97 protein-coding genes and 1 pseudogene (1 of these 98 only partly in view) are annotated in these 111753 nt (G+C 66.9%); 41 read left to right on the forward strand and 57 right to left on the reverse strand.

Going from position 1 to position 111753, the window contains the following annotated elements; genetic code table 11:
• Window positions 1-15: 15 nt before the first annotated feature.
• The 3 genes from ACNFIA_RS28165 (at window position 16) to ACNFIA_RS28175 (ending at window position 1843) form a co-directional block, all read left to right on the forward strand.
• The gene (locus ACNFIA_RS28165) at window positions 16-159 is read left to right on the forward strand and encodes a hypothetical protein (protein WP_416790317.1); all 144 of its coding nucleotides are present in this window, start codon (window positions 16-18) and stop codon (window positions 157-159) included.
• A gap of 533 nt (window positions 160-692) precedes the next feature.
• Entirely contained in the window at window positions 693-854 is a 162-nt protein-coding gene (locus tag ACNFIA_RS28170; protein WP_259753833.1) for a XapX domain-containing protein, read from the forward strand.
• Between the two features lie 32 nt (window positions 855-886).
• Window positions 887-1843, forward strand: a complete 957-nt coding sequence (locus ACNFIA_RS28175; RefSeq protein ID WP_416790319.1) for a quinone oxidoreductase family protein — start codon at window positions 887-889, stop codon at window positions 1841-1843.
• A gap of 229 nt (window positions 1844-2072) precedes the next feature.
• On the opposite strand, the gene ACNFIA_RS28180 is transcribed toward ACNFIA_RS28175, so the two are convergent.
• On the reverse strand, window positions 2073-2861 hold the full coding sequence (locus ACNFIA_RS28180; RefSeq protein WP_259753830.1) for a TenA family transcriptional regulator: 789 nt from the start codon (window positions 2859-2861) through the stop codon (window positions 2073-2075).
• 76 nt (window positions 2862-2937) lie between these two features.
• Complete coding sequence (locus ACNFIA_RS28185; protein WP_416790321.1) at window positions 2938-5388, reverse strand: EAL domain-containing protein; 2451 nt, start codon at window positions 5386-5388, stop codon at window positions 2938-2940.
• A gap of 437 nt (window positions 5389-5825) precedes the next feature.
• Here ACNFIA_RS28185 and ACNFIA_RS28190 point away from each other — a divergent pair, with 437 nt between their 5' ends.
• Window positions 5826-6710, forward strand: a complete 885-nt coding sequence (locus ACNFIA_RS28190; RefSeq protein ID WP_416790322.1) for a class I SAM-dependent methyltransferase — start codon at window positions 5826-5828, stop codon at window positions 6708-6710.
• Here ACNFIA_RS28190 and ACNFIA_RS28195 read toward each other — a convergent pair whose 3' ends face one another.
• From ACNFIA_RS28195 to ACNFIA_RS28215, 5 genes and pseudogenes are all read right to left on the reverse strand, one after another.
• Window positions 6711-8504 (reverse strand): ABC transporter ATP-binding protein, encoded by a 1794-nt coding sequence (locus ACNFIA_RS28195; RefSeq protein ID WP_416790324.1) that lies wholly within the window; start codon window positions 8502-8504, stop codon window positions 6711-6713.
• The gene (locus ACNFIA_RS28200; protein ID WP_259753826.1) at window positions 8497-9132 is read right to left on the reverse strand and encodes a DsbA family protein; all 636 of its coding nucleotides are present in this window, start codon (window positions 9130-9132) and stop codon (window positions 8497-8499) included. Before ACNFIA_RS28200 ends, ACNFIA_RS28195 begins: the two co-directional genes overlap by 8 nt.
• A 3-nt stretch (window positions 9133-9135) precedes the next feature.
• The gene (locus ACNFIA_RS28205) at window positions 9136-10071 is read right to left on the reverse strand and encodes a rhodanese-related sulfurtransferase (RefSeq protein ID WP_416790326.1); all 936 of its coding nucleotides are present in this window, start codon (window positions 10069-10071) and stop codon (window positions 9136-9138) included.
• Window positions 10072-10251: 180 nt separating this feature from the next.
• Entirely contained in the window at window positions 10252-10560 is a 309-nt protein-coding gene (locus tag ACNFIA_RS28210) for a BolA family protein (RefSeq protein WP_259753822.1), read from the reverse strand.
• Window positions 10561-10608: 48 nt separating this feature from the next.
• Window positions 10609-11167: pseudogene (locus ACNFIA_RS28215) on the reverse strand (DUF2059 domain-containing protein).
• Between the two features lie 121 nt (window positions 11168-11288).
• Between ACNFIA_RS28215 and ACNFIA_RS28220 the strand changes: the two are divergent.
• The 4 genes from ACNFIA_RS28220 to aqpZ all read left to right on the forward strand — a co-directional run bounded on the left by ACNFIA_RS28220 (window position 11289) and on the right by aqpZ (window position 15285).
• Window positions 11289-12302 (forward strand): DUF2804 domain-containing protein, encoded by a 1014-nt coding sequence (locus ACNFIA_RS28220; protein WP_416790327.1) that lies wholly within the window; start codon window positions 11289-11291, stop codon window positions 12300-12302.
• Window positions 12303-12419: 117 nt separating this feature from the next.
• A complete protein-coding gene (locus ACNFIA_RS28225; protein WP_259753819.1) occupies window positions 12420-13814 on the forward strand; it encodes a class II fumarate hydratase in 1395 nt (464 codons plus the stop codon).
• Window positions 13807-14430, forward strand: a complete 624-nt coding sequence (locus ACNFIA_RS28230; RefSeq protein ID WP_416790328.1) for an NAD(P)H-dependent oxidoreductase — start codon at window positions 13807-13809, stop codon at window positions 14428-14430. Before ACNFIA_RS28225 ends, ACNFIA_RS28230 begins: the two co-directional genes overlap by 8 nt.
• 171 nt (window positions 14431-14601) lie before the next feature.
• A complete protein-coding gene (aqpZ, locus tag ACNFIA_RS28235) occupies window positions 14602-15285 on the forward strand; it encodes an aquaporin Z (protein WP_259753817.1) in 684 nt (227 codons plus the stop codon).
• A 178-nt stretch (window positions 15286-15463) separates the two neighbouring features.
• Here aqpZ and ACNFIA_RS28240 read toward each other — a convergent pair whose 3' ends face one another.
• The 12 genes from ACNFIA_RS28240 to ACNFIA_RS28295 form a co-directional block, all read right to left on the reverse strand.
• A complete protein-coding gene (locus ACNFIA_RS28240) occupies window positions 15464-16423 on the reverse strand; it encodes a DMT family transporter (protein WP_416790329.1) in 960 nt (319 codons plus the stop codon).
• Between the two features lie 117 nt (window positions 16424-16540).
• Window positions 16541-16960, reverse strand: coding sequence for an MAPEG family protein (locus ACNFIA_RS28245; protein WP_416790330.1), 420 nt, complete (start codon window positions 16958-16960; stop codon window positions 16541-16543).
• A 424-nt stretch (window positions 16961-17384) separates the two neighbouring features.
• On the reverse strand, window positions 17385-17600 hold the full coding sequence (locus tag ACNFIA_RS28250) for a TOBE domain-containing protein (RefSeq protein WP_259753814.1): 216 nt from the start codon (window positions 17598-17600) through the stop codon (window positions 17385-17387).
• A 39-nt stretch (window positions 17601-17639) separates the two neighbouring features.
• Window positions 17640-18452: an aliphatic sulfonates ABC transporter ATP-binding protein gene (gene ssuB, locus ACNFIA_RS28255; protein WP_416790331.1), complete on the reverse strand. Its 813-nt coding sequence runs from the start codon at window positions 18450-18452 to the stop codon at window positions 17640-17642.
• A complete protein-coding gene (ssuC, locus tag ACNFIA_RS28260) occupies window positions 18449-19237 on the reverse strand; it encodes an aliphatic sulfonate ABC transporter permease SsuC (RefSeq protein WP_259753811.1) in 789 nt (262 codons plus the stop codon). Before ssuC ends, ssuB begins: the two co-directional genes overlap by 4 nt.
• A 69-nt stretch (window positions 19238-19306) precedes the next feature.
• A complete protein-coding gene (ssuD, locus tag ACNFIA_RS28265) occupies window positions 19307-20455 on the reverse strand; it encodes an FMNH2-dependent alkanesulfonate monooxygenase (RefSeq protein WP_416790332.1) in 1149 nt (382 codons plus the stop codon).
• Window positions 20456-20694: 239 nt separating this feature from the next.
• Window positions 20695-21663, reverse strand: coding sequence for a sulfonate ABC transporter substrate-binding protein (locus ACNFIA_RS28270; RefSeq protein WP_416790333.1), 969 nt, complete (start codon window positions 21661-21663; stop codon window positions 20695-20697).
• Window positions 21664-21795: 132 nt separating this feature from the next.
• Complete coding sequence (gene ssuE, locus ACNFIA_RS28275) at window positions 21796-22389, reverse strand: NADPH-dependent FMN reductase (protein ID WP_416790334.1); 594 nt, start codon at window positions 22387-22389, stop codon at window positions 21796-21798.
• Window positions 22390-22609: 220 nt separating this feature from the next.
• Window positions 22610-23362 carry an ABC transporter ATP-binding protein gene (locus ACNFIA_RS28280; protein WP_416790337.1) on the reverse strand — a complete coding sequence of 251 codons (753 nt, stop codon included), beginning with the start codon at window positions 23360-23362 and terminating at the stop codon, window positions 22610-22612.
• Window positions 23359-24183: an ABC transporter permease gene (locus ACNFIA_RS28285; RefSeq protein ID WP_416790338.1), complete on the reverse strand. Its 825-nt coding sequence runs from the start codon at window positions 24181-24183 to the stop codon at window positions 23359-23361. Before ACNFIA_RS28285 ends, ACNFIA_RS28280 begins: the two co-directional genes overlap by 4 nt.
• 3 nt (window positions 24184-24186) lie before the next feature.
• The gene (locus ACNFIA_RS28290) at window positions 24187-25200 is read right to left on the reverse strand and encodes an aliphatic sulfonate ABC transporter substrate-binding protein (protein ID WP_259753804.1); all 1014 of its coding nucleotides are present in this window, start codon (window positions 25198-25200) and stop codon (window positions 24187-24189) included.
• A gap of 197 nt (window positions 25201-25397) precedes the next feature.
• Window positions 25398-26036, reverse strand: a complete 639-nt coding sequence (locus ACNFIA_RS28295) for a peroxiredoxin (protein ID WP_017517643.1) — start codon at window positions 26034-26036, stop codon at window positions 25398-25400.
• 293 nt (window positions 26037-26329) lie between these two features.
• On the opposite strand from ACNFIA_RS28295, the gene ACNFIA_RS28300 reads away from it, so the two are divergent.
• Entirely contained in the window at window positions 26330-26536 is a 207-nt protein-coding gene (locus tag ACNFIA_RS28300) for a DUF6316 family protein (RefSeq protein WP_259753802.1), read from the forward strand.
• Between the two features lie 462 nt (window positions 26537-26998).
• Here ACNFIA_RS28300 and ACNFIA_RS28305 read toward each other — a convergent pair whose 3' ends face one another.
• Complete coding sequence (locus tag ACNFIA_RS28305; RefSeq protein WP_259753800.1) at window positions 26999-28561, reverse strand: sigma-54-dependent transcriptional regulator; 1563 nt, start codon at window positions 28559-28561, stop codon at window positions 26999-27001.
• A 261-nt stretch (window positions 28562-28822) separates the two neighbouring features.
• Between ACNFIA_RS28305 and phhA the strand changes: the two genes are divergently transcribed.
• The 3 genes from phhA to ACNFIA_RS28320 all read left to right on the forward strand — a co-directional run bounded on the left by phhA (window position 28823) and on the right by ACNFIA_RS28320 (window position 31265).
• The gene (gene phhA / locus ACNFIA_RS28310; protein ID WP_416790340.1) at window positions 28823-29611 is read left to right on the forward strand and encodes a phenylalanine 4-monooxygenase; all 789 of its coding nucleotides are present in this window, start codon (window positions 28823-28825) and stop codon (window positions 29609-29611) included.
• 104 nt (window positions 29612-29715) lie between these two features.
• Complete coding sequence (locus ACNFIA_RS28315) at window positions 29716-30072, forward strand: 4a-hydroxytetrahydrobiopterin dehydratase (RefSeq protein WP_259753798.1); 357 nt, start codon at window positions 29716-29718, stop codon at window positions 30070-30072.
• Complete coding sequence (locus tag ACNFIA_RS28320; RefSeq protein WP_416790341.1) at window positions 30069-31265, forward strand: amino acid aminotransferase; 1197 nt, start codon at window positions 30069-30071, stop codon at window positions 31263-31265. Before ACNFIA_RS28315 ends, ACNFIA_RS28320 begins: the two co-directional genes overlap by 4 nt.
• Window positions 31266-31468: 203 nt before the next feature.
• Here the strand turns inward: ACNFIA_RS28320 and ACNFIA_RS28325 are convergent, their stop codons facing one another.
• From ACNFIA_RS28325 to ACNFIA_RS28355, 7 genes are all read right to left on the reverse strand, one after another.
• Window positions 31469-32491 (reverse strand): transporter, encoded by a 1023-nt coding sequence (locus ACNFIA_RS28325; RefSeq protein WP_259753795.1) that lies wholly within the window; start codon window positions 32489-32491, stop codon window positions 31469-31471.
• 162 nt (window positions 32492-32653) lie between these two features.
• On the reverse strand, window positions 32654-33784 hold the full coding sequence (locus tag ACNFIA_RS28330; RefSeq protein ID WP_416790343.1) for a TIGR03364 family FAD-dependent oxidoreductase: 1131 nt from the start codon (window positions 33782-33784) through the stop codon (window positions 32654-32656).
• A 313-nt stretch (window positions 33785-34097) separates the two neighbouring features.
• Window positions 34098-35123 (reverse strand): putative 2-aminoethylphosphonate ABC transporter substrate-binding protein, encoded by a 1026-nt coding sequence (locus tag ACNFIA_RS28335; RefSeq protein ID WP_416790345.1) that lies wholly within the window; start codon window positions 35121-35123, stop codon window positions 34098-34100.
• Window positions 35124-35218: 95 nt separating this feature from the next.
• Window positions 35219-36934 (reverse strand): putative 2-aminoethylphosphonate ABC transporter permease subunit, encoded by a 1716-nt coding sequence (locus ACNFIA_RS28340; RefSeq protein WP_416790347.1) that lies wholly within the window; start codon window positions 36932-36934, stop codon window positions 35219-35221.
• 1 nt (window position 36935) lies between these two features.
• Window positions 36936-37991 carry a putative 2-aminoethylphosphonate ABC transporter ATP-binding protein gene (locus tag ACNFIA_RS28345; protein ID WP_259753791.1) on the reverse strand — a complete coding sequence of 352 codons (1056 nt, stop codon included), beginning with the start codon at window positions 37989-37991 and terminating at the stop codon, window positions 36936-36938.
• A gap of 644 nt (window positions 37992-38635) precedes the next feature.
• Window positions 38636-39820: a thiolase family protein gene (locus ACNFIA_RS28350; RefSeq protein WP_416790349.1), complete on the reverse strand. Its 1185-nt coding sequence runs from the start codon at window positions 39818-39820 to the stop codon at window positions 38636-38638.
• A 178-nt stretch (window positions 39821-39998) separates the two neighbouring features.
• Window positions 39999-49109, reverse strand: a complete 9111-nt coding sequence (locus ACNFIA_RS28355; RefSeq protein WP_416790351.1) for a retention module-containing protein — start codon at window positions 49107-49109, stop codon at window positions 39999-40001.
• A 548-nt stretch (window positions 49110-49657) separates the two neighbouring features.
• Between ACNFIA_RS28355 and ACNFIA_RS28360 the strand changes: the two genes are divergently transcribed.
• The 3 genes from ACNFIA_RS28360 to ACNFIA_RS28370 all read left to right on the forward strand — a co-directional run bounded on the left by ACNFIA_RS28360 (window position 49658) and on the right by ACNFIA_RS28370 (window position 54644).
• Window positions 49658-50947: a TolC family outer membrane protein gene (locus ACNFIA_RS28360; RefSeq protein WP_416790353.1), complete on the forward strand. Its 1290-nt coding sequence runs from the start codon at window positions 49658-49660 to the stop codon at window positions 50945-50947.
• A gap of 176 nt (window positions 50948-51123) precedes the next feature.
• On the forward strand, window positions 51124-53286 hold the full coding sequence (locus ACNFIA_RS28365; RefSeq protein ID WP_416790422.1) for a type I secretion system permease/ATPase: 2163 nt from the start codon (window positions 51124-51126) through the stop codon (window positions 53284-53286).
• Between the two features lie 5 nt (window positions 53287-53291).
• Entirely contained in the window at window positions 53292-54644 is a 1353-nt protein-coding gene (locus ACNFIA_RS28370) for an HlyD family type I secretion periplasmic adaptor subunit (RefSeq protein ID WP_259753788.1), read from the forward strand.
• A 215-nt stretch (window positions 54645-54859) separates the two neighbouring features.
• Here the strand turns inward: ACNFIA_RS28370 and soxR are convergent, their stop codons facing one another.
• On the reverse strand, window positions 54860-55324 hold the full coding sequence (soxR, locus tag ACNFIA_RS28375) for a redox-sensitive transcriptional activator SoxR (protein ID WP_259753787.1): 465 nt from the start codon (window positions 55322-55324) through the stop codon (window positions 54860-54862).
• Window positions 55325-55398: 74 nt separating this feature from the next.
• On the opposite strand from soxR, the gene ACNFIA_RS28380 reads away from it, so the two are divergent.
• The gene (locus ACNFIA_RS28380) at window positions 55399-55746 is read left to right on the forward strand and encodes an antibiotic biosynthesis monooxygenase (RefSeq protein ID WP_416790355.1); all 348 of its coding nucleotides are present in this window, start codon (window positions 55399-55401) and stop codon (window positions 55744-55746) included.
• A gap of 266 nt (window positions 55747-56012) precedes the next feature.
• On the opposite strand, the gene ACNFIA_RS28385 is transcribed toward ACNFIA_RS28380, so the two are convergent.
• The gene (locus ACNFIA_RS28385; protein ID WP_416790356.1) at window positions 56013-56456 is read right to left on the reverse strand and encodes an acetyltransferase; all 444 of its coding nucleotides are present in this window, start codon (window positions 56454-56456) and stop codon (window positions 56013-56015) included.
• Window positions 56457-56633: 177 nt separating this feature from the next.
• Window positions 56634-58244: an ABC-F family ATP-binding cassette domain-containing protein gene (locus ACNFIA_RS28390; protein WP_416790358.1), complete on the reverse strand. Its 1611-nt coding sequence runs from the start codon at window positions 58242-58244 to the stop codon at window positions 56634-56636.
• 265 nt (window positions 58245-58509) lie between these two features.
• On the opposite strand from ACNFIA_RS28390, the gene ACNFIA_RS28395 reads away from it, so the two are divergent.
• Window positions 58510-58833, forward strand: coding sequence for a hypothetical protein (locus ACNFIA_RS28395; RefSeq protein WP_416790360.1), 324 nt, complete (start codon window positions 58510-58512; stop codon window positions 58831-58833).
• Window positions 58834-59534: 701 nt separating this feature from the next.
• Here the strand turns inward: ACNFIA_RS28395 and ACNFIA_RS28400 are convergent.
• Both ACNFIA_RS28400 and ACNFIA_RS28405 read right to left on the reverse strand, forming a co-directional pair.
• The gene (locus tag ACNFIA_RS28400; protein ID WP_416790362.1) at window positions 59535-60134 is read right to left on the reverse strand and encodes a tRNA-uridine aminocarboxypropyltransferase; all 600 of its coding nucleotides are present in this window, start codon (window positions 60132-60134) and stop codon (window positions 59535-59537) included.
• Window positions 60131-61027, reverse strand: coding sequence for a LysR family transcriptional regulator (locus ACNFIA_RS28405; protein ID WP_259753778.1), 897 nt, complete (start codon window positions 61025-61027; stop codon window positions 60131-60133). The genes ACNFIA_RS28400 and ACNFIA_RS28405 overlap by 4 nt, the downstream gene beginning before the upstream one ends.
• A 287-nt stretch (window positions 61028-61314) precedes the next feature.
• On the opposite strand from ACNFIA_RS28405, the gene speB reads away from it, so the two are divergent.
• The 6 genes from speB (at window position 61315) to ACNFIA_RS28435 (ending at window position 68515) form a co-directional block, all read left to right on the forward strand.
• The gene (gene speB, locus ACNFIA_RS28410) at window positions 61315-62274 is read left to right on the forward strand and encodes an agmatinase (protein ID WP_259753777.1); all 960 of its coding nucleotides are present in this window, start codon (window positions 61315-61317) and stop codon (window positions 62272-62274) included.
• A 16-nt stretch (window positions 62275-62290) separates the two neighbouring features.
• Window positions 62291-62701 (forward strand): YybH family protein, encoded by a 411-nt coding sequence (locus tag ACNFIA_RS28415; protein WP_416790365.1) that lies wholly within the window; start codon window positions 62291-62293, stop codon window positions 62699-62701.
• A 25-nt stretch (window positions 62702-62726) separates the two neighbouring features.
• Entirely contained in the window at window positions 62727-64241 is a 1515-nt protein-coding gene (locus ACNFIA_RS28420) for a purine-cytosine permease family protein (protein ID WP_416790366.1), read from the forward strand.
• Between the two features lie 132 nt (window positions 64242-64373).
• Window positions 64374-65753, forward strand: coding sequence for a sodium:solute symporter (locus ACNFIA_RS28425; RefSeq protein WP_416790368.1), 1380 nt, complete (start codon window positions 64374-64376; stop codon window positions 65751-65753).
• A 96-nt stretch (window positions 65754-65849) separates the two neighbouring features.
• Window positions 65850-67451: a 5-guanidino-2-oxopentanoate decarboxylase gene (locus tag ACNFIA_RS28430; protein ID WP_416790370.1), complete on the forward strand. Its 1602-nt coding sequence runs from the start codon at window positions 65850-65852 to the stop codon at window positions 67449-67451.
• A gap of 338 nt (window positions 67452-67789) precedes the next feature.
• Window positions 67790-68515 carry an MBL fold metallo-hydrolase gene (locus ACNFIA_RS28435; protein ID WP_416790371.1) on the forward strand — a complete coding sequence of 242 codons (726 nt, stop codon included), beginning with the start codon at window positions 67790-67792 and terminating at the stop codon, window positions 68513-68515.
• A gap of 58 nt (window positions 68516-68573) precedes the next feature.
• Here the strand turns inward: ACNFIA_RS28435 and ACNFIA_RS28440 are convergent, their stop codons facing one another.
• From ACNFIA_RS28440 to ACNFIA_RS28455, 4 genes are all read right to left on the reverse strand, one after another.
• Window positions 68574-68708 carry a PA1414 family protein gene (locus tag ACNFIA_RS28440; protein ID WP_259753771.1) on the reverse strand — a complete coding sequence of 45 codons (135 nt, stop codon included), beginning with the start codon at window positions 68706-68708 and terminating at the stop codon, window positions 68574-68576.
• A 175-nt stretch (window positions 68709-68883) separates the two neighbouring features.
• The gene (locus tag ACNFIA_RS28445) at window positions 68884-69822 is read right to left on the reverse strand and encodes a DMT family transporter (protein WP_259753770.1); all 939 of its coding nucleotides are present in this window, start codon (window positions 69820-69822) and stop codon (window positions 68884-68886) included.
• Window positions 69823-69964: 142 nt separating this feature from the next.
• Window positions 69965-71062, reverse strand: a complete 1098-nt coding sequence (locus tag ACNFIA_RS28450) for an extracellular solute-binding protein (protein WP_416790373.1) — start codon at window positions 71060-71062, stop codon at window positions 69965-69967.
• Between the two features lie 87 nt (window positions 71063-71149).
• Entirely contained in the window at window positions 71150-72190 is a 1041-nt protein-coding gene (locus tag ACNFIA_RS28455) for a histone deacetylase family protein (protein ID WP_259753766.1), read from the reverse strand.
• A gap of 251 nt (window positions 72191-72441) precedes the next feature.
• Here ACNFIA_RS28455 and ACNFIA_RS28460 point away from each other — a divergent pair, with 251 nt between their 5' ends.
• From ACNFIA_RS28460 to ACNFIA_RS28470, 3 genes are all read left to right on the forward strand, one after another.
• The gene (locus ACNFIA_RS28460) at window positions 72442-74898 is read left to right on the forward strand and encodes a DUF3772 domain-containing protein (protein ID WP_416790375.1); all 2457 of its coding nucleotides are present in this window, start codon (window positions 72442-72444) and stop codon (window positions 74896-74898) included.
• Between the two features lie 195 nt (window positions 74899-75093).
• A complete protein-coding gene (locus ACNFIA_RS28465; RefSeq protein ID WP_416790378.1) occupies window positions 75094-76140 on the forward strand; it encodes a class I SAM-dependent methyltransferase in 1047 nt (348 codons plus the stop codon).
• Between the two features lie 133 nt (window positions 76141-76273).
• Window positions 76274-76843 (forward strand): hypothetical protein, encoded by a 570-nt coding sequence (locus ACNFIA_RS28470; protein WP_416790380.1) that lies wholly within the window; start codon window positions 76274-76276, stop codon window positions 76841-76843.
• Window positions 76844-76921: 78 nt separating this feature from the next.
• Here the strand turns inward: ACNFIA_RS28470 and ACNFIA_RS28475 are convergent, their stop codons facing one another.
• The 4 genes from ACNFIA_RS28475 to ACNFIA_RS28490 form a co-directional block, all read right to left on the reverse strand.
• Window positions 76922-77137 (reverse strand): DUF3079 domain-containing protein, encoded by a 216-nt coding sequence (locus tag ACNFIA_RS28475; RefSeq protein ID WP_416790382.1) that lies wholly within the window; start codon window positions 77135-77137, stop codon window positions 76922-76924.
• 106 nt (window positions 77138-77243) lie between these two features.
• Window positions 77244-78263: an AraC family transcriptional regulator ligand-binding domain-containing protein gene (locus tag ACNFIA_RS28480; RefSeq protein WP_416790384.1), complete on the reverse strand. Its 1020-nt coding sequence runs from the start codon at window positions 78261-78263 to the stop codon at window positions 77244-77246.
• 220 nt (window positions 78264-78483) lie between these two features.
• Window positions 78484-79665, reverse strand: a complete 1182-nt coding sequence (locus tag ACNFIA_RS28485) for a vWA domain-containing protein (RefSeq protein ID WP_017518512.1) — start codon at window positions 79663-79665, stop codon at window positions 78484-78486.
• Window positions 79666-79809: 144 nt separating this feature from the next.
• Window positions 79810-80655: an AAA family ATPase gene (locus tag ACNFIA_RS28490; protein ID WP_015476360.1), complete on the reverse strand. Its 846-nt coding sequence runs from the start codon at window positions 80653-80655 to the stop codon at window positions 79810-79812.
• Window positions 80656-80951: 296 nt separating this feature from the next.
• On the opposite strand from ACNFIA_RS28490, the gene cysK reads away from it, so the two are divergent.
• The 3 genes from cysK to ACNFIA_RS28505 all read left to right on the forward strand — a co-directional run bounded on the left by cysK (window position 80952) and on the right by ACNFIA_RS28505 (window position 84697).
• On the forward strand, window positions 80952-81926 hold the full coding sequence (gene cysK, locus ACNFIA_RS28495) for a cysteine synthase A (RefSeq protein WP_259753754.1): 975 nt from the start codon (window positions 80952-80954) through the stop codon (window positions 81924-81926).
• A 259-nt stretch (window positions 81927-82185) separates the two neighbouring features.
• Window positions 82186-83232: a polyamine ABC transporter substrate-binding protein gene (locus ACNFIA_RS28500; protein ID WP_416790424.1), complete on the forward strand. Its 1047-nt coding sequence runs from the start codon at window positions 82186-82188 to the stop codon at window positions 83230-83232.
• Between the two features lie 562 nt (window positions 83233-83794).
• A complete protein-coding gene (locus tag ACNFIA_RS28505; RefSeq protein ID WP_416790386.1) occupies window positions 83795-84697 on the forward strand; it encodes a DMT family transporter in 903 nt (300 codons plus the stop codon).
• A 210-nt stretch (window positions 84698-84907) separates the two neighbouring features.
• Here ACNFIA_RS28505 and ACNFIA_RS28510 read toward each other — a convergent pair whose 3' ends face one another.
• Window positions 84908-85813 carry a DMT family transporter gene (locus ACNFIA_RS28510; RefSeq protein ID WP_416790388.1) on the reverse strand — a complete coding sequence of 302 codons (906 nt, stop codon included), beginning with the start codon at window positions 85811-85813 and terminating at the stop codon, window positions 84908-84910.
• 85 nt (window positions 85814-85898) lie between these two features.
• A complete protein-coding gene (locus tag ACNFIA_RS28515; RefSeq protein ID WP_416790390.1) occupies window positions 85899-86396 on the reverse strand; it encodes a GNAT family N-acetyltransferase in 498 nt (165 codons plus the stop codon).
• Window positions 86397-86555: 159 nt separating this feature from the next.
• Between ACNFIA_RS28515 and aceK the strand changes: the two genes are divergently transcribed.
• Window positions 86556-88292: a bifunctional isocitrate dehydrogenase kinase/phosphatase gene (gene aceK / locus ACNFIA_RS28520; protein ID WP_416790391.1), complete on the forward strand. Its 1737-nt coding sequence runs from the start codon at window positions 86556-86558 to the stop codon at window positions 88290-88292.
• Between the two features lie 259 nt (window positions 88293-88551).
• Here aceK and ACNFIA_RS28525 read toward each other — a convergent pair whose 3' ends face one another.
• The 4 genes from ACNFIA_RS28525 to ACNFIA_RS28540 all read right to left on the reverse strand — a co-directional run bounded on the left by ACNFIA_RS28525 (window position 88552) and on the right by ACNFIA_RS28540 (window position 90926).
• On the reverse strand, window positions 88552-89076 hold the full coding sequence (locus ACNFIA_RS28525; protein ID WP_416790392.1) for a DUF2937 family protein: 525 nt from the start codon (window positions 89074-89076) through the stop codon (window positions 88552-88554).
• A gap of 90 nt (window positions 89077-89166) precedes the next feature.
• A complete protein-coding gene (locus ACNFIA_RS28530; RefSeq protein ID WP_259753744.1) occupies window positions 89167-89940 on the reverse strand; it encodes a class II glutamine amidotransferase in 774 nt (257 codons plus the stop codon).
• Window positions 89941-89943: 3 nt separating this feature from the next.
• Window positions 89944-90390 (reverse strand): HIT family protein, encoded by a 447-nt coding sequence (locus ACNFIA_RS28535; RefSeq protein WP_259753742.1) that lies wholly within the window; start codon window positions 90388-90390, stop codon window positions 89944-89946.
• 65 nt (window positions 90391-90455) lie between these two features.
• Window positions 90456-90926, reverse strand: a complete 471-nt coding sequence (locus ACNFIA_RS28540; RefSeq protein ID WP_259753741.1) for an MFS transporter — start codon at window positions 90924-90926, stop codon at window positions 90456-90458.
• Window positions 90927-91028: 102 nt separating this feature from the next.
• On the opposite strand from ACNFIA_RS28540, the gene ACNFIA_RS28545 reads away from it, so the two are divergent.
• Window positions 91029-93089: a S9 family peptidase gene (locus ACNFIA_RS28545; protein ID WP_416790395.1), complete on the forward strand. Its 2061-nt coding sequence runs from the start codon at window positions 91029-91031 to the stop codon at window positions 93087-93089.
• On the forward strand, window positions 93089-93424 hold the full coding sequence (locus ACNFIA_RS28550; protein ID WP_259753737.1) for a CPCC family cysteine-rich protein: 336 nt from the start codon (window positions 93089-93091) through the stop codon (window positions 93422-93424). Before ACNFIA_RS28545 ends, ACNFIA_RS28550 begins: the two co-directional genes overlap by 1 nt.
• An 18-nt stretch (window positions 93425-93442) precedes the next feature.
• On the opposite strand, the gene ACNFIA_RS28555 is transcribed toward ACNFIA_RS28550, so the two are convergent.
• Complete coding sequence (locus ACNFIA_RS28555) at window positions 93443-93892, reverse strand: YcgN family cysteine cluster protein (protein ID WP_259753735.1); 450 nt, start codon at window positions 93890-93892, stop codon at window positions 93443-93445.
• A gap of 245 nt (window positions 93893-94137) precedes the next feature.
• Between ACNFIA_RS28555 and ACNFIA_RS28560 the strand changes: the two genes are divergently transcribed.
• Window positions 94138-94731 carry a nitroreductase family protein gene (locus ACNFIA_RS28560; RefSeq protein ID WP_259753733.1) on the forward strand — a complete coding sequence of 198 codons (594 nt, stop codon included), beginning with the start codon at window positions 94138-94140 and terminating at the stop codon, window positions 94729-94731.
• A 211-nt stretch (window positions 94732-94942) separates the two neighbouring features.
• On the opposite strand, the gene ACNFIA_RS28565 is transcribed toward ACNFIA_RS28560, so the two are convergent.
• From ACNFIA_RS28565 to rnd, 3 genes are all read right to left on the reverse strand, one after another.
• Window positions 94943-95875 carry a D-2-hydroxyacid dehydrogenase gene (locus ACNFIA_RS28565; RefSeq protein ID WP_416790397.1) on the reverse strand — a complete coding sequence of 311 codons (933 nt, stop codon included), beginning with the start codon at window positions 95873-95875 and terminating at the stop codon, window positions 94943-94945.
• Between the two features lie 248 nt (window positions 95876-96123).
• Window positions 96124-96417 (reverse strand): YcgL domain-containing protein, encoded by a 294-nt coding sequence (locus ACNFIA_RS28570; RefSeq protein WP_259753728.1) that lies wholly within the window; start codon window positions 96415-96417, stop codon window positions 96124-96126.
• 17 nt (window positions 96418-96434) lie between these two features.
• Window positions 96435-97574, reverse strand: coding sequence for a ribonuclease D (gene rnd, locus ACNFIA_RS28575; RefSeq protein WP_416790400.1), 1140 nt, complete (start codon window positions 97572-97574; stop codon window positions 96435-96437).
• A 134-nt stretch (window positions 97575-97708) separates the two neighbouring features.
• Between rnd and ACNFIA_RS28580 the strand changes: the two genes are divergently transcribed.
• Window positions 97709-98770 carry an SMP-30/gluconolactonase/LRE family protein gene (locus tag ACNFIA_RS28580; protein ID WP_416790401.1) on the forward strand — a complete coding sequence of 354 codons (1062 nt, stop codon included), beginning with the start codon at window positions 97709-97711 and terminating at the stop codon, window positions 98768-98770.
• Between the two features lie 21 nt (window positions 98771-98791).
• On the opposite strand, the gene ACNFIA_RS28585 is transcribed toward ACNFIA_RS28580, so the two are convergent.
• Complete coding sequence (locus ACNFIA_RS28585; protein ID WP_416790404.1) at window positions 98792-99586, reverse strand: lysophospholipid acyltransferase family protein; 795 nt, start codon at window positions 99584-99586, stop codon at window positions 98792-98794.
• Between the two features lie 80 nt (window positions 99587-99666).
• Here ACNFIA_RS28585 and ACNFIA_RS28590 point away from each other — a divergent pair, with 80 nt between their 5' ends.
• From ACNFIA_RS28590 to ACNFIA_RS28605, 4 genes are all read left to right on the forward strand, one after another.
• Window positions 99667-100521, forward strand: coding sequence for a sulfurtransferase (locus tag ACNFIA_RS28590; protein ID WP_416790406.1), 855 nt, complete (start codon window positions 99667-99669; stop codon window positions 100519-100521).
• A gap of 113 nt (window positions 100522-100634) precedes the next feature.
• Window positions 100635-101288 (forward strand): tetratricopeptide repeat protein, encoded by a 654-nt coding sequence (locus tag ACNFIA_RS28595; protein ID WP_259753718.1) that lies wholly within the window; start codon window positions 100635-100637, stop codon window positions 101286-101288.
• A gap of 183 nt (window positions 101289-101471) precedes the next feature.
• Window positions 101472-101951, forward strand: coding sequence for a hypothetical protein (locus tag ACNFIA_RS28600; RefSeq protein WP_259753716.1), 480 nt, complete (start codon window positions 101472-101474; stop codon window positions 101949-101951).
• Window positions 101952-102129: 178 nt separating this feature from the next.
• A complete protein-coding gene (locus ACNFIA_RS28605; RefSeq protein ID WP_259753714.1) occupies window positions 102130-103419 on the forward strand; it encodes an outer membrane protein transport protein in 1290 nt (429 codons plus the stop codon).
• Window positions 103420-103576: 157 nt separating this feature from the next.
• Here ACNFIA_RS28605 and ACNFIA_RS28610 read toward each other — a convergent pair whose 3' ends face one another.
• Complete coding sequence (locus ACNFIA_RS28610; protein WP_416790409.1) at window positions 103577-104146, reverse strand: MarR family winged helix-turn-helix transcriptional regulator; 570 nt, start codon at window positions 104144-104146, stop codon at window positions 103577-103579.
• 114 nt (window positions 104147-104260) lie between these two features.
• Here ACNFIA_RS28610 and ACNFIA_RS28615 point away from each other — a divergent pair, with 114 nt between their 5' ends.
• Both ACNFIA_RS28615 and ACNFIA_RS28620 read left to right on the forward strand, forming a co-directional pair.
• Window positions 104261-104485, forward strand: a complete 225-nt coding sequence (locus tag ACNFIA_RS28615; RefSeq protein ID WP_416790411.1) for a glutaredoxin family protein — start codon at window positions 104261-104263, stop codon at window positions 104483-104485.
• 8 nt (window positions 104486-104493) lie between these two features.
• Window positions 104494-104775 carry a Rho-binding antiterminator gene (locus ACNFIA_RS28620; protein WP_259753709.1) on the forward strand — a complete coding sequence of 94 codons (282 nt, stop codon included), beginning with the start codon at window positions 104494-104496 and terminating at the stop codon, window positions 104773-104775.
• Window positions 104776-104790: 15 nt separating this feature from the next.
• On the opposite strand, the gene ACNFIA_RS28625 is transcribed toward ACNFIA_RS28620, so the two are convergent.
• Window positions 104791-105330, reverse strand: coding sequence for a DUF2058 domain-containing protein (locus ACNFIA_RS28625; protein ID WP_416790412.1), 540 nt, complete (start codon window positions 105328-105330; stop codon window positions 104791-104793).
• A gap of 162 nt (window positions 105331-105492) precedes the next feature.
• Here ACNFIA_RS28625 and ACNFIA_RS28630 point away from each other — a divergent pair, with 162 nt between their 5' ends.
• Window positions 105493-106425, forward strand: coding sequence for an aspartyl/asparaginyl beta-hydroxylase domain-containing protein (locus ACNFIA_RS28630; protein ID WP_259753705.1), 933 nt, complete (start codon window positions 105493-105495; stop codon window positions 106423-106425).
• Between the two features lie 158 nt (window positions 106426-106583).
• Here the strand turns inward: ACNFIA_RS28630 and mazG are convergent, their stop codons facing one another.
• The 4 genes from mazG to cysM form a co-directional block, all read right to left on the reverse strand.
• Window positions 106584-107417, reverse strand: coding sequence for a nucleoside triphosphate pyrophosphohydrolase (gene mazG / locus ACNFIA_RS28635; protein ID WP_416790414.1), 834 nt, complete (start codon window positions 107415-107417; stop codon window positions 106584-106586).
• A complete protein-coding gene (relA, locus tag ACNFIA_RS28640) occupies window positions 107410-109668 on the reverse strand; it encodes a GTP diphosphokinase (protein ID WP_259753702.1) in 2259 nt (752 codons plus the stop codon). Before relA ends, mazG begins: the two co-directional genes overlap by 8 nt.
• 330 nt (window positions 109669-109998) lie before the next feature.
• Window positions 109999-111393, reverse strand: coding sequence for a 23S rRNA (uracil(1939)-C(5))-methyltransferase RlmD (gene rlmD / locus ACNFIA_RS28645; protein WP_416790415.1), 1395 nt, complete (start codon window positions 111391-111393; stop codon window positions 109999-110001).
• 1 nt (window position 111394) lies between these two features.
• A protein-coding gene (gene cysM / locus ACNFIA_RS28650; RefSeq protein ID WP_259753699.1) for a cysteine synthase CysM crosses the window boundary here: on the reverse strand, window positions 111395-111753 show its end. Its footprint extends 541 nt past the window's final position; only the last 359 of its 900 coding nucleotides appear in the window; the start codon falls outside the window, past its right edge; the stop codon is at window positions 111395-111397.

A 111753-nucleotide genomic window follows, 5' to 3' on the forward strand; every position in this document is an offset into this window, starting at 1 on the left:
CTGTAGGAGCGCGCCATGCGCGCGATCGCGGGCGTGGCCCGCTCCTACAAGGGGCACAGCCGTTCGGCGAACGCCGGTAATCACGACTTCCGCCGCGGAGAACTTTGCGGACAAGGTCCGCTCCTGCCAAAGGCCATCGCCAGCCGCTCCGGCTTTTGACGACTTCCAGAGCAATATCCGCGCACTCCGAACAGCCCCGTTCAGGAGGCCGAGTGGAAGCGGAGTTTAAGGGGTTGAGCGGCATGGATGCCGCGAGAGCCGCGATGGGCCAGGGATGGCCCCTCGCGGCGCGCCCCTGAAACTTCGCTGGAGCGAGGGAATTTTTCGCCTAGGCGAAAAACCGGATGTCCGGGGGCAAGACCTTTGGTTACTTTGGGGCGATTGCCAAAGTGACTCGCCCGAGGGGGCGAAACACAGAGCCTGGGCGTACACCTGAGCGGCGCAGGAAGGCCCAAGGCAAGGCAAGGCAAGGCAAGAAACAGGATCGACATCCGAGCACGAACAGGGCGCCGGACCTGCCTGCGGATCGCGGGCATGGCCCGCTCCTACAGAGGGGCGCTGCCGGCACGCTCATCCAATACCCCGCTCAGCATCTGTCCGATATTCCGAAGCCAATGACCGGCGGCGACCTGGCGCGGCTCCTAGACTGGCCCCATTCCCGCCGGCCGCCGGCCCCATCCGCGGAGGACAGCATGAGTTACCTGATATCCCTCGCCATCGGCATCGCCGTCGGCCTCGCCTACCACTTCCTCGACTTCCGCTCGCCGGCGCCGCCGCTGGTGGCGCTGGTCGGCCTGCTCGGCATGCAGATCGGCGAGAACGCCCTGCCGCTGCTGAGCCGCTGGATTCACTGACCTATCCCTTCCGATTGCCAAGGACCCGAGCCATGAAAGCCCTGCAATTCGATCGCACCGGCGACCTCGCCGCCCTGAGCTTCACCGACATCGCCGACCCGGTGCCCGCCGCCGACGAGGTGCTGGTGGAAGTCCACGCCGCCGGCCTGAACCCCAGCGACGTGAAGAACGTTCTCGGCCGCTTCCCCTACACCACCCTGCCCCGGGTGCCCGGTCGCGACTTCGCCGGCACTGTCGTGAAGGGCCCGGCCGAGCTGCTGGGCAAGGCGGTCTGGGGCACCGGCAAGGCCCTGGGGTTCAACCGCAACGGCAGCCACGCGCAATTGTTGAGCGTGCCGGCCGCCGGCGTGGCGCTGATGCCCGAGCGCATGAGCTTCGCCCAGGCCGCCAGCTGCGGGGTGCCCTTCACCACCGCCTGGGACGCCCTGGAGCGCAGCCAGGTGGGCGCCGGCACGCGCCTGCTGGTGATCGGCTCCGGCGCCGTCGGCGCAGCGGCCATTTCCCTGGCCAAGGCACGAGGCGCGCAGGTGCTGGGGGCGGTGCGGCGCGCCGAGTCACAGGTCGAACTGCACTCCCAGGGCGTGCCGAGCATTCTGCTGGGTACGGCGGAGACCCTGGCCGCGCAGGTGGAGGAACACTTCCCCGGCGGCGCCGAGGTGATCTTCGACACCACCGGTTTCTGGCTGCCGGCGGCGGTCTCGGCGCTGGCCACCTTCGGCCGCATCGCCATCATCGCCGCGCCGGTGGACGGCCACGTGCAACTGCCGGCCCTGGCGCTGTACCGGCGCGGCGGTTCGGTGGTGGGAGTGAATTCGCTGCTCTACGACACGGTCGCCTGCGCCGCGATGCTGCGCCAGTTCGGCCAGTGGTTCGACGATGGCCGGCTGCCCCTGCCCACCGGCCTGCGCGAAGTGCCGCTGAGCGAGGGCGTGCAGCGCTATCACGAGATCAACGAAGGCAGCAGCGAGAAGATCATTCTCGTGCCGTGAGGGTGATTACCGGGTCCTGGGAGAGCCCCCTCACCCCGGCCCTCTGCCGAGGGAGAGGGGGCCGTCCGCGCCAGCCGGCGACGGCATAGTCATCCTGATATCGCTGCACGGTGGTCCAGCGAGCGGCAGAGCCCAACCATCACGCCGATCTGCCCCCTCTCCCTTCAGGGAGAGGGTGGGGGAGAGGGCAACACCTCGCGCCGATGAACAGGCGATACCTCGCCCCGCCCTACCCCACCACCTGCATCGGCCCCCGCCGCACGTCGCCCTGGGCCTGCTCCAGCGCCAGGCACTGGTCGAGGAACATGCGCATGTAGCCGTAGCTCTTGCAGATCGCCTCGCGCAGCGCCAGGCAGCGCGGCATGGGGAGTTGCGGGCCGCAGAGGGTACAAATGATCTCCAGGGCCTCCCAGGGGTGATCGTCGTCGTAGCGGGCGTGCATCTTCAGCCAGCGCATGGCGTCCTTGCGGGCGCCGGCCGGCAGGGTGCGTTCGTAGGTATCGGTGGAGCAGACCAGCGCCGACCAGTCGCCGGTGGCGCCTTCGATGGCGTAGTTGGTGGCCGCCATGGCCAGCGCCAGCTCTTCGGTGGCGCAGCTGTGCCAGCACCAGTGGCCGAGGGCGTGCAGTTCTGCGGGCACCAGCTGGGCCTTCAGCTCGGCGAGGGTCACGCCGTAGGCCTCGGCCCAGCGTACCCAGTAGTCGGCATGGTTGAGCTCGACGCGGATATTGCGCATCAGCCAGCGCCGCGCCATGTCTTCGCCGGGGCTGCGGCCAAAGCGCGTCTTGAGCAGGTTGTGGGACATGTACAGGGGGAACTGCTCCACCACCTGCCAACCGCCGATGAGGAAGGCGCGCAGGGTCTGGCGGCTCAGCTGGCCGTCACGCATGCGGGCGTAGAAAGGGTGCTCGACCACCGCCAGGCGGCTGGATTCGCACTCCTGCACCAGGCGCTGGGCCCAGAGCGGATAGCTGGAAAGCTCCTTGAGCGGCCCACTGCGAACAAAGGTGTCGTTCATCCAAGGCTCCGTTGCTGGTCGATCCATGCAAGCACCGGTAAATCAGGCCTCAGGTTAGTCCTCTCCGGGCGGCGCGTCACCGTCCGGAGGTTGTGTCGGATGCTACAGCTGCGACGTGCGTCTCACGCAGGAAGCTCCGATTGAAGGGTTGCGGCCTCGCCAGCCCGTACCCCTGGGCGTAGTCGATGCCGATTTCCCGCAGCACTTCGAGGATTTCCTGGGTTTCGACGAACTCCGCCACCGTGCGCTTGCCCATCACGTGGCCGATCTGGTTGATCACCTGGACCATGGCGCGGTCGATGGGGTCTTCGAGCATGTCCTTGATGAAGCTGCCGTCGATCTTCAGGTAGTCCACCGGCAGGTGCTTGAGGTAGACGAAGGAGGACATGCCGGCGCAGAAATCGTCCAGCGAGAAGCGGTAGCCCAGCGCCTTGAGCTCCTGGATGAAGCGCGTGGCGTTGACCAGGTTGGCGATGGCGCTGGTCTCGGTGATCTCGAAGCACACGCTGGCCGGCTCGATGCCATGGCGCGGCTGCACCTCGCGCAGGAAGTCGAGGAAGGTGTCGTCACCGATGGTCGCGCCGGACAGGTTGATCGCACAGGTCTGGATCGGCTCGAAACCGCCATCGGCATTGCGCTCGGCGAGGATCCTGAAGGCGTTCTCGACCACCCAGCGGTCGATTTCCGGCATCAGGCCGTAGCGCTCGGCGGCGGGGATGAAGTTGATCGGCGCCACCAGCCGGCCGCACTCGTCGTTCAGGCGCAGCAGCAACTCGACGTGGGCCCCCTCCCTCACCCGCTCGTCCACCGGGTAGATCGGCTGGGCGAAGAGGCAGAAACGCTCCTCCTCCAGCGCCAGGCGGATGCGCTGCACCCAGGCCATCTCGCCGACCCGGTTGGACAGCTCGGTATCATCCGGGCGGAACACCTGGGCGCGGTTGCGGCCTTTTTCCTTGGCCATGTAGCAGGCCATGTCGGCGCAGCGCAGCGCCTCCTCCACCGAGACCAGCATGGTGGAGATGTGCACCACGCCGATACTCACGGTGATGTTGAAGCCGCGGCCCTCCCACATGAAGTGCAGCGCCTGCACGGTCAGGCGGATGCGCTCGGCGATCTGCACCGCCAGGTCCGCCGGGCAGTGCTCGAGGAGAATGCCGAACTCGTCGCCGCCCAGCCGCGCCAGGGTGTCGCCGTCGCGCAGGCATTGCTGCAGCACGGAGCAGACCTGGCGCAGCAGCTCGTCGCCAGCGGCGTGGCCGCAGGTGTCGTTGACCAGCTTGAACTGGTCCAGGTCCAGGTACATCAGCGAATGCTGGTCGCGCGAGTCCGCCGAACTTTCCAGCGCCTGCTTGAGGCGGAATTCGAACTCGCGGCGGTTGGTCAGGCCGGTCAGCGCGTCGTGGGTCGCCTGCCAGGACAGGCTGGCCATGTACTGCCGCTCGCGGGTCATGTCGTGCAGCACCAGCACCACGCCCACGACGCGCCCCTCGGCATGGATGGGCGTGGCCACCAGGGTGACCGCCACGCTGGTGCCGTCCAGGCGCTGGATCAGCTTGCTGGTTTCGCTGCCCCCGTCCACCTCGCCGCGCAGGATCTGCCCCACCAGCGGCAGGCCCTCGACGTGGGTGCTCTCGTCGAATACCCGCAGCAGCGAGCGCAGCGGCAAGCCGACGGCCATGGAGTTGTCCCAGCCGATCAGGCGCTCCGCCGCCGGGTTGAAGTAGGCGATGCACTCGTACTCGTCGAGGGTCACCACGCCGTCGCCGATGGCCGCCAGGGTGGTCTGCGCGCGCTCCTTCTCGGTATCCAGGGCGCTTTCGAAGGCGCGCTGCTGACGCAACAGGATGCGCGTGCGCCAGACCGCCAGGAGGATCAGCGCCAGGCCGGTGGCGCCGTTGGCCAGCAGCAGCACCCACATGATCAGCCGCGAGCCCTGCCCCAGCGCGGCGGAGAACGCCATGGCGGCGGGGGTGACGCCATCATTGATCGCCTGGATACGGCTGTTCCAATAGCTCAGGTCACCGGGCCGCACATCGTTGGCGCGGATCTTCGCGCTCATCTCGTCGGACAGTTGCTCCAGCTGGTCGAGGTAGGCGTCGCCGATGATCCACATCTTCACGGCCTGGTCGAAGTAACTGAATTCGTGGAAGTAGCGGTACAGCCAGATCAGCACGTCGACGTCATCGGGATGGATGCCGCCCTGCAGCGCGCCGGCGCGGGCCAGCTCCACGTCGGGTCGGCTGAGATCGAGGGCGGCGCGGAAGGTGCGGTCGCCCTGGGGAATGGCGATGGCGGTGCGGTAACGCTCGTAATCCGCCGGGTCATGGCTCTGGCCGTAGAGCTGCAGGTAGTGGATGGCGTCCTTCTGCCCCTTGGACCAGAGGCTCTCGCCGCCGACATAGGCACGCACGCCCGACAGAATGAGGAAACTGCCGCTGCCGATCAGCGTCTGCAGCAGGACCACGACCATGAATGGCCAGACCAGCTTGAGCAGACGCGTCGTCCGCCGGGTCGGCAAGAGCCCCATTGCATCCATCACCCGATTCGGTTTCCTTCTTTGAAAGTCTGGCAGGCCATGGGGTGCGGTGAAGGCTCACCTTGGGACTTTTCTGTCAGGCCGCCCCTTCTTTAACTTCTAGCCGATCGCGGGAAATCCTCCAACCTCCGCGTATGGCCCTGGCCCCCTGGGAAGACGCCGTCTGGCGGAAAAATGCTTTTTTGGCTGCGGGAAATGCCTTTCATCGCCCCAGCCCAGGTCGTTCGGACGCGGCCGATTAGTGGCCTTGCGACAGCGGAGGCCATGTGCCATACCTCAGACGATCGTGCAATCTGCACAGTGCAGCGGCACGTTTGCGAGTGACCGACAAGGCTGCACGACCGGCGGCGGCACCGCTGTTGAACGAATCACCGGCCAGGACCGGTGGCGCCTTCTTCTCACCCAGCGGATATCCCAGGCGGACGGCAATGGACGATCGCATTCAGCATCCGGGTTCACTCTCCGAGGCCATCGAGCAGCTGGAACAGCAGTTGCGTCATCTCAAGGATGAAGAAAGCAACCTGCTCTCGCTCGCCACGGGCGGCACGTCGCCAACGGAAGCCCCCCGCGTATTGCCCTTCCCCCGGCGTCGCGAACGGCCGATGGGAGAAGGCGCCGGCAACGCCGTGCTGATGGACTACCTCTACGGCATCGACAGCACCTTGCGCTCGTTGCTGCCCGACGGCCCCACGGAAGAGCTGTTCCGCTATGCCAGCTCCGCTCCCGCCTCCCGCGCGCTGCGCTCGCGCCGCCAGTTGCTGGCACGGGAGATCGACCGCTGCTGCGACCAGCTCAACGGCCAGGCGCGCATTCTCTGCGTGGGCTGCGGGCACCTGCGCGAGGTCGAGCTGGCGCGCTCGCTGCGCCATGGCCAGTTCCGCCAGTTCACCGCGCTGGACGCGCAGGCGCTGTGCCTGCAGACCGTCGAGGCCAGCTATGCCGCCCTCGGTGTCCAGACCCAGCAATGCACGCTCGACGAGCTGTTCTACGGCCGCCAGGACCTGCGCCATTTCGACCTGATCTATTCACCGGGGCTGTACGAGGTGCTGGACGACCACGACGCCCGCGACCTGACCCGCAACCTGTTCGCCCGCCTGTTGCCCGGCGGTCGCCTGCTGATGGGCAACTTCCTCCCCGACGTGCCGGACATCGGCTACCTGGAAGGCCTGCTGGACTGGCGCCCGCATTACCGCAGCGACGCCGGCCTGCTCGACCTGCTGCTGGGCATCCCCTACAACGACATCGGCAGCGCGCGGGTCTTCCACGACCAGGGCCATTGCGTGGCCTTCCTCGAAGTGACCCGCTACGGCTGATCAGCCCTGCTGGAGATGGCCGTACAGGCGCGCATAGAGCCCGCCTTCAGCGATCAGTTGCTGGTGGTCGCCGTCTTCGGCGATGCGCCCGCCATCGAACACCAGCACGCGGTCGGCCTGTTTTACCGCAGACAGGCGGTGGGCGATGATCAGCGTGGTGCGGCCCTCGAGGAAGCGCTCCAGCGCCTGGTGCAGGGCGTACTCGGTGGCAGCGTCGAGGGCGGAGGTGGCCTCGTCGAGGATCACCACCTTCGGCTCGGCCAGCACCATGCGCGCAATCGCCAGACGCTGCCGCTGGCCGCCGGACAGGCGCACGCCGGAACGCCCCACCACACTGTCCAGACCTTGCGGCAGGGCGCGGATGGTGTCGGCCAGTTGCGCCACTTCCAGCGCGCGCCAGCAGGCGTCGTCGCCGCGCTCGCGGCCCATGGTCAGGTTGGCGCGCACCGTGTCGTTGAACAGCGCCGGGTGCTGCAGCACGACCGCCACATGCTCGCGCACGCAGTCCAGGCCGATCTCCTCCAGCGCCGCGCCACCATAGCGGATGCTGCCCGATTGCGGCTGGTAGAGGCCCAGCAGCAACTGCACCAGGGTGCTCTTGCCGCCGCCGCTGGCGCCGACGATGGCGACCTTCTCGCCCGGAGCGATATCCAGGTCCAGGCCATCGAGCACCCGCTCGTCGCGGTAGGCGAAGCTCAGATCGCGCACCTGGATGCCGACGCTGGTGTGCCCGGCGAAGGGGTCGCGGCGGTGCTCGTAATGCGGCTCGTCGGCGCGCGCCAGCAGTTCGTTGATACGGGCCAGCGCGCCGCCGGCGGCGTAGAAGGCGTATTGCAGGCTGAGCAGTTGCTCCACCGGGCCGATCATGAACCAGAGGTAACTGAACACCGCGAGCATCTGGCCGATGGACAGGTCGGAGAACAGCACGGTGAGCATGGCCGCGGCGCGGAACAGGTCGATGCCGAACTGGAACAGCAGGCCGCTGGCGCGCCCGGCGGCGTCGCTCTTCCACTGCGAGGCGACGGCGTAGTCGCGCACTTCACGGGCGCGCACGCCGAGGCGGCCGAGGAAGAACCCCTGGCGATTGCCGGCGCGCACTTCCTGGATGGCTTCGAGGGTTTCCGTCAGCGCCTGGGTGAAGCGCGACGTGCTGTCGTTCTCCAGCTTCTTCAGGTGCTTCACGCGCTTGCCCAGCTGCACCGTGGCGAAGATCACCAGCGGGTTGAACAGCAGGATCAGCAGCGCCAGCTTCCAGTGCATCCAGATCAGGATGCCGGCGGTGCCGCAGAGCGTCAGCAGCGCCACCAGGAAGCGGCTCAGGGTATCGCCGACGAACTTGTCGAGGGTGTCGAGATCGGTCACCAGGTGCGCGCTGACGGAACCGCCACCGAGGGTTTCGTACTCGCCCAGGGCGATGCGTTTCAGGCGCTCGATCAGGCGCAGGCGGATGCGGTACACCACGTCCTTGGACAGCCGAGCGAACAGCTTGGCCTGCAGCACGTTGAACACCAGCGCGCAGCTGCGCAGCGCCAGGGTCACCAGCAGCATCAGGCCGATGTACCCCGCGGGCTTGTGCCAGCCATCGGGCAGCCAGTGGTTCATCACCTGCAGGGCGGCGTCGCCCTTGCCCAGCAGCACTTCGTCCACCAGCAGCGGCAGCAGCAGCGGGATCGGCACGCTGCAGGCGGTGGCCAGCACGGCAACCAGGTTGGCCAGCAGCAGGGCCTTGCGGTGACGGAAAGCGAGCCGGCGAATTTCCGCCCAGCTCAGGCGGTCAGCCGACAGCTCAGGCATGCCGCCCGCGCTCCAGCCAGCGATCCAGCAAGGGCGCAAGCTCGCTCAACGGCTGGTAGCCGTTGGTCAGCAGCGCCAGTTGGCCGTCGCGCTCGGCCAGCAGGGTGGGGAAGCCGGCGATGCCCAGATCGCGGGCCCAGGAGAAATCGGCCAGGGTCGCCAGGTGGTTGTCCTGGCTGTCGAAGGCTTCGGCGAACTCGATGCGCGGCAGGCCGACGCTGTCGGCCAGTTCGGCGAGCACGCTGGCCTGGGTCACGTCGCGACCCTCCACGTAGAAGGCCCGCTGGATCTCCCCCACCAGCGCCCAGGCGCAGTCCTCGTCGAGGCGGCGCGCCGTGACCACCGCGCGGCAGGCCGGCTCGGTGTCGTAGACGAAGCCGTCGGGCAAGGCGCCGTCGAAGCGGAACGGCTGGCCGGTGGCGTCATGCACCGCGTGCCAGTGTTCGAGGATGTAGCGCTTGGTGGTCGGCTCCAGCGCGGCGCCCTGCCCCGTGCGCAGGCCGCCCATCACCAGCGCCAGCGGCACACCCGCGGCGCGCGCCTGCTCCACCAGCTTCCCGGCCACGGGGGCGAAACCCCAGCACCAGGAGCACATCGGGTCCATTACGTAGAGCAGGCGGCTGGTCATGGATCAGTTCTCCGCGCGGGGATCACGGCCAATGGGATGCGGCTGGTTGCGCTGGCGCGCCAGTTCGATCTGCTTCTGCCGCTCGCGGGCACTGGCGCGGGTCTTCTCCGACAGCGTGTCCCAGCAATGCGGGCAACTGATGCCCGGCGCGTAGTGCTCCGAGGCGCGGTCGACGGCCGAGATCGGGTTGCGGCAGGCATGGCACTGATCGTAGTCGCCTTCGGACAGGTCATGGCGCACGGTCACGCGGTTGTCGAACACGAAGCAGTCGCCGCGCCAGAGCGTCTCGGCCTCCGGCACTTCCTCGAGGTACTTGAGGATGCCGCCCTTGAGGTGGAAGACCTCCTCGAAGCCTTCGCTGAGCATGTAGCTCGACGCCTTCTCGCAGCGGATGCCGCCGGTGCAGAACATGGCGACCTTCTTGTGCTTCGCCGGGTCGTAGTGCTGGCGGATGTACTCGGGGAACTCGCGGAACGACTTGGTCTTCGGGTCGATGGCGCCCTCGAAGGTGCCGATGGCCACTTCGTAGTCGTTGCGGGTGTCGATCAGCAGGACTTCAGGGTCCGAAATCAGCGCGTTCCAGTCCTTGGGCTCGACATAGGTGCCCACCTGCGCGTTCGGGTCCACGCCCGGCACGCCGAGGGTGACGATTTCCTTCTTCAGCTTGACCTTGGTGCGGTAGAAGGGCTGTTCGTCGCAGTACGACTCCTTGTGGTCCACATCGGCCAGGCGCGGGTCGTTGCGCAGCCAGGCCAGCAGGCCGTCGATGCCGGCGCGGGCACCGGAGACGGTGCCGTTGATGCCTTCCTCGGCGAGCAGCAGGGTGCCCTTCACGCCATTGTCCAGCAGGGTTTGCAGCAGGGGTTCGCGCAGGGCGACGTAGTCGGGCAGGGAGACGAACTTGTACAACGCCGCGACGACGATTCTTTCGGTGGTCATGCATCACTCCAGTGGTCGCCCGCGTAAAGGGCGGACCGGCTTCTTGGGAGAAGAAAGTTCGAAAACGACAGCTGATCGGAATCTGAAAATGACAGCGCCGGCAGAAGCCGGCGCTGGGTGTCGCATTCTACCGGAGCGGGACGAAGCCCGCACCCTGCCGCCGATCAGTGCGGCATGCGGTCAATGCAGGTCGTGCTTGCTGCCGCCGCGGCAGGTCGGCGACTCCGGTGCCGCGCCCTGCTGCGCCCACTCCTCGGGGGTGTAGGTATGCAGGGCCAGGGCGTGGATCTGGCCCATCAGCTCGCCGAGCGTGGCGTAGACCTTCTGGTGGCGCTTCACCGCGTTCAGCCCGGCGAACACCGGGCTGACGATCACTGCCTTGTAGTGCGTTTCCTGCCCGCGGCTGTGCATATGGCTCTCGTCGAGCACCTCGAGGTGTTGCGGTTCGAGGGCGCCCAGGGCGGTGTGGAGGCGGTCACGCATGCTCATGTCGGGTCTCGCTGGCAATCAGGCAGTCAGGTCGGTGCAAAACGAAGATCAGGGCTTCTTGGCCGGAGCGGCCGGGGCTTTCACGCCCAGTTCCTTGTCCATGTCGGCCATCAGCTTGTTCACCGGGTCCACCGCGGTCTGCAGTTTCGCCTGGGTCAGCTGGGCGGATTCGGCGGTCAGGCGCGGCATCTTCTCCAGCACCTTGCGGCCCAGGGGCGAGGCGTAGAAATCGTTCAGCTGCTTGAGCTCGGACTCGCTGAAGTTGCTGGTGTAGAGCTTGACCAGCTCAGGCTTGAGCTTGTCCCAACCCACCGCGCGGTCCAGTTCGGCATTGGCCTTGGCCTGGTAGCGGTCGAGCACGGCCTTCTTGCTGTCCGGCGCCTTGGCCTGGGCGAAGCGCTGGGCGAGCATCTGCTGGACTTGCGCGTAGACCGGCACGGTCAGCTTGTCGGCATGCACCTGCTTGAGGAATTTCTCCGCCTCGGCGTTGGCGTCGGCCAGAGCCACGGAGCTGAAGCCGACCAGAAGAGCGGCAGTGCAGAGGGAACGAAGAACGGTCATGGGGCAGTCCTGTGAGTCTGAAGGGTGTCCGGGTGGGACCCGCCATTCTGCGCCTAAGTTCGGAATCGGCTCAAGAGACGGGGAAATCCCCTGGAAGTGACCGGCTTCTCTTGTAGGACAGTTCATGAAACGGCATGCTGCGGCGCGTTGCCACAGGGATGTGACCGATGAACACCTTCACCCACCCACCGACGCCGCCTGCCGCGCCGCCCCTGTGCGATGCGCGCGGCCGCCTGAACAGCGCGGCCGTGGGCTGGTCGTCGCGGCCGCAGACGCTCTGCCGGCTGACCGGCAACCTCGGCCGGCGCAAACGCTGGAACCACTGGTGCATCAACGCGCCGGGCTGGATGCTCTCGATCACCATCGCGGACCTGGACTACCTGGGCTACGGCGCCGTGTACTTCCTCGACCTGGAGACCGGGCGCTCGGTGCACCGCACCCAGTTCAGCCCGTTCGGCCTGGGCTGCCACCTGCCGGACATGCCGAACCAGAGCCATCGCTTCGAGCACGGCCAGCTCAGCCTGGGTTTCGACGAGCAGCCCGGCCAGCTGCGCATCACCGCCTGCGCGCCGAACCTGGGCGGACAGCCGCTCAACCTCGCGCTGGAAGTGCAGCGCCCGGCGCACCTGGAATCGGTCAACCTGGTGGTGCCGATGACCGGCAACTGCTTCCACGCCTGCAGCCGGCAGATGGGCCTGCCGATCCGCGGCAGCCTCACCCTCGGCCACAAGACCTACCGCTGCAGCGAGGGCCAGAGCTTCGCCGCGCTGGATTTCGGCCGCGGCGTCTGGCCCCTCCACACACACTGGACGCGCGCCGCGTTCGCCGCGCCCGGCGGCATCGCCGGCAACTTCGGCAGCGGTTGGACGGAACACAGCCACCTGAGCGAGAACGCCCTGTGGTTCGGCGGCGAACTGCAAGCGCTGGATGGCCCCGTGGATATCCGCCAGGCGCCGCACGACCCGCTCTCCCCCTGGCAATTGCGCGACGCCGACGAGCGCGTCGAGCTCACCTTCACCCCGCGCAAGCTGCACCGCGCCTGCCCGCGCCTGGGCCCGCTGTTCGCCGAGACCAGCCAGTGGTTCGGCCGCTTCGACGGCGCCCTGCGCAGCGCCGACGGCGAACAGGTGCCGGTGAACGGCGCCCTCGGCTGGGTCGGCGCCACGCTCGCGCGCTGGTGATCGGCCACCGCTGGCCGGACGCCGGAAAGCGCTCTATCACGGCCATTGAGGCATTGTGGAACCCGCCAGCGCCATAGCGGCCTAAACTGGCCGAGACCCCATTTCCGGAGATGCACCATGAGCCGCACCGAAACCGACAGCCTCGGCCCCATCGAAGTCCCCGACGACGCTTACTGGGGCGCCCAGACCCAGCGCTCGCTGGAGAACTTCGCCATCGGCGGCCAGCGCATGCCGCTGGCCGTCGTGCATGCCCTGGCGCTGATCAAGAAGGCCGCCGCGCGGGTCAACGCGCAACTGGGCGAACTGCCGGAGAACATCACCAGCCTCATCGAGGAAGCCGCCGACGAGGTGCTGGCGGGCGAACATGACGACCAGTTCCCCCTCGTCGTCTGGCAGACCGGCAGCGGCACGCAGAGCAACATGAACGTCAACGAGGTCATCGCCGGGCGCGCCAACGAGATCGCCGGCAACGGCCGCGGCGGCAAGAAACCGGTGCACCCCAATGACCACGTGAACCGCGCCCAGAGCTCCAACGACAGCTTCCCCACCGCCATGCACATCGCCGCCGCCCAGGCGGTGCACCACGACCTGCTGCCGGCCATCGCCGAGCTCAGCGGCGGCCTCGCCCAGCAGGCCGCGCGCCACGCCCACCTGGTGAAGACCGGGCGTACCCACCTGATGGACGCCACGCCCGTCACCTTCGGCCAGGAGCTGTCCGCCTTCGTCGCCCAGCTGGACTACGCCGAGCGCGCCATCCGCGCGGCGCTGCCGGCGGTCTACGAACTGGCCCAGGGTGGCACCGCCGTGGGCACCGGGCTGAACGCGCCGAAGGAATTCGCCGAGGCCATCGCCGCCGAGCTGGCCGATCTGTCCGGGTTGCCTTTCGTCTCCGCGCCGAACAAGTTCGCCGCCCTCGCCGGCCACGAACCGCTGGTGACCCTGGCCGGGGCCATGAAGACCCTCGCCGTGGCGCTGATGAAGATCGCCAACGACCTGCGCCTGCTCGGCTCCGGCCCGCGCGCGGGCTTTGCCGAGGTGAAGCTGCCGGCCAACGAGCCGGGTTCCTCGATCATGCCCGGCAAGGTCAATCCGACCCAGTGCGAAGCGCTGTCGATGCTCGCCTGCCAGGTCTTCGGCAACGACGCGGCGATCACCTTCGCCGCCAGCCAGGGCCACCTGCAGCTCAACGTGTACAAGCCGGTGATCATCCACAACCTGCTGGAGTCCGCGCGCCTGCTGGCCGACGGCTGCCGCAACTTCAACACGCATTGCGTCGCCGGCATGGAGCCGGACGCGGCGAAGATGCGCGAGCACCTGGACCGCGGCCTGATGCTGGTGACCGCACTGAACCCGCACATCGGCTACGACAAGGCCGCCGAGATCGCCAAGAAGGCCTACGCCGAGGGCAAGACCCTGCGCGAAGCCGCCCTGGAACTGGGCTACCTGAGCGACGCCGAATTCGACCAGTGGGTGCGCCCGGAAACCATGCTGGAGGCCGGGCAGAATGGTTGAACCGACCCGCACCGGCGCCACCCCGCTGGAGGGCGACGGCAAGCGCGTGCTGCTGGTGCTGGGCTCGCCCAAGCCCGGCGGCTTCTGCCACGCGCTGGCCGACGCCTACGCCCACGGCGCTCGCGCCAAGGGCCACGTGGTGCACCTGCTCAAGCTCGGCGATCTGAACTTCGACCCGGTATTGCGTGGCGGCTACGAACAGAGCCAGACCCTGGAGCCGGACGTGCTTGAAGCCCAGCGGCAGATCCACTGGGCGCAGCACATCGCCTTCGTCTATCCCGTGTGGTGGGGTGGGCTGCCGGCGCTGCTGCAAGGCTTCTTCGACCGCGTGCTGCAACCGGGCTTCGCCTTCCGCTATCGCTCGGCCGAGTCCCGCGAGTTCGAACCCCTGCTGGGCGGGCGCAGCGCCGACCTGCTGGTCAGCCACGACCAGACCCACTGGCACTATCGTCTGCGCCAGGGCGCCCCGGCGCACCGGCAGATGACCCGCTGCATCCTCGCGCCCTGCGGCATCGCCCTGCGCCATCTGGAGGAGTTCAGCCCGGTGCGCGGCTCCGGCGAGGAGCAGCGGCAGGCCTGGCTGCGGCGGGCGGAGCAGCTGGGCACGCAGGTCTGAGCGGACGGCGGACGATGCCCAAGGCCTTGTCCGCCGAGCTTTTCATAGCCATGGCCTGCGCCTTCAGAAGGGTTTCCCGGCACCTTGGGAAAACACCTACAACCGGCCCCAATGCGACTTCCCTAGCATGCCCTCGCCCCAATCCGGGGTTCGTCTTGCCTTGGAGGCAGCATGCTTCGCAAACTTTCCGCCGAAATGATCGGCACGTTCTGGCTGGTGTTCGGTGGTTGCGGCAGCGCCATCTTCGCGGCCCAGGGAATCGGTACGCTGGGTGTGTCCCTGGCGTTCGGCCTGACCGTCGTGACCATGGCCTACGCCATCGGCCCGATCTCCGGTTGCCACCTCAACCCCGCCGTCAGCCTCGGCCTGTGGGCCGGTGGCCGCTTCAATGGTCGTGACCTGCTCCCCTACATCCTCGCCCAGGTGATCGGCGGCATCCTCGCCGGCGCAGCCTTGTTCTGCATCGCCAGCGGCAAGCCGGGCTTCGACGCCCTCGCCGGCTTTGCCGCCAACGGCTTCGGCGAAGGCTCGCCGGGCGGCTATTCGATGCAGGCCGCACTGGCCACCGAAATGCTGCTGACCGCGTTCTTCCTGTTCGTGATCATGGGCGCCACCGACAGCAAGCTGGCCCCGGCCGGCTTTGCGCCGATCGCCATCGGCCTGGCCCTGACGCTGATCCACCTGATCAGCATCCCGATCGACAACACCTCGGTGAACCCGGCGCGCAGCCTGGGCGTGGCGATCTTCGCCGACCCGCTGTTCATGAAGCAGGTCTGGCTGTTCTGGGTCGGCCCGCTGCTGGGCGGCGTGATCGGCGCGCTGGCCTACCGCGCGGTGCGTCCGGCCCAGGCCTGATCCACGGCTCGCTTTGCCAGCTGAAACGGGCGCCTTCGGGCGCCCGTTTTCGTGGGTGCTGAGCCTGCCAGAACACCTGTAGGAGCGAGCTTGCTCGCGAACGGATTTCCAGCCGGCACCGCTGCCGGGCGGGTTCGCGAGCAAGCTCGCTCCTACAGGCCCTGCCTTGGCCGGGGCTTCAGACGTTGGCGATGCGTGCCCGGCGGGCCCGGTAGCTGCGCAGCAGCGATGGCGCCAGGGCGGTGAGCGCCGAGCCGACGACCACCAGCAGCGCGCCGACATAGGCCAGGCCATTGAGGTCTTCCGGGCGCACGAAGTCGGGCCACAGCGAGGCGGCCAGCGCTACCGAGGCGAAGGTCACCAGCGGCGTGATCGCCAGGGTCGCACTGACCCGCGAGGCTTCCCAGTGCGCCAGCGCCTCGGCGAAGGCGCCATAGGCCACCAGGGTGTTCAGGCAGCAGCCCAGCAACAGCCAGCCCTGCAACGGCGACAGGTCCAGCGCCTCCAGCGGATGCGCCCAGGGCGTGAGCAGCGCGCCGCAGCCCAAGTAGATCACCATCATCACCTGCCCGGACGTCCACTGCGTCAGCAATTGCTTCTGTGCCAGGCCGTAGAAGGTCCAGATGAAGGCGGCGAAGACCACGATCAGCACGCCGGTGGTGTATTCGCCGAGGGAGCCGAACAGCTCGGCCAGACGCTGGTTGAAGAACAGCCCGAAGCCGGCGATCAGCACCGCAAGGCCGAGCGCCTGGCCAACGCTGAAGCTCTCCTTGAAGACGAACAGGCTGCCCAGCAGCAGGAGGATCGGCGCGATCTGGATGACCAGCTGCGTGGTGCCCGGCGTGAGCATGCGCAGGCCGATCAGGTAGCACACGTAGTTGCCGGTCAGGCCGAGGATGGCCGCCAGCACCAGGCCCATGCCGCGTGAGCCCAGTGGCGCGAAGCGCGGCAGCTGGCGGGTGAAGGCCAGGTAGATCAGCAGCAGGCCACCGGACACCACCAGGCGAAACCAGGTGACGGTGATCGGGTCCATGACCTTCAGGACTTCCTTGAGCTTGATCGGCAGGATGCCCCAGAGGACGGCGGTGACCAGTGCCAGGAACAGGCCGAACTGCCAGCGGCCGGATGAAACGTGCATGAGAGCCTCGACGCGTGTGCGGTCCGCCATGCTAAGTCATGGCGGTATCGCCCCATAGGAACAGTTGCGCGGCGCAACTGTTCCGGTCGTTCGCCCAGCTGCACGCGTCGCGGCGGATCACACCAGGGTGGACAGGCGCAGCAGCCACCAGATCAGGATGATCAGTTGGACGAAGAAGGCCGCGAAACGCACCCAGACCGCCAGCGCCGAGGTGCTGAGCAGATGCACCAGCGACTGGACGATGCGCGCCACCAGCAGGGTCGGCGCCAGCGGGTCGGTGACCAGCGTCTGCTGGGTGACCATGGCGTAGAGCAGCACGGCGCAGAACAGCGGCATGTTCTCCACGCAGTTGGCGTGGGCGCGCACCGCGCGCTGGCCGAAGGCGCCCGGCGTGGTGCTGCCGTCGGCGGCGAAGGCGTTCACCTTCATGCGCCCGGACATCACCAGGAGACCGCGCTGGTTGACCACCAGCAGGACCAGCAGCACGGTCCAGGCGACCAGGCCGAGCAACGCGAAGGCAGAGGGACTCAGGGACATGGGGACTCCGTTCTCTTGTTGGTTTGAGCGGAGTCTAGGGGAGGTAGAGCAATTGCTCTATATAGTGCCGCCACACGGGATGGGATCTCGCAGGAGCAAGGGCATTTCGCCGGGAAAACCGTGCAGGTGCATTCCCCTCACCCCAGCCCTCTCCCATAGGGAGAGGGCTGGGGTGAGGTTTCATCCTGCACCATACGGTCCCCTCTCCCTCTGGGAGAGGGTTAGGGTGAGGGCAAGCCCACGCACAGGATTTCATGTGGGAGCGCCTCCCCTGTAGGAGCGAGCTTGCTCGCGAACGTGACTGACGCCGCGGCTCGGGCGGCTCGCGAGCAAGCTCGCTCCTACAAGGGCCAGCCCGACGCCATATCCGCAAAAGAAAACGGGCAGCCCGTCGCCGGACTGCCCGCCTCGTCCAGCGCCGTATTCACAGCTTGGCGATGGAGACCTCGGTGGATTTCACGAAGGCGATCACTTCGCTGCCGATGGTCAGTTCCAGTTCCTTCACGGAACGGGTGGTGATGACCGAGGTGACGATGCCGGCCGCGGTCTGCACGTCGATTTCCGACAGCACATCGCCTTCGACGATTTCCTTGATGGTGCCTTTGAACTGGTTGCGGACGTTGATGGCTTTGATGGTCATGGCGTAGCTCCTTGGGAGAATCGGGGGTTCACTGTGGGGTCAGAGCGCCCAGCGCAGTTGCGTGGGCAGTGGGGAAACAGGTTCCGGCTCCGGCGGTTGGGCCGGCAGCGACAGCACGCGTTCGAGCACTTCGGCTTCCAGCGCGGCCAGGCGGGCCGAGCCACGGGCGCGCGGCCGGTGCAGCTCGACGTTGAGGTCCAGGCCGATCTCGCCGTCCTCGATGAGGATCACCCGGTCGGCGATGGCCACGGCCTCGCTGACGTCGTGGGTGACCAGCAGCACGGTGAAGCCATGCTGTCGCCAGAGGTTCTCGATCAGTTGCTGCATCTCGATGCGGGTCAGGGCATCCAGCGCACCCAGCGGCTCGTCGAGCAGCAGCAGGCGCGGCTGGTGGATCAGCGCACGGGCCAGGGCCACGCGCTGCTTCTGGCCACCGGACAAGCCCGCCGGCCATTCATTGGCACGGTCGGAGAGCCCCACCGCCGCCAAAGCGTCCAGCGCCCTGGGGCGCCAATCGCCCTTCAGGCCCAGGCCGACGTTGTCGATCACCCGCTTCCAGGGCAGCAGACGCGAGTCCTGGAACATCAGGCGAGTCTCTTCGCGGGCGCTGTCCAGCGGCGCGGAGCCTGCCAGCAGCTGGCCTTCGCTGGCGTCATCCAGGCCGGCCAGCAGGCGCAGCAGCGTGCTCTTGCCGCAGCCGCTGCGGCCGACGATGGCGACGAACTGGCCGGCGGGAATCCGCAGTTCGATGCCCTTGAGCACCTCGCGTTCGCCGAAGCGCTTGCGCACGTTTTCCAGTGCCAGCGGGATACCTTTCTTGAGTTGCTGGGGCAGGTTGTTCACCGCGTTCATGCCGCACCTCCCTTGACCTGATACGCCGGGTGCCAGCGCAGCCAGATGCGTTCCAGGCCGCGGGCGGCGAGGTCGGCCAGTTTGCCGAGCACGGCGTAGAGCAGGATCGCCAGCACCACCACGTCGGTCTGCAGGAACTCGCGGGCGTTCATCGCCAGGTAACCGATGCCGGAGTTGGCGGAGATGGTCTCGGCGACGATCAGGGTCAGCCACATGAAGCCCAGGGCGAAGCGCACGCCCACCAGGATCGAGGGCAGCGCACCGGGCAGGATCACCTGGCGGAACAGGGCGAAGCCGGACAGCCCGTAGCTGCGCGACATTTCCAGCAGGCCCGGATCGATGTTGCGGATGCCGTGGTAGGTGTTGAGGTAGATCGGAAACAGCGTGCCGAGGGCGACCAGGAAGATCTTCGCCGACTCGTCGATGCCGAACCACAGGATCACCAGCGGGATCAGTGCCAGGTGCGGCACGTTGCGGATCATCTGCACCGAGCTGTCGAGGAAACGCTCGCCCCACGTCGACAGGCCGGTGATCAGGCCCAGGGCCAGGCCGATGCTGCCGCCGATGAGGAAGCCGACGGCGGCGCGCCAGGTGCTGATCGCCAGGTGCTGCCAGAGCTCGCCGCTGACCACCAGGTGGTAGCCGGCCTCGGCCACGGCGCTGGGCGCGGGCAGGATGCGGCTGGACAGCCAGCCGAATTCCACCGCGAGCTGCCAGATGACCACCAGGCCCACCGGCAGGGCCCAGGGCGCGAGGCGCTGGGCAAGGTTGTTGGTAACGCTCATCTCAATTCTCCGGATTCTTCGTCGCTACGTCGGGCGCAACACGCGCCAGCGTTATCCGCCCCAGGGGTTTCAGCTCGCCGAAGCGGCCTTGGGCAGGATGTCGTTGGCGACCATCTCGCCGAACGGGCTGACGTAGCCGCGCGCCTGCGGTTGCTGCGCCTGGGCCAGGTCCAGGTGCGGGAACAGCAGCTCGGCGACCCGGTAGGACTCTTCCAGGTGCGGGTAGCCGGAGAAGATGAAGGTGTCGATCCCCAGGTCCGCGTACTCCTTCACGCGGGCCGCCACGGTCGGGCCATCGCCCACCAGCGCGGTGCCGGCGCCGCCACGCACCAGGCCGACACCGGCCCAGAGGTTGGGGCTGACTTCCAGGTTGTCCTTGTTGCCACCGTGCAGGGCGGCCATGCGTTGCTGGCCGACGGAATCGAAGCGCGCCAGCGAGGCCTGGGCGCGGGCGATGGTGTCGTCGTCCAGGTGGGAGATCAGGCGGTCGGCGGCCTGCCAGGCTTCCTCGTTGGTCTCGCGGACGATCACGTGCAGGCGGATGCCGAAGCGCACCGTGCGGCCCTGCTTGGCAGCCTTCTCGCGCACCTGGGCGATCTTCTCGGCGACGGCGGCCGGCGGCTCGCCCCAGGTCAGGTACAGCTCGACCTGCTCGGCCGCCAGGTCCTGGGCCGCATCGGAGGAGCCACCGAAATACAGCGGCGGGCGCGGTTGCTGGATCGGCGGGTAGAGCAGCTTGGCGCCTTTCACCTGCAGGTGCTTGCCGTCGCAGTCGACGGTCTCGCCTTCCAGTACGCGGCGCCAGATACGGGTGAATTCGACCGAGGCTTCGTAGCGCTCGGCGTGGCTCAGGTGCAGGCCGTCGCCGGCCAGCTCGTCCGGGTCACCGCCGGTCACCAGGTTGAACAGCGCGCGCCCACCGGAGAGCCGGTCGAGGGTTGCGGCCTGGCGGGCAGCCACGGTCGGGGAAATGATGCCCGGGCGCAGCGCGACCAGGAATTTCAGACGCTGGGTCACCGGGATCAGCGAGGCGGCAACCAGCCAGGAATCCTCGCAGGAGCGGCCGGTGGGGATCAGCACGCCACCGAAACCGAGGCGGTCGGCGGCCTGGGCGACCTGTTGCAGATAACCGTGGTCTACGGCGCGGGCGCCTTCGGCGGTGCCCAGGTAATGGCCGTCGCCGTGGGTCGGCAGGAACCAGAAGATGTTGAGACTCATCGCAGTAACTCCAGATAAGCGCGCCGGCGTGGCGTAGCCGCGCGATGATGGGATTCGGGTGTTTCGTGGTGCTTGCTCGGGCGAACCTTCGGGTTCATCCCGGAGCCCCTCTCCCCCCGCCCTCTCCCTGAAGGGAGAGGGAGCTATCCGAGCCGGCTGACACATCAGCTTCATCCGGCGCCGATCCAGTCCCCTCTCCCTTCAGGGAGAGGGTTAGGGAGAGGGTCGTATCCGGTGAATCAGTTGTTGGCCGTGGCCACCTTGGCCGGGGCCGTCCAGACCACGTCCTTGATGCTCAGCTTCTTGGGAATCAGCTTCAGGTCGGTGAAGGTGTCGGCGATCTTCTGCTGCGCGGCGGTCACTTCCGGGGTGATCGGCTGGGCGCCGTAGCCCTGGCGTTTCACCGCGGTGAAGGTGATGTCCGCCGGCAGGCCGAGCAGCGGCGCGACCTGGTCGGTGACCTGCTGCGGGTTCTGCTGCGACCACTGGCCCACCGAGCGCACTTCGTCGATCAGGGTGGTGATCACCTGCGGGTGATTGTTCGCGTAGGGACGGGTCGCCAGGTAGAACTGGTGGTTATCCACAAGGCCGGTGCCATCCACCAGGGTGCGGGCGGAGAGCTGCTTCTCGGCGGCGGCCTGGTACGGGTCCCAGATGACCCAGGCATCCACGCTGCCGCGCTCGAAGGCGGCGCGGGCGTCGGCCGGCGGCAGGTACACGGGCTGGATGTCGGTGTACTTCAGGCCGGCCTTCTCCAGGGCGCGCACCAGCAGGTAGTGCACGTTGGAGCCTTTGTTCAGGGCAACCTTCTTGCCCTTGAGCTCGGCCACGGATTTGATCGGCGAATCCTTGGGCAGCAGGATCGCTTCGCTGGTGGGCGCCGGCGGCTCGTGGGCCACGTAGACCAGATCGGCGCCAGCGGCCTGGGCGAAGACCGGCGGGGTTTCGCCGGTGACGCCGAAGTCGATGCTGCCGACGTTCAGGCCTTCCAGCAACTGCGGGCCACCGGGGAATTCGGTCCATTGCACCTTGACGCCCTGCTCGGCCAGGCGCTTTTCCAGCGTGCCGCGGGCCTTGAGCAGCACCAGGGTGCCGTACTTCTGGTAGCCGATACGCAGGGTACCGGGTTGTTCATCTGCCTGGGCGTTGTAGGACAGGGCCGCGATCAGCAGGGCCGCCAGTCCACTGCGCAAAGTGAGGGTCCGCATGGGAGTGCTCCTTTATCGAGTGTGCTTGCCGGACCTGCGGTCCCGTTGGCGGGACGGTGAGGGCCTGTTCGTGTTTGACGCAGCGGGCGCCTGCCGGGTTGGGGCTTGGCGTTCGCGGCGTTGGTTGGTCGGTCAGATGCTCCAGCGGGCGTTGAGCAGCCGCTCATTGAGCAGGTTCGGGTCGATGGGTTTCGGTCGTCGCGCCAGGGCGCTGTGGAACTGCTCCAGGGAGTCCAGCAAACGGTGTTCGAGAGTCGATTCCAGGCGCGCCGGGGTTGTGCCCTCGGGGTAGTGCACCTGGCTCTCCTCGGCGAACACGCCGTGCAGGGTTTCCTGGGCCTTCAACGCGGCGAGGACGGGCTTGAGCGCGTAGTCCACCGCCAGCATGTGGGCGTTGCTGCCGCCGGTGGCCAGGGGCAGCACCACCTTGTGTGCCAGCGCGCGCTCCGGCAGCAGGTCGAGAATCACCTTCAGCGCACCGGCGATGGACGCCTTGTACACAGGAGTGGAAATCACCACGCCGTCGGCGCGCAGCACCTGCTCGATCAGCTCGACCACGCGGGGGCTGTCGAAGCGCGCATGCAGCAGGTCCTCGGCGGGGAAGTCGCGCACGCTGTACGAGCGCACCTCGGCGCCGTGGGCGTGCAGCCAGTTCCGCGCGATGTCCAGGAGGACACCGGAACGGGAACGCTGGCTCGGGCTGCCGGCAAGGGTGACTACATACATCTGCACGCTTCCTTATAACGATCAGAGCGGTACAAATGCCGCGCTGCTAACCAATGTGCATAGACCTTAACAGCCCTTCGCATATTCCAATAAATGGTATTTATTCATTTAGTTATGCGATTTTGTTTTTAACGTAGGAGCGAGCTTGCTCGCGAAACGCTTCACGGCGGGTTACCGAAGAGCGTTCGCGAGCAAGCTCGCTCCTACAGGGAGGTGAAGGTCAGATGACGTGGGACTGGTGCAGCTCGGTCAGTGCTTCGCCGCGCAGGAAGGCCAGCTCCACGGCGCGGCGGTCGCGGGGACGCGGCAGCGGCACGGGGAATTCGCGGCGCAGGCGGCTGGGGGTGCCGCCCAGCAGCAGGACGCGATCGCTGAGGTAGAAGGCTTCGTCGAGGTCGTGGGTGACCAGCAGGATGCTGATGTCGTAGTCCAGCGCCAATTGCTGGATCAGGTCCTGCAGGCGGATGCGGGTGAAGGCGTCCACTGCGCTGAAGGGTTCGTCCAGCAACAGGACCTGCGGCCGGCCGTAGAGGCCGCGGACGATGGCCGCGCGCTGGGCCATGCCGCCGGAGAGCTGCTTGGGCAGCAGGCCGCCCTTGCCTTCCAGCCCCACGTCGCGCAGCAGGTGTTCGATGCGGTGGTCGTCGGCCAGCCAGCCGTCGGCGAAGCCGATGTTCTGCGCCACGGTCAGCCAGGGCAGCAGGCGCGGTTCCTGGAACACCACGCCGATGCCGCCACCGCCACGGCCGGTGTCGCCGTCCGGGCCGAAGCCCAGCAGCGGGTTGCGTTCCAGGGAGCCGGCGAACTCGTCGTCCAGCCCGGCGGCGATGCGCAGCAGGGTGCTTTTTCCACAGCCACTGGGGCCGAGCAGGCTGACCACTTCGCCCGGCGCCAGGCTCAGGCTGACGTCATCCAGCACACGCACGCCGGAGAAACTCTTGCGGATATCCCGCAGCTCCAACAGGGCGCTCATCGGCTCTCTCCGTTGCCCGCAAAGGTGTCGCGCCAGGCCAGCGCCCGCTGTTCCAGCGCCTTGAGCAGGATGTCGCTGAGCTTGCCCAGCACGGCCAGCACCAGGATGGCGGCGATGACGATGTCCGGCCGCGAGGTTTCCCGGCCATCGCTGAGCAGGTAGCCCAGGCCGCGGGTAGCGGCGATCAGTTCGGCGGCGACGAGGAACATCCAGCTCAGGCTCAGCGCGCCGCGCAGGCCGGTGAACAGGCTCGGCAGCGCTGCCGGCAGGAGGATGCGCCGCACCAGGGCGAAAGGCGACAGGTGATACAGCCGGCCCAGCTCCACCCACTTGCGGTCGACGTTGCGCACGCCGGCCACCAGCGACAGGTAGACGGGGAAGAAGGCGCCCAGGGCGATCAGCACGATCTTCGGGGTTTCGTCGATGCCCAGCCAGAGCAGCAGCAGGGGCACCCAGGCCAGGCTGGGGATGGCCCGCAGCGCCTGGAAAGTGGGCTCCAGGTAGGCCTCGGCGCGCTGGCTCAGGCCCACCCAGGTGCCGATCAGCACGGCGGCCGCCGCGCCGATGAAGAAGCCGGCCGCCACCCGCGCCAGGCTGGCGGCGACGTGTTTCCACAGCTCACCCTGGGCCAGTTGCCACAGCGTCAGCGCGACGCTGCTGGGCGCTGGCATCTGGTGCTCGGCGAGCCAGCCGACGCGCACGGAGAATTCCAATGCCGCGCAGAGGATCAACGGCACCAGCCAGGCGCGCCAGCCCAGCCGCGGCCAGCGCAGTGTCAATGCACGACGCTGGCGGGCCAGGCGCAGGCTCTGGGAGGGCATGGATTATTGCCCCGCCTTGGCGACGGCGGGTTTGCCGATCACTTCGCCGGCCAGTTGCGGGGCGATCAGCTGATCGACCACGGCGGTGACGTCGGTGCCCGGACGCACCAGTTGTTCGTCCAGCAGGATCGGTGCGGCGGCCTTGAGCGCGGCGACCTGCTCGGCCCCCGGCAGCGGCTTGCTGAAGTCGGTGCGCGAGAGTTGCAGCTTGGCCACTTCCAGCGGCAGCTTGGCTTCCTCGGCGAGCAGCTTGGCGGTCTCCTCCGGGTGGGCCACGGCCCACTGGCGCGCCTCTTCGTAGGCGGCGATGACCTGTTTGATCAGCGCCGGCTGTTCCTGCTCGAATTTCTCGGTGACGCTGAGCACGCCGTAGCTGTTGAAGTCGACGTTGCGGTACAGCAGGCGCGAACCGGCCTGCAGCTCGCTGGCGGCCATGTGCGGATCGAGGCCGGCCCAGGCGTCCACCCTGCCCTGCTCCAGCGCGGCGCGGCCGTCCGGGTGCTGCAGGTGGACGATCTCCACGTCGTTCTTGTCCAGCCCTGCCTGCTGCAGGCTGCGCAGCAGGAACAGGTAGGGGTCGGTGCCCTTGGTGGCGGCGATCTTCTTTCCCTTCAGGTCGGCGACGGACTTGAGCGGGGAATCCTTGGGCACCACCAGCGCCGTCCATTCCGGGCGGCTGGCGATGTACACGGTCTTCAGCGGGCTGCCATTGGCGCGGCTGAGCACGGCGGCCAGGCCCGCGGTGGAGGCGAAGTCGGTGCTGCCGGCGTTGAGGTATTCCAGCGAACGGTTGCTGCCCTGGCTGAACACCCAGCGCACTTCGGTGCCCTGCGGCTTGAGGGCTTTTTCCAGATAGCCGAAGTGCTTGAGCACCAGGCTGGTGGGTGCGTAGTAGGCGTAGTCCAGCCGCACTTCCTTGGGCGCGTCGGCGGCGTTGGCGGGGCTGTTGTAGGCGCCGATCGGCAGGCTCGCGAGAAGAGCGACGGCCAGGCTGCGGCGCCAGGTGGAATGACCCATGGTCTTCTCCTTGGCGGGGCTTGCGTCTTCTTCCCGTTTGGCGGGCAAGTCAGATCAAATAGATCGGATGGTGAGCAGAGCTGAATAAAAAAGCGCGGCGTGGTCCGCGCATGAAGGATAAAAATGGGCCGGCGGACCGGCCCGATTTCCGCTCGAGGTTTGCTCGTACAGTGACTCCCCGGATGGGGAGCGGAGAGTCACTTGTTCGGTTGCGGCGTCAGGCGCAGGTAGGGCTTGATCGCACGATAGCCTTTGGGGAAGCGCTGCTTGATCTCTTCCTCGTCCTTGAGCGAGGGCACGATCACCACGTCGTCGCCGTCCTGCCAGTTGCCGGGCGTTGCGACCTTGTGGTTGTCGGTGAGCTGCAGCGAGTCGATGACGCGCAGGATCTCGTTGAAGTTGCGCCCGGTGCTCGCCGGGTAGGTGATGGTCAGGCGCACCTTCTTGTTCGGGTCGATGACGAACAGCGAGCGCACCGTCAGGGTGTCGTTGGCGTTCGGGTGGATCAGGTCGTACAGCTCGGACACCTTGCGGTCGGCGTCGGCGATGATCGGGAAGTTGACCACGGTGTTCTGGGTCTCGTTGATGTCGTCGATCCACTTCAGGTGGGAGTCCACCGGGTCGACGGACAGAGCGATGACCTTGACGCCCTTGGCGGCGAACTGGTCCTTGAGCTTGGCGGTCAGGCCCAGCTCGGTGGTGCACACCGGGGTGAAGTCGGCCGGGTGGGAGAACAGGACGCCCCAGCTGTTGCCCAGCCATTCATGGAAACGGATGCGGCCTTCGCTGGATTCCTGTTCGAAGTCGGGGGCGATGTCGCCAAGTCGCAAGCTCATGGGTCTCTCCTTGTTCGTGTTGGTAGCCACTATGCACAAGGTCTTTCCGCAATAAAAAGAATATATTTTGATTTTCTTATAACCAAAACACCATTCTCGCCAGGACCCTGTTTGGCGGCGACCGCCGCCGGGACACTGAGCATAGCCAAGGCGCTGCCCGAGCCGGCCGGCAGCTGTTGCACGCCTGAAACGACGGCTTGCCGTTCGTCGCCATTCCTCTCCAGCCCCGGCGCGGCGGGGCTTTGCGGCATACACTCGATTTAATTGAGCCTTTTGATGAGGGAGGGCAGCGTATGTTGGGACAACGGGCCGGCGACGATCAGGCAGGCACTCATTACCGCAGCGACCGCATCAGCGCGGTCAATGGCCAGTACTTCTTTTCCACCCGCGAGGGGACGCTGGAAGGCCCCTACTTCACCCGCTTCGATGCCGAGCGCGAGGTGGCGCAGTACATCAACCGCATGCGACAGGCGGCGGGGCTGATGGCGCGCGCGCAGTAGCCTGCGGGCTGGCAGAAGGTGAAAAACCAAACCTCGGCCTGGTGCCGGGGTTTTGTTCGTCTGTTTCCGGAGATCGGTTCGCGAGCAAGCTCGCTCCTACGAAGAGCTCGCCGTCCTGTGGGAGCGAGCTTGCTGGCGAACCCACCGGCTGCGTCGGCCCTGCCGACGGATCGCGGGCGTGGCCCGCTCCTACAGGGTGACGCCACCGCTCGCTCCTGTAGGAGCGGACCTTGTCCGCGAAATCCTTCGCGACAGAATGCATAGTCACCCGAGACACCGACAGCCACCGCCTGCTCCACCGCTCCCGCCCTTGTAGGAGCGGACCTTGTCCGCGAAGTCCTTCGCGACAGAATGCACAGCCAGCCGAAATACCGACAGCCACCGCCCGCTCCACCGCTCCCGCCCTTGTAGGAGCGAGCTTGCTCGCGAACCCTCAGATGCATCGGCGACGAGTCGCGGGCATCAGGGCTCTTCGCTCTGCCCTACTCCGTGCATCCGCAGTTTGTTGGCAATGGTGGTGTGCGAGACGCCCAGTCGCTTGCCCAGTTGCCGGCTGCTCGGGTGCTCGCGGTACAGGCGTTCCAGCACGGCTTTCTCGAAGCGGCCGACGATGGCGTCCAGCCCGCCTTCCAGGGAGAAATCCCCCAGCGGATGTGGCGCCCCATAGTCCGGCAGGCGGATGTGCTCGGGGCGGATGGTGCCGCCCTCGCACAGGGACACCGCCTGGAACAGCGCGTTCTCCAGCTGGCGCACGTTGCCCGGCCAGTGGTAGCGGCCGAGGCGGTCCAGCGCCTGCGGCGAGAGCTTGGGCAGCGCACAGCCGATCTGCCGGCTGGCCTGGTCGAGGAAGTGCTCCACCAGCGGCTCCAGGCCGTCCAGGCATTCGCGCAGCGGCGGAATGTGCAGCGACAGTACGTTGAGGCGGTGGTAGAGGTCCTGGCGGAATTCGCCCTTGGTGCACAGCTCGGAAAGGTCCACCTGGGTCGCGCAGATCACCCGCACATCGAGGTACACCTCCTCGTCGCTGCCCACGCGGCGGAAGCAGCCGTCCTGCAGGAAGCGCAACAGCTTGGCCTGCAGGCGCGGGCTCATCTCGCCGACGCCATCGAGGAACAACGTGCCGCCGGCGGTCAGCTCCAGCAGGCCGAGCTTGCCTTCCGGGCGTGCGCCTTCGAAGGCGCCGGGGCCGTAGCCGAACAGCTCGGTCTCGGCCATGGATTCGGGCAGGCCGGCGCAGTTCAGCGCCATGAACGGCGACTGCCCGCGCGGGCTGGCAAGGTGGCAGGCGCGGGCCAGCAGTTCCTTGCCGGTGCCGGTCTCGCCCTCGATCAACAGCGGCGCGTCCAGCGGCGCCATGCGCCGCGCCTCGCGCACCACCGCGGCCATCACCCGCGAGCTCTGGAAGATGCTGTCGAAGCCGCGCAGCTCCAGGCGGCGCACGTTGTAGATACGCTCGCCGACCCGGTCGGCGCGGTGCAGTGTGAGCACGGCGCCGGCCAGCGCTTCGCTTTCGTCGTGTTCGGATTGCAGCGGCGCGATGTCGGCGAGGAACACATCACCCTTGACCTTCACCCGCAGGCCATTGATGCGCGCCTTGTTGGCCCGCACCAGCTCCGGCAGGTCGAGGTCCTCGGCGTAGCGCGACAGCGGAATGCCCGGCACTTCGTCGACGCGCACGCCCAGCAGCTGCGCGGCCGCACGGTTGCCCGCGACGATCTGCCCAGCCATGTCGATCGACAGCACCGGGAACTCCAGCGCCGCCAGCAGCGCGTTCAGCTCCAGATGGCGGCGCTCGCTGGGCATCAGGCCGACGCGCTTGACGCCGAATACGCCGGGCACCGCTTCGAGCTTGGGCTTGAGCGACTGGAACTGCAGGTTGATGAGGTTCGGGCAGAGCAGGTAGATGGCGTTGCCCTGCTCGCCACCGACTTCGCCGCGGTTGACGTTGATGCCGTAGTCGACCAGCAGGTTGAGGATGTCGCGCAGGATGCCGACGCGGTTCTGGCAGTGCACTTTGATGCGCATGGCGGGCCCGTGGTTGTCGTTGTGGTGGGCGTTCCGGCAGGTTTTTTCGCAAGACAGCCGGAAATTTCCGTCAAGAATATGTGACACATCACCGCACCTTCAAGCCACAACCTCACGACGGCGCCGCCAGTCGTCAGCATTTCTTTACGGATCGACCGCGTCCGCCGCTGTCGGCGCAGCGCCCGGGGGGCTGATCGGCGGCACGCGTCGCGCTATTGCTTGAGTCATCACAAGAACAGGCAGCTCGACGCCGGAGGATCCATGAAGACAACGCAATACGTGGCCCGCCAACCTGACGAAGACGGTTTCATCCACTACCCGGAAACCGAGCACCAGGTCTGGAACACCCTGATCACCCGTCAGCTGAAGGTGATCGAGGGCCGCGCGTGTCAGGAGTACCTGGACGGCATCGAACAGCTCGGCCTGCCCCACGAGCGCATCCCGCAACTGGGCGAGGTCAACCGGGTGCTGCAGGCTACCACCGGCTGGCGCGTGGCGCGGGTACCGGCGCTGATTCCGTTCCAGACGTTCTTCGAGCTGCTGGCGAGCCAGCAATTCCCCGTCGCGACCTTCATCCGCACCCCCGAGGAGCTGGACTACCTGCAGGAGCCGGACATCTTCCACGAGATCTTCGGCCACTGCCCGCTGCTGACCAACCCCTGGTTCGCCGAATTCACCCACACCTACGGCAAGCTGGGCCTGGCGGCGAGCAAGGAGGAGCGCGTGTTCCTCGCCCGCCTCTACTGGATGACCATCGAATTCGGCCTGCTGGAGACGTCCCAGGGCCTGCGCATCTACGGCGGCGGCATCCTCTCCTCGCCCAAGGAGACCGTCTACAGCCTCTCCGGCGAGCCCGAGCACCAGGCCTTCGACCCGCTGGAATGCATGCGCACGCCGTACCGCATCGACATCCTGCAGCCCCTGTATTTCGTGCTCCCCGAACTCAAGCGCCTGTTCGAACTGGCCCATGAGGACATCATGGCGCTGGTGCGCGAAGCCATGCGCCTGGGTCTGCACGCGCCGAAATTCCCGCCGAAACAGGCCGCCTGATCCGCTGCAATCGAGCCCATCTGTGCCTAGGATGAGACGTGCTCGCGCGCCTAAGATGGTTCGCGAGCGCACTCCTATGCCACCCCACGACAAGGAGAACCTTCATGACCGCACTCACCCAAGCCCATTGCGAAGCCTGCCGCGCCGACGCCCCGAAGGTGTCCGACGAAGAACTGGCGGTGCTGATCAAGCAGATCCCGGACTGGAACATCGAGGTCCGTGACGATCACATGGAACTGGAGCGGGTATTCCTGTTCAAGAACTTCAGGCACGCCCTGGCCTTCACCAACGCGGTGGGCGCCATCGCCGAGGAAGAAGGCCACCACCCCGACCTGCTGACCCAGTGGGGCAAGGTCACCGTCACCTGGTGGAGCCACGAACTTCGCGGCCTGCACCGCAACGACTTCATCATGGCCGCGCGCACCGACGAGCTGGCCGCGACAGCAGAGGGACGCAAATGAGCCATTTCGCCAAGGTCACCCGCGTACCGGGCGACCCGATCCTGGGCCTGCTCGAAGCCTATCGGGCGGACCCCAACCCCGCGCGGCTCGACCTTGGCGTGGGCGTCTACAAGGACGCCCAGGGCCTCACGCCGATTCCTCGCGCGGTGAAGCTCGCCGAACAGCGCCTGGTCGATTCCGAGACCACCAAGAGCTATGTCGGCAGCCACGGTGACGCGCTGTTCGCCGCGCGCCTGTGCGAGCTGGTGCTGGGCGTCACCTCGCCGCTGCTGGCCGGGGCCCGCGCCGACGCCACCCAGACGCCGGGCGGCACCGGCGCCCTGCGCCTGGCGGCGGAGTTCATCGCCCACTGCCTGCCGGGCAAGCACATCTGGCTGAGCGACCCGACCTGGCCGATCCACGAGACCCTGTTCGCCGCTGCCGGCGTGCCGATCAAGCACTACCCCTACGTTGGCGCGGACAACCGCCTCGACGCGGACGCCATGTTCGCCATGCTGGAGAAGATCCCCCAGGGCGACGTGGTGCTGCTGCACGCCTGCTGCCACAACCCCACCGGCTTCGACCTGGACCACGAGCAGTGGCAACGCGTGCTGGAGATCGTCCGCCGCCGCGAGCTGCTGCCGCTGCTGGACTTCGCCTACCAGGGCCTGGGCGATGGGCTGGAAGAGGACGCCTACTCGGTGCGCCTGCTGGCGCAGAACCTGCCGGAAGTGCTGATCACCAGCTCCTGCTCGAAGAACTTCGGCCTCTACCGCGACCGCGTCGGCGCGCTGATCGTCTGTGCCGAGAGCGCCGACAAGCTCACCGACATCCGCAGCCAGCTGGCGCTGTTCGCCCGCAACCTGTGGTCCACCCCGCCGGCCCACGGCGCGGAAGTGGTCGCCACCATCCTGGGCGACCCGGAGCTGAAGAACCTCTGGCTGGACGAGCTGGACGGCATGCGCGGGCGCATCGCCGACCTGCGCGTCGGCCTGGTGGAAGCCCTGCGCCCCCACGGGCTGGCGGAGCGCTTCGCACACATCGCCCTCCAGCGCGGCATGTTCTCCTACACCGGCCTGCAGGCCGAGCAGGTGCGCATCCTGCGCGAGGAGCACAGCATCTACCTGGTGAGCAGCGGCCGCGCCAACATCGCCGGGCTCGACGGCGAGCGCCTGGATCACCTGGCGGCGGCCATCGCCCGCGTCTGCCGCTGACGACGCTTTCTTCCCCCTCGACCGGCCACTGGGCCGGTCTTTTTTTGCCCGGTCTCGGGGGCAGCCCGAGCGTAGGAGCGGACTTCGTCCGCGATGTGCCGCCGGCCAGCGCGGAGCAGCCGGGAATCGATCGCGGACAGAGTCCGCTCCTACACAGGCTGGTTGCGCCGGCCTAAACCTGTAGGGGCCCGTACCGATGTCGGTCAGTAATCATCCCGCTTGCGAAACGCCCAGCGCCCGGCCAGGCCGGTGAAGCTGGCCACCAGCACCACCAGGATCCAGAAGCCTTCCGGGTCGTTGGCGAAGGGGATGCCGCCGACGTTCATGCCGAAGAAGCCGGCGATGATGTTGATCGGCAGCGCCAGCACCGTGACCACGGTGAGGGTGAACAGCGTGCGGTTGCTCTGTTCGTTGATCTTCGCGGCGATCTCTTCCTGCAGCAGCTTGATGCGCTCGCCCAGCGCGGTGAGGTCGTTGATCACCAGGGAGAATTCCTCGGTGGCTTCGCGCAGCACGCGCACGTCGTCCTCCGTCAGCCACACCGGCGGGCGGTTGAGCAGGCGCATCAGCGAGCCCGGTTCCAGTGCCAGCAGGCGTTGCAGGCGCACCAGTACGCGGCGCATGGCGCCCAGGTCGGCGCGGCTGGTGGCGAGGCGCGAGGACAGCAACTGGTCCTCGATGCGGTCCACGCTCAGGCTGGTCTCGCGGACGATGCGGGTGAGGATATCGCCCTGGTCGCGCAGCAGGTGCACCAGCAGCTCCAGCGGCGAATTGAAACATTCGCCGCGCTTCACCGACGAGCGCAGCGTATCCACCGAGCGCAGCGGCTGCGCGCGGGCGGTGACCAGCAGGCGGCCGCGGGCGCACACCCAGAGGGTGGCGACGTCCGAGGACATGCGGCTGCCGAAGTCGAAGACCACGTCGTTGACCACCGCCAGCAGCGCGTCGTCCACATGCTCGATGCGCGTGGAGCGCGAACCTTCGCGCAGGGTCTCGAAGAAGTAGTCGGGCAGTTCCAGGTGCGACTTCATCCAGCGCTCGCACGCCGCGTGCGCCAGGTTCAGGTGCAGCCAGAGGAACTCGTCCGCCGCGCGCGGCTGCCGCAGGCGCTGCAGGGCGGTGGGCGAATCGATCTCCAGACCGGGCTGGTCCGGACGAAAGCTGAAGCCGTAAAGCAGGCCGAACAGGTCGGAGTCCTGGTGGCTCTGGACGATGCTGTGGTTCATGGTTTTCTGCGCACGCAAGTGGGGCGCGCCTGTAGGGGCGAGCTTGCTCGCGAACCCGCACGGCACGGACTGTTCGCGAGCAAGCTCGCTCCTACGAAGAGCAGGTCAGGCCCGCCCTCCGGTGTTATCAGAAGCCCATGACCTTCACATGACAGGCAGGTGTCAGCCGAACAGCGCGGCGACCGTGCGCTCGCCCAGCGCCGGGCCGATGCTCATGCCCACACCGGTGTGCATCAGCACGGCGGTGACGCCGTCGGCGGCCTGCAGCACCGAGAACGGCCCCGGCCCGCGCGCGCCATAGACGCCCTGCCAGCGCTCGACCACCTCCACGCGCGTGCCCAGCGTGTCCTCGGCCAGCTCCAGCATCAGCCGGTCGACGAATTCGGCGTTGAACGGCGCGGCGTCGCTGCCGTAGTGGTGGGAGTCACCGATGATCAGCTCGCCATGGGGCGTGGGGCTGACCAGCAGGTGGATGCCCTGTTCTTCCAGCTCCGGCGTCTCGCGGCGGATCTGCGCGCGCACCGCCTCGGCCTCGGGCAGGTCGGAGAAGGCGCCGTAGTGCACGCAGCTCAGGCCGGTGAGAATCGAATGGGCAAGGCCGACATCGACTTGCGGGCGGGCGCGCAGCATCTGCAGACGGCACACCTGCGGCTCCAGCGGCGCGATGATCTCGGCCAGCAGTGTCTGGTAGTCGTGGCCGGAGCAGACGATCACCTGTCCGGCGGTGAAGGTCCCCGCGGTGGTGCGCAGCACGCCGGTGTCGACATCGCGCACCAGGGTGGAGAAATGGAACGCCACGCCGTGCTCGCGGCGCAGGTGGTCGATCAGGCTCGGCAGCGCCTCGCGGGAATACAGCTGCTGGTCGTCGAAGCCCACCAGCGCGGCGCGGTGGTGGCGGAACTGCCCCTGGTAGAGGTCGTTCAGTTCGCTGCCGCGCAGCAGGCCGACGCGGTAATCCAGCGCGTTGGCACGGCCGGCGCAGAAGGCTTCGAGCAGGTGCTCCTCGGCTTCGCTGCGGGCGAACAGCAGCGAGCCGTTGCGCCGCAGGGAGAACCCGGCGCCCTGCGCCCAGTGCGCCCAGATCGGCCGGCTGGCGCGGGCCAGGTCCGACATCACGCCCGGCGGCTGGCCGGTGACCAGCGCCTGGCCGAAGTTGCGCACCGAGGCGCCCAGGGGCGTGGCGGTGCGCTCGAAGACGCGCACGGAAAGGCCGCGGCGGGCGGCGGCGTAAGCGTGGGAGAGGCCGAGGATGCCGGCGCCGACGATGGCGACGTCGCAGTGGGTGTGGGTCATGGGGGATGTCCTGCGTGGTGAAGAGCCCCTCTCCCCAACCCTCTCCCTGAAGGGAGAGGGGGCCCTCCTCTGCCGAGAAGAATTCCGGGTTCATCCTGCGACGTCGGGGCATTCAGGCAACTGCCTTCAGCAACCCGCTGCCTGGGTCAGCAAGCAAATGACACGTCGGTCGCGCCGCCCTGTCACGCTTCGCTGGCCAACAGGATTTCACCCACCTCGAACCAACACGCCGAGCAGCCCCCTCTCCCTTCAGGGAGAGGGTTGGGGAGAGGGAGCCGCCAGCGCCGAACCCCAGACGAACTTCAGCCGAGCCTTACTTCTGCGCGACCTTCTCCGACTTGCCGTCATAGCGCTTGCGCCATTCGGCGAGGATCTCGTCGCGGTTCTTCGAGGCCCAGGCGAAGTCGTTCTTGATCAGGCGCTGCTCGTAGTCGGCCGGCAGTTCGGTCTGCGGCTTGGCGATGCCCGGCTGCGCCAGCACGGCGAAGTTTTCCTTGTACAGCTCCATGGCCTTGGGGCTGGCGGAGAAGTCGGCGAGTTTCTTCGCCGCGGCTTCGTGCTGGGTGCCCTTGACGATGCCGGTGGCCTCGATTTCCCAGCCCAGGCCTTCCTTGGGCAGGACGATGTCCAGCGGTGCGCCCTGGCGCTTGAGCTGCACGGCCGGGTACTCGAAGGAGATGCCGATCGGGAATTCGCCGGCGGCGGCCAGCTTGCACGGCTTGGAGCCGGAGTGGACGTACTGGCCGATGTTCTCGTGCAGGGCGTCCATGTAGGCCCAGCCCTGCTTCTCGCCGAAGGTCTGCAGCCAGGCGGAAACGTCGAGGAAGCCGGTGCCGGAGGACGCCGGGTTGGGCATGACGATCTTGCCCTTGTACTCGGGCTTGGTCAGGTCCTGCCAGCTCACCGGCTTCTCCAGGCCCAGCTTCTGCGCCTCGACGGTGTTGAAGCAGATGGTCGCGGCCCAGACGTCCATGCCGACCCAGGCCGGCGGGTTGGCCGGGTCGCGGTAGTTCTTGCCGATGGCGTCCAGGTGCTTGGGCGCGTACTTCTCCAGCATGCCCTGCTGATCGAGGATGGCCAGGCTGGAGGCGGCCAGGCCCCAGACGGCGTCTGCCTGCGGGCGATCCTTCTCGGCCAGCAGCTTGGCGGTGACGATGCCGGTGGAGTCGCGCACCCACTTGATCGTGATGTCCGGGTTCTCGGCTTCGAAGGCCTGCTTGTAGGCGGTCAGCTGTTCCGGTTCCAGGGCGGTGTAGACGGTCAGCTCGGTGTCGGCGGCGTGGACCTGTGCGGCGAAACCGGCAACCACGGCGGCGGCGAGGGCAAGACGTTTGAACATGTGGAGCTCCTTGGCAGTGTGGGTCTCCCGCGCGGGGCGGGTTTGTCAGGGGTTGAGCCCGGCACGCGAGCACCGGGCGACAGCGTCCAGCGGTGTTACGGGTTCGCGCCCCTCCTCCAGGCCTGGGAGCGGCGCAGCAGGCCGCGGGAGGCGCCGGCCAGCAGCAGCGACACGGCGGCGGAGGTGAGCAGGATCAGGGTGGACATGGCGGCCGCGCCGCCGACGTTGCCGGAGTCGTCCATGTTCAGCACGGCGACGGCGGCCAGGAGGGTGTCCGGGGTGTAGAGGAAGATCGCCGCGGACACCGTGGTCATCGCCGAGACGAACAGGTAGCGGGTGATGTCCAGCAGCGCCGGCAGGCAGATCGGCACGGTGACGCGCAGGTAGTGGCGCCACAGCGGCATCTTCAGCGACAGCGCGGCCGCCTCGAACTCGCCGTCGAGCTGGCGCAGCGCGGCGGTAGCGGTCATCTGCGCGGTGGTCAGGTAGTGGGCGATGGTGCACACCACCAGCAGCGCCATGCTGCCGTAGAACACGTGCAGCGGGTTGCCCGGCAGGTTGAAGAAGAACACGTAGCCCAGGCCGAGCACGAGGCCCGGCACGGCCATCGGCACGAAGCACAGCATGCGCAGCAGTTGGCTCAGCCAGCGCTGCTCGCGGGTTTTCTCGATCAGGTAGGCGCCGGTGAAGATCAGCGCGCTGCCGATGAGCGCGGTGCACGCGGCCAGGGTGAGGCTGTTGCGGTAGGCCAGCCAGCCGCCGCCGGCCGTGGTGTCGAAATCGTAGTGGTGCAGCGACAGCGAGAGGTTGTACGGCCAGAACTTCACCAGCGAGGAGTACACGGCCATCCCCAGCACGCCCAGCAGTACCGCGCTGATCAGCACGACGATGGCAAGGAAGGCGCCGTCGCGGCGACGCGACGGTTTGGGATGATAGACCTGCGCACGACCGCTCATGGCGTCGCCCTGGCGGCGACGCAGCCAGGTGTCGACGGCGAAGCTGAGCAGCGCCGGCAGCAGGAGGATCATGCCGATCTGCGCGCCTCGGCCGAACTGCTGCTGGCCGACCACCGCCTTGTAGGCTTCCAGCGCCAGCACCTGGTAATCGCCGCCCACCACCACCGGCACGCCGAAGTCGGTGATGGTCAGGGTGAACACCAGGCAGAACGCGGCGAACACCCCCTGCCGCGAGGCCGGCCAGGTGATGCTGCGGAAGGCCTTCCAGGGGCCGGCGCCCATGCTGGAGGCGGCGTCGAACAGGCGCGCATCGGCCAGCGACAGCGCCGACAGCAGGATCATCAGCGCGTGGGGGAAGGTATAGATGGCCTCGCCCAGGACGATGCCCCAGAAACCGTAGATATTGTCGGGCAGCCAGTGGCGCAGCAGGCCCTGGTTGCCGAACAGGTAGATCAGCGCAATCCCCGGCAGCATCGAAGGCGCCAGCAGCGGCAGCAGGGAAATCCCGCGCCACAGGCCCTTGGCCGGGATCAGCGTGCGTTGCAGCGCGTAGGCGAACAGGTAGGCCGCCGGCACGACGATGCACGCCACGCTGAGCGAGACCTTCAGGCTGTTGCCCAGCAGCCAGTGGAAGTTGGCGCTGCGCAGCAGCTCGGCCATGGCCGCCAGGCCGCCGCCCTGCCCCGCTTCGCCGCTGAAGCCGCGCCAGAAGATGGCCAGCAGCGGCATCAGCACCGCGAGGGTGAGCAGGACCAGCAGCAGGTATTTGCCGCCGCGGACGAACAGGCGATCACCCAGATCGCCGCGAATCTTGCCGGCCGAGAACACCGGGCTGTGTTTCACCACGGCATCCATCTCAGGCGAACACCTGCAGGCTGCGCGGCGGCAGCGACACCCAGATGTCCGGGGTACCCAGGCGCGGCATGTCCTCGGGCGCCAGCTCGGCAAGCAGCGCGTGGCCCGGCAACTGTTCCAGCTCAAAGCTCATGCGGCAGCGATTGCCGAGGAAGGTGATCTCGCGGACCTGGGCGCGGAACAGGTTTTCCTGGTGCACGGCAGGATTGACGCTGATCGCCTCCGGACGGCAGAACAGCCGGCCAGAGGCATTCGGCGCCTGGCTGTGCAGGCGCAGGTTGAGGCCGCCGACGCGGGCGTGGCCATCGCTGCCGCGCTCGAACGGCAGCCAGTTGCCCTGGCCGACGAACTCGGCAACGAAGGGCGTACCCGGCGCGCTGTAGATCTCCTGGGCGGTGCCGTACTGCTCGATGCGCCCGTGGTTCATCACCGCGATGCGATCGGCCATCAGCATGGCCTCGTCCTGGTTATGGGTGACCATCACGGTGGTGATGCCCAGGCGCTTTTGCAGCTGGCGCAGCTCGCCGCACAGGTGCTCGCGGACGCGGGCGTCCAGCGCCGACATGGGTTCGTCGAGCAGCAGCAGCGACGGGCTGGGCGCCAGCGCACGGGCCATGGCGACACGCTGCTGCTGGCCGCCGGAGAGCTGGCCGGGGTACTTCTTCTCGCTGCCGGAGAGGCCAACCAGTTCGAGCATTTCGGCGACGCGGCGGCGGGCTTCGTCCTTGCTCGACGAGGTCAGGCCGTAGGCGATGTTCTGCTCCACGGTGAGGTTGGGGAACAGCGCGTAGGACTGGAACAGGATGCCGTAGTCCCGCGCCTGCGGCGGCAGGTTCGACACGTCGCGCAGGCCCAGGTGGAGGCTGCCTTCGTCCTGTTGTTCGAGGCCGGCGATGCAGCGCAGCAGGGTGGTCTTGCCGCAACCGGAGGGGCCGAGCAGGCACACCAGTTCACCGGCCTTGACCTCCAGCGACACGCCGTCGAGGGCGACGAACTGGCCGAAGCGCTTGCGAAGATGGCGCACGCTCAGCGGCGTGCCGGCGAGGATGGGATGCATGGCGGTACCTCGTGTGCGTGGGGTCCACGCCGCGTGAGCCGAGGCGTGAAGGAACGAGGTCCATGCTAGGGAGCGATTGCGACGGCACTATTGCTAAAGGGCCAAGTGCACCGATAGATCCATAGGCAGATTTGGGTATGGGGGCGAAAAAATTTGCGAAGTGACCTGTAGGAGCGGACCTTGTCCGCGAAATCCCGCGCGGCGGAATGGGACTTCACCGGCAAACGCCGACGGGTAGCGCCCATTCGCAGGAGCGCCCTGCCGGCGCTGTCGCGGGCATGGCCCGCTCCTACAGGGCTGCTCCGTCGATTCCGTAGGAGCGGACCTTGTCCGCGAAATCCCGCGCGGCGGAATGGACTTCACCGGTAGACACCAACGGGTAGCGCCCATTCGCAGGAGCGCCCTGCGGGCGCTGTCGCGGGCATGGCCCGCTCCTACAGGGCTGCTCCGGCGATTCCGTTAGGAGGGGAACTTGTCCGCGAAATGCTGCGCGGCGAGATTGATCTTCACCGGCAGGGGCTGCTGGGTAGCGCCCAAATGAAAAACCCCCGGCGTCACCGCCGGGGGTTCTCATCGGTACCGGGCCGCTTGCGTGGAGCGGCCGGTGCCATCCGGGCCAGGGCCTGCGCCCTCGCCCGCCATGCTCAGCGAACGGCTTCGAACAGGCCGGTGGCGCCCATGCCGCCGCCCACGCACATGGTGACGATGCCGTAGCGCAGGTTGCGGCGCTGCAGTTCGCGCACCAGGTGGCCGACCTGGCGCGAGCCGGTCATGCCGAAGGGGTGGCCGATGGAGATGGAGCCGCCGTTGACGTTGTACTTCTCGTTGTCGATCCCCAGGCGGTCGCGGGCGTACAGGCACTGCGAGGCGAAGGCTTCGTTGAGCTCCCAGAGGTCGATGTCGGCCACCTGCAGGCCCTTGGCCTTGAGCAGCTTGGGCACCGAGAACACCGGGCCGATGCCCATCTCGTCGGGCTCGCAGCCGGCCACGGTGAAGCCGCGGAAGAACGCCTTGGGCTTGAGGCCCAGTTCCAGCGCCTTGTCCAGGCTCATGACCAGGGTCATCGAGGCGCCATCGGAGAGCTGCGAGGCGTTGCCGGCAGTGACCGAGCCATCCTCGGCGAACACCGGCTTGAGGGAGTTCAGGCCTTCGAGGGTGGTGTCCGGGCGGTTGCAGTCATCGCGGTCGACCACGCCGTCGAGCACTTTCTTCTCGCCGGTGGCCTTGTCTTCCACCTGGTACTTCACGCTCATCGGCACGATTTCATCGTTGAACAGGCCGTCGGCCTGGGCGCGGGCAGTGCGCTGCTGGCTCTGCAGGGCGTACAGGTCCTGCTGCTCGCGGGTGACGTTGTAGCGGCGGGCGACGATCTCGGCGGTCTGGCCCATGGGGTAGTAGATGCCGGGGAACTCGTCCTTCAGGCGCGGGTTCACGAAGTTGTCGAGGTTCTGCTTGCCCATGGTCAGGGTAATGGACTCGACGCCGCCGGCCACCAGGATGTCGCTGCAGCCGGAGGCCACCTGGTTGGCGGCGATGGCGATGGCCTGCAGGCCCGAGGAGCAGTAGCGGTTCAGGGTCATGCCGGCGACGTGGATGCCCAGGCGCGACAGCACGGCGGCGTTGCGGCCGATGTTGTGGCCCTGGGCGCCTTCGTTGGAGCCGGCGCCGACCACGCAGTCGTCCACCAGCAGCGGCTCGAGGTCGTTGCGCGCCAGCAGCGCGTCGATGCAATGGGCGACCATGTCGTCCGGACGGGTCATGTTGAATTTGCCACGGAAGGACTTGGCCAGGCCGGTGCGGACGCTGTCGACGATCACCACTTCGCGCATGGGAAACCTCGTTGATTGTTGTTCGTTGGGAGGATGGGGTGGCCCCGAGCATAGGCGCCAGTGAGGACGCAGGGCGACGATCATTCACCAGCCGTATAGCCGTGCCCCCTCCCTCGTTGGGCGGGCACCAACGAAACCGCCGCCCGGAGGCGGCGGTTTCAGCGGGTTTCACCGCGCGTCAGACGGTGTCGGTCTTGATCGCGTGGTCGCCCAGCAGGCCGTTGAGCACGGTCTGGGTATCCCCCGCCGAGAGCACGCCGCTGCCGGCATGGCCCGCGTACTTGGCGGAGAGGTCGACGTTGGCCAGGTCGACGGTCTGGGTGACGGCGCCACCGCTGGTGGGGCTGACGCCGATGCTGGTGGTGCCGGCGTTGACCGAGAAGGTCAGGTAGTGCGCGAGCGACGAGGCCGTGGCGGTTTCCCCTTGCAGCAGGTCGGCGAAGTTCAGCACGTCGTGCTCGGCGATGCTGAAGTCCTTGATCACGTCGTGGCCGGTGTCGCCGGACTTCCAGATGAACTCATCCGCGCCGGTGCCGCCGTACAGGATGTCGTCGCCCGGCCCGCCGATCAGCTTGTCGTTGCCGCCCTGGCCGAACATCAGGTCGTTACCGGCGCCGCCCTCGAGGATGTCGTCGCCACCGCGGGTATCGCCGACGACGTTGAGCTCCTGAGCATGGGCGGCGATGTAGTCGAGCAACTGCCCGGACGTGGGGGCCGTCCCGCCGTTGGTTGCGGTCAGGTAGTCCACCAGTCCCTGGAAGCCCTGGCCGTTGTGCGTGCCGGCGGCATGCCCGGCCCAGGACAGGCTGTCGGTGTTGATGACATCGCCGAAGATGATGTCGTTGCCCGAACCGCCCACCAGGTGGTCGTTGCCCACCGGCGCCGGCGAGACGTTGCTCACGCCCTCCTGCAGCGCCGTCGTCAGCTCGCTGCCGGTGTGGATGATCTGCGGCTGGCCGACATTGCCGACCACGTCGTTCTTGCCGTAGTCGATGATCCCGGTGCCCACGGTGTTGGTGTTGTCGAAGAAGCGCAGGATATTGGTGTTGACGCCGTCGTCGATGCCGATGGCGTTCACCGAGACATGGTCGGCGCCGGCGAACACGCCGGTGCCATTGAGCATGTCGGCGCCAGCGGTCAGGGCTTTCTGCACGTCGTTGTACTCGGTGCTGTTGCCGGAGTTGGTCGAGTCGCCATTGAAGGTGGTCGGGTTGCCGTCGGTGAGGAAGAACGCCAGGTTGACGTAGTTGTGCGCCGCATCCGCGCCGCCTCCCACCTGCCCGGCGAACCAGGCGCTGGCGGACTTCATCGCGGCCTCGTAGTTGGTGTTGCCGTCGGCGGTGAGGGCGTTGATCTTGTCGATCATGCCCTGCACGTTGCTGCTGTTGAGCCCGGCCAGGGTGGCGATGGTCGAGGAGGTGGCGAAGGAGACCAGCGCCACGTTGATCACCCCGTCATGTCCCTTGACCTGGTTGAGCAGGTTGATCAGGGCGTTCTTCGCCAGGCTCAGCCGGTCGGGCCCGCCCGGCTCGTTCATGCTGCCGGAGCGGTCGAGCACCAGGGCGATGTTGTAGTTCTTGCCCGGGGTGGTGGACACCGAGACGCCACCCTTGTCGCCCACCAGCACGTCGTTGCCGTTGCCGCCGACGATGTCACCGCTCTTGTCGGCGTCGCTGGGGTTGGGAATGGTGTGCTGGGTGGTGGACGAGCCGCTGTCATGGTCATTGCTGCCGACCACCAGCAGCGGGTTGGGCGTGCTCAGGTCCAGGCACAGGTTGAGGCTGGTGGAGTCGCCGTCGCCGTCGGTGATGCCCAGGTGGAAGTTGAGGTCCAGGTCCTGGGGCAGCACGGACTGTTTCACCTCGATGCTGGCAACCCGGTAATCACCGCCGGAGCTGCTCAATACGACGCTGGTGAAGCCGGTCTGCGACAACTGGTAGGCCGAGCCCGAGGTGAAGTGGCCATCGGTGAGCAGGTTCCAGTGGGTGGCATCGCCCTCCCCGGTTCCGGCCGGCGGCGAGTAGGTGCCCTGGGCCAGCAAGGTGCCGCCCTCGCCGTAGACGCTCCAGGTCAGCACATCGCTGGTGGAGAGCTTCTGCACGTCGAAGCTGGCGTCATAGACCTTTTCGTTGAACGCGACGTTGAGCTTCTCGCCGGTGTCGATCAGGTTGTTGCCGCCTACGCCCATGCCGTTGTTGGACGGGTTCACCACACTGCCCGGGCTGGTGAAGGTGGCGGTAAGGCCATCGGCATTGAGGACAATGGAGGTCTGCGGGCCGCCGGCGGAGACCTTGGTCAGGTCGTAGTCCACCGAGGTGGTCGGCCGCGAGTTCACCACCTCGAAGCTGTAGCTGCCATCGGCATTGACCTTGAGGACGAAGAACGGCTGGTTGTTGCCGTCATAGGCGGTGAGCTGCGAACCGCCACCGGTCAGTTGGGTGACCACGTAGGTCAGGCCATCCGGCGCGGTGTTGCCGCTGAGGTCGAAGGCGCCCAGGCCATCGCCGCCGAAGCTGACATCCAGGTTGCCGGTGAGGATGAAGCCCTGGGAGTCGGAGACGTCCTGGCACGGCGGTTCGCTGTGCACCACCGGCAGGTCGTCCTGCACATGGATCACCAGCGAGCCTGCGCCCAGGCTGACCGGGTCGCCGTCGCCATCGGTGGCCTTGATCACGCCGCCGAGGTTGAGCGTCAGCTGCTCGCCGTCATCGCCATTGTGCAGCGGGTGGTCCAGCGGGCCGAGCAGCTTGAACTCGTAGTGCCCCGCCGCATCAACCGACAAGGTGAAGATGGTCTTGGCACCGGCCATGGCGGTCAGCAGGTTGCCCACCACGCTGTAGCTGAGCGCCACGCCGCCGGAGGTCAGGTTCTGTGCGCTGAGCGAGGCGGTGTTGCCGGTCAGCGAGAAGGCACCGGGGCCGTCCGCGCCGAAGTTCACCAGGCTGCTGAGCGAACCCGTGGCCGTGGTGGTGTCGCCGGCGCCATCGGGGTTGCCCCCCGGCAGCGCATCTTCCATGACCTGGCCCGTGACGCTGCCGCCGGCGATGAGCACGGGGCCGTCGTCCTTGAACACCAGCTTGCCGCCCAGGTCGAGGCTGGCGACACTCTGGTCGCCGTCGCCATCGGTGATGGTCGCCACCAGGGCGATCTTGCTACCCAGCAGGCTGACCGAATCATCGGGGTTGGTGGCGTCGGCATGCTTGAGCGCCAGTTGCTGGTCCAGCGTAAGCACGCCCGTGGCGCTGTTCAGGCTCAGGCTGAAGGCAACCGGGCCGCCCGCGCCGCCCACATGACCTTCCACCAGCGTATCGCTGACCTTGACCAGCATGATGCTCTGCCCGCTGGTGGTCTGCAGCCCGCTGACGGTACCGGTGGTGGCCGACAGGCCGTAGCTGACGGTGCCGCCATCGGCGCCGCCATTGGCGGTGAAGGCGCCGCTGAAGTCGCCGGTGGCATCGGTGGCCAGCACGGTTTCGTCCACCGTCAGTACCGGCGCCTGGCCGGCGTTGGCGCTGATGCTCGGGCCATCGTCCTTGAAGACCAGCCGGCCGCCCAGGTCGAGGTTGGCGGAAAGCGAGTCGCCGTCGGCATCGGTGATGGTGGCGGCCAGGATGATCTTGTTGTTCAGCAGGCTGACCGAGTCATCGGGGTTGCTGGCGTTGGGATGCTGCAGCGCCATCTGCTGGTCGAGGGTGACCACGCCACCGGCGATAGTGACCTTGAAGGCGATGGCGCCCTGGTCCCCACCGACGCGGCCGACGACGCTGCCGCCTTCGTTGAACAGCAGGATGGTCTGGCCGCTGGTGGTCTTCAGGCCGCTGTCCAGGCCATTGGAAACGGCACTGAGCTGGTAGGTCACGGTGCCGGCGCCGTCGGCGCCGAAGCTGCTGCTGAATTGCCCGGAGAAGTCCCCGCTGGCGTTGCCGGCCAGGTTGGTTTCGTCCACCGTCAGCACCGGAGCCCCCTGGCTGCTGGCGCTGATGCTCGGGCCGTCGTCCTTGAAGGTCAGGCGGCTGCCCAGGTCCAGTTCGGCATGGCTGGAATCCCCGTCGCCATCGGTGATGGTGGCGACCAGGTTGATCTTGCCGCCGGCGATGCTCAGCGCGTCATCGGGGTTGCTGCCGTCCGGATGCTTGAGCGCCATCTGCTGATCGAGGGTGACGACCCCATCAGCGACCGTGACCTTGAAGGCAATCGCCCCGGCCGGGCCGCCCACGCGGCCGACCACGCTGGTGCCTTCGTTGAACAGCAGGATGGTCTGGCCCTGGCTGGTCTGCAGGCCGCTGTCGCTGCCATTGGCGACGGCTTCGACCTTGTAGCTCAGCGAGCCCTGGCCGTCCGCGCCGTAGTTGCCGTTGAACTGGCCGGAGAAGTCGGCGCTGGCATTGATGGCCAGGTTGGTCTCGTCCACCACCAGGCCGGGAGCGCCCTGGGCGCTCGCGCTGATGGTCGGGGCATCGTCGTAGAACACCATCTTGGTGCCGAGGTCGACATGGGCCGACGCCGTGTCGCCGTCGCCATCGGTGATGGTGGCCGTCAGGGTGATCTTGCCGTCGGGCAGGCGCAGCGGCTCATCCGGGTTGGTCGGATCCGGGTGCTTGAGCGCCAGGCGCTGGTCGAGCATCAGCGCGCCCTGGTCCTCGCTGACCACGAAGGCGATGGCCCCGCTGCCGGCAACCTTGCCGACCACGGTGCCGTTGACGTTGTACAGCAGGATGCTCTCGCCCTGGGTGGTTTTCACGCCACTGTCGGTGCCATCGACGGTGGTCACCTTGTAGGTGATGGTCCCCGGGCCGTCAGCGCCGAAGCTCGGCGTGAACAGCTGGGACACCAGGCTGACTTCGACGCGGGCGTCGTTCGACAGGTTGGACTCGTCCACCTCCAGGCTGATGTCGGCGTCCAGGCAGGGAACGATGCTCGGGCCGTCATCGAGGAAGGTCAGCTTGCTGCCCAGGTCGATCTGGGCGCTGGCGCTGTCGCCGTCCTTGTCGGTGATGGTGGCGGTCAGGGTGATCTGGCCGGGCAGGTTGAGGGCGTCGTCAGGGTTGCTGGCGTCCGGATGCGCGAGGGCGCGCAGCTGCTCCAGGGTGACCTTGCCGTCGCCGTCCACATACACGCGGAAGGCCACGGTGTCGGTGCCCTGCAGGCGGCCTTCGATGCCGTCGGCGGTGTTGTAGAGGTAGACCTTCTGGCCGGTCGCGGTGTCCTTGAGCCCGCTGTCGCTGTTGTCGGCCCCAGCCAGTGTGTAGGTGATGGTTCCGGCGCCGTCCGCGCCGAAGTGGGCGGTGAACAGGTCGGCCACCGACGCGCTGCTGGTGTCCGGCACGCCGAGGTGGGTTTCGTCGACGCTCAGCGCGATGTCGGCGCTGGTGCTGGCCGTGATGCGCGGGCCGTCATCGAGGAAGGTCAGCTTGTCGCCCAGGTCGATGGAGGCGGTGGCGCTGTCGCCATCCTTGTCGGTGATGGTGGCGGTCAGCGCCAGGGTATTCGGGTTGAGGCTGACGCCCTCGTTATCGCTGCCCGGATTCGGGTGCACGATGGCGCGCACCTGGTCCAGGGTGATGGTGCCGTCCTGCCCGAGGGTCACGCGGAAGGCCACGTCGCCGTTGACGCCGCCCACGCGGCCTTCCACGCCGCTGGCGGTGTTGAACAGGAAGATCTGGCTGCCCGTGGCGGTGTCTTTCAGGCCGCTGTCGGTGTTGTCCTGGGTCTCGATCCGGTAGGTGATCGAGCCGGCACCATCGGCGCCGAACTGCGCATTGAACAGGTCAGCCACCGAACCGGTGCTGCTGGCGTCCAGGTTCAGGTTGGTCTCGTCCACCGTCAGGTGCAGGCCCTCGGTGTTGCCGGCGGAAATGCTCGGGCCATCGTCGAGGAAGGTCAGCTTGCTGCCCAGGTCGATGGAGGTGGTGGCGCTGTCGCCGTCCTTGTCGGTGATGGTGGCGCTCAGTGCCAGGGTGTTCGGGTCGAGGCTGACGCCTTCATTGGCATCGGTAGTGGGATGCACGACGGCGCGCACCTGGTCGAGGGTGACCTTGCCGTCCTGGCCCAGGGTCACGCGGAAGGCCACGTCGCCGTTCACGCCGCCCACGCGGCCTTCCACGCCGGTGGCGGTGTTGAACAGGAAGATCTGGCTGCCCGTGGCGGTGTCTTTCAGGCCGCTGTCGGTGTTGTCCTGGGTCTCGATCCGGTAGGTGATCTGCCCCGCCCCGTCGGCGCCGAAGTTCCCGCTGAACAGGTCGGCGACGCTGGCCGTGCTGGTGGCATCCACGGCCAGGTTGCTCTCGTCCACCGTCAGCTGGATATCGTGCTCGCTGCTCGGCGCGATGCTCGGACCATCGTCGAGGAAGCTGAGCTTGCCGCCCAGGTCGATGGAGGTGGTGGCGCTGTCGCCGTCCTTGTCGGTGATGGTCGCGCTGAGGGCGATCTTGCCGGCCAGGCTCAGCGAGTCGTTGGGGTCACTGGTATCGGAGTGCGCCAGCGCGCGCAGCTGTTCCAGGGTGACCTTGCCGTCCTGCCCGATGGTCACGCGGAAGGCGGTTTCGCCGCTGGTCTCCAGGCGCCCTTCCACACCGTTGGCGGTGTTGAAGAGGAACACCCGCTGGCCGCTGGCGGTGTCGGTCAGGCCGCTGTCGGAGTTGTTGGCGGCTTCGAGCTTGTAGGTGATGGAGCCGGCACCGTCGGCGCCGAACTGGCCGCTGAACAGATCGGCCACCGAGCCGCTGCTGGTTGCCGATTGGCCGAGGGTGGTTTCGTCCACGCTCAGCTGCAGCTCGCTGCCGTCGATAGGCGCGATGCGCGGGCCGTCATCGAGGAAGGTGAGCTTGCTGCCCAGGTCGAGGCTGGCGCTCTGATGGTCGCCATCGGCGTCAGTCACGGTGGCACTCAGGCTGATCTTGCCTTCGCCCAGGCTCAGCGGATCGTTGGCATCGGCGCTGTCCGGGTGGACCAACGCACGCACCTGGTCGAGGGTGATCTTGCCGTCCTCGCCCAGCGTCACGCGGAAGGCGACGGCGCCATCGGCGCCGCCGACTCGGCCTTCGACGCCATTGGCAGTGTTGAACAGGAAGATCTTGTCGCCGGTGGCGGTGTCTTTCAGGCCGCTGTCGGTGTTGTCGGTGGTGCTGACCTGGTAGGTGATCGAGCCGGCGCCATCGGCGCCGAACTGGGCGTTGAACAGGTCCGCCACCGAGCCGCTGCTGCTGGCGTCCTGGCTCAGGTCAGACTCGTCCACCGTCAGGTGCAGGCCTTCGGTATTGCCCACGGAGATGCTCGGGCCGTCATCGAGGAAGGTGAGCTTGCTGCCCAGGTCGAGGCTGGCGCTCTGGTGGTCGCCATCGGCGTCGGTCACGGTGGCGCTCAGGCTGATCCTGCCTTCGCCCAGGCTGAGCGGGTCGTTGGCATCGGCACTGTCGGGGTGGACCAGTGCACGCACCTGGTCGAGGGTGATCTTGCCGTCCTCGCCCAGCGTCACGCGGAAGGCGACGGCGCCATCGGCGCCGCCGACTCGGCCTTCGACGCCAGTGGCGGTGTTGAACAGGAAGATCGTGTCGCCGGTGGCGGTATCTTTCAGCCCGCTGTCGGTGTTGTCGGTGGTGCTGACCTGGTAGGTGACCGAGCCGGCGCCGTCGGCGCCGAACTGGGCATTGAACAGGCTGCTGACCGCCACGCTGCTGGTGGCGTCGGTACCCAGGGCGGACTCATCCACGGTCAGTTGCAGGCCTTCGGTGTTGCCCACGGCAATGCTCGGGCCGTCGTCGGTGAAGCTCACCCGGCCGCCCAGGTCCAGCGAGCTGCTGGAGGTGACGCTGTCGCCATCACGGTCGGTGACCGTCAGGTTGCCCTGCAGTTGCACCAGGCCGGAATCGAGCGCAACGGCCTGGCTGGCGTAGCTGCCCTCGCTGCCCGGCAGGGCGTGGTCGATGGCGCTGAACTGGGTCAGGGTGACCACGCCGGTGCTGCCGTTGACCGACAGGCTGAAGACGGTGTTCTCACCCGTGATGCCGGCCGCGCTGGCGGCGGTGGACGCGACGATGACGCCCCCCACGCTGTACAGGAAGATGGCCGCGCCGCCGCTGGTCAGCCCCGAGTCGGCACCGTTGCCGGCCACCAGGTTCAGGCTGTAGCTCAGTTGCGTGCTGCCGGCGCCGTCGCCGCCGTAGTTGGCGGTCACCTGGAAGGCCGAGCTGAAGTCGGTGGTGGCGGTGTCGAAGGCCGCACCGGCGGTGTTGGCGTCGTGGGTCTGCAGCAGCACGTCCACGCCATTGTTGGCGGACAGGCTGCCCTGCGGCGCATCGTCGACGATGCCCACGGTCACGCTGCCGTTGGCCGGCGTGCCGTTGCCATCGGTAATGACGTAGGGAAGGTTGAAGGTCAGGGTGTCTTCGGAGCCCTGTACCGGGTGGTCCACCGGCTGCAGGAGCGTCACTTCGAATGTGCCGGTGTTGATATCGGTGAGGGTGACGGTGAACACCGGCGTGCCATTGGCACTGCCGGTGAGCACGAGGCCGTCAGGGCTGACGCTGTAGGTGATGGCCACGCCGCCGGAGGTCAGGCTGGGCAGCCCCGCGGTGCCCCAGGCGAAGCTGCCGACGCCATCGGGACCGAAGCTGTAGCCCAGGTTGCCGGTGAAGGTTGCCCCCTCACCCGCGCCATTGGGCAGGCCGCCGGGCAGCCCGGCTTCGAACACATTGGCAGCGCCGCCAGAGCCGGCGCTCGGCACGCCATCCGGCGGCACGACGGCCTCGACCTGAGGCTGCGGGTTACCGACGAACTCACGCAGGGGCAAGGGACCGGAGCCGATGGGCCCGGTGGGGAAGCCGATGGTCGGGTCGATATGCCCGCCGATCTCGGTCAGCAACACGAAGGAGTGCCCGCCACCGGGCTTGCCATTGGCGGCAGCGCCCGCGGCGCTCGGGCCGGCGGCGGTGGCCTCGGCGGCCTGGGTCGGGTCGACGCCCGCGGCGATAGCGGCCTGCAGGGCCTTGACATCGGTGACGTCCTGCTGGGTCGGTGTTGCCGGCTGTTGCTGGGCAACCGCCTGGTCACCCTGGTCTGACTGGTGCGCAGCGGCCAGCATCTGCGAGGTCAGCGGCAGCGAGCTGTCGCGCCCCAGGGTGATCTCGCCGCCTCCGGCGACTTTCAGCGCGACCGCGCCATTGGCGCCGGTGACCAGCTGTTCACCGACAAACACCTTGTCTCCCTGTGACAAAGGACGACGCGATCCATCGGCGGCTACCGCAAACACTTCGCCGATTACCTTGCTGACGACACCCATCAAAGTAGCCATGAGTCCTTCCTCCGCTGCACATCCCGCGGCCGGCTCCACCGGCGCACGATTGACCGAAACAGGCCATGGCACGCTTGTATCCGGATGCTGCGAAGAAAGTTGCGAAGGGAGCAAAGAGGACTGCTAGCGCTTTTGCATCAAAAAGCCAGCGACAATTTTTTGTCATGCTGGCCACGCGTTTTTTGTCCTTCTGCGGTGGTCCCCGCCCTTACTGCTACAAACCGTACCTGGCTTCGTTTGCAAGCGCCTCCTCCGGCCCATACCCAGGAAAAACGAGGGCTTGCACGCTCAAACAATGTGCTGGTTTTCACAGGGCTCATAAGATTTTTTCCGAATAACCCTTGTGAAAAATTCTTCTGAGCTTTTCGAAAAGTTGTTCTTAGCTCTGATGTTACAGGCGTGAAACGCTTGATAAGACAAAAAAGCCAATAAATTGGCGATCAAAGAGCATCGAAGTACAGAACACCAGGAGCAAAGCCATGCGCAGTCGTAACGCGGCACTATGGAGCGGTGTATTTTTGGCGGTGTCAGGGGCTCATGGGCAGGCCATGACACTGACCGAAGCTATACAAAGCACGCTGCAATACCACCCGGAAATCAGCCAGAGCGTGAACAGTCGCCTCACTGCAGATGAGGAGCTGAAGTTCGCCAGGGGCGGCTACCTGCCTACCGTCGATCTCGTGGCCGGTTACGGCCGGGAGAACACCGACAGCCCCACGACTCGCGCGCAGGGCAACCACAACGATGAAACCCTGACCCGCGGCGATGCGGAAATCCGTCTGCGGCAGATGCTGTTCGACGGCTTCGGCACGCCCAACGAGGTCAGGCGCAACGAGTCCAACGTCAACGCCAAGGCCTTCCGTATCCTCGGAACCTCGGAAACCGCCGCCCTGCGCACCGTCGAGGTCTACCTCGAAGTGCTCAAGCGCCGCGAGATGGTGGCGCTGGCGAAGAACAACCTGCAGGCCCACGAACGCATCGGTGACCAGATCCGCCTGCGCAGCGAGCGCGGCGTCGGCAGCACCGCCGACAACGACCAGGCAATCGCCCGCCTGGCCCTGGCGCAGAACAACCTCTATACGGAGGAAGTGAATCTGGCCGATGCCGAGGCGAATTTCTACAGCGCCACCGGCCGCATGCCCGACCAGCTGGAAACGCCGGCCACGGTCAAGGCGGAAGTCCCGCCGGACCTGCTGAGCGCCCGCCAGGGCATGCTCAACGACAACCCGCTGCTGAAGTCGGCACAAGCCGACGTCAACGCCGCCGAATCGCAGTACGAAGCGGCCAAGGCGCCCTTCTACCCGCGCTTCGACGCCGAACTGGCCAAGGCCGCCAACAACAACGTCGACGGCGATGAAGGCCACTACAACAGCTGGGAAGCCCAGGTGGTGATGCGCTACAACCTGTTCAACGGGATGCGCGACAAGGCCCACCTGAACGCTACGTCGCACCAGATCGGCGAGGCCCAGGACATCCGCAACAACGCCCTGCGGCTGCTCAACGAAAATCTCTCGCTGGCCTGGGACGCGATGGAAAACTCGCGCAAGCAGACCCAGCCCGCCCGCGAATACGCCGACTACACCCGCAAGGTGCGCGAGGCGTACCAGCAGCAGTTCACCCTCGGCCAGCGCACCCTGCTCGACCTGCTGGACAGCGAGAACGAACTCTTCACCGCCAACCGCCGCTACGTCGACGTGCGCTACACCGAGGAGTACTCGATGTACCGCGTGCTCGGCAGCATGGGCAGCCTGCTGCGCTCCCAGCACGTGGTCGCCCCGCACGAGGCCGTGGCGCTGTCGGATGTGAAGAACGAGGCGCGCCTGCCTGACCTGAAATAAGAAAGTCGCACGCGCCCGTCACCGCCCCGCGCCGCCTGGTGTCGGGGCGACGGCCGTGAGGCGATACGACAGGGCACGGAAGAACCCGCGACCGGCGGGCCCCGGCGAGCAGCTGCAACTGCTCGGCGTGGCCTGCCCGCGCGGGTCGGCGCGGCCCGGGAGGAAGTAGCGTGACCATGATCATCCAGGAGCGCGGCACACCTGCGCCGGGCGATCCGCGCCTGAGCCATGACGATCCCCTGCTCGACGGACTGCTGATCCTGTGCCGCCTGCATGGCTGCGCCGTGAGCCGCAACAGCCTGTCCGCCGGCCTGCCGCTACGCGACCAGCGGCTCTCCGCCGCCCTGCTGCCGCGCGCCGCAGCCCGCGCCGGCCTGCAGGGCCGGCTGCTGCGCCGCGAGCTGAAGAGCATCTCCAACCTCAACCTGCCGGTGCTGCTGCTGCTCAACGATGGCCGCAGCGCCGTGCTGCGCCAATGGCGCGACGACGGCCAGGCGCTGATCCTGCCCTGCGAGACCGACGGCGGCGAACAGGCCGTGGGCGCCGACGAGCTGGCCGCCCAGTACAGCGGCCAGGCGCTCTTCGCCCGCCCGCGCCACGAACTCGAAGCCGCGCGCAAGCCGCTGGTGCCGCGCGTCGAAGCCTGGTTCCGCGACACCCTGCGGCTGTCGCGCTGGCTCTACACCGACGCCCTGGTCGCCAGCCTGCTGATCAACCTGCTGGGCATGCTGGTGCCGCTGTTCGTCATGCAGACCTACGACCGCGTGGTGCCCAACCAGGCGCTGTCGACCCTCTGGGTGCTCGCCGCCGGCCTGCTGATCGGCACGCTGTTCGAACTGCTGCTGCGGGTGCTGCGCTCCAACCTGCTGGACATGGCCGGCAAGAAGACCGACGTGGTGCTCTCCGCCACCCTGTTCGAACGCATCACCGGCATGTCGCTGGTGGCCAAGCCGGAGACCGTCGGCGGCTTCGCCCAGAGCATCCACGACTTCCAGGGCCTGCGCGAATTCCTCACCGCGCTGACCCTGACCAGCCTGATCGACCTGCCCTTCTCACTGCTGATGATCCTGGTCATCGGCCTGCTCGGCGGCTGGCTGGTGGCCGTGCCGCTGCTGGCCTTCCCCATCACCATCGTGTTCGCCCTGATCATCCAGAGCCGCCTGCGCGACACCGTGCAGAAGAGCCTGACCCTGGGCGCCGAACGCCAGGCCCTGCTGATCGAAACCCTCGGCGGGCTGGAAACCCTCAAGGCCTGCGGCGCCGAGAGCGAGCGCCAGTACCGCTGGGAATCCACCCACGGCGCCCTGGCGCGGCTGGACAACCATGCGCGCTTCCTCAGCGCCCTGGCCACCAACGGCACGCTGTTCCTCCAGCAGTTCGCCGGCCTGGCGATGATCTGCGCCGGGGTCTACAGCATCCTCGACGGCAACCTCAGCGTCGGCGCGCTGGTCGCCAGCTACATGCTCAACAGCCGCGTGCTGGCCCCGCTGGGGCAGATCGCCGGGCTGATCACCCGCTACCAGCAGGCACGCCTGACCATGAAGAGCACCGACGCGCTGATGGAGCTGCCGCAGGAGCGCCAGGCCCGCCAGCGCCCGCTGGAACGTACCCAGCTGCACGGCGCGCTGGAAGTGCGCCAGCTCAGCTTCAGCTACCCCGAGCAGACCACCCCGGCGCTGCACCACGTCAGCCTGCGCCTGGCCCCCGGCGAGAAGATCGGCATCATCGGCAAGAGCGGCTCGGGCAAGAGCACCTTCGGCCGCCTGCTCATGGGCTTCTACCACCCCGACGAAGGACAGATCCTGCTGGACGGCCTGGACCTGCGCCAGCTCGACGTCTCCGACCTGCGCCAGCAGATCGGCTACGTGGCCCATGACCTGCCGCTGCTGGCCGGCAGCCTGCGCGACAACCTGACCCTCGGCGCGCGCTACGTCAGCGATGCGCGGATGCTCGAAGTGGCCGAGCTGACCGGCGTCAGCGAGCTGGCCCGGCAGCACCCGGCCGGCTTCGACCGCCCGGTGGGCGAGCGTGGCCAGCTGCTGTCCGGCGGCCAGCGCCAGGCCGTGCTGATGGCCCGCGCGCTGCTGCTCGACCCGCCGATCCTGTTGCTGGACGAGCCCACCAGCGCCATGGACAACAGCAGCGAGGAGATCCTGCGCAAGCGCCTGCACGAAGCCTGCCGCGACAAGACCCTGCTGCTGGTCACCCACCGCACCTCGATGCTCAGCCTGGTCGACCGCCTGCTGGTGCTCGACAGCGGCCGCATCGTCGCCGACGGCCCGAAAGACGCGGTCATCGAAGCATTGCGCAAGGGCCACGTCGGCCCGGCAGCGGGGTAATGGCCATGCACTTCTCCCAATCGATCCGTGGCTACCTGGGCGGCAACGGCGCCCGCGACACCGAATTCATGCCCGAGGTCCAGGGCACCCTGCTGGAGGACTCGCCCAACGCCACGCGCATCACCCTGTGGGCGGCGCTCGGCCTGCTGGTGGCGGCCATCACCTGGGCCTACTTCGCCGATATCGAGGAAGTGACCAAGGGCGAAGGCAAGGCCATTCCCTCCTCCAAGGTGCAGACCATCCAGAACCTGGAGGGCGGCATCGTCTCGGAAATCTTCGTCCGCGAGGGCCAGGTGGTGAACAAGGGCCAGCCGCTGCTGCGCCTGGACGACACGCGCTTCTCCTCCAACAAGGGCGAGACCGAGGCCGACCGCAACTCCCTGGAAGCCCGCGTGGAGCGTCTGAGCGCGGAAGCCGAAGGGCGCGAACCGGTGTTCACCGACGAGCTGAAAAAGGCCGCGCCGCAGGTGGTGGAAGACCAGCTGGCGCTCTACCAGACCCGCATGCAACGGCAGAACAGCGAGCTGAACATCCTCCAGGAACAGTTGCGGCAGAAGGGCCAGGAGCTGCAGGAGTTCCGCGCCAAGACCCAGCAGTACCGCTCGAGCCTCGGGCTGGTGCAGCAGGAGATCAACATGTCCGAGCCGCTGGTGAAGGCTGGCGCCGTCTCCCCGGTGGAACTGCTGCGCCTGCGTCGCAGCGCGGTGGAAATCAGTGGCGACCTCAACGCCACCAACCTCGCCATCCCCCGCGCCGAGGCCGCGGTGAGCGAGATCCAGCGCAAGGTGGAGGAATCGAAACTGGGCTTTCGCAGCGACGCGCTGAAGGAGCTCAACGACGTGCGCACCGACCTCAACAAGCTCACCGCCACCAGCCGCGCCATCGACGACAAGGTCAACCGCACCCTGGTGGTTGCGCCCATGCGCGGCATCGTCAAGCAGCTCAAGGTCAACACCATCGGCGGCGTGGTGCAGCCGGGCAACGACATGGTGGAAATCGTCCCGCTGGAGGACAACCTGCTGGTGGAAGCGCGGGTGCGTCCGCAGGACATCGCCTTCCTCCACCCCGGCCAGACCGCCACGGTGAAGTTCACCGCCTACGACTACACCATCTACGGCGGGCTGAAGGCCAAGCTGGAAGTGATCAGCGCCGACACCATCACCGACGACAAGGGCAACAGCTTCTACCTGATCCAGGTGCGCACCGACAAGAACCACCTGGGCACCGACGCCAAGCCCCTGCTGATCATCCCCGGCATGGTGGCGACCGTGGACATCATCACCGGCGAGAAGAGCGTGCTGGACTACATCTTGAAGCCGGTGCTGAAGGCACGGTGGGAGGCGTTGCGGGAGCGGTGAGTTTCTCGGCGGGCTTCGCAGCGGGGGTTGGCACCCTCTCCCCAGCCCTCTCCCTGAAGGGAGAGGGAGCTCCGGCTGGAAGAATGACGCTGCCTGCATCCAATACGTCCGGCGAACTCAGTTGATGCACGTCACTCGGACCAGTCCCCATACCCTTCGGAGCGGGGCGCGCAGCCAGGGTTAGGGAGCGGGCACTCCCGCAGACTCCGAACGCCTCACTTTCCCTCCCCCCGCCAATGCGCCCCCGGCCCCTCCTCTGCCAGGCAATCCCCCGGATTGCGCAGCGGGCAGGCCTCCATCGACAGGCACCCACAGCCAATACAGCCATCGAGCTGATCGCGCAGCAGCAGCAATTTCTCGATCCGCTCGTTCAGGTCGTCCCGCCAGCGCGCCGACAGCCGCGCCCAGTCCGCTGCCGTCGGGTTGTGCCCGGTGGGCAGCGAGCCCAGCGCCTCGGCGATCTCGCCCAGGGGGATGCCAACCCGTTGCGCCACCTTGATCACCGCCACCCGGCGCAGCGTGTCGCGGGCGTAACGGCGCTGGTTGCCGGCATTGCGCGAGCTGGAAATCAGCCCCTTGGCCTCGTAGAAGTGCAGCGCGGACACGGCCACGCCGGCGCGCCTGGCCAGCTCGCCGACGCTCAGCTCGCGGTGCATCGAACAGGAAGAAGATTCTTTCATGGGCTATTGACCTCAACTTAAGTTGAGGTTTTACCCTCGCCAGGCATTCGTTTCAAGCCAGGGAGCCCAGGAAGATGACGCAAGCCGCCCCGATCACCGCCCATGCCTGCGTGGACACTCCGCACTTCATCCTGCAGATCGAGATCGACGTAACGCCCCAGCAACGTCCGCACATTGCCGCACGCCTGGGCGATTACCTGTCGCACCTGCAGGCACTGTTCTACCGGCGCCCCGGCTACCTCGCCAGCGAACTCCATGTGGAAGCCCCCTCGCAACGCCTGGTCGGCCGCCTGCACTGGCGGCACCGGGAAGACTGGGAAGCCGCCTGGGATTGCCGCCAGACCGCCAGCGACCTGTTCGCCGACAGCCTGCTCAAGCTCGGCGCGCGGAGCATCCGCTTCGGCAGTGGCGAGACGGCGTAGGGCATGCACGGTTATTCCACCGGTGGGGGCCGCTGTCTTTCCCTGCGTGATTCCGTTTTTGCGCTTTGCCCTCACCCCAGCCCTCTCCCTCAGGATAGGGGGCGGATGGTGCCGGCTGACACGGTGGTTTCATCCTGCATCGAACGGTCCCCTCTCCCTCCGGGAGAGGGTTAGGGTGAGGGCGTGGCCGAACGCTGAACTATCACGCAGGAGCGTGCCATGCCCGCAATCGCGACCGTGGCTCGCTCCTACCGATAGGCCATGCCTTATTCAGGGGCCGGAAGGCTCATGTGCAGCAGCGGGAAGGGTCGCCCCTCGCCATCGGTGGGCGAGCGCCCGGTCTGGACGAAGCCGTAGTGCCGATAGAACCCCACCGCCTGCGGGTTCTGCTCGTTGACGTCGACACTCAACGTGCCGCGCAACTCACGCGCGAAATCCAGCAGCGCACGGCCCAGGCCACGCCCCCGGCACTCCGGATCGATGAAGAGCATCTCCACATGGCACTCGTTGAGGCCGATGAAGCCCAGCGGGCGGTCTTCGGCATCCACCGCCACCCAGACCGCGACAGCGGGCAGGTAGAGGTCGCGGACCTGAGGCAACAGGTCGTCGATGTCCGACGCCTGGAGGAAGTGGTGGGTCGCGCGCACGGCGCCCAGCCAGATATCGAGCAGCCGCGGATTGTCCGCAGCGATGCGTTGGCGAATAAGCATGAAATCATCCTGATTCAGCGATTACGAAAGGGATAGCGCGCCACACACGGTGACGGCCGATGGAGCGTCGGCAGCATGAATGCCCGCTTCGCGATTCAACGCCTGGGCGGAGCACGGCAGAGGCAGCCGGGAAGAGAGGAAAGCCGATCCTACCCAGCCCTTCGCCGCGGGTAAAGCTCACCCGGTCGACCAGCGCCAGCCGTCAGCCGTGCATTCCAGCCGCGCCTCCAGCGCCAACCGGTCGAGAAACGCCGCGTCATGGGACACCACCAGCAGCGCGCCGCGGTACTGTCGCAGCAGGTTTTCCAGCGCCTCGCGCGACGGCAGGTCGAGGTGGTTGTCCGGCTCGTCGAGCAGCAGCAGTTGCGCCGGGTGCTCGGCATACAGCTCGCAGGCCAGCGCCGCCTTCACACGCTCGCCGCCGCTTAGCAGCGCGCTGGGCAACTCGACCCGCGCCGCCGGCAACCCCAGCTGCGCCAGGCGGGTGCGAAGGATCGACAGGTCAGCCACGGGATTGCGCTCGCGCAGCAGCTCCAGCACCGATCGTTCGGGCAGCAACGCGGCGAGGTGCTGGTCCAGATAGGCGCAGCGCACCATCGCATCGCACGTGCCAGCCGCCGGGCCGAGCACGCCGGCGATCACCTTGAGCAGGGTCGACTTGCCGCTGCCATTGCCCCCGGTGATCGCCACGCGGCGCGGGCCGCTCAGTTGCCAGTCCAGCGCCGCGGTATTGCCGAACGGCAGTCGCAGGCCTACCAGCCGCAACACCCCGCGGGACTCGGGTAACGCGCAGTCGGGCGCGTTGAGCACCACCGGCGCATCGTCGGGCAATTGGCTGTAAGCCTCGCGCACCTCCCGCGCCAAGCGCTCGCGACGCTCCTCATGCTGCGTGGCCAGACGGGCGATGCTGGTCTGGCTGCGCTCCTTCTGCCGGTCGACGAGGATCTTCGCCTGGTTGGCCTCCTTCGCATCCTTGCGGCCCTTGGCCTGCCGATGCGCCTGGCGCTCGCGCTGCTCCTGCATGGCGTGCTGCTGGCGATCGCGCTCCAGCTTGCGCCGCTGCAACTCGCGCTCGGCGTTGGCCTGCTCCTGCTGGCGCATCTCGCGGTAGACGGCGTAGCCGCCGGAATAACTGCGCAGGCCCGCAGAGGACAGCTCGACGATGCGCTGCATGTCGTCCAGCAGCAGGCGGTCATGGCTGATCAGGATCAGGCCGCCGCGCCAGCGCTTCACCTGCTCGCGCAGGGCCTCGCGGCCGGCACGGTCGAGGTGGTTGCTGGGCTCGTCGAGGATCAGCCAGTCCGCGTCGCTGAGCCAGGCGCCGAGCAGTGCCACCCGCGTGCATTCGCCGCCGCTCAGGCGTGAGGCGGGCGTGTCGGGCGTGAGATGGGCGAGCCCGGCGGCAGCCAGTTCGGCGTCCAGGCGGGCGCGGATATCCCAATGGCCGTCGAGGCGCTCGAAATCCGCGGGATCGACGCCGCCATTCTCGACCCGTGACAGCGCGTCCAGCAGCGGCTGCACGCCGGCCAGCTCGGCCACACTGCGGAATGCCTGCGGTTCGATGCGCTGCGGCAGGTAATGCACCGGCCCGGATGCCAGGCAACGGCCGGCACTGGGCGCCAGCTCGCCGGCCATGATCCGCGCCAGCACGGACTTGCCCACGCCATTGCGCCCGACCAACGCGGTGCGCCGCTCGTCGAAGGTTTCGTGGAGGTCGCTCAGCAGCGGCTCGCCGCTGGGCAATGGATAGGAGACGCCTTGCAGCGCCAGGGTGAACGGGCTCGTCATGCGCACTACCAGATTGATGCCGGAATTCCCCCGGAACGGGCCAGGGAAGGAAACGGGCCGTGAAACCACGGCGGCATCAATTGCGCATCGGACGAACACCTCGCGAAGGGGAATCAGGGGCGCAGTATAACGGCAGCCGCCGCGCCGGTGTGGCCGCCGGGCAGAAATCGGCGCGCGGGCAACCTTTCCAGATGCCCCGCCAGCGGCGACACTGCCCTCCCCGCGCATGCGCGGCAGCCCGAACACCTTACAAGGAAGTCCATCCATGTCAGGCCCCACGTACGTCGCCCAACTGTTCCGCGAAGAGCCTCTGTATTGGGGGCTGCGGGGCGATCCCTACCTGTGGCGGGAGATGGCCGAGCATCTCGCCGACACGCCGTGGCCCGCCAGCGAGGCCGCACTGGCGCAACTGCTTGCGCGGCTTTTCCAGGAGCTTGCCGGCCTCGGCCTGGACCATCCCACCCACGTCCACCTGCCGCGCCATGCCCACGGCGGCATGTCCAGCGGGATGATCAGCACCCAGTTCTGGCGCGAACGGGCCATCCCGCTGCTGCTGGAGCGCTATCGTGCGACCTCCGCATCAACCTGAGCGCAATGCATGGAGTCAGCACAGGAGACTTAAAATCTCCTGGCCCACAATCGGAACAGACAGGATCGCCGGGGCATGTAGGAGCGAGCTTGCTCGCGAACGGGTTCCGGCAGCTTCGGAGCTGGGCGGTTCGCGAGCAAGCTCGCTCCTACGAAAAGCACCGCGTGGCGGATCACGCCTAAGGGTCATCCGCCCTGCTGATTCGGTTCAGATCGTTGGGGGCATGACGTGCCCCACGGTCCGGCCATGCGCCGGCCCCGCTGGCGGATCGCGGGCATGGCCCGCTCCTACACGGGCACCGCGGCGCAGGACTGTAGGAGCGTGCCACGCACGCGACGGCGGACAAGGTCCGCCCCGCAATCGGCGGTGCGCCCTACGGTCCTGCAATCGGAACAAACAGGGTCGCCGGGACGTGTAGGAGCGAGCTTGCTCGCGAACGGGTTCCGGCAGCTTCGGAGCTGGGCGGTTCGCGAGCAAGCTCGCTCCTACGAAAAGCACCGCGTGGCGGATCATGCCCAAGGGGCATCCGGCCTAATGACTGATTCGGTTCAAATCGCGGGGCGCATGACGTGCCCCACGGTCCGGCCGCGCGCCGGCCCAGCTGGCGGATCGCGGGCATGGCCCGCTCCTACACGGGAGTGCGGCGCCGCCAGACTGTAGGAGCGTGCCATGCACGCGACGGCGGACAAGGTCCGCCGCCATCAGCTGGAAGAACGCGGCCCGTGATTGCGCCGGAAGGTCTCCTCCCCCATCGCCGCGATCTGCCCCTCGATCAGCGCATCGAACGGGCGCAACAGGTCAGCGTGGGAGCGCGGCGCATCCAGCGCGTCCAGCGCATGCGCCACCGCCTCGATGGTCGACAGCGCGCCTTCGGCCGGCGCCTTGCGCAGGCGGTAGCGCGAGGTCAGCCCTGCCGGCAGTACCACCCGCGGCAGCGCCGCCAGCCGCGGGTTGAGGTGCAGCAGCTTGCGCGCCTTGCGCCAGGTGCCGTCAGGCACCACCAGCAGGCGCGGTTTATCCACAGGCCGCGCCGCCAGGTCGGCCAGCGCCACGGCGGACTCGCCGGGGAACAACAGCCAGGCATCCCATGCCGACAGGTCGAGATCGCTGAAGTCCTCGCCGACCCTCAGCTGCGCATTGCCCAGGCCAAGCGCCGCCAGCCGCGCGGTGTTCAGCGCATGGCCCACCTCGCTGGGGTGCTGCAGCAAAAGCACCCGGGTGCGGTTGTCCAGGCGCGGAATCAGCGCACACAGGCAATGGTCCAGCGGCCGCTCGCAGCGGGGGCAGCGGGCGCGGCTCATGTCTGGCTCGGCTGGGTGCGCAGCAGGTCGCGGAAGTTCTGGATCAGGGGCTCGCGGGAACGACCACGGCGCAGGATCAGCGAGAACGGCGCCTGGTAGCCGAAGGTCGCCGGCAACAGGGCGCGCAGGCGGCCCTGCTCCACCCAGGGGTGCGCGTAGTGCTCGGGCAGGTAGCCGATGTAGCCGCCGGAGAGGATCAAAATCAGCTGCGCCTCCATACTCTCGACGGTGCCGGCGCTGTGCTTGAAGCCGTGCCGCGCCAGTTCCGCCTGGCTCCAGTAGCCCCGCCCGACCATGCGCTGCTGGGTGATCAGCTCGGCGGGGATGCGCCGGCCGTCGAACAGCGGGTGGCGGTCGCTGCAGTAGAGCCAGTGCTGCTCTCTATAGAGAGGCTGGTAGACCAGGCCGTTCATGCGGCTGAAGAACGAGCCGATGGCCAGGTCCAGGCGGTTGTCCAGCACCGCCAGCTGCAGCTCGTAGGGGCTCTGCACCTGCAGGTGCAGGTGCACCGCCGGGTGCAGGCCGCTGAAGGAGCCGATGACGTCGGCCAGCGGCAACGCCGGGTCGCTCACGGTGGAATCCAGCACGCCCAGGTTCAGGGTGCCGCGCAATTCGCCCTTCAAGGTCGCCGCATAGCGCTCGAAGCCTTCCAGTTCGCCGAGGATGCGCAGGGTTTCCTGGTGGAACAGCTCACCCTTGCTGGTCAGCCCGAAACCACCCCGGCCGCGGTGGCAGAGCACGATGCCCAGCTGGTTCTCCAACTGGCTCATGTAGGTGCTGATCGCCGAGGTCGACAGGTTGAGTTCCTGCTGCGCGGCGGCGAACCCCTGGCTGCGCACCACGCAGGCGAAAATCCGCAGCAGTTTGACGTCGGGCAGTGCGCTCGCGCTCATGATGACTCCGCAAAACCGCGGCTGGGCCGCTCTAGTTCAGTAGTTTCTGCACCTGAAAACGGAGGATAGAAAGCCAGCTATCTATCCAGGAACCGCAGGCCACAAGCCCGGCGAGCCGTCCGCTGCGGCAAGGTGGCGCAGTCTAGCCGCCCTGATTAGTTTAGAAAACTCTGAAGTGATTATTTGTAGCCAGCGATTTTTTCTACTACCCCGCCTGATGAGAATCCGGTCTCAGTATTCAACAAGCCTGTTTCCACGAAGACAGCGATCAGCCTGAGGCCCTTCCCATGGACAAGAAACTTCACCAGCCCCTGGGCGGCAACGAAATGCCGCGTTTCGGCGGCATCGCCACCATGATGCGCCTGCCGCATATCCAGTCCCCCGAAGAGCTCAACGAGCTGGACGCCGCCTTCGTCGGCGTGCCCCTGGACATCGGCACCTCCCTGCGCTCCGGCACCCGCTTCGGCCCGCGCGAGATCCGCGCCGAGTCGGTGATGATCCGTCCGTACAACATGGCCACCGGCGCTGCGCCGTTCGACTCGCTGAACATCGCCGACATCGGTGACGTGGCGATCAACACCTTCAACCTGATGGAAGCGGTGCGCATCATCGAAGAGGCCTACGACAAGATCCTCGACCACGGCATCCTCCCGCTGACCCTGGGCGGCGACCACACCATCACCCTGCCGATCCTGCGTGCCATCCACAAGAAGCACGGCAAGGTCGGCCTGGTGCACATCGACGCCCACGCCGATGTGAACGACCACATGTTCGGCGAGAAGATCGCCCACGGCACCACCTTCCGCCGCGCGGTGGAAGAAGGCCTGCTGGACTGCGACCGCGTGGTGCAGATCGGCCTGCGGGCGCAGGGCTACACCGCCGAAGACTTCAACTGGAGCCGCAAGCAGGGCTTCCGCGTGGTGCAGGCCGAAGAGTGCTGGCACAAGTCGCTGGAACCGCTGATGGCCGAAGTCCGCGAGAAAGTCGGCGGCGGCCCGGTGTACCTGTCCTTCGACATCGACGGTATCGACCCGGCCTGGGCGCCCGGCACCGGCACCCCGGAAATCGGCGGCCTGACCACCATCCAGGCGATGGAAATCGTCCGCGGCTGCCAAGGCCTGGACATCATCGGCTGCGACCTGGTCGAGGTCTCCCCGCCCTACGACACCACCGGCAACACCTCGCTGCTCGGCGCCAACCTGCTGTACGAAATGCTCTGCATCCTCCCGGGCGTGGAGCGCCGCTGAGCGCACGAGCACACCGATGAATAACGACGCCTGCGTAGCACAGGTGCTGGAGGCTGCCCGCGATCTCGTGGCAGCCTTCGCGCGCACCGACACCGAAGCCTACTTCGCCGCCTTCAGCGAAGACGCCACCTTCATCTTCCACACCTGGCCACAGCCGCTGCTCTCGCGCGCGGCGTACCGCGAGGTGTGGGAAGGCTGGCTGCGTGACGATGGTTTCGAGGTCCTTGACTGCCTTTCGAGCAACACCTTTGTGAGCCTGCAGGGCGAGGACGTGGCGGTGTTCTGCCACGACGTCGCCACGCGGCTGCGCATCCAGGGAGAGGAAAGCCTGAACCACGAGCGGGAGACCATCGTCTTCCGCCGTGATCCGAAACTGGGCCGCTGGTTGGCCACACACGAGCACCTGTCACCGTCGCCGACGCCATAAAGACAGGGCTCCCCGGGAGGAAGTCATGGATAACAAGAACAACGCACACGCAATCACCACCATCGAGACATTCGGGGTCGAACAGATCCCGGACAACGAACGCAACGCCACGCCCACCGACCTGTTCCGCATGATCTTCGGCGGCGCCAACACCTTCGCCACCGCCGTGCTGGGCAGCTTCCCGGTGCTGTTCGGGCTGTCGTTCCAGGCCGGCGTCTGGGCCATCGTGCTCGGCGTGCTGGTGGGCTCGATCATCCTCGCGCCCATGGGCCTGTTCGGCCCGCTCAACGGCACCAACAACGCGGTCTCCTCGGGCGCCCACTTCGGCGTGCACGGGCGGATCGTCGGCTCGTTCCTGTCGCTGCTCACCGCCGTCGCCTTCTTCTCCCTCTCCGTGTGGAGCTCGGGCGATGCCCTGATCGGCGGCGCCAAGCGCCTGTTCGACCTGCCGGAAACCGACCTGACCCTGGGCCTGGCCTACGGCCTGTTCGCCGTGCTGGTGCTGATCGTCTGCATCTACGGCTTCCGCTTCATGCTGATGGTCAACAAGATCGCCGTCTGGGCCGCCAGCCTGCTGTTCCTGCTCGGCCTGTTCGCCTTCGCCGGTCCCTTCGACGCCGGCTATGCCGGCACCGTGCAGATGGGCGGCGAAGGCTTCTGGGCCGCCTTCATCGGCGCCGCCCTGCTGGCCATGAGCAACCCGGTGTCGTTCGGCGCCTTCCTCGGTGACTGGGCGCGCTACATCCCGCGCGAGACCTCGCAGAAGCGCATCATGCTGGCGGTGATCCTCGCCCAGCTGGCGACCCTGATCCCGTTCCTGTTCGGCCTGGCCACCGCCACCATCGTCGCGGTCAACGCGCCGGACTACATCGCGCAGAACAACTACGTCGGCGGCCTGCTGGCGGTATCGCCGAGCTGGTTCTTCCTGCCGGTGTGCCTGATCGCGGTGATCGGCGGCATGTCCACCGGTACCACTTCGCTGTACGGCACGGGCCTGGACATGTCCAGCGTGTTCCCGCGCCTGCTCAACCGCGTGCAGGCCACCCTGCTGATCGGCCTGCTGTCCATCGCCTTCATCTTCATCGGTCGCTTCGCCGCGAACCTGGTGCAGAGCGTGTCCACCTTCGCCGTGCTGATCATCACCTGCACCAGCCCGTGGATGGTGATCATGATCCTCGGCCTGATCATCCGCCGTGGCTTCTACCACGCCGACGACCTGCAGGTGTTCACCCGTGGCCAGGAAGGCGGCGCCTACTGGTTCCACAACGGCTGGAACTGGCGCGGCATGGGGGCGTGGATCCCGAGCGCGGCGCTGGGCCTGTGCTTCGTCAACCTGCCGGGCCAGTTCGTCGGCCCGCTGGGCAACCTGGCCGGCGGCATCGACATCAGCCTGCCGGTCACCCTCGGCATGGCCGCCCTGCTCTACCTGGCCCTGCTGCGCTCCTTCCCGGAACCGGCCGGCGTCTATGGCCCCAAGGGCCCGCGCTGGGTGGCCAGCCATGACCGCCCGGTGCGCAGCATCAGCGAACCGACGGCCTGATCCAGGCTTCGCTGCCTGGCGAAGCGCATGACCCGAAAGACCCCATCGGACCGGTTGCCGCCGGTCCGGTGCCCTACCGCACGCCACGAGCGAGCGGCAACAATGACAATGCAAGTGTGAGGAAAGCGACCCATGGCGTTAGATCTGATCGTCGTACTGATATATGCCGCCGGCATGTTGTGGCTGGGCTGGTACGGCATGCGCCGCGCCAAGACCCATGAAGACTACCTCGTCGCCGGCCGCAATCTCGGCCCGTCGTTCTACATGGGCACCATGGCTGCGACCGTCCTGGGCGGCGCTTCCACCGTGGGCACCGTGCGCCTGGGCTACGTCCATGGCATCTCCGGCTTCTGGCTGTGCGCCGCGCTGGGCGCCGGCATCATCGCGCTGAACCTGTTCCTCGCCAAACCGCTGCTCAAGCTGCGCATCTTCACCGTGACGCAAGTTCTGGAGCGCCGCTACAACCCCATGGCCCGCCAGGCCTCGGCGGTGATCATGTTCGCCTACGCGCTGATGATCGGCGTGGTCTCCACCCTGGCCATCGGCACCGTCATGCAGGTCCTGTTCGGCCTGCCGTTCTGGGTGTCCGTGCTGCTGGGCGGCGGCGTCGTGGTGATCTACTCCACCATCGGCGGCATGTGGTCGCTGACCCTGACCGACATCGTGCAGTTCATCATCAAGACCGTCGGCCTGATGTTCATCCTGCTGCCGATCTGCCTGTACCGCGTGGGCGGCTGGGACGAACTGGTGGCCAAGCTGCCGGCGACCGCCTTCAGCTTCCACACCATCGGCTACGACACCATCATCACCTACTTCCTGATCTACTTCTTCGGCATCCTGATCGGCCAGGACATCTGGCAGCGCGTGTTCACCGCCCGCGACGAGAAGGTCACCAAGTACGCCGGCACCGCCGCGGGCGTGTACTGCGTGATCTACGGCCTGGTCGGCGCGCTGATCGGCATGTGCGCCAAGGTCCTGCTGCCTGACCTGGACAACGTCAACAACGCCTTCGCCGCCATCGTCAGCGCCGCCCTGCCGGACGGCATCCGTGGCCTGGTGATCGCCGCCGCGCTGGCCGCGATGATGTCCACCGCCAGCGCCGGCCTGCTCGCCGCGTCCACCACCATCACCGAAGACCTGCTGCCGATCGTCACCGGCCAGCGCTCCACCCGCCTGAGCCTGAACCGCATCTGCACCCTGGTCACCGGTGTCGTGGTCCTGGCCATCGCCCTGGTGGTGAACGACGTGCTCAGCGCCCTGACCCTGGCCTACAACCTGCTGGTGGGCGGCATGCTGATCCCGCTGATCGGTGCCATCTACTGGAAGCGCGCCACCACCGCCGGCGCGATCACCAGCATGGCCCTGGGCTTCGTCACCGCGCTGGTGTTCATGCTCAAGGACGGCTTCGATGCCAACACCCCGATCTACTACAGCCTGGCCATCGGCCTGGTCAGCTTCATCGTCGTCAGCCTGCTGTCGCCGCGCCCGGCGCCGGTAGCCGAAGCGGCCTGATAAGAAACCAAGCTGGGCAAAAGGGCGCGGCGAGCTGATCTCCGCGCCCTTTTGCATGATGATCACGACTTACCTGCGAATCTTTAAGGAACTGCCATGACCACCTGCGGCGAATTCCTCGTCAAGCAACTCGAAGCCTGGGGCGTCGATACCGTCTTCGGCATCCCCGGCGTACACACCGTCGAGCTGTACCGCGGCCTGCCCCACAGCGGCATCCGCCACATCACCCCGCGCCACGAACAGGGCGCCGGCTTCATGGCCGACGGCTACGCGCGCGTCACCGGCAAGCCCGGCACCTGCTTCATCATCACCGGCCCGGGCATGACCAACATCCTCACCGCCATGGGCCAGGCCTACGCCGACTCCATCCCCATGCTGGTGATCTCCAGCGTCAACGAGCGCTCGCGCCTGGCGCACGGCAACGGCTACCTGCACGAGCTGCCCAACCAGCGCGCCATGGTCGCCGGCGTCAGCGCCTTCAGCCACACCCTGATGAGCGTCGAGGAACTGCCGGCCGTGCTGGCCCGCGCCTTCGCCGTGTTCGACAGCGAGCGCCCCCGCCCCGTGCACATCGAGCTGCCGCTGGACATCATCACCGCCCCGGCCGACCACCTGCAGGTGCTGCCGCGCGTACAGCTGGCCCGCCCTGCCCCGGCCCGCTCGCCGCTGCACGAAGCCGCCGCCAAGCTGGCCAAGGCACAGAAGCCGCTGCTGCTGCTCGGTGGCGGCTGCGTCGCCGCCCAGGCCGAAGCCCGCGCGCTGGCCATTGCCCTGGACGCGCCGACCGCGCAGACCATCAACGCCAAGGGCCTGCTGCAGCCGGACCACCCGCTGCTGGTCGGCAGCAACCAGTCGCTGGTTCCGGTCCGTGAACTGGCGCTGGAGGCCGACGTGGTACTGGCCATCGGCACCGAGCTGGGCGAAACCGACTACGACGTGGTGTTCGACGGCAACTTCAAGATCGGCGGCCAGCTGATCCGCATCGACATCGACCCGCAGCAGCTGATGCGTAATTTCGCCCCGAGCATCGCCATCCAGGCCGACGCCCGCACCGCCATGCGTGCCCTGCTGGAGCTGCTGCCGGCCCGCGAGGCCGACGCCGCCAGCCCCGGCGCCCAGCGCGCGGCCAAGGTGCGCGCGCAACTGGCCGAGGACTTCAGCGGCTGGGCGCACTACCGCACCCTGTTCGACACCATCCTCGACGTGCTGCCCGATGCCCGCTTCGTCGGCGACTCGACCCAGACCGTCTACAGCGGCAACCACCTGGTGGAGCTGGACGGCGGCCGCCGCTGGTTCAACGCCTCCACCGGCTACGGCACCCTGGGCTACGGCCTGCCGGCGGCCATCGGCGCCAAGCTCGGCGAGCCGGGCCGCCCGGTGATCAGCCTGATGGGCGATGGCGGCCTGCAGTTCACCATGACCGAACTGGCCAGCGCCGTGGAAGCCAAGGTAGGCATCATCGTCCTGCTGTGGAACAACTACGGCTACGGCGAGATCAAGCGCTACATGGAACGCCGCGACATCACCCCGCTGGGCGTGGACATCTACACCCCGGACTTCCTCGCCATCGCCCGCGGCTTCGGCTGCGCCGCCGAACGCGCCCGCGATTACGCTCACCTGCAGGAGCTGCTGCGCACCGCGCCGAGCGACCGCCCGCTGATCGTGGAAGTGATGGAAGCGGCGCCGTTCGCGCCCTGAGGTAACGGAGCCGGCCCGGGCGCCCTCTCCCCCGCCCTGGCTGCGCGCCCCGCTCTCGCCGGCTGGCTCCGGATTATCCGAACGCTCCGAACGGTCCCCTCTCCCTTCAGGGAGAGGGAGCAAAGCCAACCCCCGCAGCACAGCCATAAACCCGTCAGCCTGTAGGAGCGAGCTTGCTCGCGAACCGCCCAGCTCGGGATTGTTCGCGAGCAAGCTCGCTCCTACGAAGAGCTCCGGTACTCCGGGCTTGGCCCTGGCGCCAATGAATGGCAGGTTGTACCGGGGTACAACCGCGACCAATTGCACACCCTACGTTCAGCATGACAAGGCGCGAATAAATGAAGATCGTCACCCGCGACCGCTGGTTCGAAGTCCGACACTGCTACGACGGCGTCAGCCTGATCCACGAGCCCTACGTCCGCCCCTTCTACCGCTGCAACATGTGGCACATCCAGGGCCGCGAGCGCGACGTGCTGGTGGACAGCGGCTCCGGTCTGGTCAGCCTGCGCGAACAGTTGCCCTGGCTCACCGACCGCCCGCTGCTGGCGGTGGCCAGCCACACCCACTTCGACCACATCGCCGGCCACCACGAGTTCGACGAGCGCCTGGTGCACCCGGCCGAAGCCGACATCCTCGCCCGCCCCGACGGCGAGCGCACCCTGGCCACGGCCTTCGTCGGCGACGAGATGTTCGACGCCCATCCGGACTGCCCGCTGTGCTACGCCGAATACCGCGTCAAGGCCGCGCCGGCGACCCGCACCATCGAGGAAGGCGACGTGCTCGACCTGGGCGACCGCACCCTGCAGGTGCTGCACACCCCCGGCCATTCGCCGGGCGGCATCAGCCTGTGGGAAGAGAAGACGCAGACGCTGTTCTCCGGCGACATCATCTACGACGGCCCGCTGATCGAGGATGCCTACCACTCCAATCTCGACGACTACGCCGCCAGCCTGGCGCGCCTGCGCGCGCTGCCGGTGCGTACCGTCCACGGCGGGCATTTCGCGAGCTTTTCCGGGGAGCGGCTGAAAACCATGATCGACGACTGGTTCAAGGCCCACGAATGACAGGCAAGAAAAAACCCGCCAGCTGGCGGGTTTTCCTTTTGCGGTAACGCGGGCGTCATCAGTAGCGCCGGCGTTGCTCCATCAGGCGACGCTGTTCGTCGCTGCGGATGGGGATGGGTTGCAGACGTGGAGGCTCGATCAGGCCGAGCGCGACACCGAGTTTCCACGCAACGCTTTGCAGCCAGACTTTCATGGAATGCCTCCTCGTTCGAATTCAGGTCGGGCGGCCCGTTACCACCATGGGCCGCCCTAGGAAGAATAGCCCGGCGTCCCACTCTCCGCCCGTGCCACTCACTCCTTGAAACAAAGACTATCGCCTTCCCTCGCCGCAGCGCCTGACCTGAATCAAGAGCGCGGCACATCCGCACTCAGCGGCGAAGCATCCGCCGGATCCACTGTTCGCTGCTCACCAGGGTGATGCCCGCCAGCACCAGCACGGCGCCAGCGACGAAGTTCAGGGTCAGCGGCTCGCCGAGAATCAGCACGCCGAAGGCGATGCCGAACATCGGCGTCATGAAGGAAAACACCGCGAGGTTCGACGCCAGGTAGCGGCGCAGCAGCCAAAACCAGGTGAAGTAGCTGAAGAACGACACCACCAGCCCCTGGAACAGCACGCTGCCCACGCCGATGGCGGTGAAGCTCACGTCGCCAGTCTTGCCCAGCGCCAGGGCGGCGAAGGGCAACAGCAGCGCGGCGATCAGCAGCTGGTAGAACAGCGTCAGGATCGGTTTCGCCTCGGACAGCCGGGTGGTGCGCACCGCCACCGTGGTCATGCCCCAGGAGAAGCCGGCCAGCACGCCGAAGGCATCGCCCAGCAACATGCGGCTGTCCATGCTGGCGAGGTCGAAGCCACCGCCGAAGCACAGGGCGATCCCCGCGAAGCACACGCCGATGCCCAGCCACTGCAGCGGCCGCAGGCGCTCGCTGGGCAGCAGGAAGTGCAACGCCAGCGCGGAGAAGATCGGCGCCGTGTAGATGAACACGGCCATGTGCGAGGCCGAGGTGTAGACCAGCCCCTGGGCGATGAAGAAGAACTCGGCGGCGAACAGCACGCCCGCCAGCAGCCCGCCCTTGAGCGTGCCCTGGCGCAGGAAGCCTTCCCAGCCGCCGCGCCAGCACATCAGCAGCCCCACCACCACCGCGGCCACCAGGTTGCGACCGAAGGCCTGCATGATCGGCGCGATGTCCGGCGCGGCCAGCTTCACCACCACTTGCTGGATGCCCCAGATGACGCACAGGCCGGTCATGACCTGGATGGCGAAGGCGTCGGCGCCCTTGCGCTCGACGATGTTGCTGTGGGAGTTCATGGCAAGGCTCGGCAGTTGAAAAAAAAAGCGGGAAGCCGAAAGGACAATCGGCGGACTTCCTCGAAGAAAGTCCGCCGATCATGCCAGTTCACGCCAGCCGGCCGCCAACGGAAATCCGCTGCTCAGCCAGTTGCCAGCGACATCACTTCCCGGACTTCACCTGGGTCCAGGTGCGGGTGCGGATGCGCTCCAATTTCGGCGGCAGCATCTCCACCGAGTACAGCTTGGCCTGCACGTCCGCCGGCGGGTAGACGTTGGGGTTGTCGTGCAGGTCCTTGGAGATCAGCCCGTCCGCCGCCTGGTTGGGGTTGGCGTAGGCGACGTAGTCGGAGATCGGCGCGACCACTTCCGGGCGCAGCAGGTAGTTGAGGAAGGCGTGGGCCTGCTCGACGTTCTTCGAGTCCTTCGGAATCGCCAGCACGTCGAACCAGGCGGCGGCGCCTTCCTTGGGAATGCGGTATTCGATGTGGATGCCGTTGCCCGCTTCCTTGGCGCGGTTGGCCGCCTGCATCGCGCCGCCGGACCAGGCCAGGGCCACGCAGACGTCGCCATTGGCCAGGTCGGTGACGAACTTCGAGGAGCTGAAGTAGGTGATGTTCGGGCGCAGCTTGGCCAGCAGTTCCTCGGCCTTCTTGTAGTCGTCCGGGTTGCGGCTGTTGGGCGACAGGCCCAGGTAATGCAAGACCTGCGGGATCACCTCGGTGGGCGAGTCGAGGAAGGCCACGCCACAGGATTTGAGCTTGGCGAGGTTCTCCGGCTTGAACACCAGGTCCCAGGAGTCCACCGGCGCGTTGTCGCCAAGTACCGCCTTGACCTTGTCGACGTTGTAGGCGATGCCGTTGGTGCCCCACATGTAGGGCATCACGTACTGGTTGCCGGGGTCCTTGCTCTCCAGCACCTTGAGCAGCGCCGGGTTGAGGTTCTTCCAGTTCGGCAGCTTGCTCTTGTCCAGGGGCTGGAACACGCCGGCCTTGAGGTAGTTGGGGAGGAAGCTGTCGCTGGGCACGACCACGTCATAGCCCGAATGGCCGGACAGCAGCTTGGCTTCCAGCACTTCGTTGCTGTCGTAGACGTCGTATTGCGGCTTGATGCCGGTCTCGCCCTGGAAGCCCTTGAGGGTGTCCGGGCCGATGTAGTCGAACCAGTTGTAGATGCGCACTTGCGGCTCGGCGCTGGCAACGCTGGCCGTGACGAGGGTGGCGGCGGCGAGCAGGCCGCGCAGCGCGGTTTTCTTGTTCATGTCCTTCCCCAGCTGGATGCGCTCGCGCAAAAGGTTGCGAGCAATGAAAAGCAAACGGGCGGATTCTCATCCGCCCGATTCGTCTTATCAGCGTGCAGCGCCTTCGTAGCCCTGCAGCACGTTCACCGCGTTGACACCGATGGCCTCCACCGCGTAACCGCCCTCCATGATGAACAGGGTCGGAATGCCCATGGCGGCGATGCGCGCGCCCATCTTCAGGTAGTCCGGGCTGTCCAGCTTGAACTGCGAAATCGGGTCGTCCTTATACGTATCCACGCCCAGGGAGACAACCACCGCGTCCGGCGCGTAGGCGGAAATCTTCCGGCAGGCATCTTCCAGCGCGGCGGACCAGCCATCCCAGCCGGTGCCGTGGGCCAGCGGGTAGTTGTGGTTGTAGCCTTCGCCGGCGCCTTCGCCGTGTTCGTCGGCGTGGCCGAGGAAGTACGGGTACTCCACCAGCGGGTCGCCGTGGATCGAGGCGAACAGCACGTCGTTGCGGCGGTAGAAGATATCCTGGGTGCCGTTGCCGTGGTGGTAGTCCACGTCGAGGATGGCCACGCGCTTGGCGCCCTGGTCGAGGAAGGCCTGGCTGACGATGGCGGCGTTGTTCAGGAAGCAGTAGCCGCCCATGAAGTCGCTGCCGGCGTGGTGGCCCGGCGGACGGCACAGGCCGAAGGCCATGTTGGCGCCCTGGCGCATGTGGTCCTGGGCGGTCAGCGCGACCTGGGCCGAGCTGTACACGGCCTGCCAGGTGCCGGCGGTGATCGGCGCCTCGGTGTCGAAGCTGTAATGGCCCAGCTCCCCCATCAGGGCGGTCGGGATGGGGCCGTCACGGCGCAGGCGGCGGCCCGGGAACGTGGTGGAAACCAGGTCGCCGGTGTGGCCTTCGGCCGCCCAGCGGGCCCAGGCGCCCTTGAGGAATTCGACGTAGCGGGTGTTGTGCGTGCGCAGGATCGGATCGAGGCCGAAGTCCTTCGGGGCGATGATCTCGCCCAGGTTCTGCGACTTCACGCGGGCCAGCACGGTGTCCGCGCGGCTGGGCATTTCGAAGCAGGGCTGGAGTTTGCCGTCGACCAGTTCGGACTGGCCGAAATGCAGGCGGTGATCATCGCTGTACACGGTAAGCATGGGAGTACCCTCTGAAGGATTCTTGTTGTCCGGTGACGGAATTCTGCCCAGCGAACACGCGCGGCAAAACAGCGGAAGCGGCCAAAAGGGGATCGATATGGCCAGAATTTGTGACCCTTAACCATCTGCATGCTGTGATTGGCCGCACGGCGTCACCAGGGCCGAACGACGCGGCGCTATGCTCCAGGGAATTGTCCCGGCCAACGGCCGGTCGAACACCGACACGCGTTTTGACCACAGGATGGGGGAACATGCGGGAAACCTTCGTACGCGCCTGCAGCCGCGTGCTGCTGATGCTGACCTTGTCGCTGGCCGGCGCCGGCGCCGGCGCCGTGCTGGCGGACGAGCCGACCGACGTCCAGGCCGGCGATACCATCCAGCTCCCGGAGCTGCCCGAGGACGCCGGCGTCGACCAACTCAGCGCCCGCCTGGAGCTGATCCGCCAGCGCGTCTCCTCCGACAGCGACGATGGCCTGCTCTCCAACCTGCGGCAGTCGGCGCTGGCCGTGCAGGCCCGCGCGGAGCAGAACGCCACCGACATCGGCGCGGCGCTGTCGCGCACCGAGGACCAGCTCAAGGTGCTCGGCCCAGCGACGCCCAACGAGGCACAGAGCCTGAGCAAGCAGCGCAGCGACCTGACGGATGCGCAAAAGGATCTGCAGAAACAGTTGGCGCGCGCCAACCAGCTGGACAAGGACGCCCAGGACCTCGCCGCACAGATCGTCAACCTGCGCCGCAGCCAGTTCAACTCGCAGATCGCCACGCGCTACCCGCCGCCGCTGAGCCCGCGCTTCTGGTCGACCCTGATCCGCCCCACCGACGATGACCTGACGCGCCTGCAATCCATGCGCGCGCAGATCGGCAACGCCTTCGCCACCACCTGGCAACCGGAGCACCGCTGGCCCTTCGTCGCCAGCCTGCTGGTCGCGGTGATGCTGTGGATACCCGGCCGGCGCCTGCTCGAACAACTGCTGACCAAGGCGATGATCCGCTGGATTCCGGTCGGACGCCTGCGCCGCAGCGCCCTGGCGGTGGCGGTCAGCCTGGCCACCATCCTCACCCTCGGCGGCGGCGCCACGGTGATCCACGAGGGCATGAACTGGCACGAGCAGCTCAGCGGCAACATGGCCAACCTGGGCGACCAGATGCTCTCGCTGGTGATCTTCTGCACCTTCACCGCCGGCCTTGGTCGCGCACTGCTCGCCGTACAGCGCCCGTCCTGGCGCCTGCCCGACCTGCCCGACCCGGTGGCCACCGCCCTCTCCCCCTTCCCCTGGCTGATGGCCTGGCTGCTGCTGGTGCTGGGCACCCTCGACCGCATCAACAGCGCCAGCGGCGCCAGCCTCGCGCTGACCGTGGCGGTCAACGGCATCACCGCCCTGGCGACCGCCGTGCTGTACGGCATCGCGCTATATCGCTACCGCCGCGCCCGCCGTGAAGCCGAAGGGCACGAGACGTCCGCGCTGGCGGGCATCCTCGTGCTGGCGATGCTGGTGACCGTGCTGCTGATCGTCCTGGCGCTGGTCACCGGCTACCTGTCGCTGGCCTACTTCTTTGCCGGCAAGCTGCTCTGGGCCAGCGTGGTGTGCGCCACCGGCTACCTGCTGACGACACTGTTCGTCGACCTCTGCGAAGTGCTGCTGTCGCCGCGCCAACCCATCGGCGAACGGCTGGCGCAGAACCTCGGCGTCGACCCGCGCCACCAGGCACAGTTCGCCACCCTGCTGACCGGCGCCGGGCGCACGTTGCTGGTGTTGTCGACCCTGCTGATCGCCTTCTCCACTTCCGGCACCAGCCCCGGCGAGTTGCTCCAGGGGCTGGTGCAACTGGTGGAGAGCGGCCAATCCCTGGGCCGCCTGAACATCGTCCCGCAGGACATCCTGCTGGCCCTGGGCACCCTCGCCGCCGGCCTGTTCGGCCTGCGTCTGCTCAAGCGCTGGCTGGCCGACGAGCTGCTGCCGGAAACCAATATGGACGCCGGCATGCGCGCCTCGCTGGTGACCCTGGTGGGTTACATCGGCATGGTCATCCTGGTGCTGCTGGTGCTCTCGGCGCTGCGCATCAACCTCACCAGCCTGACCTGGGTGGTCAGCGCCCTGTCGGTGGGCATCGGTTTCGGCCTGCAGGCCATCGTGCAGAACTTCATCTCCGGCCTGATCCTGCTCACCGAGCGCCCGGTGAAGGTCGGCGACTGGGTCAGCCTGACCGGCGGCGTGGAGGGCGACATCCGGCGGATCAACGTGCGCGCCACGGAAATCCAGATGTCCGACCAGTCCACGGTGATCGTGCCGAACTCTCAGTTCATCTCGCAGAACGTACGCAACGTGACCATGGGCAGCGCCCTGGGCGTGGTGGGCATCAACCTCACGCTGCCGCTGGACACCGACGTGCAGAAGGTCCGCGAGCTGATGCTCAAGGCCTATACCGAACACGAGAACATCGTAGAGACGCCCGCCCCGTCGGTGACCTTCAAGGACCTGAGCGCCACCGGGCTGACCCTGGCGGCTTCGGGCAACGTCAGCAGCCCGCGCGCAGTGTATTCGACCAAGAGCGACCTGCTGTTCACCATCTTCAGCGGCCTGCGCGAGGCCGGCATCAGCCTGAGCACGCCGCAGAACCTCATCCTGCAGCGGCCGCAGGTGGCGCGCGCCGAGGACACGGCAGCACCGCAAGTCGGCGATGACACCGGGTCGAATCCAGCGCCGTAGAATGAAAAGGTTACGCCGGCAGCCCCACCTGCCGGCCTTCGCGCAACAGTCCCGCATGGGAGCCGCCGTTGCGCCTGCAGCGTCCTGTGCCCGCCGTTGGCCGGCGCCCGTCGCGGCAGCCGGCATTGCCGCCTGTCGCCTTCCTTCCTCGATTGCCGCGGGGCTCGCCTGCGGCTGCGTACGGGAGTTCGCGCGATGGACGAAGCCAGACTCAACGAATTCATGGGCAAGCTGGTCACCGACATGGGTGGCGCGGCAATGCTCGCCAACATCATCCTGGGCGAGGAACTGGGCCTCTACAAAGCCATGGCCGACGGCCACTGGCTCAGCCCGGCGCAACTGGCCGAGCGCAGCGGCTGCAACGCCCGCCTGCTGCGCGAATGGCTCAGCGCCCACGCCGCCTCCGGCTACATGGAGCACCAGGACGGCACCTTCCGCCTGCCCGAAGAACAGGCCATGGCGCTGGCCATCGAGGACTCGCCGGTCTACGTCGCCGGCGGCGCCTCGGTCGTCGCCGCGCTCTACCACGACAAGGACAAGCTGGTCGCCGCCATGCGTGGCGACGGCGGCCTGGCCTGGGGCGACCACCACCCCTGCATGTTCTCCGGCACCGAGAAATTCTTCCGCCCCGGCTACCGTGCCCACCTGGTGGCCGAGTGGCTGCCGGCGCTGGACGGGGTGGTCGGCAAGCTCGAACGCGGCGCCCAGGTGGCGGACGTCGGGTGCGGCCACGGCGCCTCCACCATCGTCATGGCGCAGTCCTTCCCGGCCTCGAATTTCGTCGGCTTCGACTACCACCAACCGTCCATCGATGTGGCCAACCAGCGCGCCGACCAGGCCGAGGTCGCCACGCGCGCCCGCTTCCAGCGTGCCAGCGCCAAGGACTACCCCGGCAACGCGTACGACCTGATCTGCTTCTTCGACTGCCTGCACGACATGGGCGACCCGGTAGGCGCCGCGCAACACGCGCGCCAGGCGCTGAAACCGGACGGCACGGTGCTGCTGGTGGAACCCTTCGCCAACGACCACCTGGACGACAACCAGAACCCGGTCGGCCGGCTGTTCTACGCCGCCTCCACCTTCATCTGCACGCCCAACTCGCTGTCCCAGGAAGTGGGCCTGGGGCTCGGCGCGCAGGCCGGCGAGGCCCGCCTGCGCCAGGTCTTCGAGGAGGCCGGTTTCAGCCGCTTCCGCCGCGCGGCGCAAACGCCGTTCAACCTGATCCTCGAAGCCCGCCCCTGAATCCTCCGAGGATCGTTCGCAGCGCCCGCGCTCCGGGCGCTGCGGTGGCGAAACAATTCGTCATTTGCCCGTCATCAATCCGTTATCTGGCCCGGTGAAACTCGCAGGCTTTCAACCCAGGGAAGCCCCCGCGATGTTCAATAAAAAGACTGCCCACAAAGCTGCATCCCTCGCCCTGCTGGTCGCCGCCCTCGCCGGCTGCGCCGTCCAGGCTCCGGTCGCCAGCAAGGAAGCCACGCCCAACAACGACGACTGGTACCTGGTGCGTACCGACGACACCCTCTACCTGTTCGACGACGCCACCGTCTACCGGGACTACCTGGTGACCGGCAAGACCACCTACACCAAGGAGGTCGGCGAGAAGGACAAGTTCGGCCAGAACGTCGTGCTGGTCGTGCGCGCCGAGGACCAGGGCAAGGATGCGAAGAAGATCGCCGCCTACCAGTTCTACAAGCAGAGCCTGCCCCCGGCCGCCGGCTTCTACGGCGAAATCCGCCAGGGCGGCGTGATCTACGTGGCCCAGCGCTACGGCGACATGGTCGACATGAACGGCCTGGGCGAGCCGATCTTCCGCCACACCGAAATCGCCAGCGGCCCCAACGGCGAGCGCGTGGTGTACCTGATGCAGAAGGAAGAGAAGAAACCGGACGCCCTGATCGCCCGCTTCCAGAAGATCTACGGCATCACTCCAGCCAAGGGCTGATGACGAAAAAAGCGCGCACTCCGGGGAGGGAGTGCGCGCTTTTTTTCATGCCCGGCGCCGCAACGGCGCGGGTGTGCCTCAGCTGGACGGCTCCAGCTGCACGGCAGCAATCGTACTGGGTGGCTCGATGCCCCAGTCACCAAACTGGTACCAGTCATCCCCGAGCATCTCGGCCGGGTGCATGGTGCGGTCCGCGCCGTTGCCACACGCCAGGTTGGTCGCCGGGCAGTAGCGGTCGCAGCCCCAGCAGATACGCTCGGGGTGCGGCGGATTGAGGGGGAATTTCTTGGCCATGGTGAGGCCCTCGGGGTTCCTTGTGGGATTGCACAAGGCTATGCCCGGCGACTCCATGGGCTAGTTGATCCACGGCAAGGCCGACAGAAATTTCAGGCGCGGCTCTCTATGCCCGAAAGTGGCTCGGCGGCTGGCCGCTCCAGCGCTGGAAGGCGTGGCGCAGGCTGGCGGTTTCGCTGAAGCCCAGTTCCTCGGCGATGCGGTAGATGGGCATGTCGCCGTCCTGCAGCAATTCCTTGGCGCGGGCGAAGCGCAGTTCGTCGAGCAGTTGCTGGTAGCTGGTCTGCTGTTGCTGCAGGTGGCGGCGCAGGCTGCGCGAGGAGCAGTTCAGGCGCCGCGCCAGCTCCTCCAGGCCCGGTGGTTCCTGCAGGCGTTCGCCGAGGATGGCGCGGACCTTGTCGAGCCAGGCACGGCGCGCGGCCAGGTCGATGTTCTGGCGGCGGCACTGTTCGAGCATCTCGCGGTGGGTCACGGCGTCGGCCAGCGGCAGGCGCATGTCCAGCCAACTGGCGGGGAAGCCGATGGCGCTGCGCGGACAATCGAAGCTCAGCTGGCAGCCGAACAGCGTGGCGTAGGCGGCGTGGCGTTCCGCCGGGCCTTCGTAGTCGAATTCGGCACGCACCAGCGGCAGCGGCTGGCCGAGCAGGTCGGCGCAGGCCACCTTCAGCGAGCCCAGGCACAACTCGGTGTTGAACGGGCGCATGGCCTCCTCCTCGCCGTAGCCGGTGGCGACCAGCCAGGCCATGTCGCCGTCCACTTCCAGCGAGAGGTGGAAGTAGGTGCCCAGCAACACCGGGTAGCTCAGGCCGATGCGCAGCGCCTCGCCCAGCGTCGGCGCGGAGATCAGCGCGTAGCCCAGCAGCCCGTAGGCGGTGATCCGTGTGCGCACGCCCAGGCGCAGGCCGAGGGCGGGTTCGCCAGCGAGGTTCTGCACGTTGGCGAAGACCTGCTGCTCTTGCCAGGGGCTGACCAGCCGGCGCAGGTCGAGCAGGTCGTCGCCGGTGATGCCGCTGCCTTCGAGGATGGCCTCGCGGCTGTGCCCTTCCGATTCCATCAGCGCGACGGTCAGGGAGGTCATGTGCAGGGAGTTGAGCCAGGTGGAGCGGGAGAAGGTCAGTGGATTCATGTCGTGCCCATCGTAGACGCTACGGCGCGCCGGCGGGTGTGTTACCGGCTCAAGCGCAGCTCAGGGGCAGGCAAGTTGCGTGCCGGCCACCCAGCGTGGCCGGATCGATCCCCATGGGACGGGGCCTGGAACGCGCCGCGGGCCTTCATCGGCCCGCGCGCGGGGTTACCTTTGTGGACACCGGACGGTGCAGATGCACTGTCCTGGGGCCCGCAAGCGGTCAACCGCGGGAGAGGAAGCGCATGCCTTCTTCCAGGCCGCTCAAGGTCAGCGGGTACATCTGCTCCTTCACCAGCTCGCGCACGAGGCCCGTGGAAGCGGTGTAGTTCCAGGTGTCCTTGGGGTACGGGTTGATCCAGATGAGCTTCTTGTACTTCTCCATGAAGCGCTGCATCCACACGTAGCCGGCTTCCTCGTTCCAGTGCTCGACGCTGCCGCCGGCCTGGGTGATCTCGTAGGGCGCCATGGCGGCGTCGCCGACGAACACCACCTTGTAGTCCGGTCCGTACTTGTGCAGCAGGTCGAAGGTGGCCGTGCGCTCGCTGGAGCGGCGCAGGTTGTTCTTCCACACCGACTCGTAGATGAAGTTGTGGAAGTAGAAATACTCCAGGTGCTTGAACTCGGTCTTGCAGGCCGAGAACAGTTCCTCGCAAACCTTCACGTGGGCGTCCATGGAGCCACCGATATCCAGCAGCAGCAGGAGCTTCACGGTGTTGCGGCGTTCGGGGCGCATCTGGATGTTGAGCAGGCCGGCATCCTTGGCGGTGTGGTCGATGGTGCCGTCGATGTCCAGCTCTTCCGCCGCGCCTTCGCGGGCGAACTTGCGCAGGCGGCGCAGGGCGATCTTGATGTTGCGCGTGCCCAGCTCGACCTGGTCGTCGAGGTTCTTGTACTCGCGCTGGTCCCACACCTTGGCGGCCTTGCCCTGGCGCTTGCCGGCGTCGCCGACGCGGATGCCCTCGGGGTTGAAGCCGCCGGAACCGAACGGGCTGGTGCCGCCGGTGCCGATCCACTTGTTGCCGCCGGCGTGGCGTTCCTTCTGCTCTTCCAGGCGTTTCTTGAACTCCTCGATGAGCTTGTCCAGGCCGCCCAGGGACTGGATCTGCGCGCGCTCCTCGTCGGTCAGCAGGCGCTCGAATTCCTTGCGCAGCCACTCTTCGGGGATCAGCGCCTTGAGGTGGTCGTCGAGCTTTTCCAGGCCCTTGAAGTAGGCGCCGAAGGCCCGGTCGAACTTATCGAAATGGCGCTCGTCCTTCACCATGATGGTGCGGGCGAGGTAGTAGAACTCGTCCATGTCGGCGAACACGACGCGGTGCTTGAGCGCATCGATCAGGTCGAGCAGCTCGCGCACCGACACCGGCACCTTGGCCGCGCGCATTTCGTTGAACAGGTTGAGCAGCATGGATATGCCCTCGGAAATCGCAGGTAACGGTTCCCTCTCCCTTCGGAGCGGGGCGCGTAGCCAGGGTTAGAGAGAGGGCAAGCACGGCACGGGACCATCTCCCTCTCCCCCGCCCTCTCCCTGAAGGGAGAGGGAGCAAAAGCATCAGCGGCTGGCGCGGCGGCTCATGAACGCCAGGCGTTCGAGCAGTTGCACGTCCTGCTCGTTCTTCACCAGCGCACCGGCCAGCGGCGGGATGGCCTTGGTGGGGTCGCGCTCGCGCAGCACGGCTTCGCCGATGTTGTCGGCCATCAGCAGCTTCAGCCAGTCCACCAGCTCGGAGGTGGAAGGCTTCTTCTTCAGGCCCGGCACCTTGCGCACGTCGAAGAAGATGTCCAGCGCCTCGCTGACCAGCGTGCCGCTGATCTTGGGGTAGTGCACGTCGACGATCTTCTGCAGGGTCTCGCGGTCGGGGAAGGCGATGTAGTGGAAGAAGCAGCGGCGCAGGAAGGCGTCCGGCAGCTCCTTCTCGTTGTTGGAGGTGATGATGATGATCGGGCGCTGCTTGGCCTTGATGGTCTCGTTGGTCTCGTAAACGAAGAACTCCATCTTGTCGAGTTCCTGCAACAGGTCATTGGGGAACTCGATGTCGGCCTTGTCGATCTCGTCGATCAGCAGGATCACGCGCTCCTCGGCCTCGAAGGCCTCCCAGAGCTTGCCCTTCTTGATGTAGTTGCGCACGTCGTGGACCTTGTCCACGCCCAGCTGCGAGTCCCGCAGGCGGCTGACCGCGTCGTACTCGTAGAGGCCCTGGTGGGCCTTGGTGGTGGACTTGATGTGCCAGGTGATCAGCTTGGCGCCGAAGGACTCCGCCAGCTGCTCGGCCAGCATGGTCTTGCCGGTGCCCGGCTCGCCTTTCACCAGCAGCGGCCGCTGCAGGGTGATGGCGGCGTTGACCGCCAGCTTGAGGTCGTCGGTGGCGACGTAGGACTGGGTGCCTTCGAACTTCATCGGTGAATCCTCGAACGGTAGCGGCCGGGGGTAGGCCCGGGCGGAAATGTGCGTGTGGGGGACTGCGACTATAACGCGCATGGCACTCGACTGTGAACGCAGGACGGGCATTCAGTCACTGAATGCCCGGTCGCGCCCGGCCTAGCCACGCGTGATATCCGGCGGCGCTTTGCGGTTTCCAGTGAAGCCCGGCGCCTGCGAGGCCGCGCCCATCTTTGCGCCGGTTCTGCGTCTGGACTGGAGGGCGGGCTGGGCATAGGCTTTCGGATCACCTTCGAGCGACAAGGACTCTCATCATGAGCCGCATTTACGCAGACAACGCGCAGTCCATCGGCAACACGCCGCTGGTACAGATCAACCGCATCGCCCCGCGCGGCGTCACCATCCTGGCCAAGATCGAAGGGCGCAACCCGGGCTACTCGGTGAAGTGCCGGATCGGCGCCAACATGATCTGGGATGCCGAGTCCAACGGCCGCCTGAAGCCGGGCATGACCCTGGTCGAGCCGACCTCGGGCAACACCGGCATCGGCCTGGCCTTCGTCGCCGCCGCCCGCGGCTACAAGCTGATCCTCACCATGCCCTCCTCCATGAGCCTGGAGCGGCGCAAGGTGCTCAAGGCCCTGGGCGCCGAACTGGTGCTGACCGAGCCGGCCAAGGGCATGAAGGGCGCCATCGCCAAGGCCGAGGAAATCCTCGCCAGCGACCCGGCGAAGTACTTCATGCCGGCACAGTTCGACAACCCGGCCAACCCGGCGATCCACGAGAAGACCACCGGCCCGGAAATCTGGAACGACACCGATGGCGCGGTGGACGTGCTGGTGGCGGGCGTTGGCACCGGCGGCACCATCACCGGGGTGTCGCGCTTCATCAAGAACACCAAGGGCAAGCCGATCCTGTCGGTGGCCGTGGAGCCGGTCGGCTCGCCGGTGATCAGCCAGACCCTGGCCGGCGAAGAGGTCAAGCCCAGCCCGCACAAGATCCAGGGCATCGGCGCCGGCTTCGTGCCGAAGAACCTCGACCTGTCGCTGGTCGACCGCGTCGCCACCATCGCCGACGAGGATGCCAAGAACATGGCCCTGCGCCTGATGCAGGAAGAAGGCATCCTCTGCGGCATCTCCAGCGGCGCCGCCATGGCCGCCGCGGTGAAGCTCGCCGAAGAGCCGACCATGCAGGGCAAGACCATCGTCGTGGTGCTGCCGGATTCGGGCGAGCGCTACCTCTCCACCATGCTCTTCGACGGCCTGTTCGAGGATCAGGAACTGGTCCAGTAAGCTCTATTCCGCCCCTTTGCGGGGCGGATTCCCACCTGCCGTTCCGAATCGGTGCGATTGCAGTCACGTGCGCTGTCTGCGGACCCGCAGGCAGCCATGGCCCCTCGCCATGTTCCGACAAAATGGTTAATTCTTGCCCAGCCCGCGACGCAGCGTCGCTCATCTTTCGCAGATGGCCTGGGCATTCCGCACCGTTGTCAGGAACACAAGAATGAAAATTTCCGCCCCGTTGCTCTCCACCCTTGCACTCTCGCTCACGATGGCCGCCGGCGCCGCCCAGGCCGACAGCGTGAAGATCTACAACTGGTCCGACTACATCGCCCCGGACACCGTGCCGACCTTCACCAAGGAAACCGGCATCCAGGCGACCTATGACGTCTACGACAGCAACGAGACCCTCGATGGCAAGCTGATGACCGGCAAATCCGGTTACGACATCGTGGTGCCGTCGAACCACTTCATGGCCAAGCAGATCCAGGCCGGCGCGCTGAAGAAGCTGGACAAGAGCCAGCTGCCGAACTGGAAGAATCTCAACCCGGTGCTGATGAAGGCGCTGGAAGTGAACGATCCGGGCAACGAGCACGGCTTCCCCTATCTGTGGGGCACCACCGGCGTCGGCTACAACCCGGCGAAGGTCAAGGAAGTGCTGGGCGACAACGCGCCGATCGACTCCTGGGACCTCTTCTTCAAGCCCGAGAACATGGAGAAGCTGGCCAAGTGCGGCGTGGCGGTGCTTGACAACGGCCCGGAGCTGCTGCCGATCACCCTGAACTACCTGGGCCTGCCGCATCACAGCCAGAAGCTGGATGACTACAAGAAGGCCGAGGAAGCGCTGCTCAAGGTGCGTCCGTACATCCGCTACTTCCACTCCTCCAAGTACGTCAGCGACCTGGCCAACGGCGAGATCTGCGTAGCCGTCGGCTTCTCCGGCGACATCCTGCAGGCCGCCACCCGCGCCAAGGAAGCCAAGAACGGTGTGGAAATCCAGTACTCCACCCCGAAGGAAGGCTCGCCGCTGTGGTTCGACATGGTCGCCATGCCCAACGACGCACCGGACGAGAAGGCCGCCTACGCCTTCATGAACTACCTGCTGCGCCCGGACGTGATGGCCGGCGTGAGCAACTACGTGCACTACGCCAACGGCAACCTGGCCGCCGACCCGCTGGTGGACAAGGCGATCAAGGCTGACCCGGCGATCTACCCGCCGCAGGACAAGATGGCCAAGCTGTTCGCCCTCGAATCCATGCCGATGAAGATCGACCGCGTGCGCACCCGCACCTGGAACACCATCAAGACCGGCAAGTAAGCGTCACCCTTGCCTGACAACGCGCGGCCCTGGCCGCGCGTTGTCGTTTCTGTCGATGGCACCGGGCCGGATTTCGCGGAACCTCCCTGCAGGAGCGAGCTGGCTCGCGAACGAAGCCCGCGACGAATATCGGTTCGCGAGCAAGCTCGCTCCTCCGAAAGGCATCAGCACTGGAGCATTCTGCCTGCGCGGTCGTTTCTGTCGCAGAAGTCGCGAATTGCCGCGCGACTCGCACACCGCTCGCGGCGGGCCCGCTGCGCCGTTATAGTCAGCCCACGCAGCACGCTGGCTGCGCCACTGCACAGGTCTGCCCGCCATGTCCCGATACCCATTGCCCGATCCGGCAAACACCGCTGCAGCCTCCCCGGCCCGCGGCGCGGGTATGGGCAGCACCTGCCCTCCTCCTGTCGTCGCTGTTGCGCCGCCTCTGCCACCCGGCGTGAGTCGCTGACGCCCCACGCGTTTTCCACTGCCCGGTCCTGCGCGCCAACGGACGCGGCTCCCGGCCTGTGGCCGGCCAACGACGGCCGGTCGTGATCTGCCTGACGACAGGTGCAATGCCATGATTTCGCTCAACCGCTCGACACTGGCCGGCCTGGCCAGTACCTCCCTGTTCGTGCTGCTGTGGAGCAGCGCCGCCATCATCAGCAAATGGGGCCTGGCCCAGGCCTCGCCGATGGCCTTCCTCGTCGCCCGCTTCGGGACGGCCCTGGCGGCGCTGCTGATCCTCTCGCCGCTGCTCGGCCTGCGCTGGCCGCGCGGACGCAAGGCGGTGCGCCAGGCCGTGCTCACCGGCCTGGTCATGCTGGGCATCTACCCGATCTTCTACCTGATGGCGCTGGACCTGCACGTTACCCCCGGCGTCATCGCCACGGTGCTGGGCGTGCAGCCGATGCTGACCAGCTTCCTGCTCGAACGCCGGCATTCGCCAGCGCGGCTGGGCGGTCTCGCGCTGGGGCTGATCGGGCTGGTGATGGTGGTCTACCAGAGCATCGGACTGGCCGGGCTGAGCTTCGCCGGGTTGGCGTGCAGCCTGCTCGCACTGCTGTCGATCACCGGCGGTTCGATCCTGCAGAAGAACATCCGCGAGAACCCCTTGGGCACCCTGCCCCTGCAGTACATCGCCGGGCTCCTGTTGTGCCTCGCCGTCGCGCCGTTCCAGCCGCTGCACGTGGAGTGGAATGCGGCGTTCATCCTCAGCGCGCTATGGATGGGGCTGATGGTCTCGGTGCTGGCCACCGTGCTGCTCTATCGGATGATCGCGGCGGGCAACCTGGTCAATGTCACCAGCCTGTTCTACCTGGTGCCGGCGGTCACGGCGCTGATGGATTACGCGGTGTTCGGCAATCGGCTGTCCGCCCTCGGCCTGCTGGGCATGGGGCTGATCGTGGTGGGGTTGATGCTGGTGTTTCGCCAGGCGGCTCCGGTGAGGGTTACCGGGGCGGTGCGGGTTGTGGATAACTGATAGCGCTGAGGGGGCTTGCCCTCTCCCTAACCCTCTCCCTGAAGGGAGAGGGGACTGTCCGGCACAGCCTGGAAGTTTCGAAGCTCCTTGTTCTCACCGGGAGAACACAGATCTCGAATCTCGCCGAGGAAGGCTCCCTCTCCCTTCAGGGAGAGGGCTGGGGAGAGGGCGCCCCTTAGGTAAGCGCTATCAGAGAACGCCTGTTGAGCCTCACCCCGCCGCCTCCACCTTCGGCAATGGCGCCGGGCGCAGCACCAGCCACAGCGCCAGGGCGATCAGCACGCCGCCCTGCAGGTGCGCCCAGGACAGCGACTCGTCCAGCAGCAGCACGCCCCAGAACACGCCGAACGGCGGGATCAGGAAGGTCACCGTCATGGTCTTCAGCGGGCCGATGCTGGCCAGCAGGCGGAAGTACAGGACGTAGGCGAACGAGGTGCAGGGCAAGCCCAACCCCGCCAGCGCCAGCAGGACCTTCGGCTCGGCCAGCGGCGCCAGCGGCATGTCCAGGCTGGTGCCGAGGAAGAACGGCAGCAGGCACAGGGTCGCGCCGGTCTGGCTGCCCAGGGCCGAGACGGCGAAATCCAGCCCGCCCTGGTCATTGATCCAGCGCTTGGTGATGAAGCCGGCGAAGCCGTAGCAGGTGGTTGCCACCAGGCACGCGGCAGCGCCCCAGAGCAGCCCGGCGTCAAACGGCACGGGGCCGGCGCGGGTGAGCACCGCAACGCCCGCCAGCCCCAGCAGCACGCCGCCGGCCTTGGCGCCGGTGAGCGCCTCGCCGAAGAACAGCGAGCCGATCAGCACGCCCATCAGCGGCGTGGTGGCGTTGAAGATCGCCGAGTAACCCGCCGGCAGCGTCTGCGCCGCCAGACTGTACATCAGCACCGGGATGCCCGAACTGATCACGCCGATGAGCAGGATGCGCCACAGCTTGCCGCGAAAGTCCCAGCGGGTACGCATCGCCAACAGGATGACCACCAGGCCGATAGCCGACAGGAAGACCCGGAAGAACGCCGTCGGCATCACGCCGATCGCCGGCACCAACTGGCGCATGAAGAGGAAGCTGGCGCCCCAGATGGCGGCCAGGGCGAGCAGGTTGAACAAGGCAGCGATGTTCATCGCGGAAGACTCCAGAGCGGGCAGACCACCAGCCTACGCCAGTGGTGAAGACCATCCATCCACAGCTGACTTTCAAAGTCCACTCTCAGGCGCGGCGCAGCCGCGCCATGCTCAGCACGTCGGCATATACACCGTCGCGCAGGGCGAATTCGCGCAGCGTGCCTTCGACCTCGAAGCCGAACTTGCGGTACAGCGCAATGGCCGGCGCGTTGTCGGTGTAGACGGTCAGCTCGACGCGGCGCAGGCCCATCCAGTTGTCGGCCACCTCCATCAGCTCGGTCAGCAGCCGCGTGCCCAGCCCGCGGCCCTGCCAGGCGACAGCCACTCCCATGCCGATGCTGCCGCAGTGGCTGCGGCGCACGCGGGGAAACTGCTCCAGGCTGGCGCTGCCGATCACCTGGTCCTGCTGCTTCGCCATCAGCGTCACCCGGCGCTCGTCGTCCAGCACCAGTCGCTTGCGCCACAGCTCCGGGGCCTGGTACGGCATCTGCAGCACCTGGCGGGCCACGGCCGGGTCGTTGTAGAGGGCCGCAAGGCCCGGGATGTGCTGCTCGGTGCAGCGTTCGGTGCGGATGTCGTCCATTACGCGGCGGCTCCTTGCCGGGGTTTTCCAGGAGGAAGGCTGACCAGCATACGCGCGAAACTTGCCGGAAAGTTGCACCAGAACCTGGCGAATCCACCCTTTCCCTCACCGCCCCCCGTGGCTAAGCTCGCTGCACAAGAACCCAGCAGAGGCGCTCCCATGGCTCAGCACTGGCCGGCGACCGAGATCGCGACCCTGATCCTCGAAGGCTTCGACGACTACCGTGCGAAGTTCCACCAGATCACCGCCGGAGCGCCCGCGCGTTTCGAGCAGGCACAATGGCAGGAGGCCCAGCGCGCCTCTGCCGAGCGCATCGAGCTGTACGAGGAAATGGTCGCCGAGACCGTCGGCCGCCTCACCCGCGCCATGGCCGGCATCGACCTGGTGGACGTCGAGCGCTGGCCCATCGTCAAGAGCGCCTACATCACCCTCATCGACCCGCGGCTGGACGACGAACTGGCCGAGACCTGGTTCAACTCGATCTTCTGCGGCCTGTTCAGCCACGACAACATCAGCGACGGCACGATGTTCGTGCACACCACCCGGCCCTCGCTGCGCGCCCACTCGCGCGACCCGCACACGCGCATCTACCGCCCCGGCGGCCAGCTGCGCCAAGCGCTGGAGCGCATCTTCGACGACTACCGCTTCGCCGTGGACTACGACGATCGCGAGCGCGACCTGCAGCGCATGGACAGCCTGCTGCACGCCAACCTGCCGGACTGGGTGTGCAAGGATCCGACCCTGACCATCGAGCTGATCGGCTCGGTGTTCTACCGCAACAAGGGCGCCTATGTCGTGGGCCGCCTGTTCACCCCGGACGAGCAGTGGCCGCTGGTGTTCCCGCTGGTCCACCACGAGGGGCGCGGCATCCAGTTCGACACGGTGATCACCGACGAGGCGGAAGTCTCGATCATCTTCTCCTTCACCCGCTCCTACTTCATGGTCGACGCGCCGGTGCCGGCGGAGATGGTCGCCTTCCTCAAGCGCCTGCTGCCGGGCAAGCACATCGCAGAGCTGTACACCTCCATCGGCTTCTACAAGCAGGGCAAGAGCGAGTTCTACCGCGCGCTGATCAACCACCTGGCCACCACCGACGACCGCTTCGTCATGGCCCCCGGCGTGCGCGGCATGGTGATGAGCGTGTTCACCCTGCCGGGCTTCAACACGGTGTTCAAGATCATCAAGGACAACTTCAACCCGGCCAAGACCGTGGACCATGCCACGGTGATCCAGAAGTACCAGCTGGTGAAGAACCACGACCGCGTCGGGCGCCTGGCCGACACCCAGCAGTTCGCCGACTTCCGCTTCCCGGTGCGCAAGTTCGACCCGGACTGCCTCGCCGAACTGCTGGAGGTCGCGCCCTCCACCGTGGTGCTGGAGGGCGACGTGGTGCTGATCCGCCACTGCTGGACCGAGCGCCGCATGACCCCGCTGAACATCTACCTGGAACACGCCACGCCCGCGCAGGTGGAAGAGGCGCTGAAGGACTACGGCCTGGCGATCAAGCAACTGGCGGCGGCGAACATCTTCCCCGGCGACATGCTGCTGAAGAATTTCGGCGTCACCCGCCATGGCCGCGTGGTGTTCTACGACTACGACGAGATCAGCTACCTCACCGAGGTGAACTTCCGCCACATCCCGCCGGCCCGCTACGAGGAAGACGAGATGTCATCCGAGCCCTGGTACTCGGTGGGGCCGATGGACGTGTTCCCCGAGGAATTCCCGCGCTTCCTGTTCGTCGACCTGAAGCTGCGCCGGCAGTTTGCCAAGCTGCACGGCAACCTGTTCGACGCCGACTACTGGAAGAGCCTGCAGGAGCAGATTCGCGCGGGGAAGGTGATCGACGTGTTTCCCTACCGCCGGCATGAGTCGCCGGAGCAAGCGCTGGCGCGGTGAAGCAGGCCGGGCACGACCTGCTGGAGTGAGCTGGCTCATGAATTCTGGCGCGTCGCCTGAGACCATTTCGTCCGGTAGACGGAGGTTCGCGAGCAAGCTCGCTCCTACGAAGAGCTGCCGAGGCGCGGCAACGGTGAAATGCTCTCGTAGGAGCGGACTCCGTCCGCGATTGGCCCCCATCGCGCCGAATGTCATCGCGGACAAGTCCGCTCCTACGCTGGCGGGTGTAACGGAGTTCGACCTGCAGAAACCTCAGCGATCAGTTCCAATGCCGCCGCGACGCCCGGCGGTTATCCCCCAGCCCCACCAGCGCGGCGACCGAGGCCATCAGCACTTCGGCGATCCACGCCAGCAGCAGGCCGCCGGCCAGCGCCCAGCCGATGGCCTCGGGCTCCAGTACCACCTGGTAACGGTAGTTGGCGTAGGTCTCCTGCAGCAGCTCGTGATTCGGCGCGGTCACCATGTGCAGGGCGCGCTGGTACCAGTTGCCCTGCAGCGCCTGCCATTCATTCTCGAACAACTGGGCGCGGCGGATCAGCCGCTCGATGTTGTCGGCGTCGCGCTGAAACACCGGGTCGGCGCTGCCACGGTAATGCGCCACCAGGGCATTCAGATCGCCCTTGAAGAACTGCCCGGACGTATCCTTGAACCCCTGCAATGCCTGGGTCGCCTCGATGCGGTGGGCATCGACGCGTTGCGCGTAATCCTTGATGAAGCCCGGAATCTGGACCGCGACCATCAACCCCAGTGCGAACAGCACCAGGCGTACGTAGCTGCGCAGCATTGTTTCCCCCTTTCGTTCTTATGATGTGCAAGGCGCCCCGGCATTCTCCCGATTGCCGCCCCGGCGCACCGGGAATGCTTCACGTCCCGCTCAGATACGCCCCTGGGTGACGATCTCGCCCCGCCACCAGAGCATCCACTCGCCGCCCTGCATCAGGGTCCAGTTTTCATTGTCGGTCAGCGGCTCGGTGGCGATCACCGTGACCACGTCGTTGGGCGTGGTTTCCGACTGGAAGTCCACCGTCAGGTCGGCATCGCGCAGGCGTGCCGGGCCGAACGGCGCACGGCGGGTGATCCAGGCCAGCTTGGTGCTGCAGAAGGTGAACAACCAGTCGCCATCGCTGAGCAGGCAGTTGAACACGCCCTTCTCGCGGTAGGAGGCGCACGCGGTGACCAGCGTTGGCAGCAGCACTTCCACCGGCACCGGCTCGGGGAAGGCGCGGCGCACGCGGTTGAGCAGGTCGCAGAAGGCCGCCTCGCTGTCGGTGTCGCCCACCGCGCGGTACAGGCCGGGCTCGGGGTGGAAGTCGGCGAGCTGGCCGTTGTGGGCGAAGGTCCAGTAGCGCCCGCCCATCTCGCGCACGAACGGGTGCGTGTTGGACAGGCAGACCTTGCCGACATTGGCCTGGCGAATGTGGCCGATCACCGCCTCGCTCTTGATCGGATAGCGCTGCACGAGCCGCGCGACTTCCGAGTCGACGCTCGCCGAGGGGTCCTGGAACAGCCGCACGCCGCGCCCCTCATAGAAGGCGATGCCCCAGCCATCGCGGTGCGGGCCGGTGCCGCCGCCGCGTTGCATCAGCCCAGTGAAACTGAAGACGATGTCCGTCGGGACGTTGGCGCTCATGCCGAGCAACTCGCACATGAATCAGTTCTCCTCCATCAGTGCTTCGCGCAGCTGATGCAGCTCGCGATCCAGGCGATTGTGCATCCTTTTGCGCCCCAGCGGCAGGAACCGCGTGACCGCGCGCAGCAGCAAGGCGGGCAGGTCGCTCAGCTCGCGGGGGATGAGGTGCAGGTGAAAATGGGCGACGTGCTGGTTGGCCGCAGGGCCATCATTGACCAGCAGGTTGATGCCGACCCGGCCGTAGCCGGCACGCCGCAGCACGCGCTGCATGCGTTCGGCCAGCGGGATCAGCCCCTGTTGCGCGTCCGGCGAAAGCTGGTGCAGGAAGGTCGCATGCTCGCGTGCCACCAGCAGCAGGTGCGCGGGGCGCAGCGGGTAGATGTCCAGCAGCACGATGAAATGATCGTCTTCGTAGAGGATACGGGCCGGCACGCGGCCGGCCGCGATGGCGCAGAACACGCAGTCCATGGGAACTCCTCGAGAGGCCGTTCAGTTCATGCTGGACGCGTGAGGAGCAGGACGCAAGGCCGGCGTCAGAGGCGCGGCTCGATCCGGGCGCGATTGTCGCGCCGCTCGCTGGGATGGGCATCCACGCCTTCCACCAGCTCCGGCTGCATCAGCTGGCGCAGGGTGGGTTCGTCTTCCGCTGCCTTGTCCTGGCGGCGCTTCTTCAACGAACGCTCCAGCGGCCAGCGCACCGCCACGAACAATAGGTACAGGCCGAACGCCGCCAGCAGCACCAGGGCCAGGTCGGAAACGGCGCGCCAGGCGTTGTTGCCCACCTTGAACACCACGTCCAGCGCGGTGATGGCGATGGCCGGGGCGTACAGGTTGTTCGCCGGGTCCACCGGGGTCGGGGTGAACAGCAGGACGATGACGATCACCCGCAGCGGCTCGCGCAGCCAGCGCCACATCCAGCCGGTCATCAGGAACCAGACCAGGGTCAGGCCAAGGCCGGCGGCGACATAGGCGCCCCAGGCAAACAGGTAATCGTGTTCGTTCATGCGCGTGCGTACGTGCGGTGTCGACAGAGGGGTGCGTATGATAGCTGCTTTTCCCCATGGGTGCGCAGCCAGGCGTCATCCATGCCGCCACCAGGAGCCGCCATGACCGACCGTCAGCCCCCCATCGCCCGCCGCGAAGCGGCCGCCGATCCGTATGCCTGGCTGGAAAACCGCGATTCAGAGGACGTCCTTGACTACCTGAAAGCAGAAAATGCCTACCTGGAAGATCGGCTTCTTCCTCAGACAGCGCTGCGCGAAACGCTCTTCCAGGAAATCAAGGGGCGTATCCGCGAGACCGACCTGTCGTTGCCCACGCCCTGGGGCCCCTGGCTCTACTACCAGCGCACCACCGCCGGCGACGAATACCCGCGCCACTACCGCAGCCCGCGGCCCGCCGATGGCTCGCTGACCGTCGAGGAAAGCGCCGAACAGCTGCTGCTGGACCCGAACGAACTGGCGGGCGACGGCTTTCTGTCAGTTGGCGCCTTCAGCATCAGCCCCGATCATTCGAAGCTGGCCTACAGCCTGGATACCAGCGGCGACGAGATCTACACCCTCTATGTGAAGGAGCTGGCTGACGGCAGCGTCACCACCCTGCCCTTCGAGGACTGCGACGGCAGCCTGACCTGGGCCAACGACAACCGTACGTTGTTCTTCGGCGAACTGGACGACACCCACCGCCCGCACAAGCTGTATCGCTACCGCCTGGGCGACAGTGATGCCCAACTGATCTTCGAGGAGCCGGACGGCCGTTTCTTCCTCAACTGCTACCGCGCCAGCTCCGAGCGCCAACTGGTGCTGCTGCTCAATAGCAAGACCACCAGCGAGGCCTGGGTGCTGGACGCCAACACGCCCGAGGGCGAATTCGTCTGCCTGGCGCCGCGCGAGGAAGGCCATGAGTACTACCCGGACCACGGCCGTCTGAACGGCGACTGGGCCTGGCTGATCCGCAGCAACCAGACCGGCATCAACTTCGCGCTCTATCACGCCAGCGAAACGCAGCCGACCCGCGAGCACTGGCACGAGCTGGTGGCGCACCGCGACGAGGTAATGCTCGAAGGCCTGACCCTGAGCGCCAGTGCCCTGACCCTGAGCCTGCGCGAAGGCGGCCTGCCGATCGTCGAGGTGCACCCGCACGGCCAACCGGCGCACCGCGTGGATTTGCCCGATGCTGCCTACAACCTCTACGTGCAGGACAGCCTGGAGTTCGACAGCCCGGTCATCCGCCTGCGCTACGAGGCACTCAACCGACCGGCGCAGATTCGCCAGCTGGACCTCGCCAGCGGTGAGCAGAAGGTGCTCAAGCAGACGCCGGTGGAAGGCCCGTTCGACGCCGACGCCTACGAAAGCCGCCGCCTCTGGGCCGACGCTGCCGATGGCGTGCAAGTGCCGATCAGCCTGGTTGGCCGCCGCGACGTGCTCGAAGGCGTCGCCCGCGGCACGCCGGCACCGCTCTATCTCTACGGCTATGGCGCGTACGGCGAGAGCCTCGACCCGTGGTTCTCCCACGCCCGCCTGAGCCTGCTGGAGCGCGGTTTCGTCTTCGCCATCGCCCACGTGCGCGGCGGCGGCGAGCTGGGCGAAGCCTGGTACCGCGCCGGCAAGCTGGAACACAAGCAGAACACCTTCAGCGACTTCATCGCCTGCGCCGAGCACCTGCTCAAGCATGGCTACAGCACCCCGGCGCAGTTGGCCATCAGCGGCGGCAGCGCCGGCGGCCTGCTGATCGGCGCGGTACTCAACCAGCGCCCGCAGCTGTTCGCCGCGGCCATCGCCGAGGTGCCCTTCGTCGACGTGCTCAACAGCATGCTCAACCCCGACCTGCCGCTCACCGTCACCGAGTACGACGAGTGGGGCAACCCGCAGGAGCCGGAGGTCTACGAGCGCATCCGCGCCTACGCGCCCTACGAGAACGTCAGCGCCCAGGACTACCCCGCCCTGCTGGTGGTCGCCGGGTACAACGACAGCCGCGTGCAGTACTGGGAAGCGGCCAAGTGGGTGGCCAAGCTGCGGGTGAGCAAGACCGACAGCAACCTGTTGCTGCTCAAGACCGACCTGGGCGCCGGCCACGGCGGCATGAGCGGCCGCTACCAGGGCCTGAAGGACGTGGCGCTGGAGTACGCCTTCCTGCTCAAGGTACTGGGCATCGACGGCAACGCCTGATGCTCTATACCTGCCCCTGCTGCGGCTACTTCAGCTTCGGCGACCCTCCGGGGTCGTACGAAACCTGTGAAATATGCTTCTGGGAAGACGACCACCTGCAGCTCTGCTTCCCCGACGCGCGCGGCGGCGCCAACGCCGTGAGCCTGATCGAGGCGCAGGTCAACTTCGTGCAATGGGGCGCGTGCGAGCGACGCTTCCGCGCCCAGGTGCGCCCGGCGACCATCGATGACGAGAAGGACGAGCGCTGGTTCCCGCTGTGGGAAAAGCGCGTGGCGCTGCCGGACGCGGAGAAACCACTGTCCGGCGAAGAGGCCTGCTACTGGCTGCGCGACTGACGATTTCCGCCGGCAGGATCAGCCGGCGCGGAAGATCAGGTGCTCTTCCCAGTCGTCCTCGGGCACCGAGCCCTCGGCGAGCATGCGTCCGGACTGGGAAATCCGCTCGTGGTGCACCGCGTCCGGATCACCGCAGACCAGGTGGTGCCACAGCGGCAGGTCCTTGCCTTCGGACACCAGACGGTAGCCGCAGGTCGGCGGCAGCCAGCGGAACTCGTCGGCCTGCGCCGGGGTGAGCTGGATGCAATCGGGCACGCTGGCGCGGCGGTTGGCGTAGTCGGTGCAACGGCAGGTCTTCAGGTCCAGCAGCTTGCAGGCGATGCGCGTGTAGTAGACGGTGCCGTCGTCCTCGTCTTCCAACTTCTGCAGGCAGCACAGGCCGCAGCCGTCGCACAGCGACTCCCACTCGTCCTGATCGAGCTGGTCGAGGGTCTTGCGTTTCCAGAAGGGTTCGACTTTGGCGGCCATTTTTGCGTCAGGGGCGATTTCACGGGGCGCAAAGTCTAAGCCCGCCGCGCGCCCAGGCCAAGCGCAGGCGACCATTGACCGTGCCGCGCTTGCCAGAGCGAGCGGCGCTGGGTAGTTTGATCGGCCCACGGGTGCGGTCCGCCTGCCTTCTCCACAGTGCCGCGCGACCCGCCTTGCGCCCGATCCCACCGCGATGCCCGGCCGACCACGGCACCATCGGCAGATTTCCCCTTCAAGGAGCCACCATGAGCGCCAATCCTCGCGTTTCCGAGCACCCGATCGACCCGCAGTTCATCAATCGCTGGTCGCCCCGCGCCTTCAACGGCGAAGCCATTCCCCAAGAGACCCTGCTGAGCTTCATCGAGGCCGCGCGCTGGGCGCCGTCTTCGTTCAACTCGCAGCCCTGGCGCTTCCTCTTCGCCCTGCGCGACACGCCGAACTGGCAGCGTTACCTGAACCTGCTCGGCGAATTCAACCGCAGCTGGGCGCAGCATGCGTCGGCGCTGGTCGTCGTGCTGTCGAAGACCACCTTCGCCCCGCCCGGCTCCAGCGAAGAGAAGCCCGCCCTGTGGCACAGCTTCGACACCGGTTCCGCCTGGGGCTTCCTCGCCCTGCAGGCGAGCCTGGCCGGCTGGCACACCCACGGCATGGCCGGCTTCGACCGCGAACTGGCGCGCACCGAGCTGAAGGTCCCGGCGGACCATGAAATCCACGCGGTGATCGCCATCGGCAAGCTGGGCGACAAGGCGATCCTCTCGGAGAGCCTGCAGGCCCGCGAAATCCCCAACACGCGCCGCCCGCTGGCAGAGATCGTCGCCGAGGGCGATTTCTCGCTCTGACTGAACACGGCTCCCTGTAGGAGCGGGCCATGCCCGCGATCGCGCGCATGGCGCGATCCTGCACAGCTCGGGTGCGGCCGGCGTATAGGAGCGAGATTGCCCGCGAACCGCTTGGCACCGTGCCAGGCAGGTTCGCGAGCAAGCTCGCTCCTACGAAAAGCGCTCCAACGAAAAAGGCCCCTTGCGGGGCCTTTTTCACGTCGGCGAGCGGTCAGTAGCCGCGGGCGAAATCCACTTCGCCGCGCATGGCCTGCCCCGCCCAGAAGCGCGTGAGGTTGTCGCGGAACAGGTCGATCAGCAGGCTCGGCAGCGTCGGCGCGGCGGTGTGCCCGGTGAGCAGTAGGCGCGGCGTATGCCAGAACGGGTGCGAAGCCGGCAGCGGCTCCTGGCGGCAGACGTCGATCACCGCGCCGGCCAGTTGGTTGGCTTCCAGCGCGGCAACCAGGTCCTCATCCACCACCGATGTGCCGCGCCCGGCGTTGAGGAACAGCGCGGTGGGCTTCATCCGCTGGAACAGCGCGAGGTTGTAGATATCGGCGGTTTCCGGCGTGTCGGGCAGCAGGTTGATCACGTAGTCGGCCGTCTCGGCCAGGCGCGGCAGGTCATCCAGCCCACCCATGCGGCCGAAGGGCACCAGGGTGCGCGGACTCTTCGCCACGCCGACGAGCTCCACGCCAAAGGGCGCCAGCATGTGCGCCACGGCCTGACCGATCTCGCCGGTGCCGACGATGAGGACATGCCGGCCACTCAGGCTGCCCGGTGCGCGGTCATCCCACTGCACGCCGACCTGGCTGGCGAGCCGGCCGAGGAACTGCCGCTCGTGGGCAAGCATGTAGGTGAGCAGGTATTCGGTCATGACCTGGCCGAAGATGCCGACGGCGCGGGTCAGGGCGTAGTCCTTGGGCAGGTCGTCCGCCAGCAGCGGGGTGATGCCGGCCCAGCTGGACTGGATCCACACCGGGTGCACGCCCTGGCGCAGCAGCTGCGCGGCCAGGGTCGGCTCGCCGAGCCACACGGGGCACTCCGCCGCCGCCTCCAGCAGCTTGTCCGGATCGCTGCCGGAGATCACCGTCAGACGGGGTTCGGCCGCCATCAGCAGGGCGGCATACAGGGAATGTTCACGATCGAGTACGAGCAGGCGCATGGTCAGGCCTTTCGCTTCGAACGGTGGTGGGTATCCGGCTGGCGCATCTGGACTCGCTTCAAGGGAGCTTCCCTGGGGAAATCGTCATCAGTTCTAGGGAAGTCAGGCGGCTATAGACACAGCCAGAGACCAAGCGTTCCGCTCCGTTGAACCCTTTTTACCCCTGCATAATGCGCTCAGGCCGCGTATTTGCACAGTGCAAGCACTGAGCGATACACGGCCTGAGGGGAATGACCAGGCAGTCCCGGTCAGACCGGATCGTTACGCCGCAGCAATTCCTCGGGCAGGTGCTGGATGTACTCCTCTTCCGCCGGCGGCATCTGCAGGTGGAAACCCTGCTTCTCGATGTTCTCCAGCACCACGTTGATGTCTTCGCGGGCCAGCTGGCGTTCCGGGCTCAGCACCAGGTCGAAGGTGTGTTGCGGTGCGCCGAACGCGGCGAGCAGCGCCTCGGGCACGCGGCTCAGGGCTTCGCGCTTGTCGACGTACAGGTACATCTCGTTCTTGCGCGGACTTTTGTAGATGGAGCAGATGCGTTTCATGGTCTGATTTTTCCGCGTTATTCGGCAGTGGGGGCAGCCAGGCTGTCCAGCAGGGCCTGCCCCATCAGCTCGCGGCGCCAGCCTTGCAGCGAATCGGGCAGGTGGTAGGGGCCGTTGGGCCAGCCGGTCTTGAGCAGGGCTTCGAGAATCTTCTTGCGCAACATCAGTTCGGGCGCCATTTCCAGGCGCTCGGCCTGCTTCTGGCCGACTTCGCGCAGCTTCTTCAGCACCGGCGTGACTTCGCGCGGCAGCGGCTCGGGCAGGGTCTGCGGCCAGGCGGACTCGGGCAGTTTCGCCGCGTGGGCGATCAGCGCGATCAGGGTATCGCCGTCCTGGCGCACGGTGCGCGGGTGCATGTCATCGATGCGGGCCAGGGCGACCTTGTCGCTGGGCTGGAAGCGCGCCAGCGGCCACAGGGTGTGCTCGCGCAGAATGTGGTTGCGCGGCTTGTTGCGCAGGCGCGCCTGTTCCTCGCGCCAGATGCACAACTCCCGCAGCACGGCCAGTTGCTGGCGGTCCAGCTTCCACGCCAGCTTGACGTCGAGGTAGGCCTCCTGCGGGTCGCTGACGCGGCTCTGGTTAAGGGTCAGGTCGGTACCATCGGCCAGCAGCCACTGCAGCTTCTCGTCGCTCAGGCGCGGCGCGAGCTTCACGTAGACCTCGGCCAGGTGCTGCACGTCCTCGGCGGCGTAGCGCACCTGCATGTCGGTCAGCGGGCGCTGCAGCCAGTCGGAGCGGGTTTCGTCCTTGGGCAGGTCGAGGCCGAGGATTTCCAGCACCAGCCGGGAGTAACCCATGGAATGCGGCATGCCCAGGTAGGCGGCGGCCAGCTGGGTGTCGAACAGCGGCTGCGGCAGGCTGCCGGTCAGGCGCTGGAAGACTTCCAGGTCCTCGCCGCAGGCGTGGAACACCTTCACCACCAGCGGCGATTCCAGCACCGCGGCGAACGGCGACCAGTCGCGGATCAGCAGCGGGTCGATCAGCCACACGCCACTGCCGTCGCCCACCTGCACCAGCCCGGCGGCCGGGTAGAAGGTATCGACACGCATGAACTCGGTATCGAGCGCGAGGTACGGCAGTTCTTTCCAATCCTGGCACTTGCGCTCCAGGGTGGCATCGTCGCGAATCCACTGTATGTCGAGGACGGTCACGAACATCTCCTTCGTTTCGGTGCGCGCATTATATAGAGATGCTGGATGTGCGAGCATTCCACTCGGCCATCGGTCTGTGATGACTGCATGGCAACTTCTACGCTTTGCCCCGCCCACAACGACAAGAAGGCAGCTTGCGCATGAAAAAACTCCTCGGACTGGTCGTCCTGCTGGTCGTAGCCCTCGCGGTCTACCTGGCACTCACGCCCAGCCCCATCGACCCGCTGGCCTGGACGCCGCCCAAGGCGCCGGCGATGACCGGCGTACTGGAACCCAACGACACCCTGATGAAGGCCGAACTGCTCGCCCAGGGCCAGATCGTCGGCCCCGAAGACACCGCCGTGGACAGCCAGGGCCGCGTGTTCGCCGGGCTGGATGACGGGCGCATCGTGCGCATCGGCGCCGACGGCAAGGCCGAAACCTTCGCCCAGACCGGCGGCCGCCCGCTGGGGCTGGCGTTCGACAAGAGCGGTAATCTCATCGTCGCCGACGCCTGGAAGGGGCTGCTGGAGATCAACCCGCAAGGCAAGATTCGCGTGCTGACCGATTCGGCTGACGGAATCCCCTTCGCCTTCACCGATGACCTGGACATTGCCAGCGACGGCCGCATCTATTTCAGCGACGCTTCCAGCCGTTTCCACCAGCCGGACTACATCCTCGATCTGCTCGAGGCCCGTCCCCATGGCCGCCTGCTGCGTTACGACCCGGCCACCGGCAAGACCGAGACGCTGCTCAAGGACCTGTACTTCGCCAATGGCGTGGCGCTGTCGCAGCACGAGGACTTCGTGCTGGTCAACGAGACCTACCGCTACCGCATCACCCGCTACTGGCTCACCGGCGACAAGGCCGGGCAACACGACGTGTTCATCGACAACCTGCCGGGCCTGCCGGATAACCTCGCCAGTGATCGCAGCGGTACCTTCTGGGTCGCCCTGCCCTCACCGCGCAAGGCGGATGCCGACGTGATCCAGCAGATGCCCTGGCTGAAACGTCAGCTCACCAAGCTGCCGCGCGCCGTGCTGCCCAAGCCGGTGCCCTACGGGCTGGTGATCCAGGTGAACGAGCACGGCGAGATCGTGCGCAGCCTGCACGACACCAGCGGCCAGCACCTGCGCATGGTGACGTCGGCCAAGCCGGTGAACGGCGTGCTGTACCTGGGCAGCCTGGAGAACGACCGCATCGGCCGGCTCCCCATCCGCTGAAGGCTCCCACTGCACTGACGCTCAGGCCGGCGCCTGCTCCTTCAGGGCAGGTGCCGGCTCAGGCGCGGCGGAGGGCTCCAGCAGTTCCTGCATGCGCTGACGTACCTCGCTCATCAGCGCATCGATGCCCCGCTCGGTGAATGCGGTGGAGTCGATCGGCGCGCCGACGTGCACTTCCACCGGCGTGCCGATGTTCAGCTTCAGGCCCCCGGCCGGCAGCAACTGCTGGATGCCGCGGATCGCCACCGGCACGATGATCGCGTCGGTCTGCTGGGCCAGGCGGAAGCAGCCCTTCTTGAACGGCTGCAGCTTGCCATCCCGCGAGCGCGTGCCCTCGGGCGCCGCCCACAGCACGATGCCGCTTTCCATCATCTCGCGCGCCTTGGCCAGGTCGGCCATGGCCTGGTGGCGGTTGTGCCGGTCGATGGAGGGGAACTCCGCCGCGCGCATCGCCGCGCCCCACACCGGCACGGCGAACAGCTCGCGCTTGGCCAGCATGCGGATCGAACCGGGCAGGGTCACGAAGATCGCCGGGATGTCGTAGAAGCTCGAATGGGTGCACAGGATCATGTAGCGGCGGCCATCGCCGAAGTCGGGCACTTCGCCATGACGGCTCAGGCGCGCGCCGGTCAGGCGCAGCAGGCTGCCGGACCAGTCGCGGGTAAAGCCATCGACCTTGCTGCGGCGCAGTCGGCCGACAGCGCCCAGCGCGAGGACCCGCACGCTGTAGCCCAGGGTGATCAGAACGGTCGCCAGGCCCACCAGGGCGACGCGCAGCGGGCCGGCCTTGCGCGGCACCGATTGCTGGTTGTGCATGTTCGCCAACTCCCCACCAACTTTTCATCGTACAAGCCTTATGATGCGCCAAAGCCTTGTCACGACACAGGAACGCGCCCATGACCCACGCCCGCCTGCTCACCCCCGAGCAACTGGCCGCCCGCCTCGATGACCCGAACCTGGTTCTGCTCGACTGCCGCTTCGCCCTCGAAGATCCGGGCTATGGCGCGCGCAGTTACCAGGAAAACCATATCCCCGGCGCGCATTTCGCCGACCTCAACCGCGACCTTTCCTCGCCCGTCATCCCCGGCGTCACCGGCCGCCACCCGCTGCCCGATCCGCAGCATCTGCAGGAACACCTGCGCGCCTGGGGGCTCAACGCCGACAGCGAAGTGGTGCTGTACGACGACGGCCCCGGCGCCTTCGCCGCCCGCGCCTGGTGGCTGCTGCTGTGGCTGGGCAAGCGCGAGGGCGTCTACCTGCTCGATGGCGGCCTGACCGCCTGGCGCAATGCCGGCCTGCGCCTGACCACCGCCGAATCGCCACTGCGCCCCGGCGATTTCACCGGCGAGCCGGACAACACCCTGCTGATCAGCGCCAGCGAACTGGCCGCGAAACTGGGCGACACCGGGCTGCCGCTGATCGACGCCCGCGGTCTGCCGCGCTTTCGTGGCGAGATCGAACCCATCGACCCGGTCGCCGGGCACATCCCTGGCGCCCAGTGCGCAGCCTTCACCGACAACCTCGGCAGCGACGGCCGCTTCCTGCGCCCGGAACACCTGCACCAGCGCTTTGCCGCCCTGCTGCGCGGCCGCCCCGCCGAGGACCTGGTGGCCTACTGCGGCTCCGGTGTCACCGCCTGCCACAACCTGTTCGCCCTGAGCCTGGCCGGTTACCCGCTGGGCCGCCTGTATGCCGGCTCCTGGAGCGAATGGATCACCGACGCCCGGCGTCCGGTGGCCAAGGGCGACTGATCGCCGCCTCGTACGACAAAACGCAAGGCGCTTCACACCGGCGCCTTGCGTTCCTATGGATAGGTGTCCGGGCATCGGTCAGACTCATGCCCACTTTTCAAAGGAGTGATCCCATGCCCTCGCGCATCCGCCAAACCCTGCTCGCCAGCCTGCTGCTGGGCCTGTGCAGCACCCTCACCGCCCACGCGACCGAACTGGAAGCGACCCCCTGCGCCATCCAGGACGAGTGGTCCGACCTCTATGGCGAAGACCTGGTGAAGGCCGCCAAGGCCGGCCACGCCAGCGCCCAGTACACGCTCGGCCTGGAATACGACTCGGGCAGCGACGAGTACGACCAGGACTACGAGAAAGCCGCGTACTGGTACGAGAAGGCCGCCCAGCAGGGCCACGCCTGCGCCCAGTACAACCTCGGCAATGCCTACGACAACGGCGACGGCGTCGAGCAGGACTCGGCCAAGGCGGTGTACTGGTACCAGAAGGCAGTCGACCAGGGCGACAAGGACGCACAGTTCAACCTGGCGATCATGTACGAGAACGGCACCGGCGTGACCCGCAGCTACAAGAAGGCCTTCGCCCTGTACCTGCTATCGGCCCAGCAGGGCGACGTGGACGCCGAGTTCGAAGTCGCCGAGAGCTACGCCAAGGGCCGCGGCGTGGCGAAGAACCCGGCGCAAGCCCGGGCGTGGTACCAGAAGGCCGCTGACCAGGGCCACGAGGAAGCCGCGGAAAAGCTCGCTGCGATGCCGGAGTTAGCCCCGAGCATCTAATCGCCAGAAGGAATATGAAGGGTTTCTGCGCCGACGAAACAATTTAAAAACAGTCCTTTACATCATCTTCATCGCACTACACTTCAAATCGAGCGGCTAAGTCCGCTTCCGGCGGGGCCGAGGATAATCATCAGAAGCTGCCAAGACGCCCAGCCCCGCCGGTCATTGATGACGAGGGATGTCATGGGAATCGCCGCGAATGATCTCTGCCAGTATGTGATCCGCCCCACCCTGCATTACCTGGGGCGTCACAGCATCGCGGCCGAATCGCTGCTGCTGGGGGCAGCGGCCTGTCAGTCGGCGCTGGGGAGCGCCCTCGATGACAGCCATGGCCACGGGCTGTATCGCATTGGCGAACAACGCCACCAGATGCTCTGGGATGGATTCCTGGCGCTGGACCCGGAGCTGGCCAGCCGAGTGCGTGGGCTGGCCAGCCAGCATGCGTTCCTCGATGCGCCGCACCTGGAGCTGACCGTCAACCTGCGCTACAGCACCGCCATCGCCTGGATGCTGGTGGAGGCGGAGCGCCTTCCCCTGCCCCTGGCCGACGATCCCATGGAGCTGGCCCGCGTCTGGCGCCAGGTCTTCCATCCCCATGGCCGGCTTCACGATTTCGTCGATGCCTGGCACAGCTACGTCGGAAATTTCAGTCGAGTCGCGTAGGACTTTTTAACGTGACCAGTCGGTCAGAAATTATTTACATACAGCGACGAACGGCCATCATTCAGATGGAACGCTTGTTTGAACCCGAAAGCCCAAGGTAGAGCGCCTGCCCACCACTACCCAAGACCCGGGAATCTTGGTAGCTTGCGCGCCGATAAACACAGGAGTTGCTCTTACAATGAAAACAACATGGCTCAAGACTACCCTCGCACTGACCATCAGCGCTGCCTCCGCTCAGGTGCTTGCCAACGGCATCGCCATCAACGAGCAGAGCGCCAGCGGCGCCGGTACCGCCTACGCGGGCCGCGCTTCCTCGGCATTGGACGCCAGCACCATCTACGGCAACCCTGCCGGCATTTCCAAGCTCAAGCGAACTGAAGTCAGCGGCGGTCTGGCCGTGGTCTCCGCCAAGGATGACATCAGCGACGCCCACAGCACTGCCACGGGCTCCAACAAGGGCGACTCCGTCCCGGTAGCCGCCGTTCCGTTCGGCTACTTCGCCACCCCGCTGGACGACAAGGTCAGCGTCGGCCTGGGCGTGTACGTGCCCTACGGCATCATCAACGACTACGAAAGTGGCTTCCAGGGCCGTTCCCACGGTTCCTACAGCAAGGTCCAGGTGATCACCGTCCAGCCGACCATCAGCTACAAGTTCAACGACGTGGTGGCTGTCGGCTTCGGCCCGACCATCAACCGCATCGACGGCAAGCTGGAGAACTACCTGGCCACCGGCGCGCTGAACGGCGCCCTGGGCGGCAACGGCGACGACACCAAGATCAGCATCAAGGGCGACGACACTGCCGCCGGCTTCAACGTCGGCGTGCTGGTCACCCCGACCGAGAGCACCTCCATCGGCGCCACCTACCACTCCAAGGTGAAGTACGAACTCAAGGGCCACACCACCGTGTCCAACTCGCCGGCCGGCCTGTTCGACTCGCGCATGGATGCCAGCCTGGACATCACCCTGCCGGAGTCGCTGGACCTCTCCATCACCCAGAAGCTGGATGACCGCTGGACCGTCTACGGTGGCACCACCTGGACGCGCTGGAGCCGTTTGAAGAGCATCGAGGTGCAGAACACCGGCGCCCCGCTGGCCGCCTTCGACACCATCGGCGAAGACCTGAGCTGGCACGACACCTGGTCCGCCGCCATCGGTACTTCCTACCAGCTGGACCAGCAGTGGGTCCTGCGTACCGGCTTCGCCTACGATCCGTCGCCGACCACCAACGAGCACCGCAACGTGCGCATCCCGGTGGGCGATCGGAAGATCTTCACCCTGGGCGCCGGCTACTCGCCCAACGCCGACATGACCTTCGACTTCGCCTACGCCTACCTGTGGGAGTCCACTGCCGGCGTCAACCAGCCTGACGGCGAGCGTCTGGCCGGTGTCAACCTGCAGCCGGCCTACAGCGCCAAGTACGACAACAGCGCCCATGGCCTGACCGCGCAGATGACCTATCGCTTCTGATAGCGTCTGCGTCACGAAAAAGCCGGGCTGACGCCCGGCTTTTTCTTGCCCGCGATTCGGGGCAAAAGCCCTGTAGGAGCGAGCTTGCTCGCGAACCGCTTGGCGATGACATCGCCGGCGAACGCCGTTCGCGCGCAAGCTCGCTCCTACACTGCCGTCAGGTCACCGGCTCCGGCTCGGCATGCTCACGGCAGATCAGCTCACCGTCGCTGCTTTCCAGGCGCTCGCCGGTCAACCTGCAAAGCGCCCCGTCGTCCAGTTGCTGGTGAAACCGACAGGTCCGGCACAAGCCAAAGCCCGGCACGTTCTCCTGGCGCTGCACCGTCGCCAGCAACTCCCGCAACAGATCGACCAACGCCGCGCTGCGCTCCCCCAATGCCTCCTCGGCCTTGCGCAGGAAGGCCGGCGGCACCAGGGCATCGATCAGCCCCCTGCCCTCCTCGGTCAGCTCCAAATGCACGCTGCGGCGGTCCTGGACGTCCGGGCGCTTCTCGATCAACCCCTTGGCCTCCAGCGCCTTGAGCGACTGCGACACCGTGCCCTTGGTCAGCCCGAGGAAATCCGTTACCCCCAGCGGCGTATTCGAATAGCGGTTGCAGCGTGCCAGGTAGTTCAGCGCGCTCAGCTGGATCGGCTGCAGATCGGCCATCAGCGGCTGCTCGCGCGCCCAGGCGCGCATCAGGCTGGCGATGCGTTCGAGATAGTCGTACAGGGTCGTATCGGTCATGGGCTGATCCCTCCGATAGATAGTATCGATCAAAAACCAGTTTGACAGAAGGCCGATTTCGCTCGCAGACTGAAATGGTATCGATTCGATATCTATTCAATCAGGAGAAGCAACATGAGCAACGCCATTTACTACCATGCCGGCTGCCCCGTCTGTGTCGAAGCCGAGCGCGCCCTGCTGCCACTGTTGAACCGAGAAGTGGAGGTGGTGCACCTGGGCGAGCAGGCGCCGCGCGTCGCCGAAGCCGAGGCGGCGGGTGTGAAATCGGTACCCGCCCTGGTGATCGACGGGCAGGTGCTACACCTGAACTTCGGCGCCGCCCTGGCGGACCTGAAATAGGTGTGGGCATGAACGATTACCAGCCGCTGCACTGCGATCTGCACGACTACCTGGAGATCGCCTGTCTGCACCGCTACTGGCTGCGTATCGAGTTGCGTGACGGCCTGGCGTTCGACGCCCAGGCCTTCACCACCCACACGCGACGACGCCCGGATGGCGCGCTGGAGGAAACGCTGGAGGTGCGGGTCGACGACGCCAGCCGGGAGCTCCGGCTGGACCGTCTGCACGCCATCACGCCACTGTCGGCGCCGGCGCTGTTCGGCAGGGTGGTACTGAATGCGGCCGGCTGAGCGGCCGCGGCGACCTCACCACATGAGGTCGTCGGGCACCACGTAATCCTTGTACGGATCGTCCTCGTCCGGCTCGCCGCTGGGCTCGCTGAGCAGCACGATGCGGCGCTCGTCACGCTCCTGGATGCGCAGCGCGGCATCGCGCGGAACGATCTCGTAGCGGCCGTCGTAGCTGACGATGGCCAGGCTGCCGCGACTGAGCTTGTCGCGGATCAGGTCGTTGACCGCGATGCGCTTGACCTTCTTGTTGTCGACGAAGTTGTAGTAATCGTCCGACTCCAGCTTCGGCAGGCGCGTGCCTTCGATCAGTTGCTTGATCTGCGCGGCCTTGGCCTTCTTCTCGGCCTTCTCCTGCTGCTGGCGGTTCAGATCGGCGTCGCGGGCCTGCTTCTCGGCCTGGGCCTGCAGGGCCGCCTGGCGCTGGCTGTCATCCTTGGCCACCTGGTTCTTGTGCTCCAGGCGCTGCTGTTTCTGCTTCTGCTTGCCGGCCTGCTTGGCCTGCTTCTCGTTGACCAGCCCGGCTTTCAGCAACTGATCACGCAATGACATGCTCATGAATCGAGGCTCTCCAACAGCCCATATTGATGCAGGACAACTCCCAGACCAACGCATAGGTGCGGCGGGAGCATCCTCAGGGGGTATAATCCTCGGGCCTGTGCCGGCGCAGTGCAAGTGCCTGGCTCGAAATCACTCATCTGGAGCGGACTCGTAACCTCCATGCTGAAGCTCATCGTTCTCGCGATACTGGCCATCTTCCTCGTCGCCATCCTCTACGTGCACCTGCGCGGCAAGGTGCGGCTCCCCTTCCTGCGGCAGGTGGTGAACCACTCCGCCTGGTTCGCGCCCTACAACTCCCTCATGTACCTAAACTCCAGCGTGCCGTCCAAGCCCTACCTGGACCGCGAGCGCTTCCCTGAACTCGACACGCTGCGCGACAACTGGCAGACGATCCGCGAGGAAGCCGAGAAGCTGTTCGACGAGGGCTACATCCGCGACGCCCTGAACAACAACGAGGCCGGTTTCGGCTCGTTCTTCAAGAAGGGCTGGACGCGCTTCTACCTCACCTGGTACGACGGCCCCCTGCCCTCCGCGCAGCAGCTGTGCCCCAAGACCGTGGAACTGGTCAGCAGCATCCCCAACGTCAAGGGCGCGATGTTCACCCGCCTGCCCCCGCGCAGCCACCTGAACAAGCACCGCGACCCCTACGGCGGCTCGCTGCGCTATCACCTGGGCCTGGCGACGCCGAACTCCGACGAATGCCGCATCTTCGTCGACGGCCAGCCCTACGCCTGGCGCGATGGCGAGGACGTGATGTTCGACGAGACCTTCGTTCACTGGGTGAAGAACGAGACAGACGAGTCGCGCCTGATTCTCTTCTGCGACATCGAACGCCCACTCAAGTCGCCGCTGCTGACCCGCATCAACCGCCGCGTCAGCGCCTTCCTCGGGCGTGCCACCGCGCCGCAGAACGTCGAAGGCGAGCGCGTGGGCGGGATCAACCAGGCCTATTCGGTGTTGATCCGCTTCGGCAATGCCATCGGCAGCAAGGTGAAGGTGTTCAAGCGCGCCTATCCCAAGGCCTACCGCATCGGCCGGCCGATCCTCGCGGTGGCGCTGCTGGTGGTGATCCTGCGCTGGTTGTTCGGCTGAGCTCCGGCAACTGTGGGAGCGCGCCATGCGCGCGATCGCGGGCATGGCCCGCTCCTGCAAATCAGCTCCGGCGCAGGGCTCGCTCCTACTAAAAAGCCAACAAAAAAGCCCCGCAATTGCGGGGCTTTTTCATGGGTGCCGTTCAGGCACGACAGCACTTATCCACAGCTGAGCGGGTTCTTCTCGTCGCGTTTGGCAGCGGCCCACAGTTCGTCCATCTCTTCCAGGTTGCTGTCTTCCAGGGTGCGCCCCTGGTCGCGCAAGGCCGTTTCGATGTAGCGGAAGCGCCGTTCGAACTTGGCGTTGGCGGCGCGCAGGGCGGTTTCCGGGTCGACCTTGAGCTTGCGCGCCAGGTTGACCACCACGAACAGCAGGTCGCCCACCTCCTCGGCCTGGGCCTCGGTGTCGCCGCCAGCCATGGCTTCGAGCACTTCGTCCAGTTCCTCACGCACCTTGTCCACCACCGGCAGCGCGTCGGCCCAGTCGAAGCCGACCTGGGACGCACGCTTCTGCAGCTTGGCGGCGCGGCTCAGGGCCGGCAGGGCGTTGGGTACGTCGTCCAGCAGGGACAGCTGCACCGGCTCGGCGGCCTTGGCGGCGCGCTCCTCGGCCTTCAGCTCTTCCCAGCGCTGCTTGACCGCCGCTTCCGCCAGCTTCGCCGGGTCCGACTCGCCGTACAGGTCGCCGTCGGGGAATACATGCGGATGGCGGCGAATCAGCTTGCTGGTGATGCCGTCGACCACCGCATCGAACTCGAAGCGCCCCTCTTCCCGCGCCAGCTGCGCGTAGTAGACGACCTGGAAGAGCAGGTCGCCCAGCTCCTCGCGCAGGTGGTCGAAGTCGCCGCGCTCGATGGCGTCGGCCACCTCGTAGGCTTCCTCGAGAGTGTACGGGACGATGGTTGCGTAGCTCTGCTTCAGGTCCCACGGGCAACCGTGCTGCGGGTCGCGCAGCCGGGCCATGAGGTAAAGCAGGTCGTCGAGCTTATGCATCCTTGGCACCCGCGCGGTCACGCCGCGCCTCGATGATGTTGGGCAGCTGCGAGATGCGCGCCAACAGGCGGCCCAGCGAATCGAGACCGGGGATCTCGATGGTCAGGCGCATGATCGCGGTGTTGTCTTCCTTGTCCGAGCGGGTGTTCACCGCCAGCACGTTGATGCGCTCGTTGAGCAGCATCTGCGAGACGTCGCGCAGCAGGCCGGAACGGTCGTAGGCGCGGATGACGATGTCCACCGGATAAGTGCTGACCGGTACCGGGCCCCAGCTGACCTGGATGATCCGCTCCGGCTCGCGCCCGGCCAGTTGCAGCGCGGTGGCGCAGTCCTGGCGGTGAATGGTCACGCCGCGGCCGAGGGTGATGTAGCCGACGATCGGATCGCCCGGCAGCGGCTGGCAGCAGCCGGCCATCTGCGTGAGCAGGTTGCCGACGCCCTGGATCTGGATGTCGCCGCGCTTGCCGTGGCCGATCTTGCTCGGCTTGCGCGGGATGAGTTCGAGCTGTTCGCTGCCGCGCTCGGGCTCCACCAGCTGCTGCGCGTAGTTGACCACGTGGGCCAGGCGCAGGTCGCCGGCGCCCAGGGCGGCGAAGAGGTCTTCGCCGGTCTTGTAGTTGGCCTTCTCGGCGAGCTTCTCGAAGTCCACCGGCGGCAGCGCCAGGCGGCTCAGCTCGCGCTCGAGCATGGCCTTGCCGGCGGCGACGTTCTGGTCGCGCGCCTGCAGCTTGAACCAGTGGACGATCTTCGCCCGGGCCCGCGAGGTGGTGACGTAGCCCAGGTTCTGGTTCAGCCAGTCACGGCTCGGCCCGCTCTGCTTGCCGGTGATGATTTCCACCTGCTCGCCGGTCTGCAGGCTGTAGTTCAGCGGCACGATGCGGCCGTTGATCTTGGCGCCACGGCAGTTGTGGCCGACCTCGGTGTGGACGCGGTAGGCGAAGTCCAGCGGCGTCGAACCCTTGGGCAGGTCGATGGCGTGCCCGTCGGGGGTGAAGACGTAGACCCGGTCAGGCTCGATATCCACCCGCAGTTGCTCGGCCAGGCCGCCGATGTCGCCCAGTTCCTCGTGCCACTCGAGCACCTGGCGCAGCCAGGAAATCTTCTCTTCGTAGTGGTTGGAGCTGGCCTTGACGTCGGTGCCCTTGTAGCGCCAGTGCGCGCAGACGCCCAGTTCGGCCTCCTCGTGCATGGCGTGGGTGCGGATCTGCACCTCCAGCACCTTGCCCTCGGGACCGATCACCGCGGTGTGCAGCGAGCGGTAGCCGTTTTCCTTGGGGTTGGCGATGTAGTCGTCGAATTCCTTGGGAATGTGCCGCCAGAGGGTGTGCACGATGCCCAGCGCGGTGTAGCAGTCGCGCATTTCCGGCACCAGCACGCGCACGGCGCGCACGTCGTAGATCTGGCTGAAGTCCAGGCCCTTGCGCTGCATCTTCCGCCAGATGGAATAGATGTGCTTGGCGCGGCCGGACAGGTCCGCCTTGATGCCGGTGGCGGCCAGCGCGTCCTTGAGCTGCCCCATGACGGTGGCGATGTACTGCTCGCGGTCCAGCCGGCGCTCGTGCAGCAGCTTGGCGATCTGCTTGTACTGGTCGGGTTCGAGGTAGCGGAAGGACAGGTCCTCCAGCTCCCATTTGATGTGGCCGATGCCCAGGCGGTGGGCCAGCGGCGCGTAGATGTCGAACACCTCGCGGGCGACGCGCATGCGCTTTTCTTCGTCGGCATTCTTTACCGCGCGGATCGCGCAGGTGCGCTCGGCCAGCTTGATCAGGGCGACGCGGACGTCGTCGACCATGGCCACCAGCATCTTGCGCAGGTTCTCGATCTGCGCCTGGGTGCCGAGCACCAGGGATTGCCGCGGGTTGAGGCTGGTGCTGATCGCCGCCATGCGCAGCACGCCCTCGATCAGCTTGGCGACCACCGGGCCGAAGCGCTGTGCCACGTCCTCCAGCTTGACCTTGCCCTCGCGCACGCCACGGTAGATCACCGCGGCGACCAGCGACTCCTGGTCGAGCTTGAGGTCCGCCAGGATCTCGGCGATCTCCAGGCCCGTCTGGAAGCTGGAGGTGCCGTCCGCCCAGGAGTTGTCAGCCGTGCTGACAGCCCTGTCTTCCACCTCGCGAGCGAACTCGCAGGCTTCCAGCAGGACCTTGCGATCCAGTACCGGGACCAGGGTCTGGACATGGTCCAGCCAGGCCTCGAGGTTGATGCTGCCGTCGGTATTGACCGGCTGGTGCGCTCTCACCTGTACCATCGTGTCTACCCTTCCCCACGGTGCGCCACAACACACCGCTCACTGCGCCGGCCTTTCTTGCGTGAGCCGGTCGGATTGCGCGAGCCACTAGGGTCTGCTGCCGTTTCGGCGTAAGCCGCGTTGCCGCGACAAATCACGCCAGGCTAGGCGCGGGACGCAGGCAATGGTCGCTCCCTTGACAAGTCCCGCAACAACGCATGGCGTGATTTGCCGCGCAACCCGAAGGGACGGGCCGCATTTTGCGCAGTGCTGCGTTACTCGTCGGTCATTTGGGGTGACCAAACCTCTCTCCTCGCGCCTTGCCCTGCGCAAAATGCGGCTCCGTCGCGGCTACGACGAAACGGCAGCAGACCCTCCGCTCGCCTCGAACAAAGCCATGGCCTCGACATGGGCCGTCTGCGGGAACATGTCGAGGATGCCGGCGCGCTTGCAGCGATAGCCCTGTCGGGCCAGTTCGCCAGCGTCGCGCGCCAGGGTCGCCGGGTTGCAGGACACATAGAGTACCCGCTGGGCGCCCAATGAACGCATCTGCCGCGCCGGTTCGAAGGCTCCGTCACGCGGAGGATCGAGCAGCACGGCGGTGAAATCCTCCGCCGCCCAGGGGGCGTCGGCAAGCGGTTTCGTCAGGTCTGCCTGATGGAACCGGGTATTCGCCAAGCCATTGGCGCGGGCATTGGCGGCGGCGCGCTCGACCATGGTCTGCACACCTTCCACGCCGACGACCTCGCGCACCTGGCGCGCCAGCGGCAGGGCAAAGTTGCCCAGGCCGCAGAACAGGTCCAGCACGCGCTCGTCGCGGGCCGGCTGCAGCCAGTCCAGCGCCTGGGCGACCATCGCCTGGTTCACCGGCTCGTTGACCTGGACGAAATCACCGGGCCGGTAGGCCAGGGTCAGATTCCAGGCTTCGAGCCGGAAGCCAAGCTCGCGGTTCCCGTTGTTTTGCGTGCCGTCGGTGCAGAGCGTCGGTTCGCCGTCACCCTGCAACCACAGCTGCACATCCCGTGCCGAACAGAATTCCAGCAGTCGCGCACGATCGCTATCGGACAAAGGTTCGATATGCCGCAGCAGCAGCGCGCTGGACGTGCCGTGGAACAGCTCGACATGGCCCAGCGCCTGCGGCTTGGCGAAGCCGCGCAGCACGTCCGGCAGCTCGCGGGCCAGCCCCTGCAACTCGGGCACCAGCACCAGGCAGTCGTCGAAGGCGACGATGGCCTGGCTGGCGGCGGCGCGGAAACCGACGTCCAGGCGCTTGGCCTTCACGTCCCAGCGCACGGCCAGGCGGGCGCGGCGGCGATAACCGAATTCCGGCCCGACCAGCGGCGCGGCCCATTCCTCCGGGACCAGGCCGGAGAATCGCTCCAGCTGCTCGGCCAGGGTGCGCTGCTTGAGTGCCAGCTGATCGGCGTGGGACAGGTGCTGCAGGCTGCAGCCGCCACAGGTGCCGGCCACCGGGCACGGCTCGCTGCGGCGGTTGGCGGCGGTGGTGAAGAGGCGTTCGCTGCGCGCGTCGACGATCTGCGCGCGCGCCGAAAGCACGCGGGCTTCCACCAACTCGCCGGGCAGGGCGTTGGCGACGAACCAGGTGCGGCCGTCGAGGCGGGCGATGCCACGGCCGTCATGGGCCAGGCGCTCGATGTTCAGGCGCTGCTTCTTGCCCACCGGTACCGCAGGGCTGCGCGCTCCGCCACTGGGCTGGAAGCGCAGACCGGATCTCTGCTTGGCCATGTCAGTGGGCGTCGAACACGCCCGACGACAGGTAACGGTCGCCACGGTCGCAGATGATCGCCACCAGGGTCGCGTTTTCCAGCTCGCGCGACAGGCGCAGCATGGCCGCCACCGCACCGCCGGAGGAGACGCCGCAGAAGATGCCTTCTTCGCGGGCCAGACGACGCATCACGTCCTCGGCCTCGCTCTGCTGCATGTCGACGACGCGGTCGACGCGGGTGGCGTCGAAGATCTTCGGCAGGTATTCCTGCGGCCAGCGACGGATGCCGGGGATGGCCGAGCCTTCCATCGGCTGCAGGCCGACGATCTGCACGTTGGGGTTCTGCTCCTTGAGGTAGCGCGACACGCCCATGATGGTGC

Source organism: Pseudomonas sp. NY15437 (assembly GCF_048068435.1).
GTDB classification, from domain to species: Bacteria; Pseudomonadota; Gammaproteobacteria; order Pseudomonadales; family Pseudomonadaceae; genus Pseudomonas; species Pseudomonas nitroreducens_B.

What these genes read in the sequence shown, in the direction of transcription:
- ACNFIA_RS28165 (WP_416790317.1), top strand. Translation starts at nt 16, where the DNA reads ATGCGCGCGATCGCGGGCGTGGCCCGCTCCTACAAGGGGCACAGCCGT.
- ACNFIA_RS28170 (WP_259753833.1), top strand. Translation starts at nt 693, where the DNA reads ATGAGTTACCTGATATCCCTCGCCATCGGCATCGCCGTCGGCCTCGCC.
- ACNFIA_RS28175 (WP_416790319.1), top strand. Translation starts at nt 887, where the DNA reads ATGAAAGCCCTGCAATTCGATCGCACCGGCGACCTCGCCGCCCTGAGC.
- ACNFIA_RS28180 (WP_259753830.1), bottom strand. Translation starts at nt 2,861, where the DNA reads ATGAACGACACCTTTGTTCGCAGTGGGCCGCTCAAGGAGCTTTCCAGC.
- ACNFIA_RS28185 (WP_416790321.1), bottom strand. Translation starts at nt 5,388, where the DNA reads ATGGGGCTCTTGCCGACCCGGCGGACGACGCGTCTGCTCAAGCTGGTC.
- ACNFIA_RS28190 (WP_416790322.1), top strand. Translation starts at nt 5,826, where the DNA reads ATGGACGATCGCATTCAGCATCCGGGTTCACTCTCCGAGGCCATCGAG.
- ACNFIA_RS28195 (WP_416790324.1), bottom strand. Translation starts at nt 8,504, where the DNA reads ATGCCTGAGCTGTCGGCTGACCGCCTGAGCTGGGCGGAAATTCGCCGG.
- ACNFIA_RS28200 (WP_259753826.1), bottom strand. Translation starts at nt 9,132, where the DNA reads ATGACCAGCCGCCTGCTCTACGTAATGGACCCGATGTGCTCCTGGTGC.
- ACNFIA_RS28205 (WP_416790326.1), bottom strand. Translation starts at nt 10,071, where the DNA reads ATGACCACCGAAAGAATCGTCGTCGCGGCGTTGTACAAGTTCGTCTCC.
- ACNFIA_RS28210 (WP_259753822.1), bottom strand. Translation starts at nt 10,560, where the DNA reads ATGAGCATGCGTGACCGCCTCCACACCGCCCTGGGCGCCCTCGAACCG.
- ACNFIA_RS28220 (WP_416790327.1), top strand. Translation starts at nt 11,289, where the DNA reads ATGAACACCTTCACCCACCCACCGACGCCGCCTGCCGCGCCGCCCCTG.
- ACNFIA_RS28225 (WP_259753819.1), top strand. Translation starts at nt 12,420, where the DNA reads ATGAGCCGCACCGAAACCGACAGCCTCGGCCCCATCGAAGTCCCCGAC.
- ACNFIA_RS28230 (WP_416790328.1), top strand. Translation starts at nt 13,807, where the DNA reads ATGGTTGAACCGACCCGCACCGGCGCCACCCCGCTGGAGGGCGACGGC.
- aqpZ (WP_259753817.1), top strand. Translation starts at nt 14,602, where the DNA reads ATGCTTCGCAAACTTTCCGCCGAAATGATCGGCACGTTCTGGCTGGTG.
- ACNFIA_RS28240 (WP_416790329.1), bottom strand. Translation starts at nt 16,423, where the DNA reads ATGCACGTTTCATCCGGCCGCTGGCAGTTCGGCCTGTTCCTGGCACTG.
- ACNFIA_RS28245 (WP_416790330.1), bottom strand. Translation starts at nt 16,960, where the DNA reads ATGTCCCTGAGTCCCTCTGCCTTCGCGTTGCTCGGCCTGGTCGCCTGG.
- ACNFIA_RS28250 (WP_259753814.1), bottom strand. Translation starts at nt 17,600, where the DNA reads ATGACCATCAAAGCCATCAACGTCCGCAACCAGTTCAAAGGCACCATC.
- ssuB (WP_416790331.1), bottom strand. Translation starts at nt 18,452, where the DNA reads ATGAACGCGGTGAACAACCTGCCCCAGCAACTCAAGAAAGGTATCCCG.
- ssuC (WP_259753811.1), bottom strand. Translation starts at nt 19,237, where the DNA reads ATGAGCGTTACCAACAACCTTGCCCAGCGCCTCGCGCCCTGGGCCCTG.
- ssuD (WP_416790332.1), bottom strand. Translation starts at nt 20,455, where the DNA reads ATGAGTCTCAACATCTTCTGGTTCCTGCCGACCCACGGCGACGGCCAT.
- ACNFIA_RS28270 (WP_416790333.1), bottom strand. Translation starts at nt 21,663, where the DNA reads ATGCGGACCCTCACTTTGCGCAGTGGACTGGCGGCCCTGCTGATCGCG.
- ssuE (WP_416790334.1), bottom strand. Translation starts at nt 22,389, where the DNA reads ATGTATGTAGTCACCCTTGCCGGCAGCCCGAGCCAGCGTTCCCGTTCC.
- ACNFIA_RS28280 (WP_416790337.1), bottom strand. Translation starts at nt 23,362, where the DNA reads ATGAGCGCCCTGTTGGAGCTGCGGGATATCCGCAAGAGTTTCTCCGGC.
- ACNFIA_RS28285 (WP_416790338.1), bottom strand. Translation starts at nt 24,183, where the DNA reads ATGCCCTCCCAGAGCCTGCGCCTGGCCCGCCAGCGTCGTGCATTGACA.
- ACNFIA_RS28290 (WP_259753804.1), bottom strand. Translation starts at nt 25,200, where the DNA reads ATGGGTCATTCCACCTGGCGCCGCAGCCTGGCCGTCGCTCTTCTCGCG.
- ACNFIA_RS28295 (WP_017517643.1), bottom strand. Translation starts at nt 26,036, where the DNA reads ATGAGCTTGCGACTTGGCGACATCGCCCCCGACTTCGAACAGGAATCC.
- ACNFIA_RS28300 (WP_259753802.1), top strand. Translation starts at nt 26,330, where the DNA reads ATGTTGGGACAACGGGCCGGCGACGATCAGGCAGGCACTCATTACCGC.
- ACNFIA_RS28305 (WP_259753800.1), bottom strand. Translation starts at nt 28,561, where the DNA reads ATGCGCATCAAAGTGCACTGCCAGAACCGCGTCGGCATCCTGCGCGAC.
- phhA (WP_416790340.1), top strand. Translation starts at nt 28,823, where the DNA reads ATGAAGACAACGCAATACGTGGCCCGCCAACCTGACGAAGACGGTTTC.
- ACNFIA_RS28315 (WP_259753798.1), top strand. Translation starts at nt 29,716, where the DNA reads ATGACCGCACTCACCCAAGCCCATTGCGAAGCCTGCCGCGCCGACGCC.
- ACNFIA_RS28320 (WP_416790341.1), top strand. Translation starts at nt 30,069, where the DNA reads ATGAGCCATTTCGCCAAGGTCACCCGCGTACCGGGCGACCCGATCCTG.
- ACNFIA_RS28325 (WP_259753795.1), bottom strand. Translation starts at nt 32,491, where the DNA reads ATGAACCACAGCATCGTCCAGAGCCACCAGGACTCCGACCTGTTCGGC.
- ACNFIA_RS28330 (WP_416790343.1), bottom strand. Translation starts at nt 33,784, where the DNA reads ATGACCCACACCCACTGCGACGTCGCCATCGTCGGCGCCGGCATCCTC.
- ACNFIA_RS28335 (WP_416790345.1), bottom strand. Translation starts at nt 35,123, where the DNA reads ATGTTCAAACGTCTTGCCCTCGCCGCCGCCGTGGTTGCCGGTTTCGCC.
- ACNFIA_RS28340 (WP_416790347.1), bottom strand. Translation starts at nt 36,934, where the DNA reads ATGGATGCCGTGGTGAAACACAGCCCGGTGTTCTCGGCCGGCAAGATT.
- ACNFIA_RS28345 (WP_259753791.1), bottom strand. Translation starts at nt 37,991, where the DNA reads ATGCATCCCATCCTCGCCGGCACGCCGCTGAGCGTGCGCCATCTTCGC.
- ACNFIA_RS28350 (WP_416790349.1), bottom strand. Translation starts at nt 39,820, where the DNA reads ATGCGCGAAGTGGTGATCGTCGACAGCGTCCGCACCGGCCTGGCCAAG.
- ACNFIA_RS28355 (WP_416790351.1), bottom strand. Translation starts at nt 49,109, where the DNA reads ATGGCTACTTTGATGGGTGTCGTCAGCAAGGTAATCGGCGAAGTGTTT.
- ACNFIA_RS28360 (WP_416790353.1), top strand. Translation starts at nt 49,658, where the DNA reads ATGACACTGACCGAAGCTATACAAAGCACGCTGCAATACCACCCGGAA.
- ACNFIA_RS28365 (WP_416790422.1), top strand. Translation starts at nt 51,124, where the DNA reads ATGATCATCCAGGAGCGCGGCACACCTGCGCCGGGCGATCCGCGCCTG.
- ACNFIA_RS28370 (WP_259753788.1), top strand. Translation starts at nt 53,292, where the DNA reads ATGCACTTCTCCCAATCGATCCGTGGCTACCTGGGCGGCAACGGCGCC.
- soxR (WP_259753787.1), bottom strand. Translation starts at nt 55,324, where the DNA reads ATGAAAGAATCTTCTTCCTGTTCGATGCACCGCGAGCTGAGCGTCGGC.
- ACNFIA_RS28380 (WP_416790355.1), top strand. Translation starts at nt 55,399, where the DNA reads ATGACGCAAGCCGCCCCGATCACCGCCCATGCCTGCGTGGACACTCCG.
- ACNFIA_RS28385 (WP_416790356.1), bottom strand. Translation starts at nt 56,456, where the DNA reads ATGCTTATTCGCCAACGCATCGCTGCGGACAATCCGCGGCTGCTCGAT.
- ACNFIA_RS28390 (WP_416790358.1), bottom strand. Translation starts at nt 58,244, where the DNA reads ATGACGAGCCCGTTCACCCTGGCGCTGCAAGGCGTCTCCTATCCATTG.
- ACNFIA_RS28395 (WP_416790360.1), top strand. Translation starts at nt 58,510, where the DNA reads ATGTCAGGCCCCACGTACGTCGCCCAACTGTTCCGCGAAGAGCCTCTG.
- ACNFIA_RS28400 (WP_416790362.1), bottom strand. Translation starts at nt 60,134, where the DNA reads ATGAGCCGCGCCCGCTGCCCCCGCTGCGAGCGGCCGCTGGACCATTGC.
- ACNFIA_RS28405 (WP_259753778.1), bottom strand. Translation starts at nt 61,027, where the DNA reads ATGAGCGCGAGCGCACTGCCCGACGTCAAACTGCTGCGGATTTTCGCC.
- speB (WP_259753777.1), top strand. Translation starts at nt 61,315, where the DNA reads ATGGACAAGAAACTTCACCAGCCCCTGGGCGGCAACGAAATGCCGCGT.
- ACNFIA_RS28415 (WP_416790365.1), top strand. Translation starts at nt 62,291, where the DNA reads ATGAATAACGACGCCTGCGTAGCACAGGTGCTGGAGGCTGCCCGCGAT.
- ACNFIA_RS28420 (WP_416790366.1), top strand. Translation starts at nt 62,727, where the DNA reads ATGGATAACAAGAACAACGCACACGCAATCACCACCATCGAGACATTC.
- ACNFIA_RS28425 (WP_416790368.1), top strand. Translation starts at nt 64,374, where the DNA reads ATGGCGTTAGATCTGATCGTCGTACTGATATATGCCGCCGGCATGTTG.
- ACNFIA_RS28430 (WP_416790370.1), top strand. Translation starts at nt 65,850, where the DNA reads ATGACCACCTGCGGCGAATTCCTCGTCAAGCAACTCGAAGCCTGGGGC.
- ACNFIA_RS28435 (WP_416790371.1), top strand. Translation starts at nt 67,790, where the DNA reads ATGAAGATCGTCACCCGCGACCGCTGGTTCGAAGTCCGACACTGCTAC.
- ACNFIA_RS28440 (WP_259753771.1), bottom strand. Translation starts at nt 68,708, where the DNA reads ATGAAAGTCTGGCTGCAAAGCGTTGCGTGGAAACTCGGTGTCGCGCTC.
- ACNFIA_RS28445 (WP_259753770.1), bottom strand. Translation starts at nt 69,822, where the DNA reads ATGAACTCCCACAGCAACATCGTCGAGCGCAAGGGCGCCGACGCCTTC.
- ACNFIA_RS28450 (WP_416790373.1), bottom strand. Translation starts at nt 71,062, where the DNA reads ATGAACAAGAAAACCGCGCTGCGCGGCCTGCTCGCCGCCGCCACCCTC.
- ACNFIA_RS28455 (WP_259753766.1), bottom strand. Translation starts at nt 72,190, where the DNA reads ATGCTTACCGTGTACAGCGATGATCACCGCCTGCATTTCGGCCAGTCC.
- ACNFIA_RS28460 (WP_416790375.1), top strand. Translation starts at nt 72,442, where the DNA reads ATGCGGGAAACCTTCGTACGCGCCTGCAGCCGCGTGCTGCTGATGCTG.
- ACNFIA_RS28465 (WP_416790378.1), top strand. Translation starts at nt 75,094, where the DNA reads ATGGACGAAGCCAGACTCAACGAATTCATGGGCAAGCTGGTCACCGAC.
- ACNFIA_RS28470 (WP_416790380.1), top strand. Translation starts at nt 76,274, where the DNA reads ATGTTCAATAAAAAGACTGCCCACAAAGCTGCATCCCTCGCCCTGCTG.
- ACNFIA_RS28475 (WP_416790382.1), bottom strand. Translation starts at nt 77,137, where the DNA reads ATGGCCAAGAAATTCCCCCTCAATCCGCCGCACCCCGAGCGTATCTGC.
- ACNFIA_RS28480 (WP_416790384.1), bottom strand. Translation starts at nt 78,263, where the DNA reads ATGAATCCACTGACCTTCTCCCGCTCCACCTGGCTCAACTCCCTGCAC.
- ACNFIA_RS28485 (WP_017518512.1), bottom strand. Translation starts at nt 79,665, where the DNA reads ATGCTGCTCAACCTGTTCAACGAAATGCGCGCGGCCAAGGTGCCGGTG.
- ACNFIA_RS28490 (WP_015476360.1), bottom strand. Translation starts at nt 80,655, where the DNA reads ATGAAGTTCGAAGGCACCCAGTCCTACGTCGCCACCGACGACCTCAAG.
- cysK (WP_259753754.1), top strand. Translation starts at nt 80,952, where the DNA reads ATGAGCCGCATTTACGCAGACAACGCGCAGTCCATCGGCAACACGCCG.
- ACNFIA_RS28500 (WP_416790424.1), top strand. Translation starts at nt 82,186, where the DNA reads ATGGCCGCCGGCGCCGCCCAGGCCGACAGCGTGAAGATCTACAACTGG.
- ACNFIA_RS28505 (WP_416790386.1), top strand. Translation starts at nt 83,795, where the DNA reads ATGATTTCGCTCAACCGCTCGACACTGGCCGGCCTGGCCAGTACCTCC.
- ACNFIA_RS28510 (WP_416790388.1), bottom strand. Translation starts at nt 85,813, where the DNA reads ATGAACATCGCTGCCTTGTTCAACCTGCTCGCCCTGGCCGCCATCTGG.
- ACNFIA_RS28515 (WP_416790390.1), bottom strand. Translation starts at nt 86,396, where the DNA reads ATGGACGACATCCGCACCGAACGCTGCACCGAGCAGCACATCCCGGGC.
- aceK (WP_416790391.1), top strand. Translation starts at nt 86,556, where the DNA reads ATGGCTCAGCACTGGCCGGCGACCGAGATCGCGACCCTGATCCTCGAA.
- ACNFIA_RS28525 (WP_416790392.1), bottom strand. Translation starts at nt 89,076, where the DNA reads ATGCTGCGCAGCTACGTACGCCTGGTGCTGTTCGCACTGGGGTTGATG.
- ACNFIA_RS28530 (WP_259753744.1), bottom strand. Translation starts at nt 89,940, where the DNA reads ATGTGCGAGTTGCTCGGCATGAGCGCCAACGTCCCGACGGACATCGTC.
- ACNFIA_RS28535 (WP_259753742.1), bottom strand. Translation starts at nt 90,390, where the DNA reads ATGGACTGCGTGTTCTGCGCCATCGCGGCCGGCCGCGTGCCGGCCCGT.
- ACNFIA_RS28540 (WP_259753741.1), bottom strand. Translation starts at nt 90,926, where the DNA reads ATGAACGAACACGATTACCTGTTTGCCTGGGGCGCCTATGTCGCCGCC.
- ACNFIA_RS28545 (WP_416790395.1), top strand. Translation starts at nt 91,029, where the DNA reads ATGACCGACCGTCAGCCCCCCATCGCCCGCCGCGAAGCGGCCGCCGAT.
- ACNFIA_RS28550 (WP_259753737.1), top strand. Translation starts at nt 93,089, where the DNA reads ATGCTCTATACCTGCCCCTGCTGCGGCTACTTCAGCTTCGGCGACCCT.
- ACNFIA_RS28555 (WP_259753735.1), bottom strand. Translation starts at nt 93,892, where the DNA reads ATGGCCGCCAAAGTCGAACCCTTCTGGAAACGCAAGACCCTCGACCAG.
- ACNFIA_RS28560 (WP_259753733.1), top strand. Translation starts at nt 94,138, where the DNA reads ATGAGCGCCAATCCTCGCGTTTCCGAGCACCCGATCGACCCGCAGTTC.
- ACNFIA_RS28565 (WP_416790397.1), bottom strand. Translation starts at nt 95,875, where the DNA reads ATGCGCCTGCTCGTACTCGATCGTGAACATTCCCTGTATGCCGCCCTG.
- ACNFIA_RS28570 (WP_259753728.1), bottom strand. Translation starts at nt 96,417, where the DNA reads ATGAAACGCATCTGCTCCATCTACAAAAGTCCGCGCAAGAACGAGATG.
- rnd (WP_416790400.1), bottom strand. Translation starts at nt 97,574, where the DNA reads ATGTTCGTGACCGTCCTCGACATACAGTGGATTCGCGACGATGCCACC.
- ACNFIA_RS28580 (WP_416790401.1), top strand. Translation starts at nt 97,709, where the DNA reads ATGAAAAAACTCCTCGGACTGGTCGTCCTGCTGGTCGTAGCCCTCGCG.
- ACNFIA_RS28585 (WP_416790404.1), bottom strand. Translation starts at nt 99,586, where the DNA reads ATGCACAACCAGCAATCGGTGCCGCGCAAGGCCGGCCCGCTGCGCGTC.
- ACNFIA_RS28590 (WP_416790406.1), top strand. Translation starts at nt 99,667, where the DNA reads ATGACCCACGCCCGCCTGCTCACCCCCGAGCAACTGGCCGCCCGCCTC.
- ACNFIA_RS28595 (WP_259753718.1), top strand. Translation starts at nt 100,635, where the DNA reads ATGCCCTCGCGCATCCGCCAAACCCTGCTCGCCAGCCTGCTGCTGGGC.
- ACNFIA_RS28600 (WP_259753716.1), top strand. Translation starts at nt 101,472, where the DNA reads ATGGGAATCGCCGCGAATGATCTCTGCCAGTATGTGATCCGCCCCACC.
- ACNFIA_RS28605 (WP_259753714.1), top strand. Translation starts at nt 102,130, where the DNA reads ATGAAAACAACATGGCTCAAGACTACCCTCGCACTGACCATCAGCGCT.
- ACNFIA_RS28610 (WP_416790409.1), bottom strand. Translation starts at nt 104,146, where the DNA reads ATGACCGATACGACCCTGTACGACTATCTCGAACGCATCGCCAGCCTG.
- ACNFIA_RS28615 (WP_416790411.1), top strand. Translation starts at nt 104,261, where the DNA reads ATGAGCAACGCCATTTACTACCATGCCGGCTGCCCCGTCTGTGTCGAA.
- ACNFIA_RS28620 (WP_259753709.1), top strand. Translation starts at nt 104,494, where the DNA reads ATGAACGATTACCAGCCGCTGCACTGCGATCTGCACGACTACCTGGAG.
- ACNFIA_RS28625 (WP_416790412.1), bottom strand. Translation starts at nt 105,330, where the DNA reads ATGAGCATGTCATTGCGTGATCAGTTGCTGAAAGCCGGGCTGGTCAAC.
- ACNFIA_RS28630 (WP_259753705.1), top strand. Translation starts at nt 105,493, where the DNA reads ATGCTGAAGCTCATCGTTCTCGCGATACTGGCCATCTTCCTCGTCGCC.
- mazG (WP_416790414.1), bottom strand. Translation starts at nt 107,417, where the DNA reads ATGCATAAGCTCGACGACCTGCTTTACCTCATGGCCCGGCTGCGCGAC.
- relA (WP_259753702.1), bottom strand. Translation starts at nt 109,668, where the DNA reads ATGGTACAGGTGAGAGCGCACCAGCCGGTCAATACCGACGGCAGCATC.
- rlmD (WP_416790415.1), bottom strand. Translation starts at nt 111,393, where the DNA reads ATGGCCAAGCAGAGATCCGGTCTGCGCTTCCAGCCCAGTGGCGGAGCG.